General features: G+C 67.8%; 103 protein-coding genes (1 of these 103 running past the window's edge). 32 read left to right on the forward strand and 71 right to left on the reverse strand.

The window, feature by feature from the left end; all coding sequences use genetic code 11:
* From ACSFA2_RS22030 to ACSFA2_RS22105, 16 genes are all read right to left on the reverse strand, one after another.
* Positions 1-352, reverse strand: the 5' portion of a protein-coding gene (locus ACSFA2_RS22030) for a glutathione S-transferase family protein (protein WP_435457460.1). Its footprint begins 593 nt before the window's first position; the window shows 352 of its 945 coding nt (coding positions 1-352); its start codon is at positions 350-352; its stop codon lies beyond the left edge, outside the window.
* Positions 353-381: 29 nt separating this feature from the next.
* Complete coding sequence (locus tag ACSFA2_RS22035) at positions 382-2,022, reverse strand: isovaleryl-CoA dehydrogenase (protein ID WP_435457461.1); 1,641 nt, start codon at positions 2,020-2,022, stop codon at positions 382-384.
* A 23-nt stretch (positions 2,023-2,045) separates the two neighbouring features.
* Positions 2,046-3,062, reverse strand: coding sequence for an NADP-dependent oxidoreductase (locus ACSFA2_RS22040; RefSeq protein ID WP_435457462.1), 1,017 nt, complete (start codon positions 3,060-3,062; stop codon positions 2,046-2,048).
* Between the two features lie 14 nt (positions 3,063-3,076).
* Positions 3,077-3,499, reverse strand: coding sequence for a PaaI family thioesterase (locus ACSFA2_RS22045; RefSeq protein WP_435457463.1), 423 nt, complete (start codon positions 3,497-3,499; stop codon positions 3,077-3,079).
* 53 nt (positions 3,500-3,552) lie between these two features.
* Positions 3,553-4,344 (reverse strand): SDR family oxidoreductase, encoded by a 792-nt coding sequence (locus ACSFA2_RS22050; protein ID WP_286646352.1) that lies wholly within the window; start codon positions 4,342-4,344, stop codon positions 3,553-3,555.
* A 16-nt stretch (positions 4,345-4,360) separates the two neighbouring features.
* Entirely contained in the window at positions 4,361-4,639 is a 279-nt protein-coding gene (locus ACSFA2_RS22055) for a Dabb family protein (protein ID WP_435457464.1), read from the reverse strand.
* Complete coding sequence (locus tag ACSFA2_RS22060) at positions 4,636-4,860, reverse strand: hypothetical protein (RefSeq protein ID WP_435457465.1); 225 nt, start codon at positions 4,858-4,860, stop codon at positions 4,636-4,638. The genes ACSFA2_RS22055 and ACSFA2_RS22060 overlap by 4 nt, the downstream gene beginning before the upstream one ends.
* 19 nt (positions 4,861-4,879) lie before the next feature.
* On the reverse strand, positions 4,880-6,712 hold the full coding sequence (locus ACSFA2_RS22065) for an acyl-CoA dehydrogenase (RefSeq protein WP_435457466.1): 1,833 nt from the start codon (positions 6,710-6,712) through the stop codon (positions 4,880-4,882).
* Positions 6,713-6,722: 10 nt separating this feature from the next.
* On the reverse strand, positions 6,723-7,898 hold the full coding sequence (locus tag ACSFA2_RS22070; protein WP_435457467.1) for an acetyl-CoA C-acyltransferase: 1,176 nt from the start codon (positions 7,896-7,898) through the stop codon (positions 6,723-6,725).
* A 33-nt stretch (positions 7,899-7,931) separates the two neighbouring features.
* Complete coding sequence (locus ACSFA2_RS22075; protein WP_435457468.1) at positions 7,932-10,037, reverse strand: 3-hydroxyacyl-CoA dehydrogenase NAD-binding domain-containing protein; 2,106 nt, start codon at positions 10,035-10,037, stop codon at positions 7,932-7,934.
* 189 nt (positions 10,038-10,226) lie between these two features.
* Positions 10,227-10,928: an ABC transporter ATP-binding protein gene (locus tag ACSFA2_RS22080; RefSeq protein WP_435457469.1), complete on the reverse strand. Its 702-nt coding sequence runs from the start codon at positions 10,926-10,928 to the stop codon at positions 10,227-10,229.
* Between the two features lies 1 nt (position 10,929).
* Complete coding sequence (locus tag ACSFA2_RS22085) at positions 10,930-11,697, reverse strand: ABC transporter ATP-binding protein (protein WP_435457470.1); 768 nt, start codon at positions 11,695-11,697, stop codon at positions 10,930-10,932.
* Positions 11,694-13,016: a branched-chain amino acid ABC transporter permease gene (locus ACSFA2_RS22090; protein WP_435457471.1), complete on the reverse strand. Its 1,323-nt coding sequence runs from the start codon at positions 13,014-13,016 to the stop codon at positions 11,694-11,696. The genes ACSFA2_RS22085 and ACSFA2_RS22090 overlap by 4 nt, the downstream gene beginning before the upstream one ends.
* 1 nt (position 13,017) lies before the next feature.
* Positions 13,018-13,971: a branched-chain amino acid ABC transporter permease gene (locus tag ACSFA2_RS22095; RefSeq protein WP_435457556.1), complete on the reverse strand. Its 954-nt coding sequence runs from the start codon at positions 13,969-13,971 to the stop codon at positions 13,018-13,020.
* 87 nt (positions 13,972-14,058) lie between these two features.
* Positions 14,059-15,288 carry a branched-chain amino acid ABC transporter substrate-binding protein gene (locus tag ACSFA2_RS22100; protein ID WP_435457557.1) on the reverse strand — a complete coding sequence of 410 codons (1,230 nt, stop codon included), beginning with the start codon at positions 15,286-15,288 and terminating at the stop codon, positions 14,059-14,061.
* Positions 15,289-15,447: 159 nt separating this feature from the next.
* Positions 15,448-17,091 carry a 3-(methylthio)propionyl-CoA ligase gene (locus tag ACSFA2_RS22105; protein ID WP_435457472.1) on the reverse strand — a complete coding sequence of 548 codons (1,644 nt, stop codon included), beginning with the start codon at positions 17,089-17,091 and terminating at the stop codon, positions 15,448-15,450.
* Positions 17,092-17,252: 161 nt separating this feature from the next.
* Here ACSFA2_RS22105 and ACSFA2_RS22110 point away from each other — a divergent pair, with 161 nt between their 5' ends.
* The 6 genes from ACSFA2_RS22110 (at position 17,253) to ACSFA2_RS22135 (ending at position 21,468) form a co-directional block, all read left to right on the forward strand.
* Positions 17,253-18,737: a protein adenylyltransferase SelO gene (locus tag ACSFA2_RS22110; RefSeq protein WP_435457473.1), complete on the forward strand. Its 1,485-nt coding sequence runs from the start codon at positions 17,253-17,255 to the stop codon at positions 18,735-18,737.
* Positions 18,734-19,162 (forward strand): peptide-methionine (R)-S-oxide reductase MsrB, encoded by a 429-nt coding sequence (msrB, locus tag ACSFA2_RS22115; protein ID WP_435457474.1) that lies wholly within the window; start codon positions 18,734-18,736, stop codon positions 19,160-19,162. The genes ACSFA2_RS22110 and msrB overlap by 4 nt, the downstream gene beginning before the upstream one ends.
* A gap of 40 nt (positions 19,163-19,202) precedes the next feature.
* A complete protein-coding gene (locus ACSFA2_RS22120; protein ID WP_435457475.1) occupies positions 19,203-19,745 on the forward strand; it encodes a septation protein A in 543 nt (180 codons plus the stop codon).
* On the forward strand, positions 19,742-20,005 hold the full coding sequence (locus ACSFA2_RS22125) for a BolA family protein (protein ID WP_435457476.1): 264 nt from the start codon (positions 19,742-19,744) through the stop codon (positions 20,003-20,005). The genes ACSFA2_RS22120 and ACSFA2_RS22125 overlap by 4 nt, the downstream gene beginning before the upstream one ends.
* Positions 20,006-20,132: 127 nt before the next feature.
* Positions 20,133-20,918 (forward strand): foldase protein PrsA, encoded by a 786-nt coding sequence (locus ACSFA2_RS22130; RefSeq protein WP_435457477.1) that lies wholly within the window; start codon positions 20,133-20,135, stop codon positions 20,916-20,918.
* 79 nt (positions 20,919-20,997) lie between these two features.
* Positions 20,998-21,468: a hypothetical protein gene (locus ACSFA2_RS22135; protein WP_435457478.1), complete on the forward strand. Its 471-nt coding sequence runs from the start codon at positions 20,998-21,000 to the stop codon at positions 21,466-21,468.
* A 21-nt stretch (positions 21,469-21,489) separates the two neighbouring features.
* Here the strand turns inward: ACSFA2_RS22135 and ygiD are convergent, their stop codons facing one another.
* Together ygiD and purL are read right to left on the reverse strand one after the other, a co-directional pair.
* The gene (gene ygiD, locus ACSFA2_RS22140; protein ID WP_475545398.1) at positions 21,490-22,392 is read right to left on the reverse strand and encodes a 4,5-DOPA-extradiol-dioxygenase; all 903 of its coding nucleotides are present in this window, start codon (positions 22,390-22,392) and stop codon (positions 21,490-21,492) included.
* A 104-nt stretch (positions 22,393-22,496) separates the two neighbouring features.
* Positions 22,497-26,522, reverse strand: coding sequence for a phosphoribosylformylglycinamidine synthase (purL, locus tag ACSFA2_RS22145; protein WP_435457479.1), 4,026 nt, complete (start codon positions 26,520-26,522; stop codon positions 22,497-22,499).
* Between the two features lie 202 nt (positions 26,523-26,724).
* On the opposite strand from purL, the gene map reads away from it, so the two are divergent.
* The 3 genes from map (at position 26,725) to ACSFA2_RS22160 (ending at position 30,674) form a co-directional block, all read left to right on the forward strand.
* On the forward strand, positions 26,725-27,549 hold the full coding sequence (gene map / locus ACSFA2_RS22150) for a type I methionyl aminopeptidase (protein ID WP_435457480.1): 825 nt from the start codon (positions 26,725-26,727) through the stop codon (positions 27,547-27,549).
* Between the two features lie 16 nt (positions 27,550-27,565).
* On the forward strand, positions 27,566-30,172 hold the full coding sequence (locus ACSFA2_RS22155; protein ID WP_435457481.1) for a [protein-PII] uridylyltransferase: 2,607 nt from the start codon (positions 27,566-27,568) through the stop codon (positions 30,170-30,172).
* A gap of 97 nt (positions 30,173-30,269) precedes the next feature.
* A complete protein-coding gene (locus ACSFA2_RS22160) occupies positions 30,270-30,674 on the forward strand; it encodes a DoxX family protein (protein ID WP_435457482.1) in 405 nt (134 codons plus the stop codon).
* A 32-nt stretch (positions 30,675-30,706) separates the two neighbouring features.
* Here the strand turns inward: ACSFA2_RS22160 and def are convergent, their stop codons facing one another.
* From def to smc, 5 genes are all read right to left on the reverse strand, one after another.
* Positions 30,707-31,246: a peptide deformylase gene (def, locus tag ACSFA2_RS22165; RefSeq protein WP_435457483.1), complete on the reverse strand. Its 540-nt coding sequence runs from the start codon at positions 31,244-31,246 to the stop codon at positions 30,707-30,709.
* 58 nt (positions 31,247-31,304) lie between these two features.
* Positions 31,305-31,730 (reverse strand): hypothetical protein, encoded by a 426-nt coding sequence (locus ACSFA2_RS22170; RefSeq protein WP_435457484.1) that lies wholly within the window; start codon positions 31,728-31,730, stop codon positions 31,305-31,307.
* A gap of 121 nt (positions 31,731-31,851) precedes the next feature.
* A complete protein-coding gene (gene ligA / locus ACSFA2_RS22175; RefSeq protein ID WP_435457485.1) occupies positions 31,852-33,942 on the reverse strand; it encodes an NAD-dependent DNA ligase LigA in 2,091 nt (696 codons plus the stop codon).
* A gap of 21 nt (positions 33,943-33,963) precedes the next feature.
* Entirely contained in the window at positions 33,964-35,058 is a 1,095-nt protein-coding gene (locus tag ACSFA2_RS22180) for a cell division protein ZipA C-terminal FtsZ-binding domain-containing protein (RefSeq protein ID WP_435457486.1), read from the reverse strand.
* Positions 35,055-38,567: a chromosome segregation protein SMC gene (gene smc, locus ACSFA2_RS22185; RefSeq protein WP_435457487.1), complete on the reverse strand. Its 3,513-nt coding sequence runs from the start codon at positions 38,565-38,567 to the stop codon at positions 35,055-35,057. The genes ACSFA2_RS22180 and smc overlap by 4 nt, the downstream gene beginning before the upstream one ends.
* A gap of 104 nt (positions 38,568-38,671) precedes the next feature.
* Here smc and ACSFA2_RS22190 point away from each other — a divergent pair, with 104 nt between their 5' ends.
* Both ACSFA2_RS22190 and ACSFA2_RS22195 read left to right on the forward strand, forming a co-directional pair.
* Positions 38,672-39,439 carry a hypothetical protein gene (locus tag ACSFA2_RS22190; protein ID WP_435457488.1) on the forward strand — a complete coding sequence of 256 codons (768 nt, stop codon included), beginning with the start codon at positions 38,672-38,674 and terminating at the stop codon, positions 39,437-39,439.
* Positions 39,440-39,527: 88 nt separating this feature from the next.
* Positions 39,528-40,220 (forward strand): P-loop NTPase family protein, encoded by a 693-nt coding sequence (locus ACSFA2_RS22195; RefSeq protein WP_435457489.1) that lies wholly within the window; start codon positions 39,528-39,530, stop codon positions 40,218-40,220.
* Positions 40,221-40,251: 31 nt separating this feature from the next.
* Here the strand turns inward: ACSFA2_RS22195 and ACSFA2_RS22200 are convergent, their stop codons facing one another.
* Positions 40,252-41,112, reverse strand: coding sequence for a LysR family transcriptional regulator (locus tag ACSFA2_RS22200; RefSeq protein WP_435457490.1), 861 nt, complete (start codon positions 41,110-41,112; stop codon positions 40,252-40,254).
* A 124-nt stretch (positions 41,113-41,236) separates the two neighbouring features.
* Here ACSFA2_RS22200 and bla point away from each other — a divergent pair, with 124 nt between their 5' ends.
* A complete protein-coding gene (gene bla / locus ACSFA2_RS22205) occupies positions 41,237-42,121 on the forward strand; it encodes a class A beta-lactamase (protein ID WP_435457491.1) in 885 nt (294 codons plus the stop codon).
* 13 nt (positions 42,122-42,134) lie between these two features.
* Here bla and ACSFA2_RS22210 read toward each other — a convergent pair whose 3' ends face one another.
* From ACSFA2_RS22210 to ACSFA2_RS22245, 8 genes are all read right to left on the reverse strand, one after another.
* The gene (locus tag ACSFA2_RS22210; protein ID WP_435457492.1) at positions 42,135-42,638 is read right to left on the reverse strand and encodes a disulfide bond formation protein B; all 504 of its coding nucleotides are present in this window, start codon (positions 42,636-42,638) and stop codon (positions 42,135-42,137) included.
* Positions 42,635-43,747, reverse strand: a complete 1,113-nt coding sequence (locus ACSFA2_RS22215) for a sulfate/molybdate ABC transporter ATP-binding protein (protein WP_435457493.1) — start codon at positions 43,745-43,747, stop codon at positions 42,635-42,637. The genes ACSFA2_RS22210 and ACSFA2_RS22215 overlap by 4 nt, the downstream gene beginning before the upstream one ends.
* Before the next feature lie 10 nt (positions 43,748-43,757).
* A complete protein-coding gene (cysW, locus tag ACSFA2_RS22220) occupies positions 43,758-44,651 on the reverse strand; it encodes a sulfate ABC transporter permease subunit CysW (RefSeq protein ID WP_435457494.1) in 894 nt (297 codons plus the stop codon).
* Positions 44,652-44,741: 90 nt separating this feature from the next.
* Positions 44,742-45,620: a sulfate ABC transporter permease subunit CysT gene (gene cysT / locus ACSFA2_RS22225; RefSeq protein WP_435457495.1), complete on the reverse strand. Its 879-nt coding sequence runs from the start codon at positions 45,618-45,620 to the stop codon at positions 44,742-44,744.
* A 31-nt stretch (positions 45,621-45,651) separates the two neighbouring features.
* Positions 45,652-46,659 (reverse strand): sulfate ABC transporter substrate-binding protein, encoded by a 1,008-nt coding sequence (locus tag ACSFA2_RS22230; protein WP_435457496.1) that lies wholly within the window; start codon positions 46,657-46,659, stop codon positions 45,652-45,654.
* On the reverse strand, positions 46,656-47,231 hold the full coding sequence (locus tag ACSFA2_RS22235; protein ID WP_435457497.1) for an RBBP9/YdeN family alpha/beta hydrolase: 576 nt from the start codon (positions 47,229-47,231) through the stop codon (positions 46,656-46,658). The genes ACSFA2_RS22230 and ACSFA2_RS22235 overlap by 4 nt, the downstream gene beginning before the upstream one ends.
* Positions 47,228-47,869, reverse strand: coding sequence for a peroxiredoxin (locus ACSFA2_RS22240; protein ID WP_435457498.1), 642 nt, complete (start codon positions 47,867-47,869; stop codon positions 47,228-47,230). Before ACSFA2_RS22240 ends, ACSFA2_RS22235 begins: the two co-directional genes overlap by 4 nt.
* 76 nt (positions 47,870-47,945) lie before the next feature.
* Positions 47,946-48,908 (reverse strand): LysR substrate-binding domain-containing protein, encoded by a 963-nt coding sequence (locus ACSFA2_RS22245; RefSeq protein ID WP_435457499.1) that lies wholly within the window; start codon positions 48,906-48,908, stop codon positions 47,946-47,948.
* 133 nt (positions 48,909-49,041) lie between these two features.
* Between ACSFA2_RS22245 and ACSFA2_RS22250 the strand changes: the two genes are divergently transcribed.
* The gene (locus ACSFA2_RS22250) at positions 49,042-49,686 is read left to right on the forward strand and encodes an FMN-dependent NADH-azoreductase (protein WP_435457500.1); all 645 of its coding nucleotides are present in this window, start codon (positions 49,042-49,044) and stop codon (positions 49,684-49,686) included.
* Here ACSFA2_RS22250 and ACSFA2_RS22255 read toward each other — a convergent pair.
* The 6 genes from ACSFA2_RS22255 to ACSFA2_RS22280 form a co-directional block, all read right to left on the reverse strand.
* A complete protein-coding gene (locus ACSFA2_RS22255) occupies positions 49,659-51,074 on the reverse strand; it encodes an APC family permease (protein WP_435457501.1) in 1,416 nt (471 codons plus the stop codon). The genes ACSFA2_RS22250 and ACSFA2_RS22255 overlap by 28 nt on opposite strands.
* A 109-nt stretch (positions 51,075-51,183) precedes the next feature.
* Positions 51,184-51,738: an NADPH-dependent FMN reductase gene (locus ACSFA2_RS22260; protein ID WP_435457502.1), complete on the reverse strand. Its 555-nt coding sequence runs from the start codon at positions 51,736-51,738 to the stop codon at positions 51,184-51,186.
* Positions 51,739-51,778: 40 nt separating this feature from the next.
* On the reverse strand, positions 51,779-52,321 hold the full coding sequence (locus ACSFA2_RS22265) for a DsbA family protein (RefSeq protein ID WP_435457503.1): 543 nt from the start codon (positions 52,319-52,321) through the stop codon (positions 51,779-51,781).
* A 106-nt stretch (positions 52,322-52,427) separates the two neighbouring features.
* Positions 52,428-53,333 (reverse strand): serine O-acetyltransferase EpsC, encoded by a 906-nt coding sequence (epsC, locus tag ACSFA2_RS22270; RefSeq protein ID WP_435457504.1) that lies wholly within the window; start codon positions 53,331-53,333, stop codon positions 52,428-52,430.
* A 75-nt stretch (positions 53,334-53,408) separates the two neighbouring features.
* Positions 53,409-54,443: an exostosin domain-containing protein gene (locus tag ACSFA2_RS22275; RefSeq protein ID WP_435457505.1), complete on the reverse strand. Its 1,035-nt coding sequence runs from the start codon at positions 54,441-54,443 to the stop codon at positions 53,409-53,411.
* Positions 54,444-54,586: 143 nt separating this feature from the next.
* Positions 54,587-55,210, reverse strand: coding sequence for a DUF4124 domain-containing protein (locus ACSFA2_RS22280; protein WP_435457506.1), 624 nt, complete (start codon positions 55,208-55,210; stop codon positions 54,587-54,589).
* Between the two features lie 156 nt (positions 55,211-55,366).
* Between ACSFA2_RS22280 and ACSFA2_RS22285 the strand changes: the two genes are divergently transcribed.
* The gene (locus ACSFA2_RS22285) at positions 55,367-56,839 is read left to right on the forward strand and encodes an alpha/beta hydrolase family protein (protein ID WP_435457507.1); all 1,473 of its coding nucleotides are present in this window, start codon (positions 55,367-55,369) and stop codon (positions 56,837-56,839) included.
* A 4-nt stretch (positions 56,840-56,843) separates the two neighbouring features.
* On the opposite strand, the gene ACSFA2_RS22290 is transcribed toward ACSFA2_RS22285, so the two are convergent.
* From ACSFA2_RS22290 to ACSFA2_RS22300, 3 genes are all read right to left on the reverse strand, one after another.
* The gene (locus ACSFA2_RS22290) at positions 56,844-58,166 is read right to left on the reverse strand and encodes an ABC transporter ATP-binding protein (RefSeq protein WP_435457508.1); all 1,323 of its coding nucleotides are present in this window, start codon (positions 58,164-58,166) and stop codon (positions 56,844-56,846) included.
* 10 nt (positions 58,167-58,176) lie between these two features.
* Positions 58,177-59,904, reverse strand: coding sequence for an ABC transporter permease (locus tag ACSFA2_RS22295; RefSeq protein WP_435457509.1), 1,728 nt, complete (start codon positions 59,902-59,904; stop codon positions 58,177-58,179).
* A 109-nt stretch (positions 59,905-60,013) separates the two neighbouring features.
* Positions 60,014-60,997 carry a LysR family transcriptional regulator gene (locus ACSFA2_RS22300; RefSeq protein WP_435457510.1) on the reverse strand — a complete coding sequence of 328 codons (984 nt, stop codon included), beginning with the start codon at positions 60,995-60,997 and terminating at the stop codon, positions 60,014-60,016.
* Between the two features lie 160 nt (positions 60,998-61,157).
* On the opposite strand from ACSFA2_RS22300, the gene ACSFA2_RS22305 reads away from it, so the two are divergent.
* The 3 genes from ACSFA2_RS22305 to ACSFA2_RS22315 are packed head-to-tail and all read left to right on the forward strand — an operon-like array spanning position 61,158 to position 63,816.
* Entirely contained in the window at positions 61,158-62,501 is a 1,344-nt protein-coding gene (locus ACSFA2_RS22305) for an MFS transporter (protein WP_435457511.1), read from the forward strand.
* Positions 62,502-62,546: 45 nt separating this feature from the next.
* Entirely contained in the window at positions 62,547-63,248 is a 702-nt protein-coding gene (locus ACSFA2_RS22310) for a VOC family protein (protein ID WP_435457512.1), read from the forward strand.
* 25 nt (positions 63,249-63,273) lie between these two features.
* Positions 63,274-63,816, forward strand: a complete 543-nt coding sequence (locus ACSFA2_RS22315; protein ID WP_435457513.1) for a cysteine hydrolase family protein — start codon at positions 63,274-63,276, stop codon at positions 63,814-63,816.
* A gap of 97 nt (positions 63,817-63,913) precedes the next feature.
* Here the strand turns inward: ACSFA2_RS22315 and ACSFA2_RS22320 are convergent, their stop codons facing one another.
* The 5 genes from ACSFA2_RS22320 to ACSFA2_RS22340 form a co-directional block, all read right to left on the reverse strand.
* Complete coding sequence (locus ACSFA2_RS22320) at positions 63,914-64,288, reverse strand: nuclear transport factor 2 family protein (protein WP_435457514.1); 375 nt, start codon at positions 64,286-64,288, stop codon at positions 63,914-63,916.
* Between the two features lie 142 nt (positions 64,289-64,430).
* Positions 64,431-64,868 carry an SMI1/KNR4 family protein gene (locus ACSFA2_RS22325; RefSeq protein WP_435457515.1) on the reverse strand — a complete coding sequence of 146 codons (438 nt, stop codon included), beginning with the start codon at positions 64,866-64,868 and terminating at the stop codon, positions 64,431-64,433.
* Positions 64,869-64,949: 81 nt separating this feature from the next.
* Complete coding sequence (locus ACSFA2_RS22330) at positions 64,950-65,483, reverse strand: hypothetical protein (RefSeq protein WP_435457516.1); 534 nt, start codon at positions 65,481-65,483, stop codon at positions 64,950-64,952.
* A gap of 53 nt (positions 65,484-65,536) precedes the next feature.
* Positions 65,537-66,016, reverse strand: coding sequence for a hypothetical protein (locus ACSFA2_RS22335; protein WP_435457517.1), 480 nt, complete (start codon positions 66,014-66,016; stop codon positions 65,537-65,539).
* Positions 66,017-66,115: 99 nt separating this feature from the next.
* Positions 66,116-66,574 (reverse strand): DUF5076 domain-containing protein, encoded by a 459-nt coding sequence (locus tag ACSFA2_RS22340; protein ID WP_435457518.1) that lies wholly within the window; start codon positions 66,572-66,574, stop codon positions 66,116-66,118.
* A gap of 119 nt (positions 66,575-66,693) precedes the next feature.
* Here ACSFA2_RS22340 and ACSFA2_RS22345 point away from each other — a divergent pair, with 119 nt between their 5' ends.
* Positions 66,694-67,044, forward strand: a complete 351-nt coding sequence (locus ACSFA2_RS22345) for a phage integrase N-terminal SAM-like domain-containing protein (protein ID WP_435457519.1) — start codon at positions 66,694-66,696, stop codon at positions 67,042-67,044.
* A 3-nt stretch (positions 67,045-67,047) separates the two neighbouring features.
* On the forward strand, positions 67,048-67,737 hold the full coding sequence (locus ACSFA2_RS22350) for an integron integrase (protein ID WP_435457559.1): 690 nt from the start codon (positions 67,048-67,050) through the stop codon (positions 67,735-67,737).
* Between the two features lie 42 nt (positions 67,738-67,779).
* Here the strand turns inward: ACSFA2_RS22350 and ACSFA2_RS22355 are convergent, their stop codons facing one another.
* The 9 genes from ACSFA2_RS22355 to ACSFA2_RS22395 form a co-directional block, all read right to left on the reverse strand.
* Positions 67,780-67,995 carry a TOBE domain-containing protein gene (locus ACSFA2_RS22355; RefSeq protein WP_183026473.1) on the reverse strand — a complete coding sequence of 72 codons (216 nt, stop codon included), beginning with the start codon at positions 67,993-67,995 and terminating at the stop codon, positions 67,780-67,782.
* Between the two features lie 44 nt (positions 67,996-68,039).
* Entirely contained in the window at positions 68,040-69,323 is a 1,284-nt protein-coding gene (locus ACSFA2_RS22360) for an O-acetylhomoserine aminocarboxypropyltransferase/cysteine synthase family protein (protein WP_435457520.1), read from the reverse strand.
* 21 nt (positions 69,324-69,344) lie between these two features.
* Positions 69,345-70,169 (reverse strand): ATP-binding cassette domain-containing protein, encoded by an 825-nt coding sequence (locus ACSFA2_RS22365; protein WP_435457521.1) that lies wholly within the window; start codon positions 70,167-70,169, stop codon positions 69,345-69,347.
* The gene (locus tag ACSFA2_RS22370) at positions 70,166-71,131 is read right to left on the reverse strand and encodes an aliphatic sulfonate ABC transporter substrate-binding protein (protein ID WP_435457522.1); all 966 of its coding nucleotides are present in this window, start codon (positions 71,129-71,131) and stop codon (positions 70,166-70,168) included. The genes ACSFA2_RS22365 and ACSFA2_RS22370 overlap by 4 nt, the downstream gene beginning before the upstream one ends.
* A 20-nt stretch (positions 71,132-71,151) precedes the next feature.
* Positions 71,152-71,985: an aliphatic sulfonate ABC transporter permease SsuC gene (ssuC, locus tag ACSFA2_RS22375; protein WP_435457523.1), complete on the reverse strand. Its 834-nt coding sequence runs from the start codon at positions 71,983-71,985 to the stop codon at positions 71,152-71,154.
* Between the two features lie 7 nt (positions 71,986-71,992).
* Positions 71,993-73,162 carry an FMNH2-dependent alkanesulfonate monooxygenase gene (gene ssuD / locus ACSFA2_RS22380; protein ID WP_435457524.1) on the reverse strand — a complete coding sequence of 390 codons (1,170 nt, stop codon included), beginning with the start codon at positions 73,160-73,162 and terminating at the stop codon, positions 71,993-71,995.
* Positions 73,163-73,174: 12 nt separating this feature from the next.
* Positions 73,175-74,131 (reverse strand): sulfonate ABC transporter substrate-binding protein, encoded by a 957-nt coding sequence (locus tag ACSFA2_RS22385; RefSeq protein ID WP_435457525.1) that lies wholly within the window; start codon positions 74,129-74,131, stop codon positions 73,175-73,177.
* Positions 74,132-74,231: 100 nt separating this feature from the next.
* Complete coding sequence (ssuE, locus tag ACSFA2_RS22390; RefSeq protein ID WP_435457526.1) at positions 74,232-74,816, reverse strand: NADPH-dependent FMN reductase; 585 nt, start codon at positions 74,814-74,816, stop codon at positions 74,232-74,234.
* A gap of 19 nt (positions 74,817-74,835) precedes the next feature.
* On the reverse strand, positions 74,836-75,858 hold the full coding sequence (locus ACSFA2_RS22395; protein WP_435457527.1) for a sulfate ABC transporter substrate-binding protein: 1,023 nt from the start codon (positions 75,856-75,858) through the stop codon (positions 74,836-74,838).
* A gap of 170 nt (positions 75,859-76,028) precedes the next feature.
* Between ACSFA2_RS22395 and ACSFA2_RS22400 the strand changes: the two genes are divergently transcribed.
* Positions 76,029-76,304 (forward strand): oxidative damage protection protein, encoded by a 276-nt coding sequence (locus ACSFA2_RS22400; RefSeq protein ID WP_435457528.1) that lies wholly within the window; start codon positions 76,029-76,031, stop codon positions 76,302-76,304.
* Positions 76,305-76,308: 4 nt separating this feature from the next.
* Positions 76,309-78,111, forward strand: coding sequence for an FAD-dependent 5-carboxymethylaminomethyl-2-thiouridine(34) oxidoreductase MnmC1 (mnmC1, locus tag ACSFA2_RS22405; RefSeq protein ID WP_435457529.1), 1,803 nt, complete (start codon positions 76,309-76,311; stop codon positions 78,109-78,111).
* 29 nt (positions 78,112-78,140) lie between these two features.
* Here mnmC1 and ACSFA2_RS22410 read toward each other — a convergent pair whose 3' ends face one another.
* The 8 genes from ACSFA2_RS22410 to ACSFA2_RS22445 form a co-directional block, all read right to left on the reverse strand.
* A complete protein-coding gene (locus ACSFA2_RS22410; protein WP_435457530.1) occupies positions 78,141-80,246 on the reverse strand; it encodes a putative bifunctional diguanylate cyclase/phosphodiesterase in 2,106 nt (701 codons plus the stop codon).
* Positions 80,247-80,418: 172 nt separating this feature from the next.
* Positions 80,419-82,848: a PepSY domain-containing protein gene (locus ACSFA2_RS22415; RefSeq protein WP_435457531.1), complete on the reverse strand. Its 2,430-nt coding sequence runs from the start codon at positions 82,846-82,848 to the stop codon at positions 80,419-80,421.
* 2 nt (positions 82,849-82,850) lie between these two features.
* Positions 82,851-84,959: a TonB-dependent siderophore receptor gene (locus tag ACSFA2_RS22420; protein WP_435457532.1), complete on the reverse strand. Its 2,109-nt coding sequence runs from the start codon at positions 84,957-84,959 to the stop codon at positions 82,851-82,853.
* 156 nt (positions 84,960-85,115) lie between these two features.
* The gene (locus tag ACSFA2_RS22425; protein WP_435457533.1) at positions 85,116-86,540 is read right to left on the reverse strand and encodes an EAL and HDOD domain-containing protein; all 1,425 of its coding nucleotides are present in this window, start codon (positions 86,538-86,540) and stop codon (positions 85,116-85,118) included.
* Between the two features lie 235 nt (positions 86,541-86,775).
* Positions 86,776-87,459, reverse strand: coding sequence for a Vgb family protein (locus ACSFA2_RS22430; RefSeq protein WP_435457534.1), 684 nt, complete (start codon positions 87,457-87,459; stop codon positions 86,776-86,778).
* A gap of 44 nt (positions 87,460-87,503) precedes the next feature.
* Positions 87,504-88,724 carry a helix-turn-helix domain-containing protein gene (locus tag ACSFA2_RS22435; protein WP_435457535.1) on the reverse strand — a complete coding sequence of 407 codons (1,221 nt, stop codon included), beginning with the start codon at positions 88,722-88,724 and terminating at the stop codon, positions 87,504-87,506.
* A gap of 10 nt (positions 88,725-88,734) precedes the next feature.
* Positions 88,735-89,205 (reverse strand): metallophosphoesterase family protein, encoded by a 471-nt coding sequence (locus ACSFA2_RS22440; RefSeq protein WP_435457536.1) that lies wholly within the window; start codon positions 89,203-89,205, stop codon positions 88,735-88,737.
* 95 nt (positions 89,206-89,300) lie between these two features.
* Entirely contained in the window at positions 89,301-90,995 is a 1,695-nt protein-coding gene (locus ACSFA2_RS22445) for a methyl-accepting chemotaxis protein (protein ID WP_435457537.1), read from the reverse strand.
* A gap of 250 nt (positions 90,996-91,245) precedes the next feature.
* On the opposite strand from ACSFA2_RS22445, the gene ACSFA2_RS22450 reads away from it, so the two are divergent.
* Complete coding sequence (locus tag ACSFA2_RS22450; RefSeq protein ID WP_435457538.1) at positions 91,246-91,656, forward strand: hypothetical protein; 411 nt, start codon at positions 91,246-91,248, stop codon at positions 91,654-91,656.
* Positions 91,657-91,753: 97 nt separating this feature from the next.
* Positions 91,754-92,245 carry a hypothetical protein gene (locus ACSFA2_RS22455; protein WP_435457539.1) on the forward strand — a complete coding sequence of 164 codons (492 nt, stop codon included), beginning with the start codon at positions 91,754-91,756 and terminating at the stop codon, positions 92,243-92,245.
* On the opposite strand, the gene ACSFA2_RS22460 is transcribed toward ACSFA2_RS22455, so the two are convergent.
* The 3 genes from ACSFA2_RS22460 to ACSFA2_RS22470 are packed head-to-tail and all read right to left on the reverse strand — an operon-like array spanning position 92,246 to position 95,672.
* On the reverse strand, positions 92,246-93,517 hold the full coding sequence (locus tag ACSFA2_RS22460; RefSeq protein ID WP_435457540.1) for a class I SAM-dependent methyltransferase: 1,272 nt from the start codon (positions 93,515-93,517) through the stop codon (positions 92,246-92,248). It lies immediately after the preceding gene.
* Positions 93,514-94,308 (reverse strand): DUF1365 domain-containing protein, encoded by a 795-nt coding sequence (locus tag ACSFA2_RS22465; protein WP_435457541.1) that lies wholly within the window; start codon positions 94,306-94,308, stop codon positions 93,514-93,516. Before ACSFA2_RS22465 ends, ACSFA2_RS22460 begins: the two co-directional genes overlap by 4 nt.
* Positions 94,305-95,672 (reverse strand): NAD(P)/FAD-dependent oxidoreductase, encoded by a 1,368-nt coding sequence (locus tag ACSFA2_RS22470; RefSeq protein ID WP_435457560.1) that lies wholly within the window; start codon positions 95,670-95,672, stop codon positions 94,305-94,307. The genes ACSFA2_RS22465 and ACSFA2_RS22470 overlap by 4 nt, the downstream gene beginning before the upstream one ends.
* Positions 95,673-95,909: 237 nt before the next feature.
* On the opposite strand from ACSFA2_RS22470, the gene ACSFA2_RS22475 reads away from it, so the two are divergent.
* Together ACSFA2_RS22475 and ACSFA2_RS22480 are read left to right on the forward strand one after the other, a co-directional pair.
* On the forward strand, positions 95,910-96,467 hold the full coding sequence (locus ACSFA2_RS22475) for a sigma-70 family RNA polymerase sigma factor (protein WP_435457542.1): 558 nt from the start codon (positions 95,910-95,912) through the stop codon (positions 96,465-96,467).
* Positions 96,467-97,120 carry a ChrR family anti-sigma-E factor gene (locus tag ACSFA2_RS22480; RefSeq protein ID WP_435457543.1) on the forward strand — a complete coding sequence of 218 codons (654 nt, stop codon included), beginning with the start codon at positions 96,467-96,469 and terminating at the stop codon, positions 97,118-97,120. Before ACSFA2_RS22475 ends, ACSFA2_RS22480 begins: the two co-directional genes overlap by 1 nt.
* Positions 97,121-97,135: 15 nt before the next feature.
* Here the strand turns inward: ACSFA2_RS22480 and ACSFA2_RS22485 are convergent, their stop codons facing one another.
* The 5 genes from ACSFA2_RS22485 to ACSFA2_RS22505 all read right to left on the reverse strand — a co-directional run bounded on the left by ACSFA2_RS22485 (position 97,136) and on the right by ACSFA2_RS22505 (position 100,747).
* Positions 97,136-97,549: a DUF2177 family protein gene (locus ACSFA2_RS22485; RefSeq protein WP_435457544.1), complete on the reverse strand. Its 414-nt coding sequence runs from the start codon at positions 97,547-97,549 to the stop codon at positions 97,136-97,138.
* A 76-nt stretch (positions 97,550-97,625) separates the two neighbouring features.
* Complete coding sequence (locus tag ACSFA2_RS22490; RefSeq protein WP_435457545.1) at positions 97,626-98,261, reverse strand: DUF6134 family protein; 636 nt, start codon at positions 98,259-98,261, stop codon at positions 97,626-97,628.
* On the reverse strand, positions 98,258-99,052 hold the full coding sequence (locus ACSFA2_RS22495; RefSeq protein WP_435457546.1) for a DUF1295 domain-containing protein: 795 nt from the start codon (positions 99,050-99,052) through the stop codon (positions 98,258-98,260). The genes ACSFA2_RS22490 and ACSFA2_RS22495 overlap by 4 nt, the downstream gene beginning before the upstream one ends.
* Entirely contained in the window at positions 99,045-99,641 is a 597-nt protein-coding gene (locus tag ACSFA2_RS22500) for a DUF2878 domain-containing protein (RefSeq protein WP_435457547.1), read from the reverse strand. The genes ACSFA2_RS22495 and ACSFA2_RS22500 overlap by 8 nt, the downstream gene beginning before the upstream one ends.
* On the reverse strand, positions 99,641-100,747 hold the full coding sequence (locus ACSFA2_RS22505) for an SAM-dependent methyltransferase (RefSeq protein ID WP_435457548.1): 1,107 nt from the start codon (positions 100,745-100,747) through the stop codon (positions 99,641-99,643). The genes ACSFA2_RS22500 and ACSFA2_RS22505 overlap by 1 nt, the downstream gene beginning before the upstream one ends.
* A gap of 67 nt (positions 100,748-100,814) precedes the next feature.
* On the opposite strand from ACSFA2_RS22505, the gene ACSFA2_RS22510 reads away from it, so the two are divergent.
* From ACSFA2_RS22510 to ACSFA2_RS22540, 7 genes are all read left to right on the forward strand, one after another.
* The gene (locus ACSFA2_RS22510) at positions 100,815-101,048 is read left to right on the forward strand and encodes a small membrane protein YohP (RefSeq protein WP_435457549.1); all 234 of its coding nucleotides are present in this window, start codon (positions 100,815-100,817) and stop codon (positions 101,046-101,048) included.
* Positions 101,049-101,112: 64 nt separating this feature from the next.
* The gene (locus tag ACSFA2_RS22515; protein WP_435457550.1) at positions 101,113-102,009 is read left to right on the forward strand and encodes a transglutaminase family protein; all 897 of its coding nucleotides are present in this window, start codon (positions 101,113-101,115) and stop codon (positions 102,007-102,009) included.
* A gap of 117 nt (positions 102,010-102,126) precedes the next feature.
* A complete protein-coding gene (locus ACSFA2_RS22520; protein ID WP_435457551.1) occupies positions 102,127-102,549 on the forward strand; it encodes a hypothetical protein in 423 nt (140 codons plus the stop codon).
* 91 nt (positions 102,550-102,640) lie between these two features.
* The gene (locus ACSFA2_RS22525) at positions 102,641-104,257 is read left to right on the forward strand and encodes a serine/threonine protein kinase (protein ID WP_435457552.1); all 1,617 of its coding nucleotides are present in this window, start codon (positions 102,641-102,643) and stop codon (positions 104,255-104,257) included.
* A 71-nt stretch (positions 104,258-104,328) separates the two neighbouring features.
* Positions 104,329-105,450: an OmpA family protein gene (locus ACSFA2_RS22530; protein WP_435457553.1), complete on the forward strand. Its 1,122-nt coding sequence runs from the start codon at positions 104,329-104,331 to the stop codon at positions 105,448-105,450.
* The gene (locus tag ACSFA2_RS22535) at positions 105,438-106,175 is read left to right on the forward strand and encodes an extensin-like domain-containing protein (RefSeq protein ID WP_435457554.1); all 738 of its coding nucleotides are present in this window, start codon (positions 105,438-105,440) and stop codon (positions 106,173-106,175) included. Before ACSFA2_RS22530 ends, ACSFA2_RS22535 begins: the two co-directional genes overlap by 13 nt.
* Positions 106,176-106,393: 218 nt before the next feature.
* Positions 106,394-107,470 (forward strand): MCP four helix bundle domain-containing protein (locus ACSFA2_RS22540; protein WP_435457555.1); only part of this gene is annotated, 1,077 nt, incomplete at its 3' end.

Consider the following 107,470-nt stretch of genomic DNA (forward strand, 5'->3'; position numbering starts at 1 on the left):
CCGCGACCCCCTTCGGACTGAAGCTGTGCGCCATGCCCGTCCAGAACAGGGTGTCGTCGGCCCATTGCGCCAGCGTGCGCGCCAGGCCCTTGCTTGGCTCCGGATAGAGATAGGGCTCGGGCTGCAGGTGCTCCAGCACATCGCAGATGAGGGCACTGTCGCAGTAGATGTCGGCACCGACCTGCAGGAAGGGCGTCTTGCGGTAGCCGCCGGTGAGCGTCTGCACGTCGGGCTTGGGCATGATCTGCGGCACGATGACCGAGCGCCAGGCCAGCTTCTTGTAGCCCAGCACCAGCCGGATCTTCTCGGAGAAGGGCGAGGTGGCGTAGTGGTGCAGGATCAGGTCGGGCATCGTGGTCTTTCTTTGGGCGTTCTTCAGGTTCAGCGCGGCATCGCGCGGGCGATGATCGAATCGAGGTCGGCACCGGTGCCCAGCGTGCCGAAGGCATGGCCCCAGTCGCCGCCCAGGCGCGAGGCGCAGAAGGCGTCGACCACGGCGGGCGGGGCGGTCTGCGCCAGCAGGGCGGCCTGCACCGCCAGCGCCACGTCCTGCGCGAGGCGGCGCGCCTCGGGCTCGGTGGCCATCGCGTCGATGCGCGACGGCAGTGTGTCGGCCAGCCGGTCGAGCGCGGCATGCGCGCCGCGGGCGGGCGCCAGTTCATGAGCCAGCGCAGCGACCACGTCGCCCTTGCGCGTGGCGCGCAGCAGGTCGAGCGCCATGATGTTGCCGGCACCCTCCCAGATCGAGTTGAGCGGCATCTCGCGGTAGATGCGGGCCATCACGCCTTCGCCGCCCTCCTCCACGTAGCCGTTGCCGCCCAGGCACTCCATCGCCTCCTGGGCAAAATGGCTGCCGCGCTTGCAGATCCAGAACTTGGCGACCGGCGTGAGCAGGCGCGCCATGAGGCGCTCGTGCGCGTCGTCGGCGTGGTCGAAGGCGCGCGCCAGGCGCAGGGCGAGTGCGGTGGCGGCTTCGCTCTCGAGCGCCAAGTCGGCCAGCACGTTCTTCATCAGCGGTTGCGCGATGAGCGGCTTGCCGAAGGCGCTGCGCTGCGCCGTGTGGTTCAGCGCCAGGGCCAGCGCCTGGCGCATCAACCCGCTGGTGCCGAGCGCGCAGTCGAGCCGCGTCATCGTGCCCATCTCGAGGATCTGCGGGATGCCGCGGCCCTCTTCGCCGACCAGCCAGGCGCTGGCGGCATGGAACTCGACCTCGGAACTCGCGTTGGCCTGGTTGCCCAGCTTGTCCTTCAGGCGCTGGATGCGGATCGCGTTGCGTGTCCCATCGGGCAGCACGCGCGGCAGGAAGAAGCAGCTGAGCCCGGCCGGTGCCTGCGCCAGCACCAGGAAGGCATCGCACATCGGCGCCGAGAAGAACCATTTGTGGCCGGTCAGCCCATAGCGCTCGCCCCAGGCGTCGCTGCCGTTGCGCACCGCCTGCGTGGTGTTGGCGCGCACGTCGGAACCGCCCTGCTTCTCGGTCATGCCCATGCCCATCGTCACGCCGGCTTTGTCCTTGAATGACTTCAGCGCGGGGTCGTACGAGAGGCTGGTGAGCTTCGGCCCCCAGTCGACGAAGACCGCCGCATTGCCGCGCAGCGCGGGCGTGGCAGCGTAGGTCATCGAGATCGGGCACAGGGTGGACGGTTCGAGCTCGGTGAAGAGCATGAAGCCGGCAGCGCGCTGGACGTGCGGTGACGCGCCCGCGCCGGCCCAGGGTGTGCCGTGCAGCCCGGCGCCCACCGCCGCCTTCATGAGCACGTGATAGCTCGGATGGAACTCGACCTCATCGATGCGCCGCCCGAAGCGATCGTGGGTGTGCAGAACAGGCGCGTTCGTGTTCGCGAGCCGCGCATGCATTTGCATCTCGGGCGTACCGATGGCGGCGCCCAACGCGTCGAGGGGGCCCGGGTCGAGCTGCGGCGCGTTGAAGGCCAACGCGTCGCGCAGCGCCTGGTTCGTCTTGAAGAGGTTGTAGCCCGCGAGCGGCGCAGGCTGGTTGAAGACCTCGTGCGTCGCATCCATGGCGGGCCTCCGGTCGTCGTCGCTTAGACCAGCTTGACCAGTTGCTTGCCGAAGTTTTTGCCCTTGAGCAGGCCGAGGAAGGCCTCCGGTGCCGATTCGATGCCCTGGGCCATCGACTCGCGCGGGCGCAGCTTGCTGCTGGCGACCAGGCCACCCAGTTCCTTCAGCGCTTCGGGCCACACGTCCATGTGCTCGCTGACGATGAAGCCTTCAACCTTGAGACGGTTGATGAGGATCAGCGCCGGGTTGGCGAGCGGCAGCGGGGCGCCGTCGTAGCCGGCGATCATCCCGCACAGGGCGACCCGCGCGAAGGCGTTGGTGCGCAGCAGCACCGCGTCGAAGATGTAGCCGCCGACGTTTTCGAAGTAGCCGTCGATGCCCTTCGGGCAGGCTTCCTTGAGCGCCTGACTCATGGTCTTGATGTCCGGGTGCGCACGGTAGTCGATGCAGGCGTCGAAGCCCAGTTCTTCCGTCACGTAGCGGCACTTGTCCGGTCCGCCCGCGATGCCGACGACGCGGCAACCGCGCGCCTTGGCCAGGGCGCCAAAGGCGCTGCCGACCGCGCCGCTGGCGGCGGTGACCACCACCGTGTCGCCTTCCCTGGGCGCGATGATCTTCACCAGGCCGTACCAGGCGGTCACGCCCGGCATGCCGACGGCGCCGAGGTAGAGCGACAGCGGCACGTGCGTGGTGTCGACCTTGCGCAACGCGCCGACCTGGTTGCCGTCGACCACGCTGTATTCCTGCCAGCCGCCGAAGCCGACGACCTTATCGCCCACCGCGTACTTCGGATGTTTGCTCTCGACCACCTCGCCGACGGTGCCGCCCTGCATCGTTTCGCCGAGCGGCTGCGGTTGCGCGTAGCTCTTGGCGTCGTTCATGCGGCCGCGCATGTACGGGTCGAGGCTCAGGTAGTGGTGGCGCACCAGAACCTGGTTGTCCTGCAGCGGCGGGGTCTCGGTGGTCACCAGCTTGAAGTTGCTGGCGACCGCTTCGCAGTCGGGGCGGTTGTCGAGGTGTTGCTGTCGGTTGGTCGGCATGGGGTGTCTCCGGTTCAGTCTGTCGAAGGCGGACGTTGGGCGTTGGCGCTGGCCGGGCCGGTCGGCAGGCGGCGCGTCACGTACTTGAAGGTACCGGTCGAATGCGCGCAGGCCTGCTCCTTCTCGTCGTAGATCGTCGCCTCGACGAAGGCCATGGTGGCGGTGCGGTGCATCAGCCGGCCGCGGGCGTGCAGCGGCCCGACGGAAGGCCGCATGAAGCTGGTCTTCATCTCGATGGTGACGACGCCGGACTCGGGCGACACGCTGCGCGCCGCCGCCGCCATCGTGATGTCGAGCAGGGTCATGCAGGCGCCGCCGTGCGTCACGTCGAAGGTGTTCAGGTGCTCGGGCTTGGCGGTGTAGAGGATCTCCGACTCGCCGCCCTCGAACTTCGTCAGATTGAAGCCCAGCAAGCGGGCGAACGGGATCTGGCTCATGTACGAGCGAATGCCGATATCGCCCGCGCTTGCGGCAGTCGTGCTGGCCTCCGTCACGCCAGCACCACGCTCACGCCGCCGTCCACGGCCATCCACTGGCCGGTGATGTGCTTGCCGGCGTCGCTGGCGTAGAGCACGGTCAGGCCCTTCAGGTCTTCGTCGTCGCCCAGGCGGCCGAGCGGCACGGTGGCGGTCATCTTCTCTTCGCCGATGTTCTGGATCAGCTTGGTCGCCATCTTCGTCATGAAGAAGCCCGGGCAGATCGCATTGACGTTGATGTTGTACTTGCCCCATTCCGCGGCCAGCGTCTTGGTGAAGCCAATCACCGCGGTCTTCGACGTGTTGTAGGCCAGCGTCTGGATGTCCGGCGGGTTGCCGTTCAGCCCCGCGATGGAGGCGATGTTGATGATGCGCCCGGTCTTCTTCGGGATCATGTACTGGTTGGCCACCTGCTGCGACAGGATGAAGTAGCCACGCACGTTGAGGTTCATCACCTTGTCCCAGGCCTCGACCGGGTGCGACTCGGCCGGGGCGCCCCAGCTGGCGCCGGCGTTGTTCACCAGGATGTCGATGGCGCCCATGCGTTCGAGCGTCTGGTCGGCCAGGCGGCGGGTGTCTTCTTCCTTCGAGCAGTCGGCGGCGATCCAGCGCGCGTCGATGCCGGCGGCCTGCAGGTCGCCCGTGGCCTGCTCCAGGTCGTCGGCCTTGCGCGAACTCAGCATGATGCGGGCGCCGGCCTCGCCAAGCGCGTGGGCCATCTGCAGGCCCAGGCCGCGTGAGCCGCCGGTGACGAGCGCGGTCTTGCCCTTGAGGTCGAAAAGTTGCTGGACGGTACGTTGGCTCATGAACGCGGTTCCTCGGTCAGACGGCATAGTCGAAAACGCTGCGCGAAGCGCGCGCCGGCAGGGTGGCCACCACCTCCTGGTGACGCGGGTGGACGATGTACGCCTGCAGCGCGGCCGCGTCGTCGAACACCGAGTACAGCGCCACGTCGTGGTTGGCCTCCAGGCCATCGACGCGCACCGCCACTTCGAACTCGCGCATGCCGGGCACGATGCCCTTGCAGGTGTCGAGGATCTCCTTGAAGCGCGGCGCCTCGGCCGCGTCCGCGAGTTTCCACATCACGATGTGCTTGATCATTGCTTGTCGTCCTTGAGGCGCGAGCGCACATAGATCAACACCACGCCAACCGCCACCGCGATGGCGCCGGGCGTGGCGATGCTCCAGCCCAGCACGGCGTCGATGCGCGCCGTGGCGAAGCCCAGGGCAAAGGCGAACAGGCCGCCGTAGATCAGGATCCAGATCCATTTCTCCAGCCGTGCGTGCGGCTTGTTCGGTTCGGTGGAACGAAGTTTGGGCATGTAGCTTCCGCTGTGCATATCAGAATGCCTCCTCGGGCAGTTGGGCGCAAACCGGGTCGCGTGTCTCGACCACGTTGAGCCAGGCGCCGATTTTCGGCAGTTCGTAGTGAAAGAAATAGCTCGCGGCCGCAAGCCGTCCGACGGTGGCCGGCGTCGATGTTGCGGGGTCGCTCTGCAGGGAGCGATGCGCGACGTCGAGCCAGATCCACGCCAGCACGGTGTGGCCGAAAGCTTGCATATAGGGTACCGCGTTCGCGAGGGCCTCTTTCGGATCGCCGGTCGACCATGCCGCCTGCGTGGCCGCGCCCAGCCGCGCGAGCGCCTCGTCCAGCGCCTTCGCGTGCGCGGCGAGCGACGGCACGGCGGTCGCGCGGCGCGCCGTGTCGGTCATGCGCGCGGCCAGCAGCGTGAAGCCACGGCCGTCTTCCATCAGCACCTTGCGGCCCAGCAGGTCGGCCGCCTGGATACCGTGCGTGCCCTCGTGGATCATGTTCAGGCGGTTGTCGCGCCAGTACTGCTCCACCGGGAAATCGCGCGTGTAGCCGTAGCCGCCGTGCACCTGGATCGCCAGCGAGTTCGCCTCCAGGCACCACTCGCTGGGCCAGCTCTTGGCAACGGGCGTGAGCACCTCCAGCAACAGGCGCGCCTCATCGGCGGCTTGGGCGTCGGCCGTCTTCTGCTCGTCGACCAGTCGCGCGCAGTACAGCTGCAGCGCCAGCGAGCCTTCGCAGTACGACTTCTGCGCGAGCAGCATGCGGCGCACGTCGGCGTGTTCGATGATGCGCACCTGCGGCCGGGCGGCATCCTTGCCCGCCGGGCCTGCGGGTCGGCCCTGGGGCCGCTGCTTCGCGTACGCCAACGACGCCTCGTAGCCCGCCATGCCGAGCATCGTCGCCGCCATGCCGATGGCGATGCGCGCCTCGTTCATCATGTGGAACATGCAGTGCAGGCCCTTGCCGGGCTGCCCCACGAGGTAGCCGATGGCACCGGCTCGCCCGCCGACCGGGTACTTGCCTTCGCCGAAGTTGAGCAGCGTGTTGGTGGTTCCGCGCCAGCCCAGCTTGTGGTTGAGGCCCGCCAGCGCCACGTCGTTGCGCTCGCCGGTGAGCCGCCCCTGCACGTCGACCATGCGCTTGGGCACGATGAACAGCGAGATGCCGCGGGTGCCGGGCACCAGCCTGCCCTCGGCATCGGGGATCTTGGCGAGCACGATGTGCACGATGTTCTCGGTCAGCTCGTGGTCGCCTGATGAGATCCACATCTTGTTGCCCGTGAGGCGGTAGCGCGGGCCGAGCGGGTCGTCCTGGAAGTCGGCACCATCAGGAATTGCGCGCGTGGCCACGTCGCTCAGCGACGAGCCGGCCTGCGGCTCCGACAGGCACATGGTGCCGGCCCAGCGTCCCGAAAACTCGTTGAGCGCGAAGACCTCTTTCTGCAGGTCGGTGCCATGCACCATCAGCAAATTCGCGTTGCCGCTGGTGAGCATGTTCGAGCCGATGCTGACCGAGGCCTTGGCGAAGAACGCATTGGCCGCTGCCTGCACCGTGTAGGGCAGCTGCATGCCGCCGATGTCGTAGTCCTGCGCGGCCGCGAGCATGCCCGACTCGACGAAAGCCGCATGCGCGTCGTGCGTGGCCTGCGGCAGCACGACCTTCTCGCCGTCGAAGTGCGGCTCCTGCGTGTCGACCGTGCGGTTGTGCGGCGCGTACTTCTCGCGTGCGATGCGCTCGCAGGTGTCGAGCACCGCGTCGAAGGTTTCGCGCGAGTGGTCGGCGAAGCGCTCGCGCCCGTTCAGCGCGGCCACGTCGAGCCAGTCGTACAAAAGGAAGTCCAGGGTCGGACGCAGGCTCATCGCAGCGCGATCAGAGGACTTCGAAGACGCCCGCAGCCCCCATGCCGCCGCCGATGCACATCGTGACCAACACCTTCTTCGCGCCGCGGCGCTTGCCTTCGATGAGCGCATGGCCAGTGAGGCGCTGACCACTCACGCCGTAGGGGTGGCCCACGGCGATGGCGCCGCCGTCGACGTTCAGCCGGTCGCCGGGAATGCCCAGCTTGTCGCGGCAGTAGATCACCTGCACGGCGAAGGCTTCGTTCAGCTCCCACAGGTCGATGTCGTTGACCGTCAGGCCCAGCTTCTTGAGCACCTTCGGGATCGCGAAGACCGGGCCGATGCCCATCTCGTCGGGCTCGCAGCCTGCCACCGCGAAGCCGAGAAAACGGCCCAGGGGCTTCAGGCCCTTGCGCTCGGCGTAGCGCTCGTCGACCAGCACGCAGGCGCCGCCGCCGTCGGAGAACTGGCTCGCGTTGCCGGCCGAGATCAGCCCGCCGGGCATGGCCGGACGGATGCCGCTGATGCCTTCCTTGGTGGTGCCGGCGCGAATGCCCTCGTCGTTCTCGACGGTGACTTCCTTGGTACGCAGGCCCATCACCGGGTCGGCCACGCCGGCCAGCACGGTGATCGGCGCGATCTCCTCCTTGAAGCGACCGGCTTCGAGCGCGGCCGTGGCCCGCTGCTGGCTGGCAGCGCCGTACTCGTCCATCGCGTCGCGGCCGATGTGGTAGCGCTTGGCCACCTGCTCGGCGGTCTGCAGCATGTTCCAGTAGATCTCGGGCTTGTGCTTGACCAGCCACGGGTCGTGAATCATGTGGCGGTTGGCCTCGTTCTGCACGCACGAGATGCTCTCGACGCCGCCGGCGACATACACGTCGCCCTCGCCCGCGATGATGCGTTGGGCGGCGGTCGCGATGGTCTGCAGGCCCGACGAGCAGAAGCGGTTGATGGTCATCCCCGAGGTGGTGACGGGCAGGCCGGCGCGCAGCGCGATCTGGCGCGCGATGTTCGACCCGGTCGCGCCTTCCGGCGTGGCGCAGCCCATGATCACGTCGTCGACCTCGGCGCCGTCGATGCCGGCACGCTGCACGGCGTGCTGCACCGCGTGGCCGCCGAGGGTGGCGCCGTGGGTCATGTTGAAAGCGCCCTTCCAGCTCTTGGCGAGCGGGGTGCGGGCGGTGGAGACGATGACGGCAGAAGTCATTGGTTTGTCCTTGATGTGTTGTGGGCGTTCAGCTCAGCTGAACTGCTTGCCTTCGGCCACCAGCTTCTGGATCAGCGGCGCGGGCTCCCAGAACTTGCCGTCGTCGCGCGGGTTCTTGGCGAAGCGCTTCATGGCTTCAGCCACGTTGTACAGGCCGACCTGCCCCGCGTAGTGCATCGGGCCGCCGCGCCAGATCGGAAAGCCGTAGCCCGTGAGGTAGACCATGTCGATGTCGCCGGACTTGCTGGCGATGCCGTCTTCCAGGATGCGCGCGCCTTCGTTCACCAGCGCATAGACCAGCCGTTGCACGATCTCCTCGTCGCTGATCTTGCGCGGCACGATGCCTTCGTCCTTGCGGTGCTGCTCGATCAGGTCGAGCACCACCTGGCTCGGGATCGCGTCGCGTTTGCCGGCCTGGTAGTCGTACCAGCCGGCGCCGGTCTTCTGGCCGAAGCGGCCCAGCTCGCAGAGCTTGTCGGCCGTCTTGCTGTACTTCATGTCGACACGCTCGGTCGCGCGGCGTTTGCGGATCGCCCAGCCGATGTCGTTGCCCGCCAGGTCGCCCATGCGGAACGGACCCATCGCGAAGCCGAACTTCTCGACCGCCTTGTCGACCTGCTGTGGCGTCGCGCCTTCGTCCAGCAGGAAGCCGGCCTGGCGGCTGTACTGCTCGATCATGCGGTTGCCGATGAAGCCGTCGCACACGCCCGAGACCACCGCCGTCTTCTTGATCTTCTTGGCCACGCCCATCACGGTGGCGAGCACGTCCTTGCCGGTCTTGGCGCCGCGCACCACTTCCAACAGCTTCATCACGTTGGCCGGGCTGAAGAAGTGCATGCCGACCACGTCCTGCGGGCGCTTCGTGAAGGCGGCGATCTTGTCGACGTCGAGCGTCGAGGTATTCGACGCCAGGATGGCGCCGGGCTTGGCCACTTCGTCGAGCTGCTTGAAGACCTGCTCCTTCACGCCCAGTTCCTCGAACACCGCCTCGATGATCAGGTCGGCATCCTTCAGGTCGGCGTAGCTCAGCGTGGTCGTGAGCAGGGCCATGCGCTGCTCGTAGGTGGCCTGCTTGAGCTTGCCCTTCTTGACCTGCGCTTCGTAGTTCTTCTTGATCGTGGCGATGCCGCGGTCGAGCGCCTCCTGCTTCATCTCCAGAATCTTCACCGGGATGCCGGCATTCAGGAAGTTCATCGAGATGCCGCCGCCCATGGTGCCGGCGCCGATCACGGCCACCGACTGGATGTCGCGCTTGGGCGTGTCGTCGGCCACGTCGGGGATCTTGCTGGCGGCACGCTCGGCCATGAAGAGGTGGCGCAGCGCGATCGACTCGGGCGTGAACATCAGCATGGTGAAAAGCCGTCGCTCTTCGGCCAGTCCGTCGTCGAACTTCAGCTTGGTCGCGGCCTCGACCGCATCCACGCACTTCAAAGGCGCCGGGTAGTTCTTCGACATGCCGCCGACCATGTTGCGCGCGAACTGGAAGTAGGCGTCGCCCTGCGGGTGCTGGCACGGCAGCTTTCGCACCAGCGGCAGCGCGTCGCCCCGCTTGCCGGTGACCGACTTGGCGTAGATCAGGGCTTCATCGAACAGCGATTCGGCCGAGGCCGCCAGGTGATCGAACAGCTTCTGGCCAGGCAGCGCGGCGAGCACCTCGCTTTTCACCGCTTCGCCGCTGACGATCATGTTCAGGGCGGTTTCCACGCCGAGCAACCGTGGCAGGCGCTGCGTGCCACCGGCACCGGGCAAGAGACCCAGCTTGACCTCCGGCAATGCAATGCTGGTGCCGGGCGCGGCCACGCGGTAATGGCACCCCATCGCCAATTCCAGGCCGCCGCCCATGCACACCGAATGGATCGCCGCGACGATCGGCTTGGCCGACGCCTCGAGCGCGAGGATCACGCTGAGCAGATTCGGATCCTGGATCGCCTTGGGCGTGCCGAACTCCTTGATGTCCGCGCCGCCCGAGAAGGCCTTGCCCGCGCCGGTGATGATGATCGCCTGGACCGCGTCGTCGGCGTTCGCCTTGGCCAGGCCGTCGGTGATGCCCACCCGCGTCGCATAGCCGAGGCCATTGACCGGCGGGTTGGCCAGCGTGATCACGGCGACCTCGCCGAGCACCTTGTATTCAGCCGTCATGCTGCGTTCCTTCGAGTAAGAAGTTGGGAAGAGGAAGAGCGGCGGAGCACGACACGCGCGGCACATGCGGTGCCCGTGTCCTGTCTCCGAAAAGAACGAGTGTTCTTTTTTTCTTTGGGAATTTTAGGCATTTCCGGCGACCGGACAACGTCGCCCAGTCGCTGGAGGGACAAAGGAAATCCGGGGTTTTCAGACCTCCAGCCATTCCTTACGCGTGGCCGCGTCGGCGCGCAGGCTGTCGGGCGTGCCGTCGAAGACGATGCTGCCGTGGCCCATGACCAGCGCGCGGTCGGAAATCGCCATTGCGATGGTGAGCTTCTGCTCGATCAGCAGCACGGAAATGCCCCGGTCCTTGAGCCGCTTGAGGTATTGGCCCACCAGTTCGACGATCTTCGGCGCGAGCCCTTCGGTCGGCTCGTCGATGATGATCAGATCGGGGTCGCCCATCAGCGTGCGGCACAGCGTCAGCATCTGCTGCTCGCCGCCCGACAGCACGCCGGCCTCGTTGTGCTGGCGCTCCTTGAGCCGCGGGAACATCGTGTACATGTCGTCGAAGGACCAGCGACTGTTCTTCGTTGCCGCCTTGCCCTTCTGGCCGAGCAGCAGGTTCTGGTGCACCGTGAGCTTCGGGAAGATCTCGCGGTTCTCGGGCACGTAGCCGATGCCCAGATGCGCGATCTCGTAGGCCTTGCGGCGCAGGATGTCCTGCCCCTTCCAGTGCAACGCGCCCTCGGCATGCACCAGCCCCATGATGGCCTTGGCGGTGGTCGAGCGGCCCGAGCCGTTGCGCCCGAGCAGCGCGACGATCTCGCCGGCGCCGACCTCGAAGGACACGCCGTGCAACACATGGCTTTTGCCGTAGTAGGCATGCAGGTCTTGGAGCTTGAGCATCTCAGTGGCCTCCTTGCGCGTCGGCGACCGCGGAACCCAGATACGCTTCCTGCACCCGTGGATTGGCGCGCACCGCTGCCGGCGTGTCGAAGGCGATCACCTCGCCATAGACCACCACCGCGATCCGGTCGGCCAGGCCAAACACCACGCCCATGTCGTGCTCCACCGTCAGCAGCGTGCGACCCACCGTCACCTCCTTGATGAGCGCGATGAAGTGCGCGGTCTCGGTCTTGCTCATGCCGGCGGTCGGCTCGTCGAGCAGGATGACGTTGGCACCGCCGGCGATGGTCACGCCGATCTCCAGCGCACGCTGCTCGGCGTAGGTGAGGTTCACGGCCAGCACGTCGCGCTTGCGTTCCAGCCCGACCTGGCGGATGAGCTGTTCGGTGCGCTCGTTGGCGTCGTCCAGCTTCGACAGGAAGCGCAGGAAGGTGTAGCGGTAGCCCAGGCTCCACAGCACGCCGCAGCGCAGGTTCTCGAACACGCTGAGCTTGGGGAAGATGTTGGTGATCTGGAAGCTGCGCGACAGGCCGAGCCGATTGATCTCGTACGGCCGCAGGCCATTGACCAATTGGCCGTTGAGCCGCACCTCGCCGCTGGTCGGCGCCAGACGCCCGCTGATGAGGTTGAACAACGTCGACTTGCCCGCCCCGTTCGGCCCGATGATGGCGATGCGCTCGCCCGCGTTCACCGCCAGATTGGCGCCACGGATGATCTCGGTCTTGCCGAAGTTCTTGCGCAGGTCTTTCAATTCGAGTGCGAAGGTCATGCGACGACCTCCCGGCGCTTGATCTCGCGCTCGATCTCTTCCTGCGCCTGGCCCCACGCGCGCACGAAGCGGCGGCGCACGATCTCGAGCGAGCCACCGCCCACCACCATCAGCCCGATGGCGATCGCCCAGCTTGTCGGGTTGGACGTGTCGAGCGTCAGCCCGAAGAATTGCAGCGTCGGCCCGAGCGCGGCGTTGAGCTGCATGTGATAGATCATCTCGACGATGGCCGCCGCGCCCGCGACCATGACCGCACCCGTGGCCAGCAGTCCCGCGTACAGCGACCAGAAGGGCTTGAACCTGCCGAACTTGGCAACCCGCAGGTTCATCATCACCAGACTGGCCACGCCGCCCGGCGCGAACATCACCATGAAGAGGAAGACCAGGCCGAGGTACAGCAGCCAGGCCTTGCTCAGTTCGGACAGCAGGATCGACGCAAACACCAGCAGCACCGCGCCGATGATCGGGCCGAAGAAGAAGGTCGCGCCGCCCAGGAAGGTGAAGAGCAGGTAGCCGCCCGAGCGGATGCCGTTGAGGCTGTCGGCCGCATTCACGATCTCGAAGTTGATCGACGCCAACCCCCCGCCGACGCCAGCGAAGAAGCCCGCGATGATGAAGGCGAAGTAGCGCACCCGCTGCGTGTTGTAGCCGATGAATTCCACGCGCTCGGGGTTGTCGCGCACCGCGTTCAGGATGCGGCCGAGCGGCGTGCCGGTGAAGGCATACATCAGCCCGGTGCAGACGAAGCAGTACACGGCGATGAGGTAGTACACCTGGACCTGCGACCCGAAGTTGAGCCCCAGGAAGGGCGTGCCGTACACGCGGTTGGTCGTGATGCCGCCTTCGCCACCGAAGAAGGTCGGGAACATCAGCGCCATCGAGGCCACCAGCTCGCCGATGCCCAGCGTGATCATCGCGAAGGTGGTGCCCGCCTTCTTGGTCGTGACGTAGCCAAAGAGGATGGCGAAGAACATGCCCCCCAGCCCGCCGACCAGCGGGATCAGCACCAGCGGCACCGGCAGGCTGCCCTTGGCAGCGAGGTTCATCGTGTGGATGGCGATGAAGGAGCCCAGGCCGGTGTAGACCGCATGCCCGAAGCTCAGCATGCCGCCCTGCCCCAGCAGCATGTTGTAGCTCAGGCAGATGATGATGAGGTAGCCGATCTGCGAGAGCATGGTCAGCGCCAGGCTGCTGCGAAACAGCATCGGTGCCACGACGAGCGCGATGGCGAACAGCGACCAGATCAGCCAGCGGCCGATGTTCCAGGGCTTGAAGCGGTAGTAGCGCGCAGGCGCCGAAGCGGGTGCAGAAACGTTCATGTCAGTCTTCACGGGTGCCCAGCAGCCCCTTGGGGCGGAAGATCAGGATCAGCACCAGAAACAGGTACGGCAGGATGGGGGCCACCTGCGAGATGGTGAGCTTCATCAGCTCGTAGCCGAAGGTCTGCTCGGTGACGGCCACGCCCAGGCCCTGCAGTGCCGTCGCCAGCGAATAGTCCATGGCCACGGCGAAGGTCTGGATGATGCCGATGAGCAGCGACGCCAGGAAGGCGCCGGCCAGCGAGCCCATGCCGCCCACCACCACGACCACGAAGATGATCGAGCCGACCGATGCCGCCATGGCCGGCTCGGTGATGTAGGTGTTGCCGCCGATCACGCCGGCCAGCCCCGCCAGGGCGGCCCCGCCGCCAAACACCAGCATGAAGACGCGCGGCACGTTGTGGCCCAGCGCCTCGACCATCTCGGGGTGCTTGAGTGCCGCCTGAATGACAAGCCCGATACGCGTGCGTGTGAGCAGCAGCCACACGGCCAGCAGCATCAGCAGCGCGACCGCCATGATGAAGGAGCGCGACTTGGGGAACTGGGTGCCGTAGAGCGTGAAGAGCGGCCCCTGAAGCTGCGTCGGCAGGCCGTAGGGGACGGTGGAGCGGCCCCACAGCAACTGCACGAGCTCCAGGATCAGGTAGGACAGCCCGAAGGTGACCAGCAATTCCGGCACGTGGCCGAACTTGTGCACCCGGCGCAGGCTGTAGCGCTCGAAGGCCGCCCCCAGCACGAAGACCGCCAGCGGCGCCAGCACCAGCGCCGGCCAGAAGCCCACCAGGCCCGAGATGGTGTACGCCAGGTAGGCGCCCAGCATGTAGAAGCTGGTGTGCGCGAAGTTCAGCACGCCCATCATGCTGAAGATCAGCGTGAGGCCCGAGCTGAGCATGAACAGCAGCAGGCCGTAGGCGACACCGTTGAGCAGCGAGATGGCAAAGAATTCCACGTTGATAGACGCTCGGTCGTTCCCTGTGCGGGGTTGAAAACAAAAAGGCCCGCGTCACGACGTCGGGCCTTCGCGCTCGTGCGCCTGCGCGCTTCAGGGCCGCTTCATCTGGCAACTGGTCGGCGTGCTGGCCACGTAGGCTTCGTAGAACTTGACCGGCGCCAGCGTGTAGCCGGTGTTCTCCGGACTGTAGGGGTTCTTCGCGTCGGTTTTCTGCCAGCGTGTGATGTAGAGCCCCTGCTGCAGCTGGTGGTCGGCCTTGCGCATCTCGACGTCGCCGTTGAAGCTCTTGAACTTCATGCCTTCCATCGCCGCGGCCACCTTCACCGGCTCGGTCGACTTGGTCCGAACGAAGGCTTCGCTGAGCATCGCATAGACCGTGTAGATGTCGGTGGTGTACATGTCGTCGTTGAAGCGCTTCTTGTACTCGGCCATCAGCGGCACCATCAGCCCCGGCGCGTTGTAGTGGCTGTAGCCCACCTGGTAGACCTTGCCGTCCGACGCGGCGCCCATGGCCGTCGGCGTGCCGGTGGTCACCGCGTAGTAGGTGTAGAACTTGACGTTCAGGCCCGAGTCGTTCGACGCCTTGATGAGCAGCGCCAGGTCAGAACCCCAGTTGCCGGTGATCACCGTGTCGGCACCCGACTGCTTGATCTTCGCGATATAGGGCGCGAAGTCGCGCACCTGGGCCAGCGGGTGGAGGTCGTCGCCGACGATCTGCACGTCGGGCCGCTTGACCTTGAGGTTTTCCTTGGCGAACTTCGAGACCTGCTGGCCGTGCGAGTAGTTCTGGTTGATCAGGTACACCTTCTTGATGTCGGGCTGCTCCTTCATGAAGGTGGTCAGCGCCTCCATCTTCATCGAGGTGTCGGCGTCGAGCCGGAAGTGCCAGTAGCTGCACTTGCTGTTGGTCAGGTCGGGGTCGACCGCCGCATAGTTGATGTAGAGCACTTCCTTGCCCGGGTTGCGGGCGTTGTGCTTCTCGAGCGCGTCGATGATGGCCAGCGCCGGGCCGGAGCCGTTGCCCTGCACCACGTAGCGAGCACCCTGGTCCATGGCCGAACGCAGCGCGCTGGTGGTTTCCTGCGGGCTGAGCTTGTTGTCGATGCCGATGATCTCGAACTTCACGCCGGCCACGTTCTTCTTGTTGAACTCCTCCGCCAGGAACTGGAAGGTCTTGAGCTGGTTCGTGCCCACCGCGGCCATGAGGCCCGACAACGGATCGAGCCAGGCGATCTTCACGGTTTCTCCGCTCTGAGCCCACGCCGCCGCCGCGTTCGCGGCGATGAGCGAGGCGGCGAGAAACTTCACTCGAAACTTCAATCGATAGGGCATCTTGTGTCTCCTGCGTCGGTGTTCGAACCGCGACCGAGATTACAAGTCTTTGGGGGCACTCCTCTCAGGGATTGCCCGCAACATCGCCGCCCACGACGCCTTGGGTGTCACGCGCGCGGCAGTGCGACCTACCGCGCGGTAGCAAGTTCAGAGGCCCGGCAGCCGATAGTCCTTGAACTGCTCGCGCAGCCTGGTCTTCAGGATCTTGCCGGTGGCGCCGAGCGGGATCGCCTCGACGAACAGCACGTCGTCCGGGATCTGCCACTTGGCCGTCTTGCCCTCGTAGAACTTCAGCAGCTCTTCGCGCGTGAGCTCGGCGCCCGGCCGCTTGACCACCGCCACCACCGGGCGCTCGTCCCACTTCGGGTGCGCCACGCCGATGCAGGCCGCCATCAACACGGCCGGGTGCGCCACCGCGATGTTCTCGATGTCGATCGAGCTGATCCATTCGCCACCGGACTTGATCACGTCCTTGCTGCGGTCGGTGATCTGCAGGAAGCCGTCGGCGTCGATGGTCGCGACGTCGCCGGTCGGGAACCAGCCATGGCCCTCTGCGTCGGGCACCAGCGGGTCGCCGCCCTCGCCCTTGAAGTACTCCTTGACGATCCACGGCCCCTTGACCAGCAGGTCGCCGGAAGCCTTGCCGTCCCACGGCAGCGCGGCGCCGTTGCCGTCGATGATCTTCATGTCGACGCCGAAGATGGCGCGGCCCTGCTTCTGGCGGATCGCGTCCTGCGCATCGGCCGGCATCGTCAGGTGCTTGTTTTTCAAGGTGCACAACGTGCCGAGCGGGCTCATCTCGGTCATGCCCCAGGCGTGGAGCACGTCCACCCCATAGTCCTGCTGGAAGGCATGGATCATGGCCGGCGGGCAGGCCGAGCCGCCGATCACCGTGCGCTTGAGCGTCGAGAAGCGCAGGCCGCCGGGCTTCATGTGGGTCAGGAGCATCTGCCAGACGGTCGGCACGCCGGCGGCGAAGGTCACGCCTTCGGCTTCGATCAGCTCGTACACCGATTTGCCGTCGAGCGCCGGGCCGGGGAAGACGAGCTTGCAGCCGGTCAGCGCCGCCGAGTACGGAATGCCCCAGGCGTTGACGTGGAACATCGGCACGACCGGCAGCACCGAATCGCGCGCCGAGATGCCCATCACGTCGGGCAGCGCGGCCGCGTAGGCGTGCAGCAGCGTCGACCGGTGGCTGTAGAGCGCGGCCTTCGGGTTGCCAGTGGTGCCGCTCGTGTAGCACATGCTCGACGCCGAGTTCTCGTCGAAACTCGGCCAGGGGTAGTCGGCGGACCGGGCGCCCATCCAGGCCTCGTAGCTCAGCAGGCCGGGGATGCCGCTGTCGGCCGGCAGCTTGTCGGCGTCGCACAGCGCGATCCAGCGCTTGATGGTGGGGCAGCGCGCGTGCACCGCCTGCACCAGCGGCAGGAAGTTCAGGTCGAAGCACAGGATCTGGTCTTCGGCATGGTTGGCGATCCACGCGATCTGGTCCGGGTGCAGGCGCGGGTTGATGGTGTGCAGCACGCGGCCCGAGCCCGACACGCCGTAGTACAGCTCGAGGTGGCGGTAGCCGTTCCACGCCAGCGTGGCGACGCGGTCGCTGAAGAGCAGGTCCTCGCCTTCCAGCGCGTTCGCCACCTGGCGCGCGCGGCGCGCCACGTCGGCCCAGGTGTAGCGGTGGATGTCGCCTTCGACCCGCCGTGACACGATCTCGCCATCGCCATGGTGACGCTCGGCGAACTCGATCAGGGACGAGATCATCAGCGGTTGGTCTTGCATCAAACCCAGCATCGGTATGGCTCCTTCATCTCAATGCGCAAAAAGATGGGCGAGTATTGCGCACTGCAGCATGGGCTCGATGGGGGAATGCCCGTAGCGCTGTCGCGCCGGCGGCAGATCACGCCCATGGCCTTCCGGGAACGGGGTTTCGGGGGCTGCGGGACAATCGGGCCATGAACCTGCTCGTGGACGACAGCACCACCGCCGCGGCCTCGGGCCTGCGCTGGATCGAAGGCTTCCGCGGCCTCGGACCGGCCTTCTTCACGGCGCTGCAGCCGACGCCGTTGCCAGCGCCCTACTGGGTCGGCCGCAGCGACGACGTGGCGCGGCAACTCGGGCTCGATGCCGGCTGGCTCGCCTCCGACGAGGCGCTGGACGTCTTCACCGGCAATGCGCTCCTGCCCGACATGGCGCCGCTCGCGAGCGTCTACAGCGGACACCAGTTCGGCGTATGGGCCGGTCAGCTCGGCGACGGCCGGGCCATCCTGCTGGGCGAAACCGACCGCGAGCTTGAAGTGCAGCTCAAAGGCGCCGGACGTACGCCCTACTCCCGCGGGGGCGACGGGCGCGCCGTGCTGCGCTCGAGCATCCGCGAATTCCTCTGCAGCGAGGCGATGCACGGGCTCGGCATCCCGACCACGCGCGCGCTGGCCGTGACCGGCTCCGACCAGCGGGTGCGCCGCGAAGAACTGGAAACCGCCGCTGTCGTGACCCGCGTGGCACCGAGCTTCATCCGCTTCGGCCATTTCGAGCACTTCGCCGCCAACGACCGCCCCGACGAGCTGCGGCAACTGGCCGACTACGTGATCGACCGCTACTACCCGGACTGCCGACGCACCGAGCGTTTCGGTGGCAATGCTTACGCGGCCTTCCTGGAAGCCGTGAGCGAGCGCACGGCGGCGCTGCTCGCGCAGTGGCAGGCCGTGGGCTTTTGCCACGGCGTGATGAACACCGACAACATGAGCATCCTCGGGCTCACCATCGACTACGGCCCCTTCCAGTTTCTCGATGGTTTCGACCCGGCGCACATCTGCAACCACAGCGACACCCAGGGTCGCTATGCCTTCAACCAGCAGCCCAACGTGGCCTACTGGAACCTGCATTGCCTGGCGCAGGCGCTGCTGCCGCTGATCGGCGAGCAGGACGTTGCCATCGCCGCGCTGGCGTCGTACAAGACAGTGTTCCCGCGCGCGTTCGACCAGCGCATGGCCCGCAAGCTCGGCCTGCCGGCCGGCGATGCGCCCGACCGCGGCCTGATCGACGGCGTGTTGCGCCTGCTGGCCGCCGAGCGCACCGACTGGACGATCTTCTGGCGCCGCCTGTCCGACGCCGTGGGCAGCGGCGACTTCGCGCCGGTGCGCGACCTGTTCATCGACCGCGCCGGCATCGACGCCTGGCTGCCGCTGCACGCCGCGCAGCGCGGCGCCACTCCCGCAGCCGAATCCGCCGCCGCGATGCGCGCGGCGAACCCCAAGTACGTGCTGCGGAACCACCTCGGCCAGCAGGCGATCGAAGCCGCCCAGCAGAAGGACTTCTCCGGCGTCGCGACCTTGCTGACGCTGCTCGCATCCCCATCTGACGAACACGCCGGCCTCGAGGCCTACGCCGGCTTCCCGCCCGACTGGGCGTCCACCATCGAAATCAGCTGCTCCTCATGACCTCCTCTTCCACCCCCAAGATCCAGAAGACCGATGCCGAATGGAAGGCCGTGCTGGCCGAGAAAGGCGCCGAACCGGTCGCCTTCCAGGTCACGCGCCATGCCGCCACCGAGCGCCCCTTCACCGGCAAGTACGAAGCCCACTGGGACGACGGCAGCTACCACTGCGTATGCTGCGGCGCCAAGCTGTTCGAGTCGGGTACCAAGTTCGATGCGGGCTGCGGCTGGCCCAGCTTTTCGGAAGAGGCGGTGCCCGGCGCCATCACCAACATCGTCGACCGGTCGCATGGCATGACGCGCACCGAGAACGTCTGCACGAACTGCGGCGCGCACCTGGGCCACGTGTTCCCGGACGGCCCCACGCCGACCGGGTTACGCTATTGCATGAATTCGGCCTCGCTGAGCTTCGAACCCAGCAAGGACTGACCGCTCCCCCTTCGCGCACCCGCCCTGCACCCCGCCCCGCATGAAACTGATCCTCGACTTCTTTCCCATCCTGCTGTTCTTCGGTGCGTACAAGCTCGCCGACATCTACGTGGCGACCGCCGTGCTGATGGGCGCCACCGTGCTGCAGTCGGTGATCATCTATGCCATCGACCGCAAGCTGCCGACCATGCAGAAGGCCACGCTGGTGCTGATCCTGCTGTTCGGCACGCTGACCTTGGTGCTGCACGACGACCGCTTCATCAAGTGGAAGCCGACGGTGCTGTACGGCGCCATGGCGATCGCCCTGACGGTGGCGCTGTGGGGCTTCCGCAAGAACTTTCTGCAGGTCATGCTGGGTGCGCAGCTCCAGTTGCCGCAGCGCATCTGGACGCACCTGAACGTCGCATGGATCCTCTACTGCGTGTTCATGTCCGCCATCAATGCCTACGTGGCGCTGTACTTCAGCACCGAGGCGTGGGTGAACTTCAAGCTGTGGGGCTACGCCTTCCCGATCGTCTTCCTGCTCGCGCAGGGGCTGTACATCTCGCCGCACCTCAAGTCCGAAGACACGCCCGCAGCATGACGCTCTACACCGCCGCCGACCTCGAGGCCACGCTGCGCGAGAAGCTGCAGCCCAGTGCGCTCGAGGTGATCGACGAAAGCGCCGCGCACGCGGGCCATGCGGGTGCCGGTGCCGAGGGCTACGGCACGCACTTTCGGGTGCGCGTCGCCTCGCCGCTGTTCGACGGCCAGTCGCGCGTGGCGAGGCATCGGCTTGTGTATGATGCGCTGCACTTTTTCATCGCCGAAGGCGTCCACGCCATCGCCATCGAAACGCGCTGAGCAGTCCGCCTTTCACCGATTCCTGCAGTTCACGGCCCCCTCCCCCGATCCCACGGCGGCACGCGACTTCGTCTTTCATCCCTGCGCTTTTCGCGCCATCACCCTGCGAGTCCCTAGGACCCACCCCATGAAGCAACACACTCTGAAGACCCTGGCTGCCGCCGTCGTGCTGAGCACTGCCTCCGTCGGCGCCTTCGCGCAGAACATCGCCATCGTCAACGGCAAGGCCGTGCCCAAGGCCCGCATGGACGTGCTGGCCCAGCAGCTGGCCGGCGCAGGCCGCCCGGTCACCCCCGAAATGGAACCGCAACTGCGCGAGGAAGTCATCGCGCGTGAAGTGTTCATGCAGGAAGCGCAGAAGCAAGGGCTGGACGCGAGCGACGACTACAAGAGCCAGATCGAGCTCGCGCGCCAGGCCATCCTGATCCGCACCCTGTTCGAGAACCAACGCAAGACCAACCCGGTGACCGACGCCGACGTGCAGGCCGAGTACGACAAGTTCGTCGCGGCCAACGGCGGCAAAGAATACAAGGCGCGCCACATCCTGGTCGAGACCGAAGACCAGGCCAAGAAGATCCTGGCCGACCTCAAGAAGGGCGGCAAGTTCGAGGACATCGCCAAGAAGCAGAGCAAGGACCCAGGATCGGGCGCCAACGGCGGCGACCTCGACTGGGCCAACCCGGCGAGCTTCGTGCCCGAGTTCTCGCAAGCGATGATCAAGCTCAACAAGGGCGAGACCACGCCGGCACCGGTGAAGTCGCAGTTCGGCTACCACATCATCCGCGTCGACGACATCCGCCAGGCGCAACTGCCGAAGCTGGAAGAAGTGAAGCCGCAGGTCACGCAGCAGCTGCAGCAGCAGCGTCTGCAGAAGTACCAGGAAGAACTGCGCGCCAAGGCCAAGGTCGAGTAAACGACGCGCTCCCCTATGCAAAGGCGGCTCGATGCCGCCTTTTCTTTTTTGCCCACCCTTGGAAATGGAGAATGAGCGCATGACTCCGTTTCACCGCAGCCTGCGCCTCGCCGCACTGACACTCGGTCTGCTGGGCCTCCTCGCCCACGCCCAGCCGCCACCCTCGGCCGCGCGTTGGGAGCCGCTGGAAGGCATCCAGTTCGGACGCGACGTGCGCGGCATCCACGTCGATCGCGGCGGCCTGACCGAGGTGGAGAACCTGAACACCGACGACGACCGGGCCTACCCCGCCGTACTGGTGCTGGTGGATCTGGCGAACGAGCGCAGCGCCGGCATCCTCGGCAGCTACCGCTCCCTCGCGTACCTCGTCGCCATTGACTGCGCCGGGCGCCGCGCCCAGAACGTGCAGACGCGCTTCTACGCCCAGCACGGCGGCGTGGAGCGCTCCGCCATCATGGGCACCCTGTCAATGTGGAAGTGGGATCCGGCGCAATCGACCGATCCGCAGATGGCGCGGCCGCTGCTCGCGCGCTACTGCGGGGCACGCTGATCGGAAACGGCCGGAGGCGCTTCAGCCCCAGACCACCGAGCGCATGGAGATCGATGCCGACTGGAAATCGGTGTTGAAGAAACGCGGCGCTTCCTTGCCGGCATCGACAGCACCGGCGGCGTAGAGCAGCGGCAAGTAGTGCTCATGGGTCGGATGGGCCTGCTGCGCCAGCGCGCCCAGCGACTGGAAGCGCGGCAATGCGGCATGGTCGCCGTTCCCCAACTGGCCGGCCACAACACGGTCGAACTCGTGTGCCCAGTCGTAGGCCTGGTTCGGTGCGGTTCCGCGGCGACTGACGCGCAGGTTGTGCACCAGGTTGCCGCTGCCGACGATCAGCACGCCGCGTTCGCGCAGTGCCTTGAGTTGCTGGCCCAGCATCGTATGCTCGGCCGGCGAACGGCTGTAGTCCATGCCAAGCTGGACCACCGGGATCTGCGCCTTCGGGAACATGGGCTTGAGCACCGACCAGGTGCCGTGGTCGAAGCCCCACTCGTCCTGGTCGATACCGAGCGCGGCTCCGCTCAGGGGCTGGCGCATGGCCTGCGCGATTTCCGCCGCCACGGCCGGTGCACCGGGCGCGGGGAACTGCTGGTCGAACAGTTCCTGCGGGAACCCGCCGAAGTCGTGGATCGTCTTCGGCTTCGCCATGCCGGTGAGGAACCAGCCGCCGCGCGTGAGCCAGTGGGCCGATACGCACAAGATCAATTGCGGTGTCGGGTACTTCGTGCCGAACTCGGCACCCAACGCCTGCCAGCTGCGCCGATAGGCGTTGTCGCCGATCGCGTTCATCGGGCTGCCATGGCCGAGAAAGAGCACCGGCATGCGCGGTGACTTCTTCAGCACCCGGAAAGGCTCGGCCGCCAGCCCATCGGCCAGCGGAAGGACGGCGCCCAGGGTGCCCACGAAGTCACGGCGATTCAGCATGACCCGATCATCGAACACGCCGGAACTCCTCGCGGCGCAGGCGCCCGATCCGGTTGCCAAAAGAGGTGCGCCAACGCACACGAAACGAGAGAAAACTCGGGCTGTCAGCCCACCCACTTGCGCGCGTTGCGCCAGATTTGCATCCAGGGGCTGAAGTCGCTCGGGTCACCCGAAGTCCAGCTCATCTGAATGTTGCGGAACACGCGCTCCGGGTGCGGCATCACGGCGGTGAAGCGGCCGTCGGCCGTGGTCACCGCCGTCAGCCCGCCGGCGCTGCCGTTCGGGTTGAACGGGTACTGCTCGGTCGGCTGGCCGTGGTTGTCGACGTAACGCATCGCGGCGATGGCCTTCGTCGGATCGCCCCGGTGCTTGAAATTGGCAAAGCCCTCGCCATGCGCCACCGCGATCGGCAGGCGGCTGCCGGCCAGGCCGCCGAAGAAGAGGCTCGGGGATTCGAGCACCTCGACCATCGCCAGGCGTGCCTCGAAGCGCTCGCTCTGGTTGGTGGTGAAGCGCGGCCAGGCTTCGGCGCCCGGGATGATGTCGGCGAGTTCGGCGAACATCTGGCAGCCGTTGCAGACGCCCAGGCCGAAGGTGTCACCGCGGCCGAAGAAGGCCTGGAACTGTTCTGAAAGCTTGGGGTTGAAGGTGATGCTGCGCGCCCAGCCGATGCCTGCTCCCAGCGTGTCGCCGTAGCTGAAGCCGCCGCAGGCGACCACGCCCTGGAAGTCGGCCAAGTCGGCGCGGCCGGTCTGCAGGTCGGTCATGTGGACATCGTGCGCTTCGAAGCCGGCTTCGGTGAAGGCGAAGGCCATCTCGACGTGCGAGTTGACGCCCTGCTCGCGCAGGATCGCGACCTTGGGTCGCGCCGCCAGGTTCAGGAAGGGCGCGGTGATCGAAGCATCGACAGCGCCCGCGGCGAGCGACACGTGCGCGCCCGGGTCCTGCGGCACACCGGCTGCGGCATGTTCGGCGTCGGCGCAGGCCGGGTTGTCGCGCTCGCGGGCGATCTTCCAGCTGACCGAGTCCCACACCTGGTGCAAGTCGTGCAGGCTGGCGCTGAACACCGACTTGGCGTCGCGCCAGACTTCCAGCTTGCCCTTGCCGACCTCCATGGTCGAACTGTCAGGCCGCGTCTTGCCGACGAAGTGGCTGTGCGCGCTCAAGCCATGGGTACGCAGCAGTTGCATGACCTCGTTGCGGTCCTCCGTGCGCACCTGCAGCAGCAGCCCCAACTCTTCGCTGAACAGCGCCTTGAGCGTGAGTTCTTCGCGGCGCGCGCTGACCTGCTGCGCCCAATTCTTGGCGTCGCCGGTTTCCATCCGGCTGTCGGAAATGCCGTCGCCTTCGGTGACCAGCATGTCGACGTTGAGCGCCACGCCGACGTGGCCGGCGAAGGCCATCTCGCAGGCGGTCGCGAACAGGCCGCCGTCGCTGCGGTCGTGCATCGCGAGGATCTTGCCGTCGGCGCGCAGCGCGTTCACGGCCTTGACCAGGTTCACCAGGTCCTCCGGATGATCCAGGTCGGGCACACGGTCGCCGCTCTGCCCCAGCGTCTGGGCCAGGATGCTGCCGGCCATGCGGTGCTGGCCGCGGCCCAGGTCGATGAGCACCAGCGTGGTGTCGGCTTCGTCGCGGTCGAGCTGCGGCGTGAGCGTGCCGCGCACGTCGGCCAGCGTGGCGAAGGCGGTGACGATCAGGCTCACCGGCGAGGTCACCTTCTTCTTTTCGGTGCCGTCCGACCATTGCGTGCGCATGGAGAGCGAATCCTTGCCGACCGGGATCGAGATGCCCAGCGCCGGGCACAGCTCCAAGCCGACCGCCTTCACCGTCTCGTACAGCGCGGCGTCTTCGCCAGGTTCGCCGCAGGCCGCCATCCAGTTGGCCGACAGCTTGACGCGCGACAGCTCGATCGGCGCGGCCAGCAGGTTGGTGATGGCCTCGGCCACCGCCATGCGGCCCGAAGCCGGCGCGTCGAGCGCGGCCAGCGGCGTGCGCTCGCCCATGCTCATCGCCTCGCCCGCGAAGCCGCTGTAGTCAGCCAGCGTCACGGCGCAGTCGGCCACCGGCACCTGCCACGGGCCGACCATCTGGTCGCGGTGACTCATGCCGCCGACGGTGCGGTCGCCGATGGTGATGAGGAAGCGTTTCGACGCAACCGTCGGGTGCGACAGCACGTCGATGGCCGCCTTCTGCAGGTCGACGCCGGTGAGGTCGAGCGGCTTGAACTGGCGCGAGACGGTCTTCACGTCGCGCAGCATCTTCGGCGGCTTGCCGAGCAGCACGTCCATCGGCATGTCGACCGGTTGCGCGTCGGCACCCTCGTCGACGACGAGCAACTGGCGCTCTTCGGTCGCCACGCCGACCACCGCGAACGGGCAGCGCTCACGCTCGCAGAAGGCCTTGAACTGATCCAAAGACTCCGGCGCGATGGCCAGCACGTAGCGCTCCTGGCTTTCGTTGCACCAGATTTCCTTGGGCGCCATGCCCGACTCTTCGAGCGGCACGCCGCGCAGGTCGAAGCGCGCGCCGCGGCCGGCGTCGTTGGTCAGTTCGGGGAAGGCGTTCGACAGACCGCCCGCGCCCACGTCGTGGATGGCCAGGATCGGGTTCGCCGCGCCCTGCTGCCAGCAGTGGTTGATGACCTCCTGCGCGCGCCGCTCGATTTCGGGGTTGCCGCGCTGCACCGAGTCGAAGTCCAGTTCGGCCGCGTTGGCGCCGGTCGCCATCGAGCTGGCGGCGCTGCCGCCCATGCCGATGCGCATGCCGGGGCCGCCCAGCTGGATCAGCAGCGAGCCGGCGGGGAACAGGATCTTCTTCGTCTGCGTGGCGTCGATGCTGCCCAGGCCACCCGCGATCATGATGGGCTTGTGGTAGCCCCGCTGCACCGTATCGGTGTCGCTCGCGATCGCCTGTTCGTACTCGCGGAAGTAGCCCAGCAGGTTCGGCCGGCCGAACTCGTTGTTGAAGGCCGCGCCGCCCAGCGGCCCCTCGGTCATGATCTGCAGCGGGCTGGCGATGTGCGCGGGCTTGCCGAAATGCCCTTGTTCAGGCCAAAGCTTCGATACCGTGAAGCCGGTCAGGCCAGCCTTGGGCTTGGAGCCGCGGCCGGTCGCGCCCTCGTCGCGGATCTCGCCGCCGGCACCGGTCGAGGCGCCGGGGAACGGCGAGATCGCGGTCGGGTGGTTATGCGTCTCGACCTTCATCAGCACGTGGCTCAGCGCGCTCTGCTTCCTGTAGCTGCCGCTGCCCGCGCCATCGGCCGCCACGAAGCGCTCGATCTGCGTGCCTTCCATGATCGACGCGTTGTCGGCGTAGGCCACGATGGTGTGCTGCGGGTTCAGCTTCTCGGTGTTGCGGATCATGCCGAACAGGCTGATCGGCCGCTGCTCGCCGTCGATCACGAAGTCGGCGTTGAAGATCTTGTGGCGACAGTGCTCGCTGTTGGCCTGCGCGAACATCATCAGCTCGACGTCGCTGGGGTTGCGGCCGAGCTTGGTGAAGGCGTCGACCAGGTAGTCGATCTCGTCCTCGGCCAAGGCCAGGCCGAAGGTGCTGTTGGCCGACACCAGCGCCGCGCGCCCACCGGCCAGCACATCGACCTGCGCCATCGGCTGGGCCTCGAGTTCGGCGAACAGCGCCGCAGCGCCGTCGATGCCCGGCAGCACCGATTCGGTCATGCGGTCGTGCAGCAAGGCCGCCACGGCCAGCCGCTGGTCGCCGTCGAGCACCGGCGCCTTGCCGATCAGCGGCGCCTTCAGGCTCAGGTGAAATTGCGTGACGCGCTCGACGCGGCGCAGTACCAAGCCGCAGTTGTGGGCGATGTCGGTCGCCTTCGAGGCCCAGGGCGACACGGTGCCCAGACGCGGCGTGACGACCAATTCGGTCGACGCCTTCGGCGCCGCAAAGGGCTCGCCGTAGGTCAGGAGCGCGGCGAAGCGCTCGCGGGCCGCGGTGTCGGGCGCTGCATCGGTCACGACCAGATGCACGAAGCGCGCCGAGATGGCCCCGATCTTCGGCTCGACCGCCTGCAGCTTCGGCAGGAGCTGGCGGGCCCGGAAGTCGCTGAGCGCACTGCCGCCCTCGAACACGGTCACGACGGGTTGGGCGGTGTGGAATGGCTGCGTCACGGTCGAATGGCCGGCGGGGGCCGGCTGGCTGAGGGTGAATGAAGAAACACGCTGGACGGCCGCTGACTGGGGCCGTCCGTGAAAACCCGGAATTTTAGGCGACCCCGGCCGGCCCGGCCGCCCGGGCCGGCGCCCCGTGAAAGCGCAGAGGTCATGCGCCGCAGCGCCGGTCGGCGCGGATGCCGAATGGGATAATCGCGGGATGAGTATTACCCTGAACGACGCAGCCGGCATTGCCGCCATGCGCACGGTCGGCCGCCTGACCTCGGAGGTGCTGGACTACCTGACCCCCTTCGTGAAGCCCGGCGTCACCACGAACGAAATCGACCGCCTCGCCGCCGAGTACATGGCCAAGCAAGGCACCACCTCGGCCACGGTGGGCTACCTCGGCGCGAGCAGCACGCCCTTCCCCAAGTCGCTCTGCACCTCGGTCAACCACGTGGTGTGCCACGGCATCCCGAACGACAAGCCCCTGAAGAAGGGCGACATCATGAACATCGATGTCACCGTCATCAAGGACGGCTGGTTCGGCGACAACAGCCGGATGTTCATCGTCGGCGATGCGTCGATTGCCGCGAAGCGGCTGTGCCAGGTGACCTACGAGGCGATGTGGCACGGCATCCTGCAGGTGCGCCCCGGCGGCCACCTGGGCGACGTGGGCCACGCCATCCAGAAGTTCGCCGAAGGCAACGGCTTTTCGGTGGTGCGCGAGTTCTGCGGCCACGGCGTGGGCCGCAAGTTCCATGAAGAACCGCAGGTGCTGCATTACGGCCGGCCGGGCACCATGGAGCGGCTCGAGCCGGGCATGATCTTCACGATCGAGCCGATGATCAATGCGGGCAAGCGCGACATCAAGGAAGACGCCAAGGGCGGCCAGTACGACGGCTGGACCATCGTCACGCGCGACCATTCGCTGTCGGCGCAGTGGGAACACAGCGTGCTGGTGACCGAGACCGGCTACGAGGTGCTGACCCTCTCGGCCGGCAGCCCGCCGCTGCCGTCCTTCGTCACGTCGACGGTCACCTGAGCGCCGGAGCACTGGCGTGATCGAAGTCGCCACCACGGTCGACGTGCCGTCGTTGCGCGAGGCCTACCGCGCACAGAAGATGGCGCTGTTCGACACGCTGCGGCACGGCAACGCGCCCACGCGCAGCGTGCACCACGTGCTGCGGCAGCTTGCCGCCTTCGCGGACGAGGCGCTGACCGCGCTCTGGAACGACGCCGGCTTCGGCAACGACCTTGCGCTGGTCGCGGTTGGCGGTTTCGGGCGCGGCGAACTCTTTCCCTATTCCGACGTCGACGTGCTGCTGCTGCTGCCGGAGGTGCATGCGTCGAACATCGAGCCGGCGCGGCTCGAGGCCTTCATCGGCCGCTGCTGGGACGTGGGGCTGGAGATCGGCTCGAGCGTGCGAACGCTGGGCGAATGCCTCGACGAAGCGGACAAGGACGTGACCGTGCAGACCTCGCTGCTCGAGTCGCGCCTGATCACCGGCGACAAGAAGCTGTACACGGCCTTCCGCAAGCGCTTCTGCACCGCCATCGACCCCCAGGCCTTCTTTGCCGCCAAGTCGCAGGAGATGCGGCACCGGCATCACAAGTTCGACGACACGCCCTACGCGCTCGAACCCAATTGCAAGGAATCGCCCGGCGGCCTGCGCGACCTGCAGACGGTGCTCTGGATGACCAAGGCCGCCGGCTTCGGCCGGCGCTGGGAAGACCTGGCCAAGAACGGCCTGGCCACCGCCTTCGAAGTGCAGCAGATCAAGCGCAACGAAGCGCTGCTGAGCCTGATCCGCGCCCGCCTGCATGTCACGGCCAACCGGCGCGAAGACCGGTTGGTGTTCGACCTGCAGACGGCCGTGGCCGCCACCTTCGGCTACGAGGCCTTGTCGCAGCGCAAGGCCAGCGAGGCGCTCATGCGCCGCTACTACTGGGCCGCCAAGGCGGTCACGCAGCTCACCCAGATCCTGCTGCTCAACATCGCCGAGCGACTGCAGCCGCAGGCCGAGGCGCCCACCCGCATCAACGACCGCTTCTTCGAGAAGGCCGGGATGATCGAGGTGGCGAGCGACGATCTCTATCTGAAAGACCCGCACGCCGTCCTCGAGACCTTCCTGCTCTACCAGAAGACGATCGGGGTGAAGGGCCTCTCGGCCCGCACGCTGCGGGCGCTGTACAACGCGCGCTCGGTGATGGACAGCAAGTTCCGCAACGACCGGGTGAACCACATCACCTTCATGCGGATGCTGCTGGAGCCGCGCGGCATCACGCACGCCTTCCGGCTGATGAACCAGACCTCGGTGCTCGGGCGCTACCTGCGTCCCTTCCGCAGCATCGTCGGTCAGATGCAGCACGACCTGTTCCACGTCTACACGGTCGACCAGCACATCCTGATGGTGCTGCGCAACGTGCGGCGCTTCTTCATCGCCGAGCACGCGCACGAATACCCCTTCTGCTCGCAGCTCGCGGCCGGCTGGGACAAGCCGTGGGTGCTGTACGTGGCCGCGCTGTTCCACGACATCGCCAAGGGCCGCGGCGGCGACCATTCGACATTGGGTGCACGCGACGTGCACCGCTTCTGCCAGCAGCACGGCGTGGAACGCGAAGACAGCAAGCTCATCGAGTTCCTGGTGACCGAGCATCTGACGATGAGCACCGTGGCGCAGAAGCAGGACCTGAGCGACCCCGATGTGATCGCCGCCTTCGCCAAGCGCGTGGGCAGCGAACGCTACCTGACCGCCCTGTACCTGCTGACCATCGCCGACATCCGCGGCACCTCGCCGCGCGTGTGGAATGCGTGGAAGGGCAAGCTGCTCGAAGACCTGTACCGCTACACCTCGCGGGCGCTCGGCGGCCACATGCCCGACCCGGATGCGGAGATCGAGGCACGCAAGCGCGAGGCACTGGTGCAACTCGCCCTGCACGCCCAGCCCTTCGAGGTGCACAAGGCCCTCTGGGAAACGCTCGACGTCGGTTACTTCATGCGGCACGACGCCTCGGAGATCGCCTGGCATGCCAAGCAGCTGTCGCGGCATGTGCCGCACAAGGGCGTCCCGGTCGACCCGCACGCGCCGCCCATCGTTCGGGCGCGCCTCTCGCCAGTGGGCGAAGGCCTGCAGGTGGTGGTCTACACGCCCGACCAGCAGGAGTTGTTCGCGCGCATCTGCGGCTACTTCGACCAGGCCTCGTTCAGCATCCTGGACGCGAAGGTGCACACCGCCACCAACGGCTATGCGCTGGACACCTTCCAGGTCGTCACCGCGTTCACGCCCGAGCACTACCGCGACCTGATCAGCATGGTCGAGACCGGCCTCACGAAGACGCTGGCCGAGGCCGGGGCCCTGCCTCCCCCCAGCAAGGGCCGCGTGTCGCGCCGGGTTCGCAGCTTCCCGATCCAGCCGCGCATCAACCTCGTGCCCGACGAGAAGGCGCAGCGCTGGCTGCTGAGCATCTCGGCCAGCGACCGCGCCGGCCTGCTGTATTCGGTGGCCCGCGTCCTGGCGCGGCACCGGCTGCATCTGCAGCTCGCCAAGGTCACGACGCTCGGCGAACGGGTGGAGGACACCTTCCTGCTGAGCGGCCCGGAATTGCAGGGGCAGCGCGCGCAGTTGGCGATCGAAACGGAGCTGATCGAAGTCCTGTCGGCTTGAACGGCCGACGTGCATCGGCGCGGCGCGCGACCGTCTGTGTGTGAAATGTCTCGAACATGGACCACAATCCGGTTTTTCGCTTGAAAGGACTTCCCTCATGACCCGTTCCGACGACACCGGCAAACTCGTTCTCCGCTTGGCCCTTGGGGTCCTGATCCTGCTGCATGGCGTGGCCAAGATCAGTTCCGGCGTGAGTGGCGTCGGTGGCATGCTGGCCTCGCACGGTCTGCCCAGTGCGCTGGCGTACCTGGTCTACATCGGCGAGATCGTCGCGCCGGTTTTGCTGATCATCGGCCTGTACACCCGTCCCGCCGCCTGGATCATCGCGATCAATATGGTGGTGGCCCTCTGGCTGGTGCACATGAAGGACCTGTTCGTCATCGGAAAGACCGGCGGCTGGGCACTGGAACTGCAGGGCATGTTCCTCTTCGGCGCGATCGCGGTGGCGCTGCTGGGCGCGGGTCGCTTCAGCGTGGGCGGCAGCAGCGGCAAGTACAACTGATGCGACGAGAGGCGGCTCGCGCCGCCTCTGCATCAGTCGTCCTCGGCAGCGTCGAGACCGGGAAACAACACCTCGGTGAAGCCGAAGCGAGAAAAGTCTCGCACCCGCATCGGATAGAGCTTGCCGAGCAAATGGTCCACTTCATGCTGTACGACCCGGGCGTGAAAGCCGTTCACCGTGCGCTCGATCGGGTCGCCGTAGAGGTCAAAGCCGGTGTACCGGATCGTCGAGAAGCGCGGCACCACGCCGCGCAGGCCGGGCACCGACAGGCAGCCTTCCCAACCCTCTTCCTCTTCAGCGCCAACCGGCGTGACGACAGGATTCAGCAAAACGGTCTGCGGGACGACAGGTGCGTCCGGATATCGCGGGTTCACGGCCCCTGTACCGAAGATCACCAGTTGCAGATCGACGCCAATCTGCGGCGCTGCGAGGCCTGCGCCGTTGACGGCATGCATCGTCTCGAACATGTCGCGCACCACGAGATGCAACGCATCGGTGTCGAAGGCGACGACGGGCTGCGCAATCCGCAGAAGCCGCGGGTCGCCCATCTTCAAGATATCGCGAATGGTCATGCCGCAGTATGGCCGCGAGGTGCCGGCCACACCGGCACATGGTAGGCAGCCACCCTCCTCAATTTCTGATCGCGCCGGGCTGCTCGTTGGAGAGCGGTTCCCCGGGGGGAGTCCGTGAGGGACCGAGGAACTGCTGCTGGTCGCCGCGTGAGGGCCGGGCTGGGCGAACAGATGGCCCCGGACGCACGCCCTGCTGCGGGCCACGCGGTGGCCCTTCGTAGTCACGACGCGGACCTCGGCGGTTGTCGTCACGATAGCGTGGACCGTCGTAGTAGCGGCCGCGGTCAACCCCGTAGTACACGGACGGCGCCACCATGACCGGCGCGGGCGTCGCATAGTACGGATCGCCATAGCCGCCATAGCCGTAATTGCCATAACTGGCGGCCTCTCCGTAGGACGCGCCAGCCGGATAGGCCACGCAGCCACTCAGTAGCACCGCGGCACCCATCAACGCGATGCCCCCCAGCAAACGAATATTCATCATGACGATCTCCTTTACCTTGATGTCCAGCCATTCAACGCCAGATCCGTCCCCCTGTTGACGCCGCCACGCAAAGCGAAGGTAAAGCCGGTGACACGCTATGCACGATTCGCAGCAGCGGGCTTCAAGGCCGTGCGCCGTCTTCACTGACAAGCATCGCGAGCATCGCCTGCTCGTCGATGACCGGTACCTCCAGCAGCCGGGCCTTCTCCAGCTTGCTGCCGGCGTCGGTCCCGGCGACCACGTAGTTCGTCTTCTTGCTGACCGACCCTGCCACCTTGGCCCCGGCCTCTTCCAGTTTGTCCTTGGCCTCGTCCCGGCTGAGCGTAGGCAAAGTGCCGGTGATCACGAAGGTCTTGCCCGCCAGCGGACGGGGCGTCCGTGCGGCGGGTTCGCCCTCTTCCCAGGTCACCCCGCTGGCACGCAACTGCTCGACCACCTCGCGGTTGTGGGGCTGATCGAAGAAGGTCCGCAGGCTCGTCGCCACCACCGGTCCGACATCGCGGACCTCGAGAAGTTCCACCTCAGGCGCGTCCATGATGGCGTCGAGCTTGCCGAAGTGCTTGGCCAGATCCTTGGCCGTGCTCTCGCCGACGTGACGGATGCCGAGCCCGAAAAGGAAGCGTGGCAGCGTCGTCTGCTTGGACGCCTCAAGCGCTGCGACGATGTTCGCCGCCGACTTGTCGGCCATGCGGTCCAGCCCCGCGAGCGTCGTGAAGCCCAGCTTGTAGAGATCGGGCAAGGTGCGGATGAGTTGCGCGTCGACAAGCTGCTCGACCAGCTTGTCGCCCAGGCCCTCGATATCGAGCGCACGGCGGGCCGCGAAATGCAGGATGGCCTCCTTGCGTTGCGCGGGGCAGAACAGGCCGCCGGTGCAGCGGTAGTCGACTTCGTCTTCCTCGCGCAGCGCGTCGGAGCCGCAGACCGGGCATTGGCGCGGCATGGTGAAGAGCGCCCCGCGCTCGGTGTCGGGCTTGGCCAGGCTGTCCGGCGCGACGCCAACGACTTCCGGAATGACGTCGCCCGCGCGCCGCACGATCACCGTGTCACCCACGCGCACATCCTTGCGGCGGGCTTCGTCCTCGTTGTGCAGCGTCGCGTTGGTCACGGTCACGCCGCCGACGAAGACCGGCGCCAGCTTGGCGACCGGCGTGAGCTTGCCGGTGCGACCGACCTGCACCTCGATGGCCAGCACCTCGGTCATCTGCTCCTGCGCCGGGTACTTGTGCGCCACCGCCCAGCGCGGTTCGCGCGAGACGAAGCCGAGCTGACGCTGCAGCACCACGCTGTCGACCTTGTAGACCACGCCGTCGATGTCGTAGGGCAAGGCGTCGCGCTGTCGGCCGATGCTCTCGTGGAACGCGATCAGCTCGATCGCGCCCCGTGCCCGCGCCGTCTGGCTGGCGACCGGGAAGCCCCAGGCATGGAACTGCTGCAGCCAGTCGAACTGGGTCGGGCAGTCGGGGCCACCCTCCTCCGGCGCGCTGACCTCGCCCAGTCCATACGCGAAGAAGCTCAGCGGCCGCGACGCCGCGATGGCCGGGTCGAGTTGCCGGACCGCGCCGGCCGCCGCGTTGCGCGGGTTGACGAACACCTTCTCGTTCTTCTGGCCAGCCGCGATCCGCTCGCGCTGCCGCGCGTTGAGCGCATCGAAGTCGGCACGCTTCATGTAGACCTCGCCACGCACCTCGACCACTGGCGGTGCGGTGCCGTTCAGCCGCAAGGGAATCTCGCGCACGGTGCGGATGTTCTGCGTCACGTCCTCGCCGACCTCGCCGTCGCCCCGCGTGGCCGCCTGCACCAGCACGCCGTCTTCGTAGCGCAGGTTCATGGCCAGGCCGTCGAACTTCAGCTCGCAGACGTAGTCGACCTGCGGGCCGTCCTCGGGCAGGCCGAGCTCCTTGCGCACGCGGGCGTCGAAGGCGCTTGCGCCGCCGGGCGTGATGTCGGTCTCGGTCCGGATCGACAGCATCGGCACCCGGTGGCGTACCTTGACGAAGCCATCGCGCACCTGTCCACCCACACGTTGCGTGGGCGAATCGGCCGTGCGCAGTTCGGGGTATTCGGCCTCGAGCGCCTGCAGGCGCTGGAACAGCTTGTCGTAGTCGGCGTCGGGCAGCTCGGGCGCGTCGAGCACGTAGTAGAGATGGGCGTGGCGGTGCAGTTGCTCGCTCAAGGCGGCGGCCTCGCGCGCCGCGTCTTCACGCGTCGTCATGGCGGTGTCTCCAGAAAAAGGTCAGCTGAACAGGCGCCGCGCCAGGTGCGACCCGGCCGCCAGGTCGCGCGAATCCAGCGTGTCGTAGAGCTGTTCGAGGTCGGCGCCGATGGCGTCCATCGTCTCCTCGCGCAGCAGCTGGCCGTCGCTGTCGGTCACCACACCATCCATCTCGCGGGCCAGTGTGGCGGCGGCATCGCGCATGCGCGCGAAGGGCCGCTCGCCGCGGTCGACCTGCGGCACGTCGAGGCTCAGGGTCAGCTCGCGGATGGCCGACTGCGCCGGGTCGTCCGCCAGCGCCGCCTGGGTGTCGAAGGACAGGCCGGTGATCGGCGGCAGTCCTGCTTCGGCCGCGGGCAGCACCATCCGGCCCGGGATCATCCCGGCGACGAAGCCCAGCCGCGCCGCGTTCTGCTGCACATAGCCGGGGCTCCATGCCGCGTGCCGCGCACGCAGCACGAAGGCGAGCTGCGCGTCGTGCGCGCTCGCGAACTGGTCGAGCTCGCGCGCACGCGCCACCTCGTCGAGCATCTCGGGAAATTCCGGCGCACCGCCCACCGCATCGGCAAAGGCCTGTGCCTTCACCACGAATTCGGAGTACTCGATCTCGTTGAGCGCGCCGGTGCGGTTGGCCAGTTGCACGCCCACCTGGAAGGCGCCGTAGCGCTGGCCGGCCACCGGTGGCTCCCATTCGCCGTTGTGCTCGTTGAGGCCTTCGATGGCGACGGGCTTGCTGCCGGCGCGCCGGGTGGCCGGCATGGCGGCGATGGCGGCATCGCCGGACACCAGCCCGTCGAGCGACACCGGTGCGATCACGTCGATCAGCGGGTCCAGCCCGCCACGGCGGTCGGCCATCGGGATCGGCAGCGCGCTGGGCGCCGGCAGGTCGGGGTCGAACAGCGGCTCGTGCCGCTCGTTGCCGGGCGTGGGGTGCGGATCCGCATGCAGCACCGGCTCTTCGTCCGACCGTGCCGGCGGCAGCTCGTCGAAGCCGGTGGGCGGTGGCGCATCGGGCTGGCGCGGTGCATTCCGGCGCGACATCCAGGTGTCGTAGCCAACCACGGCGGCGAGGAAGAGGCCGCCGAGGACGGCCAGGGCGATGGTGAGGCTGCTCATGCTTCGACCATCGACACGGCAGATTCCATATCCACCGCCACGATGCGCGACACGCCCTGCTCCTGCATGGTCACGCCGATCAGCTGCTCGGCCATCTCCATCGCGATCTTGTTGTGGCTGATGAAGAGGAACTGCGTGCTCTTGCTCATGGCGGTCACCAGCTTGGCGTAGCGTTCGGTGTTGGCGTCGTCCAGCGGCGCATCCACTTCGTCCAGCAGGCAGAAGGGCGCGGGGTTGAGCTGGAAGATCGCAAAGACCAGCGCGATGGCGGTCAGCGCCTTCTCGCCGCCCGAGAGCAGGTGGATGGTCTGGTTCTTCTTGCCCGGAGGCTGCGCCAGCACCTGCACGCCGGCGTCGAGGATTTCGTCGCCCGTCATCACCAGCCGCGCGTTGCCGCCACCGAACAGCTCGGGGAACATGCGGCTGAAGTGCTCGTTGACGATCTTGAAGGTGCCGCCGAGCAGCTCGCGGGTTTCGCCGTCGATCTTGCGGATGGCGTCTTCGAGCGTGGTGATGGCTTCGTTCAGGTCGGCCGACTGCGCGTCGAGGAAGAGCTTGCGCTCGCTGGCGGTCGCCAGTTCTTCGAGCGCCGCGAGATTGACCGCGCCCAGCGCCGCGACCTCGCGGTGGATGCGCTCGATCTCGCTCTGCAGGCCGACCAGCCGGACCTTGTCGGTCTCGATCGATGCAGCCACCGCTTCGAGGTCGGCCTGCGCGTCGGCGAGCAGCGTCGCGTACTGCTCGACACCCAGGCGCGCAGCCTGTTCCTTCAACTGGAATTCGGTGATGCGCTGGCGCAGCGGATCGAGCTCGCGCTCCAGCTGCAGGCGGCGCTCGTCGCTGGCACGCAGCTTCATTGTGAGGTCGTCGTACTGGCTGCGCGCGGCGCCCAACGACGTCTCGCGCTCGAGCTTGAGCGACAGCGCGTCCTGCAGTCCAGCCTGCGCCGCCGCGTCGGACAGGCGCCCGAGTTCGGCCTGCGCACGTTCCTGCTCGTCGGCCAGCGACACGGTCTGCTGCGCCGCGGTCTCGATCGCGCGGCTCAATTCGCCGCGACGGGCTTCGACGCTGCGCCGGGTGAAGGTCGCTTCCTGCGCCTGGCGTTCCAGGCTGCGGTGCTGGTCGCGGCTCGCAGCCAGCGCACGGCCGGCCTCGATCACGCGTTCGTCGAGCTGCGCATGACGCTCCTGCGCATCGGCCAGCTGCATGTCGAGTTCCTCGAAGCGGCCTTCGGCGGCGATGCGGCGTTCCTGCAGTTCCTCGAGCTGCGCGTCGACCTCCCCAAGGTCGGCCGCCAACTGCTCGCTGCGGGCGCGGGTTTGTTCGGCCAGTTGCGTCAGGCGCAGCGTCTCGACCTGCAGCTCGTGCGAGCGCGATTGTGTTTCGGCGGCTTCGCGACGCACGCTGACCAGGCGCTGCGCCGCGTCGGCGTAGGCCGCTTCGGCACGCACCAGCGCCGTCCGCGCCTCGTCGCTGATCAAGGTCTGGGCGCGCAACTGGCGCTCCAGGTTTTCCATTTCCTGCTGGCGTGCGAGCAGGCCGGCCTGCTCCGAATCCTGCGCGTAGAAGCTCACGCTGTGCGTGCTCACCGCGTGGCCACTCTGCACGAAGATCGCTTCGCCGGGCTGCAGCTTGTCGCGCTGGGCCAGCGCCTCTTCGAAGCTGGGCGCGGTGTAGCAGCCGTGCAGCCAGTCGACCAGCAACGCCTGCAGGCCGGCATCGTTCAGGCGCAGCAGATCGGACAGGCGCGGCAGCGTCGCGCTGCCCGGGGGCGCACCAGCCGACGGCGGGTTGTAGAAGGCCAGCTTGGCCGGCGGCGCGTCGTTGCCGAAGGCGCGGACCATGTCCAGGCGCGACACCTCGAGCGCGCCCAGCCGTTCGCGCAGCGCCGATTCGAGCGCGTTCTCCCAGCCCTGCTCGATGTGGATGCGGCTCCACAGCCCCTGCAGGCCATCGAGGCCGTGCTTGGCCAACCAGGGCACGAGCTTGCCGTCGGTCTTGACCTTTTCCTGCAGCGCCTTGAGTGCTTCGAGGCGCGCCGACAGTTCGGTGTGGCGGGCGCCCTCGGTGTTGACGGCCTGCTGCTTCGTGCGGCGGTCGTCGTCGAGCTGCGGCACCGATTCCTGCAGGTCCTGCAGGCGGGCGTCGGCTTCGGCCGCGGCCTCTTGCGCGGCAGAGAACTGGAACTGCAAATCCTGCAGCTTGGCGTCGTCCGGTGCGGCGAGCGCCTGCTTGTCGGCACGTAGACGTTCGCTGCGCATCGTCAGCTGGCGGCTCTGTTCTTCGATGTTGCGCTGGTCGGCGGCCAGCACCTGGATTTGCTGCTGTACCTGCGACACGCTCGCGCGCTGGGCGTTGGCTTCGTCCTGCGCACGCTGCTGCGCCTCTTCCAGTTCGGGCAGGCGTGCGTCGTGCTCTTCCAGCTGCGCGGCCAGCAATTCGGCCTGCTCTTCGGCGTCGACGCCCTGCCCGGCCAGCGTCTCGATCTCGGCCTCGGCGTCGTCCTTGCGGCCGCTCCACTGCCCGATCTGCTCGCGCAGCTGGATCAGGCGCTGCTCGACGCGCTGGCGGCCTTCGACCACGAAGCGGATCTCGCCTTCGAGCCGGCCGACTTCGGCGCTGGCCTCGTAGAGCTTGCCCTGCGCCTGGTTGACCTGGTCGCCGGCCGCGTAGTGCGCCTGGCGGACCGTCTCCAGTTCGGACTCGATGCGGCGCAGATCGGCGGTGCGCGACTCGAGGTCGTTCAGCGCCTTGCCGGCGTCGGCCTGGATCTTGGCCTGGTCGGCCTCGCTCTCGCTGCGTTTGAGGAACCACAACTGGTGCTGCTTGCGCGTGGCGTCGGCCGTGAGCGTGTTGTAGCGCTGCGCCACCTCGGCCTGTTTCTCCAGGCGCTCGAGGTTGGCGTTGAGTTCACGCAGGATGTCTTCGACGCGCGTGAGGTTCTCGCGCGTGTCACCGAGGCGGTTCTCGGTCTCGCGGCGGCGCTCCTTGTACTTGGAGACGCCGGCGGCTTCCTCGAGGAACAGACGCAGCTCCTCGGGCTTGGATTCGATGATGCGGCTGATCGTGCCCTGGCCGATGATGGCGTAGGCGCGCGGGCCGAGGCCGGTGCCCAGAAACACGTCCTGCACGTCACGCCGGCGCACCGGCTGGTTGTTGATGTAGTAGCTGCTGGTGCCGTCGCGCGTGAGCACGCGGCGCACCGCGATTTCGGTGAACTGCGACCACTGGCCGCCGGCGCGGTGGTCGGCGTTATCGAACACCAGCTCGACGCTGGAACGGCTGGCCTGCTTGCGGGTGGTCGTGCCGTTGAAGATCACGTCCTGCATCGACTCGCCGCGCAGCTCCGACGCGCGCGATTCGCCCAGCACCCAGCGCACCGCATCCATGATGTTCGACTTGCCGCAGCCGTTGGGCCCGACCACGCCGACCAGTTGGCCCGGCAGCAGGAAGTTGGTGGGTTCGGCGAACGACTTGAAGCCGGAAAGCTTGATGGAATTGAGACGCACGAGGGGTCGTTCCGTCTTGGCTCTGGGGCCAAGGTATTGATTTGTAAGGAATTTTGCACAGCCCGCCGGCTGCCGCCCGAGCACGCGATGATACCGTGCACACCATGCGCGATTCACCCCTGCCGCCCCATGATCGGCGCTCATTTTTCATCGATCGTCGTGCGCTGCTGGCAGGTGCCGCCGCCGCGGCGCTCGGCCTGGGGGGCTGCGCCGCCCTCCGCTCCACCGACCGCGCCGAAAACTACGACAGCCGCGAATGGATGCAGTCCAGCGCGAACCGCATCGCCAACCTGGCGCTGCGCGACAACCTGCAGTCGATCCGGCGTGTGCAACTGTCGCTGTACCGGCGCAACCCACGCGAGTGGCGCAAGAGCGCCGCCAGCGCGGACGACGCCATCCAGCGCACCTGGGACGCCGTCACGCAGGCCACACCCTTGCCGGCCCTCGGCGGCAAGAGCGGCATCGAGGCCGTGCGCCTGGCCTTCGAGCCCGGCTACGCCGGCGACCGCATCGCCGCGCTGGTCTACGGCTGGGCCACGATGCTCAAGGAAGCCAACGGCAACACCTGGGAGCAGACGATGGTCGACGGCGTGAACGCCGAGAACAGCTATCGGGCGGCACGCAACATCGAGATCTCGCTGTGGCTGATCGGCTCGAAGACCGGTTCCGACGGCCAGCCGCTGCTGCTGGCCACCGAGATCAGCGAACGCGGGCGCAACCTGGTGGTCGACCGCGAGCTTTCCAAGATCGTGGCGCGGCTGGACCTGCTGGCCGCTCAGGCCGACGAGAAGTACCGACGCGCCGCGCTCGATTTCGCGCAGGGCTGGATCATGGGCAGCCTCGGGCCCTTCCTGTCGCTGGCGAAGCCCTGAAGGCCGTCGCCGTGCGGCGCGACGTGGCACCTAAAATGCTTCGCAGCCTTCTGCTTTCCCTTCACTCCCTCCTACCCAGGCACAACACATGAGCTCCATCAATTTCATCGGCGGCGAAAAAGGTGGGGTCGGCAAGTCGGTCACGTCGCGGGTGCTGGCGCAGTACTTCATCGACCACAGCCGGCCCTTCACCGGCTTCGACACCGACCGTTCGCACAGCTCCTTCACGCGCTTCTACGAGGGCTTCGCCTCGCCGGTGGTGGTCGACAGCTTCGAGGGCCTCGACAAGGTGGTCAACGGCTTCGAACACAACCCGCAGCAGAGCGTGATCGTCGACCTGGCGGCGCAGACGCTGGCGCCGCTGTCGCGCTGGATCAAGGAATCGGACCTGTTCGACGTCTTCACCGAACTCGGCGTGGCCGTCAATTTCTGGCATGTGCTGGACGACGGCAAGGATTCCACCGACCTGCTGGGCACGCTGATCGACACCTTCGGCGACCGCCCCAACTACATCGTGGTGCAGAACTACGGCCGCGGCAGCGACTTCGGCATGCTGCTGGGCTCGCAATCGCTGCAGAAGGCGGTCGCCCACGGCGCACGCGTGATCGCGCTGCCGCGCCTGCACGACGCCAGCATGCGCAAGATCGACGCGCAGAACAGCAGCTTCTGGAAAGCCGTCAACGACCGCGAAGGCCCGCACGCCCTCGGCCTGCTCGAGCGTCAGCGCGTGAAGACCTGGCTGGGCACGGCCTACGCGGCCTTCGACACGCTGCCGCTGTAGTCCCCCGCGCCCGCGCGCATCGTTCAGCCTCTCAGGCCGCGACCGCCTGCAGCAGCCACGCGCGAAACACCTGCATCGCCGGTCCCTCGGCTTTCGACTTGAGCCGCGTGAGCCAGTAGCGGCCGTTCTGCGTTTCGACGGCGAAGGGTCGCACCAGGCGGCCCTGCCGCAATTCGCGGCCGAACATCGCGACCGGCAGCAGGGCGACGCCGGCACCCTGCCCCACCGCCTCGGCCATGGTCATGGACGAATCGAAGACCGCGCCTCGCAACACCGGGCACTCCACGCCAGCGGCCGCGAACCAGGCCGGCCATTCGTCGCTGCGATAAGAGCGCAGCAGGGTCGCGCCGTGCAGGTCAGCCGGCCGCTGCAGTCGGTCGGCCCATGCCGGCGCGCAGACCGGCGACAAGGGCGCCGTCATCAAGGGCTCGGCCTCGGTGCCGTGCCAGGCGCCATCGCCGAAACGGATCGCGTAGTCCAGGCCTTCGCCCGCCAGGTCGACCCGGTTGTTGTGGGTGAACAGGCGCAGGTCGACGAAGGGATGCAACTGCTGGAAATCCTGCAGCCGAGGCATCAGCCAGCCGACCGCGAAAGTGCCGACCACGCCGATCGTGAGCGCCTCGCGAGCCCTCCCCTCGCCGAACTGCCCGAGCACGCTCGCGATGCGGCCGAAGGACTGTGCCAGCACGGGCAGCAGGGCCGCGCCTTCGTCGGTGAGCGCCAGGCCGCGCGGCAGGCGCCGGAAGAGCTGTGCGCCGATGCGGTCCTCCAGGTTCTTCACATGCTGGCTCACCGCCGTCTGCGTGACGTGCAGTTCCAGCGCCGCACGGGTGAAGCTGAGGTGGCGCGCCGACACCTCGAAGGCGCGCAAGGCATTGAGCGGGAGTTGCATGGGTCGTGGATCCTTCTTCAAGACCCAGATTTTCTTATGGCTCGGCTGCGTTCTTTGCATTGGATGCAGAACGCGTCCGTCGCTATCGTCCAGACCTTCCCAACACCTCTCGAGAAAGATACGAATGCAGAGACGACTCTTTTCGCTGGCCCTGGGCGGCGGGCTGGCCGCCATGGCCGCTGGCGCCAGCGCCAAGAATTCCAAAGGGCAAGGCGCACACGACGTGGAAGTGAAACTGCGGCAGATCGAAGCCGCGAGCGGCGGCAGGCTCGGCGTCTGCATCCTGAACACCGCGGACGGCCGGCGTTTGGGTCACCGTGCCGACGAGCGCTTTCCGATGTGCAGCACCTTCAAGCTGCTGGCCGCGGCCCTGGTGCTGCAGCGCGTCGACAGCGGCCAGGACACGCTCGACCGCCTCATCGCCATCGAACGCTCGGTGATCGTGCCGCACTCCCCGCTCACCGAACCGAATGTCGGCGGCACGATGACGATGGGCGCACTGTGCGAGGCGACCATCACCCAGAGCGACAACGCTGCCGCCAACCTGATGCTCGCCAGCTTCGGCGGACCCGCCGGACTCACGGCCTACGTGCGCTCGCTGGGCGATCCGCTGACACGCCTCGACCGCAACGAGCCCGGACTGAACGAGGCCATCGCGGGCGATCCACGCGATACGACCACACCGGCCGCCATGCTCGGACTGATGCAGAAACTGGTGCTCGGCAATGCGCTGAAGCCCGCGTCGCGCGCGCAACTGCGGGACTGGCTGATCGCCAACAAAACCGGCGGCCAGAAGATCCGCGCGGGCCTTCCGGCGGGCTGGCAGGTGGGCGACAAGACGGGCGGCGGCGCCTTCGGCACGAACAACGACGTGGCGGTGGTCTGGCCGCCGGGCCGGCCGCCGATTCTCGTGACGACCTACCTCACGCAGACCCAGGCGCCGCTCGCGCAACGGGACGCCGCGCTGGCCGCGGTCGCGGCGCTGATCCCGGACTTCGTCGGCGCTTGAGCGCCACGCACGATCAGATGCGCCGTGGGCGCCTGACCAGCAGCACCAGCAGCAGCACCGCGAACGCCACGAAGCACACGAAGGACCAGTTGGCGATCGACAGGCCCAGGAAGGTCCAGTCGATCTTGGTGCAGTCACCGCTGCCGCGGAAGATCATCGGGATCGCGCGCTGGAGCGGGAAGGTCTCGATCATCCCGTAGATGTCGCGCCCGCAGGAACCGAATTCCGGCGGGTACCACTGCAGCCAGCTCTGACGCGCGGCGGTATAGGCGCCGCCGATGGCGACGATCAGCGCCAGCGCCGCGCCCGTCGCCTGCAGGCCGCGCCCGCGTGCCAGGGCGGTCAGCCCGGTGATCACCGCCACCAGGACGAGCGCATAGCGCTGCACGATGCACATCGGGCACGGCTCGAGGCCGACCACGTGCTGAAGGTACATGCCGAAAGCCAGCATGGCCACGCAGGCCAGGCAGATCAGCGCGAACGCGCGGCGCGGTGCGCCGAAATACCAGTCGATCAAGGAGACACCCAATCTTCTACGAACACCCGGGCCTTGCGCGGCGTGGCGACGACGGTGTCGCCCTCGGCGAGGCCCAGGTCCCGGAACTGTTGCGCAGGGAGTTGCGCTTCGATGATGGTTCCGGATGCAGGATTATCAGGAGTCGTTTCGACGGGTTCGAGTTCCAGCCGCGCGATGGGTCCGACGACGATGGCGCGCGAAATCTTGGCGACCAATCCACGCGATGCGGCGCCCGATACAGCGCCTGCGACGTACGGCTGGATGTCGATGTCGTGCGGCCGCACATAGGCCAGCGCCTTGCTGTCCTGCACGCCGCTGTGCTCCGGCGCCTGCAGGCGGATGCCTTCGAGCTGCACCTCGCCTTCGTGCGCGCGGCCGTGGAACAGGTTCACGTCGCCCAGGAAGCCGTAGACGAAGGGGCTGGCCGGATGGTCCCAGACCTCCTGCGGCGAGCCGACCTGCTCGATCTTGCCCTTGTTGATGACCACCACGCGGTCGGCCACCTCGAGCGCCTCTTCCTGGTCGTGCGTGACGAAGATCGAGGTGACGTGCAGCTCGTCGTGCAGGCGGCGCAGCCAGCGGCGCAGCTCCTTGCGCACCTTCGCATCCAATGCGCCGAACGGTTCGTCGAGCAGCAGCACCTTGGGCTCGACGGCGAGCGCACGGGCCAGCGCGATGCGCTGGCGCTGGCCGCCAGAAAGTTGCGAAGGGTAGCGGTCGGCCAGCCAGTCGAGCTGCACCAGCTTGAGCAGCTCGGTCACCTTCTGCTTGATCTGCGCGTCCGACGGGCGCTCGCGGCGCGGCTTCACGCGCAGGCCGAAGGCGACGTTCTCGAACACGGTCATGTGGCGGAACAGCGCGTAGTGCTGGAACACGAAGCCGACCTGGCGCTCGCGCACGTGCACGTCGGTGGTGTCCTCGCCCGAGAACAGGATGCTGCCAGCGTCGGCCGTCTCCAGCCCCGCGATGATGCGCAGCAGCGTGGTCTTGCCGCAGCCCGAGGGGCCGAGCAGCGCGACCAGTTCGCCCGAGGCGATGTCGAGGTTGACATCGTTCAGCGCGCGGAAGTCGCCGAACTGCTTGCTGATGTTGCGGATTTCGATGCTCATGATTTCTCTTTCAGGCGGCCTGAGGACGCTCGGGCGGCAGTTCCGCGATGGCCTTCATCTCGCGCTCGTGGCGCCACTCGATCACCGACTTGATGACCAGCGTGACCAGCGCCAGGATGGCCAGCAGCGACGCGACGGCGAAGGCCGCGACCGACTGGTACTCGTTGTAGAGCACCTCGACGTGCAGCGGCATCGTGTTGGTCTGGCCGCGGATATGGCCCGACACCACCGACACCGCGCCGAACTCGCCCATGGCGCGCGCATTGCACAGGATCACGCCGTACAGCAGACCCCACTTGATGTTGGGGAGCGTGACGCGCCAGAAGGTCTGCCAGCCGGTTGCACCCAGCACGATGGCCGCCTGCTCCTCGTCGGTGCCCTGCGCCTGCATCAGTGGAATGAGTTCGCGCGCGATGAAGGGAAAGGTCACGAAGACGGTGGCCAGCACGATGCCGGGCACCGCAAAGATGATCTTCACATCGTGCGCGGCGAGCCAGGGACCGAACCACCCCTGCGCGCCGAACACCAGCACGTAGATCAGGCCAGCCACCACCGGCGACACCGCGAACGGCAAGTCGACCAACGTGGTCAGCACGGCCTTGCCGCGGAACTCGAACTTGGCGATGGCCCAGGCCGCGGCCACGCCGAAGACCAGGTTCATCGGCACGGTGATGGCGGCGACGATCAGCGTCAGGCGGATCGCACTCCAGGCATCGGGTTCCTTCAACGCCTCGACGTACGCGCCGAAGCCCTTGCGCAGCGCCTCGGTCGCCACGGCAGCGAGCGGCAGCACGAGAAACAGGAACATGAAGAGCAGCGCGAGCCCGATCAGGGTCCAGCGGACCCAGGGCGCCTCGGTGGTGCCGGCACGTGCTCGGCGGATGACTTTTTGGGGAGCACTCATGTCAGTGCCGCCCGGCCGCCCGAAGGCACTGACGCGCCCCCTCGGGGGGCAGCGATACGCGAAGCGATGAGCGTGGGGGTACTTTTCATGTCAGGTGGCCGATCGCCGGCGCTGCCAGCCTTGGAGGGCGTTGATGACCAGCAGCAGCAGGAAGGAGATGACCAGCATCACCAGCGCCACCGCGGTCGCGCCGGCGTAGTCGTACTGCTCGAGCTTGCCGATGATGATGAGCGGTGTGATCTCCGAGATCATCGGCATGTTGCCGGCGATGAAGATGACCGAGCCGTACTCGCCGACCGCGCGCGCGAAAGCCATCGCGAAGCCCGTGAGCAGCGCCGGCAGGATGGAAGGCAGGATCACGCGGGTGAAGGTCTGCAGCCGGTTCGCGCCGAGCGAGGTGGCGGCTTCCTCCAGCTCCTTCTCGGTGTCTTCGAGCACCGGCTGCACCGTGCGAACCACGAAAGGCAGGCCGATGAAGATCAGCGCGATCACGATGCCCGCCGGCGTGAACGCCAGCTTGATGCCGTGCGGCTCGAGGTACTGGCCGATCCAGCCGTTGCCGGCCAGCAGCGCGGTCAGTGAGATGCCGGCCACGGCGGTGGGCAACGCGAACGGCAGGTCGACCAGCGCATCGACGATCTTCTTGCCCGGGAACTTGTAGCGCACCAGCACCCAGGCCACCAGCAGGCCGAAGACCAGGTTGACCAGCGCGGCGATCAGCGACGCGCCGAAGGTCAGCCGGTACGACGCCATCACCCGCGGCGCGGTGACCGCCACCCAGAACTGGTCCCAGCTCAGCGTGAAGGTCTTGAAGACCAGCGCCGACAGCGGGATCAGCACGATCAGGCAGAGGTAGAACAGGGTGTAGCCGAGCGTCAGGTTGAAGCCCGGCAGCACGCGCCGCATGCCACCCGAACGTGAAACCGGCGCTGCCGCGGACGACAGCGCCGACGAGGGGGCGCCGCTCATCGCGCGGCGCTCCGGAGCCGAACCAGGGCGTTCACTTGGTGCCGGGCGTGTAGAGCTTGTCGAACTGGCCGCCGTCGTTGAAGTGCACCTTCTGCGCTTCGCCCAGGCTGCCGAAGAGCTCGGCCACGGTGAACAGCTGCACCGGCTTGAAGGTGGCGGCGTACTTCTTCAGCACGGCCGGCGAACGCGGGCGCAGCGCATGCTTGGCGGCGATCTCCTGGCCCTCTTCCGAGTACAGGAAGTCGAGGTAGGCCTTGGCCACGTCGGCGGTGCCCTTCTTGGCGACGGTGCGCTCGACGACGGCGACCGGGTTCTCGGCCAGCACACTGATCGACGGGTACACGGCATCGACCTTGCCGGCGCCGAATTCGCGGTCGATCGACAGCACTTCGGATTCGAAGGTGATCAGCACGTCGCCGATGTTGCGTTGCAGGAAGATGGTGGTCGCGTCGCGGCCGCCCTTGCCCAGCACCGGCACGTTCTTGAACAGCTTGCCGACGAACTCGGCGGCCTGGGCATCGGTGCCGCCCTTCTTCTTCACGTAGCCCCAGGCGGCCAGGTAGGCGTAGCGGCCGTTGCCGCCGGTCTTGGGGTTGACGACGATGACCTGCACGCCCGGCTTGGTCAGGTCTTCCCAGTCCTTGATGCCCTTGGGGTTGCCGTTGCGCACCAGGAACAGCATGGTCGAGGTGGTCGGCGACGCGTTGTCGGGGAAGCGCTTCTGCCAGTCCTTGGCGACCACGCCGATGCCGGCGAGGAAATCGACGTCGGTGGTGGTGTTCATCGTCACCACGTCGGCGTCGAGGCCGTCGGCCACCGCGCGCGCCTGGGCGCTGGAGCCACCGTGCGCCTGGTCGATCTTCACGTCCTTGCCGGTGGCCTTCTTGTAGCTCGCGATGAAGGCCGGGTTGATGTCCTTGTAGAACTCGCGGGCCACGTCGTACGACGCGTTGAGCAGCGTCGTGGTCTGCGCGATGGCGCCGGAAGCGGCCGCGGCGAAAACCACGGCGGCGAAGATCGTCTTGATTCTGGAAGTCATAGGGTGGCCAGGTTGTCGGAAGCGTTGTGGCCGGCCAGCAGCTGGCTCGGCGTTTCGGTCAGCGACTGCAGCAGCGCCAGGCCCAGGGGCCAGTCGCCGTGTCCGGAGTCGACGTTGATGTGGCCCGCATTCTGCATGCGGACGAATTCGCTGCCCCAGGCGCGGGCATAGGCGCCCGCCAGGCGCACGGGGCAGAACGGGTCGTTGCTGCTCGCCACCACCACGCTGCGGTAAGGCAGCGCTGAATAGGGCACCGGGGCGAAATCATTGAGGGCGGCACGGCGCTCCGGGTCGGCCGGTGCCACCAGCAGCGCACCGGCGATGCGCGCCACCACGTCGGGCGGCAGGTGCGTCGTCGCAATGCAGCCCAGACTGTGCGCGGCCACGACCACCGGCGCATCCTGCGCCAGGATCAGGTCGCCGATCGCCCTCACCCAGGATGCGCGGCGCGGCGACACCCAGTCGTCCTGTTCCACGCGCACGGCACCGTCCAGGCCCTCGGCCCACAGGCTCTGCCAGTGGCCGGGGCCGGAATCGCGCCAGCCGGGAACGATGACGACGCGGTGGGTCACTTGTTCGGTTGCGGGGTGACGCGCAGGTACGGGCGCACGGCCTTGAAGCCCTTGGGGAAGCGCTCCGCCAGTTCGGCCGGGTCCTGGATGCTCGGGATGATGACGACGTCGTCGCCGTCTTTCCAGTTGGCGGGCGTCGCGACCTTGTGGCTGTCGGTGAGCTGCAGTGAGTCGATGACGCGCAGGATTTCGTCGAAGTTGCGGCCGGTGCTGGCCGGGTAGGTCAGCGTGGTGCGAATGACGTGCTTCGGGTCGATGATGAACACGCTGCGCACGGTGGCCGTGGCCGACGCGTTCGGGTGGATCATGTCGTAGAGGTTCGCGACCTTGCGGTCGGCATCGGCCAGGATCGGGAAGTTGACCGTGGTGTTCTGCGTCTCATTGATGTCGGCGATCCATTCCTTGTGCTTGCCCACCGGGTCGACGCTCACCGCGATCGGCTTCACGCCGCGCTTGGCGAATTCGGTGGCCAACGCCGCGGTCTTGCCCAGTTCGGTGGTGCAGACCGGCGTGAAATCGGCCGGGTGCGAGAACAGCACCACCCACGAATCGCCGGCCCAGGCATGGAAGCTGATGGGGCCGTCGCTGGAATCCTGCTGGAAATCGGGGGCGGTGTCGCCGAGTCGAAGGGTGGCCATGGTCGTTGCTCCGGGGTGTGGAGCACCGATTGTGGAAAGCCTTGCTCGGATAACAAACGAATATCTACTTGTTTGTTTATCGCGATTCGGGAATAAGGGACTGTTCCGAGCAGCGCTGCTCGCAGCGGACCGTTGCATGCGGTTCGTCACCGTCGAGATGCTCGGCCAGGAAGTCGATCAGGTGCCGCACCGCCGGCACCTGGGCGCGGCGCGGCGCGAACATGGCGTGCACGATGCCGGCCGGCGGCGTCCAGCCCGGCAGCAGTTCGACGAGTTCGCCGCTCTTGATCTCGCGGCGGCACATGTAGTCAGGCAGCATGCCGGCGCCGATGCCCTGCACGATGGCCGACTTGAGCGCCAGCAGGTCGTCGGCCACATAGCGCGGATGGTGCGGCACCTGGTGAAGCTTGCCGTCGGGCCCGTGGAGCGGCAGCACGGCGCGGCCCTCGCCGGCAGACATGCCCACCGTGTCGATGCGCACCAGGTCTTCCGGCCCGTTGATCTGGCCCTGGTGCGCCATGCGCTCGGCATTGATCACCAACAGGCCGCGGCTGATGCCGAACTGGCGCGCCGCCAGCGTGGCGCTGTCTTCCACCACGGTACGCACGCGAAGTGCCAGATCGACGCCGTCCTCCACCGGGTCGACGGGCCGGTTCATCACCCGCATCTCGACCCGCACCAGCGGGTAGCGACGCATGAAGATCGGCAGCAGCGGCCCGACGCTGGCCTGGGCGAGCGTGACCGGACAGCTGATGCGCACCGTGCCGCGGGGCTCGGTCTGCACCTGAGAGACGGCCTCCGCAGCCGCCTGTGCCGCATCGCGCATTTCCAGGCAATGCCGCAAGTACACCTCACCGGCCGACGTGAGCGACAGCCGGCGGGTGCTGCGTTGCAGCAGCTGCACGCCGAGCACGGATTCCAGATCGGCGACCCGGCGCGACAGCCGCGACTTGGGAATGCCGAGCGCCTTGCTGGCGGCGGTGAAGCCGCCCCGCTCCGCCACTTCGGCGAAGAACACCATGTCGTTGAGATCTTGCATGGCCCGGATTGTCCCAAATAAGGAACGATCTGACGCAAATATGGCTACTTATCGCCGACTCGCTCCAAAAATAGAATTGTCTATATGCCGGCCTTCCGTGCCGATGCTTCCAACCGAAAGTGAGCGAACGATCATGAAACTGCTGCAAGTGGATTCCAGCGTCCTGGGCACCAACTCCGTCTCCCGCCAACTGACCGCCGAGATCGTGGCCGAATGGCGCCGCGTCCACCCGGACACCACCGTCGAGCACCTCGACCTGGCCGTGGACACGCCCAACCACTTCGACGCCAATGCCCTGGGCATCAAGGTGGCCGTGGCCGAGCCGACCGAAGTGCAGAAGCGCGAGAACGCCGTGTCCGAGAAGCTGGTGAGCCAGTTCCTCGCCGCCGACGTGATCGTGGTCGGCGCCCCGCTCTACAACTTCTCGGTGCCCAGCCAGCTCAAGGCCTGGATCGACCGCCTGGCCCAAGTGGGCCGCACCTTCAAGTACACCGAAAAGGGCCCGGTCGGCCTGGCCGGCGGCAAGACGGTCATCGTCGCGTCGACGCGCGGTGGCCTGTATTCGACCAGCGAAGGCGGCCGGGCCATGGAGCACCAGGAAAGCTACCTGAAGGTGGTGTTCGGCTTCTTCGGCATCACCGACGTGCGCATCGTGCGTGCCGAAGGCCTGGCGATGGGCGAAGCGGCCAAGGCAGCGGCGATCGAATCGGCCCGCGCCGAGATCCGCACCGCCAGCGCCGAAGCCGCGAATCAGGGCGTCGCCACGCTCGCTGCCTGAGCGCCAGTCCGCCGGCTGTGGCGGTTGACCAGCACGGTCAGCCCCCACAGCACGACGCCGATGGCCAGCAGCACGGCCGCGATCTGGTACTGCACCATCGCGCGGCCGGTCCACGGCCCCACCAGAAACGCGCATGACAGCGCGCCGACCACCGGCAGGAGGGTCGGCGTGCGGAAGTGCTTGTGCTCGACCTTCTCCCGCCGCAGCACCAGCACCGCGACATTCACCACCGTGAACACGCACAGCAGCAGCAGTGCCGTCGTGCCGCCCAGCGCAGGCACGCCACCGACGAAGCCGATCAGGCCGAAAGCCAGCAAGGTGGTGAAGCCAATCGCGATGTAGGGCGTTCGCCGCTTCGCATGCACCTTGCCCAGCGCGTCGGGCAGCACCTTCTCGCGGCTCATGCCGTAGACCAGCCGGCTCGCCATCAGCATGTTGATGAGCGCGCTGTTGGCAACGGCGAACATCGTGATGAAGCCGAAGATCCACACCGGAAAGTTCGGCGCACCGGCCTGCACCACCTTCAGCAGCGGCGTCTCGCCCTCGCCCAGGTCCTCCGGCGACACCAGCGTGACGGCCGAGATCGACACCAGCACATAGATCACGCCCGTGATGGCCAGGCCCGCCAGCAGCACCTTCGGGAAGATGCGCGACGGGTCCTTGCATTCCTCGGCCATGTTGACCGAGTCCTCGAAGCCGACCATGGCGAAGAAGGCCAGCGTGGTCGCCGCGATGACCGACCAGAAGGCGCCGCCGCCATCGGGCGTCGCCTTGAACTGCGTGATGCGCGACACGTCGCCCTGCCCCGAGCCGATGGCCCAGGCGCCGATGCAGATGATGATCAGCAGGCCGGTGAGTTCCACGCAGGTCAGCACCACGTTGGCCTTGACGCTCTCGCCCACGCCGCGGAAATTGACGATGGCCACCACGGCCATGAACAGCAGGGCGACGCCGGTGATGCCCCAGCCGCCCGTGCCCAGGTCCAGCCCGAAGGCGCCGGAAAAGTTCGCGGCGAAGGCGCGCGATGCGGTAGAGGCCGAGGTGATGCCCGAGCACATGACCGCGAAGGCCACGATGAAGGTGATGAAATGGATGCCGAAGGCCTTGTGCGTGTACAGCGCCGCGCCGGCGGCACGCGGGTACTTGGTCACCAGTTCCAGGTAGCTGAAAGCCGTGACCAGCGCGACCGCGAACGCCACGAGGAAGGGCAGCCACACGACGCCGCCGACCTGCTTGGCCACCTGTCCGGTGAGGGCATAGATGCCGGTCCCGAGGATGTCGCCGACGATGAAAAGCAGCAGCAGCCACGGCCCCATCACCCGGTGCAGCGCGGGCTCGGCCTCGCGTTCGGTCGTGCTGGACGGCGTGTCGGGGATGGCCTGTGTCATCGGGCAACTCCGATAGAGAGACGACACGCAGTGTCGCGTCGACCGACGGCTCGACATGTCGTGATCGGGCCCTTGCGCGTGTCAGCCGGCTCCCGACGTCAACCGACCGTCAGGCCGCGTTGTGCGTCTTCACCCAGGCCACGTACTTGTCCATCCAGCCCTGCAGGAACTGCCGGCTGGCTTCCGACACGTGGCCCTTGTCGTCGAACAGGCCTTCCTTGTTCTGAATGAAGGCTTCGGGCTGGCCGAGCGTCGGCACGTCCAGGTAGGCCAGCACGTTGCGCAGGTGCTGCTGCGCCAGCGCCGTACCGATGGCGCCGACCGACACGCCGATCACGCCCGCCGGCTTGCCGCCCCACACACTCTGGCCATAGGGCCGCGAGGCGTGGTCGATGGCGTTCTTGAGCACGCCCGGGAACGAGCGGTTGTATTCCGGCGTGATGAAGAGCAGGCCCTGCGCCGCGGCGATCTCCGACTTGAGCCGCTTGACGGCCGGTGCCTGGTTGCCGTCGTCGTCCTGGTTGTAGAGCGGCAGGTCGCCGATCTCGACGTGTTCGAAGGTGAACTCCGACGGCGCCAGGTGGGCCAGCGCGAGCGCGAGCTTGCGGTTGAAGGAATCCTTGCGCAGGCTGCCGATGACGACGGCGATCTTGTAGTGGCTCATGAAATCTCCAGACGAGGGACAGGTGGGAAAGAAAGAAGGCTCAGGCCCGCGCCAGCGCCTGCTCGATGGCCTGCTGCAGGTGCGCCAGGCCGAAGGACACGTCGACGAAGGTGCCATTGAGATAGAAGCTCGGCGTGGCGCGCACGCGCAGCTGGTTGGCCACCTGCATCTGCTCCTGCACGCGCTGCAGGTAGACGTGGTCGCGCATCTCGTTCTCGTAGCGCGCCATGTCCAGGCCGATCTGCTGCGCATGGTCGCGCAGATGCGCTTCGCCCAGCTTGTGCTGGTGCGCGAAAAGCAGGTCGTGGAAAGGCCAGAACTTGCCCTGCGCGCCGGCCGCTTCCGCAGCCTCCGCCGCGAGTTCGGCGTGCGGGTGCACCTCGCGCAGCGGGAAGTGCCGGAAGACAAAGCGCACCTGGCGACCGAAATGGTCCCGCATGATCTTCACCGCCGGCGCCGCCTGGGCGCACGACGGGCATTCGAAGTCCCCGTACTCGATGAGCGTGACGCGCGCATCGGCGGGTCCAAGGATGTGGTCGGTGGCCGGGTCCGGCACGAGCAGGGGGTTCACGGTGGCGTTCATGGCGATGTCCTTCCTAAGGTGCGACGCCCGAAGTATGGTGCGCCTCGATGTCGCTGGCGATACGGGCCGACGCGTGTGTGTGACAGATGAAATCTGCCACCCGCGCTCAGGGACACGGCCTGTTCTGCAGGCTGGCCTGCGTCACGCTGGCACCGGGCGGCACGTCGTCGGTGATCCACACGTTGCCGCCGATGGTGGCACCCGCACCCAGCGTGACGCGGCCCAGGATGGTCGCGCCGGCGTAGATCACCACGTCGTCTTCCACGATCGGATGGCGCGGCAGGCCCTTCTGCAGGTGGCCGTCGGCACCGAGCGGGAAACGCTTGGCGCCCAAGGTCACGGCCTGGTACACCCGCACGCGCTCGCCGATCACCGCGGTTTCGCCGATCACCACGCCGGTGCCGTGGTCCATGAAGAAGCCGGCGCCGATGGTCGCGCCCGGGTGGATGTCGATGCCAGTCTGGCCGTGTGCCAGCTCGGCCACGATGCGCGCCAGCAGCGGCAGGTCGAGCCGGTACAGGCGGTGCGCCAGGCGGTGGTGGATCATCGCGAGCACGCCGGGGTAGCACAGCAGCACCTCGTCGACGCTGCGCGCCGCCGGGTCGCCCTGGTAGGCGGCCAGCACGTCGCTGTCGAGCAGCTGGCGGATCCGCGGCAGCGAGGCGCCGAAGGCCCGCACGGCGTCGGTGGCGCGCGCGTCGATCGCCGCCTCGTCGATGGCCTGCTGGCGGCCGACGTAACGCAGTTCGAGCTTGGCCTGCGTCAGCAGGCCGAGCAGCGCGGCGTCCAGCGTGTGGCCGACGTAGAAGTCTTCGCTCTCATGGCGCAGGTCCGGCGGACCGAGGCGCATCGGGAACAACGCACCCTTGAGTGCCTCGACGATCTCGGCGAGCCCCTCGCGGGACGGAAATTCGCGCCCCACGGGTTCGCGGGAACGCTTCTGCGAATCGCGCCATTCGTTGCGCGCATCGCGCAGGGCGCGGACGATGTCATCGACGTCGAAGGAATGCATGACCGGCGCCGTGCCCGTGGCACGCGATGGAGGAACAGCCTGCGGTTGTAGCGCAAAAAGCGCCGCCGACGGTCGCTAAGGCTTTGCGCCCTGCCCGCCTGCTTCGGGCATGGCGGGCGCGGGCCGCGACGCCAGCAACGACTTCAGCGCCCGCTTCACCCGCTTGGCCCGGGATCGCAGATACAGGTTGCGCATGTCCGAGGACAGCAGGTCCATGTAAGGCCGCGGCGTGCCTTGCAGCGCGCCCTTCTGTTCGAAGATCTGCTGCAAGGTTTCAGCAAGGTGGTGAAAGGCATGCGGCCGGTCGACATGCTGTTCCCAGGCCTCGCGTGCGGCACGCCCGAGCGCGACGTGCGGCGCATCCGCCAGGATGCGCGGGAGATCGCCCACCTGGCTCTCCTTGACCCGGACGCTGAACTTTTCCCAGGGGATGAAGGGCGGCGGAACCCAGTCGTCGGACAGGATCACCGGGCAGCGGCCCATCTCCATCGCCTCAAACAGGCGATAGGTGTTCGGCCCGATGCCGCGCGGTGACAGCATGAACCGGCTCCGCACACAGACGCTCGCGTATTCGCCTTCATACGTCGCCCGCTCTTCCGGGCTCAGGAGCCAGGCATGTCGTTGGGTCGTGTCGGCCACATACGTCTCGGGAACGTCGGCCTTCAGGATCCGGTCGCGCACCTCGCAGTTGTTCGCACCGACAAAGGAATAGAGCAGGTCCTGCGGCAGGTCCAGTTGCCGTGCGCGGCTGACGGCATGGTTTTCTTCGATGCGTGCGAGATACACACCGCCCGCGGACACCCCCGGCTTGTGGTGCACCGCGCGGATCGACGGATAGACGCCCTGCATCAACGGGAAGGCGTAGTCCCAGTCGTGATAGATGAAGGTCTTGTCGGGGTAGCGGCGGCGCAGCGGATGCCACAGCACCTCTTCCATGAACATGTCCGTCCCCTGGTGCCCTTCCATGAAGAGGATGGCGTCGGCCGCCTCGGGGTCGTCGGTGAGCGTGTGCACGCCGTGCACGTCGAGCGCCGCCGCCTTACAGAGCCACTCCGCGGCATGCGTGCCCCAGATCGCGTTCGGATACGCCGTCAGGACTTTGATTTTCATGATCCCACCAAACCGTTGTGATCAAGCCAGTCCGCCGCGAAGGGCCCAGAGCTTCTGGGATGAGGCGGTGCCCGAAAAAGTTAACTATCGTTAACATTTTAGCCAGACTCGCTGGCGATCGGCCCGCTTCCCGGTCTCTTTCGCTACTGGCAGACCACGGTGGTGTTGACCGGACGGCAGGTGCGGCCGTCGGGCTGCACATAGCGGTCGACGTTGCCCTTGGGGTCGTAGTGATTGCCCATGTTGTCGCGGCAGCCCGAGGCGTCGCACTGGCGCAGGCGCGGGCGCATGTCGCGCGGTGGCGGTGCGGGCCGGGGGTAGCCGCCGCCGCCATAGCCGGGTCCGGCGTAACCCTGGCGCGAGGCTTCGTCGGCAGCCAGTTGGGCTTCGCGCTGCTGACGCTCGGCCTGGTCGCGCTCGGCCTGCGCACGCTGCTCGCCACGCGGGTCGATCACCACCAGGCCGCTGCCACCGGTCGGTGCCGACTGGCGCTGCACCGTCTCGACCGATTCGCGCTGCAACTGCCGGGCGCGCGCCACGCTGTCGAGCTGTTCCTGGCGACGATCCCGCTCCGGCCCCGCCGAGGGCTGGGTCGCCTCGGGGCTCAGCACCACCTCCGACTGGCGATCGCCCTTCGCGCAGCCGCTGTCGGTGTAGCGCACCTTGCCGGCCGCATCGACGCAACGGACCACCTGCGCGCCGGCCCCGGCGGCGAACAGCGCAGCCGAAGCAACGAGCAGGGTGGCGAAGGCGCGCAAGCGAGACATGCCGTCACTGTAGCGCCGGCTTGTCGCGCACGCGATACGGGCTTGGGGTAAGCCCTTGGGGCGCCGGGCTCGTACGCGCCTAGTCTGGGCGCGCAAAAGCACGGTCGTGCCGAAACCCGTTCACGCCCCCCAACGCCCTACCGACCCGGAGACACCATGGAACCCCTGCGCACCCGCCCCGTCCTGCTCGCCCTCGTGGCCACCGCTGCCCTCGCCGGCTGCGGCGGCGGCGGGGATGGCGGGTCCAGCCCGCCGCCCGCGCCCGAAGAGACACGCGTGCAGGACAGCCGCAAGTCCTATGTGCCTGCCGAGCCGACCGCCACCACCTTCCCCGCGCTGGCGGCGGCGGCCGGCGACACCGTCCCCCCCTCTTCCACCAGCCGCTGGGCCGGCGTGCTGGGCGGCGCGGCCTATCGCATCGAGGTGCCTCAGAACTGGAACGGCAAGCTGGTGATGTACGCGCACGGCTATGCCGGCACGGGCAACACGCTCATCGTCAACAACCCGCAGATCCGCCGCTACCTGATCGACAACGGCTACGCCTGGGCGGCGTCGAGCTACACCAAGAACTACTACGACGTGCGCGCTGGCGTCGAGGACACCAACGCCCTGGCGCTGGCCTTCGCCCGGATCGCAATCGAGAACGGCCGGCCACTGACGCCGCCCAGCCGCATCTACATCACCGGCGTGTCGATGGGCGGCCACATCACCGCGGCCGCCATCGAGGACGAGGCCTATGCCACCGCGAACAACCGGGTCCGCTACAACGGCGCCGTGCCGATGTGCGGGGTGCTCGGCGACACCGAGCTGTTCGACTACTTCGCCGGCGCCCAGGTCACCGCGCAGTCACTGGCCGGCGTGGCGACCTATCCGTTCACCCAATGGGCCGAGATTCAGGCGCAGGTGACGGCCGCGCTGTTCACCCAGTTCCCCACCGCGCCGGTGACGACCACCGCGCTGGGCAACCGCTACAAGTCGGTGCTCAAGAACCTGACCGGCGGCGAGCGCCCCCTGTTCGACCTGAGTCTGGCGTATGGCGGCTCGTTCTCGGCGGTGTGGGGCGTGTTCGGCGGCGACGGCACGGTCAACGGCATCCTGAACAAGCCGGTGATCGACACCAACCGGTTCACGTACACCATCGACAACGACGCCGCCGCGACCACGACGCTCAGCGCCACCGCGCAGAAGCTCACAGCCGACCCGGACGCCAACCGTCTGCGGCGCGATGGACTGCGCTGGATCCCGGTGACGAGCGGCAACATCCACATCCCGGTCGTCACGCTGCACACGCTGGGCGACCTGTACGTGCCCTTCAGCATGGAGCAGATCTACCAGAAGCGCGTGGCCGCCAAGGGCAACAGCCAGTGGCTGGTGCAGCGGGCGATCCGCGGCGCCACGCACTGCGACTTCACCGTGGCCGAGCAGACCGAGGCCTTCGACGCGATGGTCAAGTGGGAGCGCGACGGCGTGAAGCCGTCCGGTGATGACGTGGTGACACCGACGACGGTCGCGCAGCCGAGCTACGGCTGCACGTTCACCCGCAACACCTTCGGACCGGAAGACACGGCCAGCACACAGCAACTGCGCGGACTGATCGCCAGCAGCGGCGCCACCTGCCCGGCGCAGTGAAGCTTCAGCGCGACGCCGGCGTGGCGTCCGCCGCGTTGCCCGCCGGCAGGTGGATGAGACCGGTGCGAAAGTCGTACTCGAAAGCCTCGCCGTAGCGGCCCCATTCGATGGCGGTGCGCAGCACGCGTTCGGCCACCGGCGCGTCCAGCCGCTCGCGCAACAGCTGCAGAAAAGGCTCCTGCGGCAGCTCGCCCGAGGGCGCCTGCTCCAGGCTGTGGCGGATGTGCGCGGCCAGCGGCACCTGCGCGAGCAGCTGCTGGCCGAAGAGCTGCTGGCGCAGCGTGTGAGCGCCTTCGACATAGCAGCGGCCCAGCTCGGTGAGGTGCAGGTCGGCATCGGCCAGCTTGGCGAAGCCCAGCAGGGCCAGCGCCTGGGCCAGCGGCAGCAACGCGTGGTCGGGGAGCTCGGCCTCTTCCGCGAGCTGGGGCAGGTCGGCACGGCCGTCGCGCCCGTCTTCGACCAGCATCTCGAGCAGCGCTTCCATGCGGTCGACGTCGGCGTCGGGCAAGCGGTCGCTCAGGTGCATGTGCACCGCCTCCTCGCGCACGCGGCCGGTGCTCGGCGCGCCGGCCGTCATCAGCTTGTAGACCTCGTCGATCAAGGCGCGCACCTCCAGGCTGTCGACGTCCCGCGGACGCGGCAGCGTGATCGGCAACTCCGCACGCACGCGGCCCGGGTTGCTGGCGAAGATCAGCACGCGGTCGGCCATCAGCACTGCTTCCTCGATGTTGTGCGAGACCACGAGCATGGCCTGGGTCGGCATCGCGCCGCCGTCCCAGAGCTGCAGGATATCGTCGCGCAGCCGCTCGCCGGTGAGCACGTCGAGGGCCGAGAAGGCCTCGTCCATCAGCAGCACCTCGGGCTCGACCACCAGCGCACGCGCGATGCCCACGCGCTGCCGCATGCCGCCCGAGAGCTCGCGCGGCAAGGCGCCTTCGAAACCGGCGAGGCCAATGAGCTCGATCGCGGCGGCGGCGCGGCGGGCGCGTTCCGCGCGCTCGACGCCGCGGGCTTCCAGCCCGAGCTCGACGTTCTGCTGCACCGTCAGCCACGGGAACAGCGCGAAGGACTGGAACACCATCGCGATGCCGCGCGCAGGGCCGTACAGTGGCTGGCCGCGGTAGCGCACGCTGCCGGCATCGACGCCGATCAGCCCGGCCAGGATGCGCAGCAGGGTCGACTTACCGGAGCCGGACTGGCCCAGCAGCGCGACGATCTCGCCTTGCGCGAGGTGGAAGTCGACCCCGTCGAGCACGGACCGCGCCGCGCCGTCGGCCGAGCGAAAGGATTTGCCCACGCCCTGGAGTTCGATGATGGCTTCGGTCATGGCGGCGCTTTCAGAAATGCATGCGGTCTTCGGCCAGCGCGTAGAGCTTGCGCCAGACGAAATGGTTCATGCCCATGACGAACACGCACATCACGCCGATGCCCAGCGCGATGCGCGGGAAGTCGCCGATGGCGGTCATGTGGGCGATGTAGCTGCCCAGGCCCGCGGCCTGCAACGTGGTGTCGCCCCAGGTGACGTACTCGGCCACGATGCTGGCGTTCCACGAACCGCCACTGGCCGTGATGGCGCCGGTCACGAAGCTCGGGAACACCGCCGGCAGCAAGTAGCGTTTCCACTTCAGCCAGCCACCCAGCCCCAGGTTGCCCGCCGCGTAGCGCAGTTCGGTCGGCACGCTGGACGCGCCGGCGATCACGTTGAACAGCAGGTACCACTGCGTGCCCAGCACCATCAGCGGCGAGAGCCACACGTTGGGGTTGAGGTGCCAGCGCACGATGAAGAGCACCGCCACCGGGAACATCAGGTTCGCCGGGAAGGCAGCCAGGAACTGGGCCACGCCCTGCAGTCGCCCGGCCCAGCGCGGGTTCATGCCAATCCACACGCCCACCGGCACCCACACCAGCGCGGCCAGCGCGATCAGCACCAGCACGCGCACCATCGTGTAGAAGCCCAGCACGAACACATGCGCGACCTCGGACCAACCGACTTCGGTGTGGATGAAGCGCCCGAGCCAGACGATCGCCAGCAGCACGGATGCGGCCAGCGTGGCGTCCCACACGCGCACGGCCATCGTATTGGGCGGCCGGGGCCGCGCCTTGATCGAGGTGCCGTCGTGGTCGCGCCGAAACAGCAACACCGAACCGTCGATGAGGCGCGTGAAGACGAGGCCGACGCGCTGCAGCCGATCTGTGCGGCGCAGCCAGGTCAGCAGCCACGAGCGCGGTGCCTCGTCGCCGCTGCCTTCTTCGAAGCGGAACTTGTCGGCCCAGGCGATCAGCGGGCGGAAGAAGAGCTGGTCGTACAGCACGATGCCTACCAGCATGCCGCCGATGGCCCAGCCGATGGCGTGCAGGTCGCGCGCCTCGATCGCCATCGCGATGTAAGAGCCCACGCCCGGCAGCTTGATGCTCTGGTTCGACACCGAGATCGCCTCCGAGGCGACCACGAAGAACCAGCCGCCGGACATCGACATCATCATGTTCCACAGCAGCCCCGGCATCGCGAACGGCAGCTCCAGCCGCCAGAAACGCTGCCAGCCCGAGAGCTGGAACACCTCCGCCGCCTCCCGCAACTCGGTGGGCACCGTGCGCAGCGACTGGTACAGGCTGAAGGCCATGTTCCAGGCCTGCGAGGTGAAGATGGCGAAGATGGCCGCGCATTCCACGCCGAGCAGGTTGCCCGGGAACAGCGCGATGAAGCCCGTGACCGTGATCGACAGAAAGCCCAGGATCGGGATCGACTGCAGGATGTCGAGCATCGGCACCATCACCCGCTCGGCCGCACGGTACTTGGCCGCGATCGCCGCGAACACGCACGCGAACACGAGCGATGCGGCCAGCGCGAGGAACATGCGCAGCGTCGTGCGCAGCAGGTAGTACGGCAGCACCCACGGGTCGAGGCTGATCGGCATCGACTGGCCCAGCTGATACGGCCGCGCCATCTGCGAGCCGCCATAGGCCATGGCGAACAGCAGCGCCAGCACCAGCGGCAGCAGCGCCCAGTCCCAGCGATTGCCGCCCGATGCGACCACCTGTCGTGGGAAATAGCGTCTGTCGAGCATGGGAGAAAGCGGGTGGGAAAGGCGGCGAGCCGGCGCGCGAAGGGGTCGCATTGTGTCCCTGCACGCTTTGGCGAACCTGACTTCGCGCCGATGCAGGCCTGAGCGCCGCTCAGCGTTGGGTCGTCCGCGCGCGCGCGACCTCTGGGCGCCCGCGCACCGCTCGACCCGGCTTCTTTGCCGCGGCACGGCGAAGCCGTGCCGGGTGCGGCACCTGCGGCAGCGCATCGAGAAAGCGCTGCGCCGCCGGCGACACCGCCTCCGGGCGCCAGACGATGCGGTACTCGGTCTGCATTTCGAGCAGCGGCAGCGGTCGCGCGACGATGTTGGCGCCAGCGAACTGCACCAGGCTTTCCTGGGCTGCACACAGACCGAATTCGCTCGCCACCAATGCCAGCGCCGAGACGATGTCACCCGCCACGCAGGCGACCTTCGGCTCGAAGCCCCGCCGGTGGCAGGCCGCCATGAACTTGGCGCGCAGCGACGGCCCGGCGCGCTCGGGGGTGACCACCCATTCCGCATCCACGAGCTGCCGCAGCGTGATCTCGGGCACGTCCACCAGCGGGTGTCGCCTGGGCATGAGCAGCACATAGCTCTCGGTGCTGTAGAGCCGCGACGCCAGTGCCGGGTCCGGCACCTCCTGGGTCTGCACGGCGAAGTCGAGCCGGCCGCGGCGCAGTGCGTCGAGCTGCTGCGGCTCCTGCGCGCCATCGAACTGGAAGGCGATCGACGGATGTTCGGCCTGCACGCGCCGTGCCGTGCCGGGAATGATGCCGTTGTAGAGCGCGCCGGCCATGTGGCCGATGACCACCGTTCCACCGATGCCATCGGCGCGGCGCTGCAGGTCGCGCATCAGTGTCTCGTTGCTCAACAGGAGCTGGCGCGCGTTCACCAGCAGTTCGCGCCCCGCGTTGTTGAGCCGCAGCGAGCGCCCCACGCGGTCGAACAGCGCGAAGCCGACCCGCGCCTCGAGCTGGAGGATGGTACGGCTCAGCGGCGAGGCCGAGATGTGCAGCGCCTCGGCGGCGCGGGAAATGCTTTCGTGCTCGGCCACGCTGACGAATTGACGGAGCGTCCTCAGGTCGATCAGGTGCATGCGGGTTCCTGGTGGCGGGATACGCGAGTCTAAGAATTCGGACCTCACAGGTCACAGAACTGGAGAAATATTGTCCTTTTCAGTCCATCAAGGCGTCACGATCATCCGCTTCAGTCGTCGAAATCCTGTTCGCCGACACCGCCAACAACCTCTTTCCGCCATGACATCCAGTCCCCTCCAGACCGCGCAGCGCAAGGTGATCCGGCGCCTGATCCCGATCCTGATGCTCATGTACACCATGGCATACCTGGACCGCATCAACATCGGCACCGCGGCGCTGCGCATGAACGCCGAACTCGGCATCACGCAGCAGGTCTTCGGGCTGGCCGCGGGGCTCTTCTTCGTGGGTTACCTGCTGATGGAGATCCCGAGCAACATCATCCTGCACCGCGTGGGCGCGCGCGTCTGGCTCACCCGCATCATGGTCACCTGGGGCCTCATCTCGGCATGCACCGCCTTCGTCCAGAACGGCACGCAGCTCATCCTCATCCGCATGCTGCTGGGCATCGCCGAGGCTGGGTTGTTTCCGGGGCTCATCTATTGCCTGGCGCTGTGGTTCCCGCCGAACCTGCGGGGGCGCATGCTGGTCATCGCCGTGCTGCCCTGGGCCGTGATCGTCGGCACGCCGATGTCGGCGGCCATCGTGCAGTACGCCGATGGGCTCTTCGGCTTCGCGGGCTGGCGGATCATGCTGTTCGTCGAAGGCCTGCTGCCGGTGCTGCTGGGCTTCTATTCCATCCGTTACTTCACCTCGAAGCCCGAAGAGGCCGACTGGCTCTCGCCGACCGAGCAGCAACTGATCATCACGGCGCGCGACGCCGACGACACCGCCGCGCCCGCCGGTGCCGAACCGCCCCTGCGCCGCACGCTGACGCAGCCGCACCTGATCCTGCTGTCGCTCGCCTACGCCACGGCGCAGATGGGCTTCTACGCCAGCCTCATCTTCACGCCGCAGATCGTGCAGGAATTCGGCCGCCTCTTCGGCACCACGCTCTCGACCATCCAGGTCGGCCTGCTCTCAGCCATTCCGAGCATCTTCGGCATGGTCATGTACTGGTTCTGGGTGGCGCACTCGGACAAGACCCAGGAACGCGTGTGGCACGCCATCGCCTCCTTCGTCACCGCCGCGGTGGGCATCGGCATCCTGCTGTCGGTGCACAGCCTGTACGCGTCCATCGCCGGCCTGGCGTTGCTGACGGCCGGCCTGGTGAGCGGCCCGATTTGCATCTGGCAGCTCACCGGCATCGGTGTGCGCGGCAAGACCGCCGCGGTCGTCTTCGCCTACGTCAACTGCTTCGGCATCGTCGGCTCGATGTTCAGCCCTTACCTCATCGGCCTGCTGAAGGACCGCACCGGCTCCTACGACGCCGGCCTGATGTTCCTCGCGGGTGCCGCGCTGTGCGGCGCTGTCTTCGTGTTCCTCGCGAGTCGCCTGATGCAGCAGAAGCAGTTGCTTCGGCGCCCCGATGAAGCGCCGGCCACGCACAACGCCGTCGCGCACTGAGCGACGGCCACCCTCCTCTCTCCCTCCAACACCCAAGCGATTCAAATGATTCACTTCGATCACGTCTGCATGGCCGGACCCAACGTCTACGAGTCCACCTTCCGCCTGAGCCAGGAGACTGGCCTCGGCAACTACGACGGCGGCTTCTTCCCGCACTACGGCCTGGGCCACCGCGTGGTGCCGCTCGCGCCCGACATCTACATCGAGGTCGAAGGCCTGGTCGACCAGCGCCCGGTGCGCCAGGGCCAGCCGCTCGCCGTCTTCATGGAACGCCAGACGCGCGACGGCGACCGCTTCGTCGGCTGGTGCCTGCGTTGCGACACGCTCGAAGAGCTGGAGACCTTCGCCGCACATCACCGCACCACCGTCGACCCGAACACCACCGGCCGCGAACTCGGCCGCCAGATGATGGACGGCTCGCGCGGCTTCGCCCTGCAGGCGCCCAGCGCCACCACGACCTGGCCGACCGGGATGCCGAACATGTACTTCAAGCCGGGCGGCGGCGTGCATGCGGCCAGCCTGCCCGTCGTTCCCGGCTCGGGCAGCGTGACGCCGAAGGGCTTGGCCTGGATCGAGATCGGCGGCAGCCGGTCGGACCTGGCGGCGTGGCTGGGGGATGTCGGCACACCCGCCGACTTCCCCTTCGACGTGCGCTACAACGGCGGCAGCCCCGGCCTCTACGGCATGGGCGTCGACACCGACCGCGGCACGGTCGAGATCCGCCGTCCGCCGGTGCTCATCGACTGACGCGGGCTTTGCGATACTCGGCGGCATGAACACCGCCGTCCTCGTCATCGATGTCCAGCAAGGCCTGTGCGAGGGCGACGGCGCCGCCTTCGAGTCAGCGCAGACCATCGATCGCATCAACCAGGTGACAACCAAGGCCCGCGCCGCGAGCCGCCCTGTGATCTTCATCCAGCACGAATCGGGCAACGGCTATCTCGAACACGGCAGCGCCGCCTGGCAGCTGGCACATGGCCTCGAAGCGCTGCCGACCGACCTGCGCGTGCGCAAGACCGCCGCAGACTCCTTTCACCGCACGACACTGCAAGAGGTGCTGCAGCAGCACGGCATCACCGAGCTGGTGATCTGCGGCATGCACTCGGAGTTCTGCGTCGACACGACGACGCGCCGCGCCCTCGCGCTGGGCTATCCGGTGACACTGGTGGAAGACGCGCACACCTCGGCCGGCAATGCGGCGCTGTCGGCACCGCAAGTCATCGCGCACCACAACATCACGTTGAGCAACATCGAGAGCTTTGGCCCGCGCGTGCGACTGGTGAATGCGGCCGACCTGCGCTTCGACGGGGGCTGACCTGCCGTCCCCACCCCGCGCGCTCAAGGAACGCGGGGGCTGCATGGAGCACCTTACGTTCGAGCCAAGGGGCAGTCGCGGAGTGTGACGATGATGCTCACCACGATTCTGCGGCTGCGGTGCCCTGGTGATAGCGCAGTTGCCAACCCGCGTTTGTCTGAAGCCAGACGGACGAACGGAGCGTGTGGTTCACCAGGGACTTGCCCTGGTCAACGTGCGCCGAACGATAGCTGAGGAGGGCAACCCCGGGACCGAGTTCAGAGACTGAGAACGCTCCCGACGCGACTACAGGCTGCGATTCCTGTGCAGCCAAGAAGTTGACGACGGTTTCGCGGCTGTATGCGCGGCCAGAGCGGCCGACCTCATGGAATTCTGGGTGCAGCAATTGCTCCAGTCGTTCACGACTGCACCGAACGCCAGGGTGGTGGAGTTCGACTTCGAGCGCTTGGAGTTCTTGAAGGAGGTGGTCCATGGACAGTTCGTTTTGTGCGGCCAAACGTTCGACATGAGCGGCGGCTGGAAGCAAGCGAAGCTTGCTGGAAGACGTCCGCTCGATGAAGGGGTTAGGGCCGGCCGATGCTCGGCCCTTTGAGCAAGTTGCAGCGAAGGAATAGCTACCACTCTGCAAAAATTTCTTGAAGCAATTTCTCGAAGGAAGCGGCGAGGACTTCTCGTCCATCACTGTCGTGGTAGAGGACAACAACTTCGCCAGAAAAGTTGAGGATGATTGGGTCGCCAGTGGCTGTCATTGCGAATACATAGCTGCCGTTTAACTCAACAGCCCTCTCATCGCCGGCAAAACCTTCTCGGGCGTCCAGCGTTAATTCGACCACTGTTTCCTTGCCAATGGAACTTCCATTAGAGAAGGCATGGATGGCTATTCCCGCGTATGCACCGCCGAAACGGCTTATGAAGTCTTTGTAGTCATTATGCAACTTGAGACCAAGCCTTCTCTCTGCGTCTCGGATTTCTTCCTCGAGGGCTGGCTTCCCTCTTAGCGTCTCATGCTTCGCTAAAAAGCGCTGCATACGGTGCATCAATGTGTCGTCCATGGGCAGGTGTTTTCCGGACCCTAACGTTGGAAATCAGCCGCCCCGGTACGGGGTCGGCTGCATTGACTTGTTAGCGGCATCTCAACATCCGTACATTCTGAACCCATTTACAATCATAGGAGCGCCATCAATTATGTCGTAAACCTGTGGGTCAAAATCCTTAAGAAATACCACGGATGATTTGTTTAATCCGCAAGTGAAATGCGTAGAGAACCTCCATGGAACTAAAACCCCTCCAGCTTCATTTTTGACATTTACATCGAAATTGATTCCAGGAGTGTTTCCGTATTGCGTTGTCCATCCAAATGAAGATACGAGCCAGGATATGGTCATGTAGCACCTTACCCCCCCATTCTCCAATTTGGCCCTGACAATCGTAAATCGAATTTGCTCCATTCGAAATCGAGGCTTGCCATCCGAACCAAGTAGGTCATATGGGTCTTTAATATAGCCCCATGTCTGTGATTCGGATGCCGTGTTAGGTGGAAGAGACAACAGTGCCCCGCCGATTTCACCAAGTATGGATGAGCATTTGCTTGGGGTGACTTCAGTTTTTATTTCATCAGGGGATAAGCCTTCTGATTGGTCGCCGCTACTGTAAGTGTTTGTTTTCATTATTTGTCCTGTTTCAAAGAGAGGTGCCTAATGCGATTCCACTTTAAGTGCCGCTAACGCTGGAATTGAGCGGCGGCGAAGCCGTCCGCCTCGAATGATTTGTTAGAGGTGCTGCCTTGGATCTCACCAGGTGCAAAGCACGCAATGATGCAACCCGTGTAGGGATCACGACCATCTTGGGTGATTGCCCAATGCCAATCAACAATGGGGGTGTTCGTTGGAAACGTGAGTTGAACTCCGTTGGCGAACCAAAGAATGATGGAGGCGTCTGGAGACACCTGCACGTCGGAAATCGTTGCACCGAGACAAGCAGCCAAGATGGCACTCTTGCCAATAAATTCGGGGACACCCGTTTGCGCCGCCGGAGCGTAGGAGTTGACGAAAGAGTTGTTGATGAGGTCCTCGTCAGCGCACAGCACGTCCTGTGCGGCAAGCTCAAACCCGTCGAAGCTGAAGCCAAAGGCGGTCGCGACACTGAAGCTCGCGTAGAACTTACCAATGAGTAGTGCCCGTAGTTGCTCAGCAGCTTGCATGGTCATAGGCACCGCTAACGTGAAAGTGAGCGGGCGCCGAAGGCGGTCCGCTCGAATGACAGGTTCAACCGCAAAGCTCGCGGCGACGGAAGCGCAGGATTAACCATGACCCACATGGAACTCGCCGACGGCGTCCGAAGTGGGCAAGTCCAGCTCCGATTGCATAGAGGCAATAACCGCCGCTACTGTTTCGTTCGCTGGTGTTCCGCGCTCTTCCGCAACCGCCTTGCCAATGTGCCGCACGAGATCGGCCAGCAGAATTCCCCAAGCCTTGGCCTCAGTGTGCCCCGCAGCTTCGAAGAAGCCAATATTCAGCGTGCAGTGGAGCCCTTGCTCCGCGATCCACGCGCTAAGCATATGTACCGAGTTCTCGTCTCGTTGCGCGGCCGGTGGAATTACGAGTGTCCTCATAGGGCTGCGGTGGCTACCACGGGTCTTCTTGTTGTTGAACTTGGTTATAGGGAGACAGGCTTGCTGCATAACACCGCCCGGCGTCTCCATAACACCGAGCCCCTGGACCCGTCGAAACCCGCATGGAATCTGGCGTTTCGCCATCATGACTGTTTATTCATACAGCACTAATCTGCCGACAAAAGCGGCACCCCCTTGTTGACTTGAATTTGCCTTGCGAACGGTCGCGTGGCAAGTCATGGAGGAGAGGGTCGCAAGGAGGATGTGTGACGAACGTGATGTATTCCCCGCGCCGTGCGGCATGGCGGCCGGAGCAGCCCGCGACGCAGGCGCTGCCGCCGCTGCAATCACCCCGCCTGCTTGATCAGGTGCGCGAGCGCATCCTGCTCCTGCACTACAGCCGCCGCACTGAGGAGGCCTACGTTCACTGGGTGCGTGCCTTCGTCCGCTTTCACGGCATTCGGCACCCGGCGGAAATGGGTGGCGCCGAAGTGGAAGCATTCCTCGGCTGGCTCGCCGCGGAGCGCAAGGTGTCGGTCTCGACGCACCGGCAGGCGCTGTCGGCACTGGTGTTCCTCTATGCCAAGGTGCTGCAGCACCGCCTGCCCTGGCTTTAGCAGATCGGCAAGCCGCGGGTGCAGCGCCGCTTGCCGGTGGTGCTGACAAAGGAAGAGCTGGCGCCGGTCTTTCGGGCGCTCGACGGCGAGCACCGGCTGTTCGCGCAGTTGCTCTATGGCACCGGCATGCGCATCTCGGAGGGCTTGCAGTCGCGCGTCAAGGACATCGACTTCGCGCACCGAGCCGTCATCGTCCGCGAGGGCAAGGGCGGCAAGGACCGCGTGCTGATGCTGCCGCAGAGCCTCGAGCCACCGCTCAAGGAGCAACTGGCCAAGGCGCATGCCATGTGGGCGGCAGACCAGGCGGCGGACAAGGGCGGCGTGGAACTGCCGCATGCGCTGGAGCGCAAGTACCCGCGAGCCGGCAGCGCGTGGCCGTGGTTCTGGGTGTTTCCGCAGGCGGAGCACTCGGTCGACCCGCGCAGCGGCGTGGTGCGCCGGCACCACCTATACGACCAAACCTTCCAGCGTGCCTTCAAGCGCGCGGTAGCGGCTGCTGGCATCGCCAAGCCGGCGACGCCGCATACGTTGCGCCATGCCTTCGCCACGCACCTGCTGCAAGCGGGCTACGACATCCGCACCGTGCAGGATCTGCTGGGCCATGCGGATGTGTCGACCACCATGATCTACACGCATGTGCTCAAGGTCGGCGGCGGTGCGGTGCGCAGCCCGCTGGATGCGATGGCCGGCTAACCTTACGCCACAACACGGGCCCCAGCCGCCCGCGCATGCGACTCAAAGCTTCGCGATCGACACCTCCGTCGACTTCACCAGTGCCACCACATCAGAGCCGGGCTTGAGCTGCAGCTCGTCGACCGAGCGAGTGGTGATGACGGAGGTCACGATGCCCCAGGGCGTCTCGACGTCGACTTCGGAGACGACATCGCCGCGAATGATTTCCTTGACCTTGCCCTTGAACTGGTTGCGGACGTTGATGGCTTGGATGGACATGGTGCTTCTTTCGGTTGGATGAAAAATTTGATTGAAGGAACGGCTCAGGCCGCCAGCGCCTGGTCGAGGTCGGCGAGCAGGTCGTCGATGTGTTCGATGCCGACGGACAGGCGCACCGTGTCTTCGGTGACGCCGGCCCGCGCCAGTTCGGCGGGCGACAGCTGGCGGTGCGTGGTCGATGCGGGATGGGTGGCGAGCGAACGCACGTCGCCGATGTTCACGAGCCGGGTGAAGAGCTGCAGCGCGTCGAGGAATCTCGCCCCGCCCTCGCGGCCGGAGCCGATGCCGAAGGTCAGCACGCCGCTCGACCGGCCGCCGAAATACTTCTGCGCGAGCGCATGGTCGGGGTGGTCCTCGAGCGCCGAGTAGTTGACCCACTTCACGGCCGGGCTCTGCTTGAGATGCTGCGCGACGGCCAGCGCGTTGCTGCTGATGCGGTCCATGCGCAGCGCCAGCGTCTCGATGCCCTGCAGGATCAGGAAGGCGTTGAAGGGCGAGATGGCGGCACCGGTGTTGCGCAATGGCACCACGCGCGCGCGGCCGATGTATGCCGCCGCGCCGAGCGCTTCGGTGTAGACCACGCCGTGGTAGCTCGGGTCGGGCTCATTCAGCCGCTTGAAGCGCTCCTTGTGCTTCGCCCACGGGAACTTGCCCGAATCGACGATGGCGCCGCCGATGCTGGTGCCGTGGCCGCCGAGGTACTTCGTGAGCGAATGCACCACGATGTCGGCACCGTGCTCGATGGGCCGGCTCAGGTACGGCGACGGCACGGTGTTGTCGACGATTAGCGGCACGCCATGGCGGTGCGCGATCTCGGCGATGGCCGCGATGTCGGTCACGTTGCCGGCGGGGTTGCCGAGCGATTCGACGAACACCGCCTTGGTCTTCTCGTCGAACAGTTCGTCGAAGCTCTTCGGGTCGCGATGGTCCGCAAAGCGCGTCGTGATGCCGAACTGCGGCAGCGTGTGCGCGAACAGGTTGTAGGTGCCGCCGTAGAGCGCGGTGCTGCTGATGATGTTGTCACCCGCCTCCGCAATGGTCTGGATGGCATAGGTCACCGCCGCCTGCCCCGACGCCAGCGCCAGCGCGGCAATGCCGCCTTCCAGTGCCGCCACGCGCTGCTCGAGCACGTCCTGCGTCGGGTTGTTGATGCGCGTGTAGATGTTGCCTGGCACCTTCAGGTCGAACAGGTCGGCGCCGTGCTGGGCGCTGTCGAAGGCATAGGCCACCGTCTGGTAGATCGGTGGCGCCACGGCGCGCGTCGTCGGCTCGGGCGAATAGCCGGCGTGCACCGACAGCGTCTCGAATTTCCAGTGTTCCTTGGACATGGTGGCTCCTGGTGAAAGGGGTCAGACCGCCCAGCGCAGCACGTGGGCCGGACCGTCGGCCCAGCGCGTGTCGTTGGCGGGTTGTGCGTCGTCGGCGGCCGGCTTCTGCAGCACGCGGTCGAGGATGCGTTTCTCGATCGCGGCGAAGGCCGGGTCGCCCTGCGAACGCGGCCGAGCGAGGGCGATGTTCTCGTCGAGCGCGATGCGGCCGTCCTCGATCAGGATCACGCGGTCGGCCAGCGCCACGGCTTCCTGCACGTCGTGCGTGACCAGCAGCGCGGTGAAGCGATGCGTCTGCCACAGGCTTTCGATGAGGCGGTGCATCTCGATGCGCGTGAGCGCGTCGAGCGCACCCAGCGGCTCGTCGAGCAGCAGCAGCCGCGGGTGGTGCACGAGAGCTCGGGCCAGCGCCACGCGCTGACGCTGGCCGCCCGACAGGCGCGCCGGCCATTCGTTCTCGCGATCGGCCAGACCGACCTGGGCCAGCACCTCGCGGCCCCGCGCACGCAGGTGCGACGGCAGGCCGAGCGTGACGTTGTCCAGCACGCGGCGCCACGGCAGCAGGCGCGCCTCCTGGAACATGATCCGCGTGTCGTCGTGCAGGCCGTCGATGGCGCGGCCGTCGGTCACCAGCGTGCCGTCGGTGGCGGGCTCCAGGCCGGCGACCAGCCGCAGCAGCGTGCTCTTGCCGCAGCCGCTGCGCCCGACGATGGCAATGAATTGGCCGGGCTCGATCGTGAGCTGCGTGTTGCGCAGCACCTCGCGCGCGCCGTAGCGCTTGTGCACATTGCGGATTTCGAGCTTCACGCCGCCCGCAATGACCGGGCCTTCCAGCACGGCGCTCATGCGCCTGCTCCCGGTTTGAAGAGCGGCGACGCGAGCGCATCGATCTTCCTGGGCAGCAGCTTCTCGGCGAAGAAGGCGTCGGCGATCTTCTGCTGCTCGGCCAGGCCTTGCGGCACCGCTGGCCGCACCGCATAGCTGCGGCGGCTGTTGGCCTGCTCGACCGTGGCGGCGTCGATGCCCCACACGGGCGCAAGCAAGGCCGCTGCATCCTTCGGGTTCGCCTTGACCCACTGCCCGGCTTTGGCGAGCTCGGCGTAGATCACGCCCAGCACGTCGGCGCGCGCCGTCGCGAACTTGGTGCTCGCGAGGTAGTAGCGCTGGTACGACGCGATGCCCGTGCCGTCGGCCAGCACGCGCACCTTGGCCTGGCGCTGCGCGGCGGCGAGGAACGGGTCCCACACCACCCAGGCGTCGATCGCGCCTTTCTCGAAAGCCGCGCGGCCATCGGCCGGCGTGAGGTAGGCCGGCTCGATGTCCTTGAACGACAGCCCGGCCTTGTCGAGCGCGGCGATCAGCAGGTAGTGCGCGCCGGCGGCCTTGGCGAAGCCGATCTTCTTGCCCTTGAGGTCGGCCAGCGTCTTGATGGGCGAGTCTTCGCGCACCAGGATGGCCTGGGCCGCGGGCGACGGCGCCTCCTGCGCGACGAAGGTGAGCTGCGCGCCGGCCGCCTGCGCGAACACCGGCACGGTGTCGGCCACGTCGGCGCTGAAGTCGAGGTTGTCGAGGTTGAGCGCCTCCAGCAGTGGCAGGCCGCTGGTGAATTCGTGCCAGGTCGGCTTGACGCCCAGCGGCGCCAGTTGCTTCTCGAGCGTGCCCTGCGTCTTGAGCACGACGATGAGCGTCGACGACTTCTGGTAGCCGATGCGCACGGTCGACGTGCCCTGCGCGAAGGCGAAGGCCGCACCGAGCGCGGCCAGCGTGCCGAGCGCACCGCGGCGTGTCAATGAAAGCGATGAGGTCATGGGAAGTGTCTTTCGAGGCATCACTTGGATTGGTAGCCGGGGTGCCAGCGCAGCCACCAGCGCTCCAGGCCGCGCGCGAACAGGTCGGCCAGCTTGCCGAGCAGCGCGTACAGCAGGATGCCGACCAGCACGATGTCGGTCTGCAGGAACTCGCGGGCGTTCATCGTGAGGTAGCCGATACCGGCCTGCGCCGAGATGGTTTCGGCCACGATCAGGATCACCCACATCAGGCCCAGCGAGAAGCGCAGGCCGACCAGGATCGACGACAGTGCGCCCGGCAGGATCACCTCGCGGTACAGCTGCCAGCGGCTGAGCCCGTAGGTGCGCCCCATCTCGATGAGCTGCGGGTCGACGTTGCGGATGCCGTGGAAGGTGTTGAGGTAGATCGGAAAGAACACCGACACGCTGATGAGGAAGAGCTTGGCCGTCTCGTCGATGCCGAACCACAGGATCACCAGCGGGATGAGCGCCAGCGCCGGGATGTTGCGCACCATCTGGATGGTGGAGTCGAGCAGCGTCTCGAAGAACTTCACCGAGCCGGTCAGCAGGCCGAGCGCCAAGCCGAGCCCGCCGCCGATCGCGAGGCCCGCCAGCGCCCTGCCCGCGCTCACCTTCACGTGGGTCCAGAGTTCGCCCGAGGCGGTCAGCGTCCACGCGGCCTTGACCACGTCGAGCGGCGCCGGCAGCACGCGCGTCGACAGCCAGCCGAGCGACGACGCGACCTGCCAGACGACGATGAGCGTCACGGGCACGATCCACGGCACCAGCCGCCCGGCGACGTTGGCGCCGAAGCTCTTGAGGCCCGCGAAGGACGGCGCGTTCGTCGCCGGCAAGGGTTGCACTTGTTCGGTCATGAGGTTCTCAACTCTGGGAAAGAAGGCGCGACGGCGCGTCGAGGTTCGCGACGACCTCGCCGAAGGGCCCGGTCAGCGTCTGGCCCGGCAGCCCGGGGCGGTGCTTCCGCGGCAGAAGCGGAAAGACAAGTTCGGCGAAGCGGTACGACTCCTCGAGGTGCGGGTAGCCCGAGAAGATGAAGTTGTCGATGCCGAGCGCGGCGTATTCCTCGATGCGCGCCGCCACCGTCTTCGCATCGCCGACCAACGCGGTGCCCGCGCCGCCGCGCACCAGGCCGACGCCGGCCCACAGGTTCGGGCTGATCTCCAGGTCCTCGCGCTTGCGCTTGGCACCGCCGGCATGCAGCGCAGCCATCCGCCGTTGGCCGACCGAATCCATCTTCGAGAAGGCGGCCTGCGCGCGGATCACGGTCTGGTCGTCGACGCGGCTGATCAATTCCTCGGCCGCCTTCCACGCCGCGTCTTCCGTCTCGCGCACGATGACGTGCAGGCGGATGCCGAACTTCACGGTTCGGCCCTTGCGCGCAGCGCGCGCCTTCACGTCGGCGATCTTCTTGGCCACTTCGGCGGGCGGCTCGCCCCAGGTGAGGTAGGTGTCGACCTGCTCGGCCGCCAGCTCGTGCGCCGCTTCGGACGAGCCGCCGAACCACACAGGCGGATACGGCTTCTGGGTCGGCGGGAACAGCAGCTTCGCGCCCTTCACGCTCAGGTGCTTGCCGTCGTAGTCGAAGCTGCGGCCGTCGTGGCTGCGCGCGATGATCTCGCGCCAGATGCGGATGAACTCGGCCGACTGCTCGTAGCGCGCCGCATGGTCGAGAAAGACGCCATCGCCCTCCAGTTCGGCCTGGTCGCCGCCCGTCACCAGGTTCACCAGCACGCGTCCGCCCGAGAGCCGGTCGAAAGTCGCCGCCATGCGCGCAGCCAGACTCGGCTGGTGCAGGCCCGGGCGCACCGCAACGAGGAACTTGAGCTGGCGGGTCGCGCCGATCAGGCTCGACGCGATGACCCACGGGTCTTCGCACGACCGGCCAGTCGGGATCAGCACGCCTTCGTAGCCGAGCCGGTCGGCCGCGCCGGCGATCTGCTGCAGGTACGGCAGGTCGACCGTGCGCGCGCCTTCGGTCGTGCCGAGGTAGCGGCTGTCGCCGTGCGTGGGGAGGAACCAGAAGACTTGCATGGCGCGTCCTTGTCAGGCAATGCCGGCCGCGGCGGCTTCGAGCACGTTGATCTTTTTGGGGATCAGCTTCAGCGCGAAGAAGGTGTCGGCGATCTGCTGCTGCTCGGCCAGGATGGCCCTGGTGATCGGCGTGGTGCCGTAGCGGTTGCGGCCGACAAAGAGGTCGAGCGCCGGCTTCGGCAGGCCGAGCAGCGTGGCCAGTTCAGTGGCGTAGGCGCTCTGGTTGGCCTCGGCCCATTGATCGATGCGGTTGATTTCCTCGACGACGATCTTCAGCACGTCGGCGTTTTTCGCGACGTAGTCGAGCGACGAGAAGTAGTACGCGCGGTTGCCCACCACGCCCGTCGCGTCGGCCAGCAGACGTGCGTCGAGCGTGGTCTGCGCGGCGGCGAGGAACGGGTCCCAGATGACCCACGCATCGACCGAGCCCTTCTCGAAGGCGGCGCGGGCGTCGGCCGGCGGCAGGTAGACCAGGTTCAGGTCGGCGTAGGCCAGGCCGTGCTTCTCGGCCAGCTTGACGATGAAGTAGTGGACGTTGCTGCCCTTGTTGAGCGCGATCTTCTTGCCCTTGAGGTCGGCCACCGTGCGGATGGCGGAGCCCCTGGGCACGATCACGGCTTCGACCGCCGGGCGCGGCACCGTCGCCGCGACATAGGCCAGCGGCGCACCGGCGGCCTGCGCGAAGATCGGTGGCGCTTCTCCCACGTCGCCGAAGTCGATCGAGCCGACGTTGAGCGCCTCGAGCTGCACCGGGCCGGCGGTGAACTCGGTCCACTTCACCGACACGTTCAGTGGCGCAAGCTGCTTCTCCAGCGTGCCGCGGCCCTTGAGCACGCTGAGGATGCCTTTCTGGTTGCCGATGCGCAGCGTGCGCGCCGGGGCTTGTGCGAAGGCGCCGAGCGACGGCAGTAGCACCGCGGCGGCAGCGCCCTGAATCAGACGACGGCGGGGAATGGCGAGACGGGTCATGGTTTGGCTTCTTTCGGCGTGCGTTGTCCCGCGCCGCGTGCAGCGGCGTTTGCGAAGGAACGGTGAAAAGGGAGAGAAAGACGTGCAGACGGGCGTGCCGTCAGACGCTACATCGCACCTGCGAGAACGGCACTGGGTCGAAGCCGCGCCGCGGCGCCAGCTTCAGGCCTTCGGCCGCCAGCGCCTCGGCCGCATCGTCGAGCCGCCGCGCCAGGTCGGCGTGCACCAGGTAGGCGCCCTCGGGCGTCAACGTGATCTGAGAATCGGTGGCATAGACGCCCGGCAGGATCTGCCGCGCAGCCAAGGCCTGCAGCACCGGCCGCAGCGCATAGTCGAGCGCGAGCATGTGGTGCGGGCTGCCGCCGGTCGCCAGCGGCAGCACCGTCTTGCCCTTGAGCCCGTCCTGCGCGAGCAAGTCGAGCAGCACTTTCAGGATGCCGCTGTAGGCCGCCTTGTAGACCGGCGTGGCGATCACCACCACACGCGCTTCGGCGACCTGCGCAATCACGCGCTCGACCGCCGGATGGCTCCAGTCGGCATGCAGCAGCGGCTGCGCGGGCAGCTCGCGCACGGCGATGCGGTCGATGCGGGCGCCGCGGCCTTCCAGCCGCTGGCCCACGGCTTCGAGCAAGGCCGACGAGCGCGAAGGCGAGGTCGGGCTGCCGGCAATCAGGAGAACAGTCACGCGATGCTTTCGGCTGGAATCACTTGTTGGTGTAGATCTGGTCGAAAGACCCGTTGTCCGCGAAGTGCACCTTGTCGGCCTTCTCCCAACCGCCGAAAGCCTGGTCGATGGTGAAGAGCGTCAGCTTGGGGAACTGCTTGTCGTACTTCGCCTTGGCCTTGTCGGAGGTCGGGCGGTAGTAGTTGCGCCCGGCGATGTCCTGGCCTTCGTCGGAGTAGAGGTACTTCAGGTATTCCTCGGCGACGGCGCGCGTGCCCTTCTTGTCGACCACCTTGTCGACGACCGCCACGGTGGGCTCGGCCAGGATGCTGATCGAGGGCGCGACGATGTCGAACTTCTCGGGACCGAATTCCTTCAACGCCAGATAGGCCTCGTTCTCCCAGGCCAGCAGCACGTCGCCCACGCCGCGCTGCACGAAGGTGATGGTCGAGCCGCGGGCACCGGTGTCGAGCACCGGCACGTTCTTGTAGAGCTTGGCGACGAAGTCCTTGGCCTTCTCGTCGCCACCGTACTTGCGCTTGGCGAATTCCCAGGCGGCCAGGTAGTTCCAGCGGGCGCCGCCCGAGGTCTTCGGGTTGGGCGTGATGACCTGCACGCCCGGCTTGACCAGGTCGTCCCAGTCCTTCAGGCCCTTGGGATTGCCCTTCTTCACCAGGAACACGATGGTCGAGGTGTAGGGCGCCGAGTTGTGCGGCAGGCGCTTCTGCCAGTCGGCCTTGACCAGGCCGCCGTGCTTGACCAGCGCGTCGGTGTCGCCGGCCAGTGCCAGCGTGGCGACGTCGGCGTCGATGCCGTCGATGATGGAGCGCGCCTGCTTTCCCGAGCCGCCATGCGACTGCTTGATCACCACGTCCTGCCCGGTCTTGCCCTTCCAGTAGGCGGCGAAGGCCTTGTTGTAGTCGACGTACAGCTCGCGCGTCGGGTCGTAGGACACGTTGAGCAGGTTCACCGTCTGGGCGAAGGACGGCACGGCCGTGAGGGCCATGCCGCTCGCGAGGGCGGCGCCGAGGGAAAGCTTGATAAAGTCGCGGCGATGGCTCATGGGGGTCTGCTCTCTGTTCGGCGCAAGGGGCATATCGATGAAGTCGCCGATTCTGAATACGGCATAAGGAACAGGGAACGACTGAGTTCTCAGTTCTAAATAGCGAAATCAACTAAGCGGGCGCCGCCCCATCGGCATGCCCGCCAACCCACACACGAAGGCAAAACAAAATGGCACGCATGGTCCAGTGCATCAAGCTCGGCAAAGAGGCCGAAGGTCTCGACTTCCCGCCCTACCCCGGCGATCTCGGCAAACGCCTGTGGGAAAACGTCAGCAAGGAAGCCTGGGCCGCCTGGCTCAAGCAGCAGACGATGCTGGTGAACGAGAACCGCCTGAACCTGGCCGACCAGCGCGCCCGCGAGTACCTCAAGCGCCAGATGGAGAAGCACTTCTTCGGCGAAGGCGCTGACGTGGCGCAAGGCTACGTCCCGCCGCCCGCGGCCTGACGCGGTGGCCGAGCCGGTCGCCTGGCGCGCCGACGGCGTGCCCGGGGCATGGGCCGGTCGGCCGCAGTGGCGCGTTCTTCAGGTCGGCTTCGGGGTCGGCCTGCATTTTCTGGCGGCGTGGCAGGCGTGGCGCGATGACGCGCAGCGGCCACGCATGCTGCATGTCGTGGCCATTGAGGCGCAGCCGGTGTCGCGCGACGAGCTGCTGCGCGCGGTGGCCGTCGAACCCCAATTTTCCGAACTCGGCGCGCTGCTCGCAGCGCAATGGCACGGCCTGCTGCCCGGCTTTCATCGGCTGTCCTTCGACGATGGCCACGTGCTGCTCACGCTGTGCATCGGCGAGATGCAGACGATGCTGCGTGGCCAGCGCTTCGAGGCCGACAGCATCCTTCTGAATGGCCACTGCTCTGAGCAGGACTTGGCTGAGTGGTCGCCCGACACGCTGAAGGCCGTGTCGCGCTTCGCCCGGCTCGGCACGCGCATCGCCAGCTCGCGCAGCGCGCAGGGAGTGCGCGACGCGTTGGCGCAGAACGGTTTCACGGTGCGGGAGTCGGCGGTTGGCGGCGGCCTCGAAGGCGAGTTCGCGCCGGCGTGGACGCTGCGGCGGCGCACGCCCGTGGCCGAGGCCGTGACGCCAGGCCATTGCGCGGTGATCGGTGCCGGCCTGGCGGGTGCGGCCGTCGCCGCCAGCTTGGCGCGCCGCGGCTGGCGCGTGACGGTGCTCGACGCCGCCGAGCGGCCCGCCACTGGTGCGTCGGGCGTGCCGGCCGCCGTGTTCGCGCCGCACGTGTCGGCGGACGACGCACTGCTCTCGCGGCTCACGCGCGCGGGCTTGCGGCTGACCTTGCAGCAGTTGCACGACCGGCTCGAGGAAGGCGTCGACTGGCGCGCCAGCGGCGTCGTCGAGCGTCGTGCGCCGGGCGACGATCGCCTGCCGGCCGGCTGGTCGGCCGAGGGGCCGAACGCATCGTGGCGCGCCGATGCGGCACGGCTGCGATCAGCGGGCCTGCCCGACGAGACCACGGCGCTGTGGCATGCCGGGGGCGGCTGGGCCAAGCCGGCGCGCCTGGTGGCGGCCTGGCTCGCGCAGCCGGGCGTGACCGTGCGCTGCGGCGCGCGCGTCGAACGCATTGAAGGCATCCAGCCTGGCGTGGCGCCCACAGGCTGGCGGCTTTTCGATGGCGAAGACCAGTTGCTCGCGGAAGCCGACGGCGTCGTGATCGCCGCCGGTTTCGACAGCGCCGCACACGCCCCGCGATTTGCGCTTCAACCCGTGCGCGGCCAGGTCGCCTGGGGCCGCATGGTCTGGGCGCCCGATCTGCCCACGACACCGCTCAACGGCGATGGCCATCTCATCGCCCATGTGCCCGACGCCGACGGCGCCTTCTGGCTCGCCGGCGCCACCTTCGACCGCGACCGCCGCGAGACGACGACATGCGAGGCCGACAAGGAAGCCAACCGCGCACGGCTCGCACGGCTGCACCCCGGCGCGGCGGCGATGCTGGACGATGCGTTCTCTCAAGGGCAGGTCCAGGCCTGGGCCGGCGTGCGCTGCGCATCGCACGACCGCCGCCCGCTGGTCGGCCCCTGCGATGCCGAGGCCCCGCAAGGCCCCTGGCTGTGCAGCGCGCTCGGCTCGCGTGGCCTGAGCTTCGCGGTGCTGTGCGCCGAGCTGTTGGCCGCGCGGTGGCATGCGGAGCCGCTGCCGGTGCCGGCGGCGCTGGCGGCTGCGCTGGATACGCAGCGCGCAGCGCCACGTGCCCGTGCGCAAACGCACGCGCACGGCGCGTCGTCGGTGACGGGCTGACGGTCGACCAGCAGCAAGGTGCACTGCCGCTAACGCCGGCCCAGCAGGGCCGGATCGATCTGCCGGCCGTCGCGCAGCATCGCCTCGACCGCTGCCGCCGGCCGTGCGGCGCTGAACCAGTAGCCCTGCATCTGATCGCACTGGTTGGCGGCCAGCAGGGCCGCCTGGCCTTCACTTTCGACGCCCTCGGCGAGCACCTTCATCTGCAGCTGGTGCGCCATCGTGATGATGGCGCGCGTGATCGACACGTCATCCGCCGGTGCGGTGACGTCGGGCACCAGCGAGCGGTCGATCTTGACCACGTCCACCGGCAGCCGGCGCAGGTAGCTCAGGCTCGAGTAGCCGGTGCCGAAGTCGTCGAGTGAAATTTCGACGCCGAGCGCACGCAGCGCTCGCAGGTGTTGCACGGCCTGATCGAAGTTGGCGATCAGCATGCTCTCGGTGACCTCGACGCCGAACAGCTGCGGGTCGAGGCCGGCCGCGGCAAGCAGGCCTTCGATGCGCCGCGCCAGGTCCGGATGCAGCAGCTGACGGGCCGACAGGTTGACCGCCATGCGCAGTGGCGGCAGCCCGGCACGCTGCCAGGCCGCTGCCTGCTCGATGGCGCGGCGCAACACCCAGTCGCCGATGGCGACGATCAGGCCGGTCTCTTCGGCGATCGGGATGAAGCGATCCGGTGCGATGCGGCCCAGCGTCGGGTGCTGCCAGCGCAGCAGGGCCTCGACGCCGACGATGCGGCCATGCGCGAGATCGACCTGCGGCTGGTAGTGCAGTTCGAGCTGCTCGTCGCGCAGCGCATGGCGCAGCGCCGTCTCCAGGGCCAGCCGTTCGGGGTCGTCATCGTGCGGCGCGCCGGCGTAGACGCTGACCTGGTTGCGGCCCAGCCGCTTGGCGTGGTGCAGCGCGGCATTGGCGCGGCGCAGCAGAGTGTCGGCACGGTCGCCGTCGGCAGGTGCCATCGCGATGCCGATGCTGCAGGTGAGGTAGATCTCATGCCCCTGGATCGACATCGGTCCGGCGATGCCGTCGAGCAGTGCCTGCGCCGTGCGCATCGCCGGCGCCGACGGGGCCGGCATCACGATCACGAACTCGTCGCCGCCGCGGCGCGCCACCAGGTCGATGCTGCGCACAGTGGCGGCAATGCGCTGGGCCGCTTCCCGCAGCACCGCGTCGCCGATGTGCGTGCCGAGGCCGTCGTTGATGCGCTTGAAGCGGTCGAGCTCCAGCACGAGTACCGTGGTTTGAACGCCGGTCTGCAACATCGCATCCAGGCGCTCGAAGAGTCGCTGGCGGTTCGGCAACCCTGTCAGTTCGTCGAATTGCAGCAGTTGCTGGATACGGCGTTCGGCGGCGCGGCGTTCGCGCAGGTCGTCGATGCAGACATGGGCGAAGGACGTATCGCCACTCGTCACCAGACTGATGCAGACCTCGGCTGGGATCTCATGGCCTTCACGGTGGCGGACGCTGGTCTCGAAACGCAAGGAGCCGCGTTCACACAGCTCGCGCCAGCGCTGCGGCCACTGCGTCTCGTCGGTCTGCGTGTCGATATCGGGCACCCGCAGCCGCAGCAGTTGGTCGCGCTCCAGGCCCAGCAGCCGGCATGCAGCGGCGTTGGCATCCCCAAAGGCGCCGTCCGGCCCGACCTGCAGTAGCGCGTCGTTGGCCTGCTCGACGGCATGGCGGGTCAGCAGCAGCTGCTGCTGCGCCTGATCCCGTTCGGTCACGTCGCGCGCAGAGGCGATCAGCCAGGCCACCCGACCGTCCGCGCCGTAGAGCGGCAGCAGCGAAAAGTCCATCGCCAGCGAAACACCGATCCTGGTGGCGACACGCACGTCGAAGCGCGAGGCGTCACCGCGCAATGCGCTGGCCAGCGCCTGTTGCAGCCGCCACTGCGACTGCGCGCAGGCCTGCCACCAGGGGGTGGTGTCGAAGCGCCGGCCGACCACGTGCTCCGGCCTGCTGTCGATGGCCCGCAGCGCCGCCTGGTTGGCGTAGCGCAGCACACCGTCGGTGTCCAGCAGACCGGCGAAGATGGAAGGTCCCAGCCGGTCCAGCACCTCATGCAGGGCACGCTCGGGGTCCGGAGGCACGGGGCTGGCTGCCGCCAGCGTCAAGGCGGCATCGCGGCGCGGCATGGGCGGGACGGTTGAGGTTTAGACATGCTCGCAGTCTGCCGGGCAACCTGCGCCGGCGGTGTGAGCAGTTGCGGGCCTGTTCGACCGGATCAGATCGGCGCTCGAGCAGGCGCGCCGGCGCGCCATTCAACCCGACGAAGCAGCCACCGGCCGGCCGCACCAGACACGGCGCTCAATACACGTCGCGCCGATACCGACCCAGCGCGATGAGCTCGTCGAAGGCATCCATGCCCAGGATGTCGGCGAAGGCCGCATCGACCCCCGGCGCCATGCCGGCCAGGCTGCCGCAGACGTAGATCACCGCACCGTCGTGCACCCACGCGGCCAGTTCTTCGGCGGCGGCGCGCAGCTTGTCCTGCACGTAGATGCGCTCGGGCTGGTCGCGCGAGTAGGCAATGTCGGCACGCGCCAACAGGCCGCGTGCGCGCCAGGCGGAGAGTTCGTCGACGAAGAAGGCATCGTGCTGCGACGCGCGCTCGCCGTACACCAGCCAGTTGCGCCCGTGCCCGCGGCGCACGCGTTCGCGCAGGTGCGCACGCAGCCCGGCGAAGCCCGAGCCGTTGCCGATGAAGATGCAAGGCTGCGCGTCGTCCACCAAGGTGAAGGACGGATTGGCGACCAGCCGCAACGGCACCTCGGCGCCAATGGTCGCGCCTTCGGTCAACCAGCCCGAAGCCACACCCAGCCCGTTCGCGTGGCGCGCCTGGCGCACCAGCAACTGCAAGGCGCCATCGGACGGCAGCGAGGCCACCGAGTAGCTGCGCGGCGCCACCGGGGCATCGCCTGCCGCCGGTGGCGCGGGCGGCACCACCTCGACCAGCGCGCCAGGTGCCCAGGTCGCCGCCAACGAGCCCGACAGTTCGATCTCGTACAGCGGATCGCCTTCGCTGCCCGGGTTGAGCATGCGGCGGCTCACGAGCCGCCAGGGTTCGAACGCCGGCGCACGCGAAGCCGTGTCGGCCGTGGCCCACGACGACGCCGCAGCGCCCGACAGACCGAAGCTGCGTGCCAGCGCCGCACGCCAGGTGCCGAGCGCGGCGCCGTCGTTCGCATCGACCTCGACCATGGGGAACAGCGCCTGCGCGCTTTGGGTGCGCAGGTCGTGGTCGAGCTTGCGGCCGAATCCACAGAAGGCCGCGTAGCGCCGGTCGCCGAGCGCCAGCACACCGTACTGCAGATGCCGCAGATCCGGCCCGAGCCGCGCGAAGCCGCGTGCGAAGGCGCGTGCGGTGTCGGGCGGGTCGCCTTCGCCGAAGGTGCTGACGATCCACAGGGCCTTCCTGAAATGCGCCAGCACGTCGGCCGTCAGTTCCGACACCGGCTTGACCACCGCCGCGATGCCGGCCGATTGCAGCGCACCGGCGGTCTGCAGCGCGAGCCCTTCGGCCTGACCCGTCTGGGTGGCGAAGGCGATCAGCACCGCTTCGCCGCCGCTGGCCGATGCGCCCTCGCCCAGCCGCGCGCGCTCGGCGCGCACCGCCTTCTTCGTGCGGCGCCGGCCGAGGTAGAGCATCCAGCCGGTGATCGCGAACAAGGCCATCGCCAGGCTGCTCACTGTCATGACGATGCGGCCCGGCAAGCCCCAGTAGCTGCCCATGTGCATCGGGTAGATGCTGTTCACCAGCCGGCCCGCAAGCGGCTTGTCGGCATAGCGTTCGTGCTGCGACGGCTCGCCGGTGGCGGCGTTCAGGTAGAGGCGGTTGCGGGCCCTTTCGTGCTCGGGCGTCGAACGCAGGTAGGTGGCCTCGACGTTGGACGCATTGCGGGCCGGCAGCTGCAGCGTGACCTGGCTCCAGTCGCCCTGCGTCACGTCACCGAAGGATTGCCAGACGCGCGGCAGATCGAGCTTCACAGGCGCAGGCGGCGACGCGGCCTTGGCATTGCCGCCCTGCGCCCGCTGCGCACGCATGGTGCGACCCTCTCCCGCCGCATCGTCGACCCATGTGCGGACCGTATCGAAGCCCCAGTACACGCCGGTCAGGCTCGACACGAGATAGACGACCAGGGCGACCGTGCCGACTACCGCATGCAGGTTCCAGAGAAAAGCGCGCCCCGTAAGCCCGAAGTCGAGCCGCAGCCAGGCGCGCCATGCGAGCGGCCGTCGCGGCCAGCGCAGGTACAGCCCCGACAGCGACAGCACCAGCAACCCGGCTGCGAGCGTGCCCGTGACGGACTTGCCGGTATCGCGCGGCAGCAGCAGCCAGCGGTGCAGGCGCTCCATGAATTCGAAGAAGTCTTCGCCTTGCGGCTCCGGCAGCAGCGCCGCGGTGTACGGGTCGACCAGGCGCGCCTCGCCGCGCCGTTCTCCCGGCGCCGGCGCGAAGCCGATGCGGGCCGGCCGGCCCGGTTCGGAGAACACGCGGATCGTTGCGACGCGATGCCCGGGCGACTGGGACTGCACACGGTCCATCAGTTCGGCCGGCGTGAGCAGGTGCGCGCCCGGCGGTGGCGGCACGTGGCGCAGGCCGGGATTCATCGCATCGACGATCTCGGCACGGAACGACAGCGCCGCACCGGTCAGGCCGATCACGACCAGCACCGTGCCGGCCGTGATGCCGATGAACCAGTGGATCTGGAACCAGACGCGTCGCAAGGAACCCATGGTCAGAAGTCGACCTTGAGCGCGGCGCGGACGGTGCGCGGCGTGCCCACCGCCAGGCGCGTGCCGGCCGCTGCCCAGTAGCGCTTGTCGGCCAGGTTGTCGACGTTCACCTGCCAGGTGGTGCGCCGGCCCATCAGCTGCGTCACGTAGCGCACGCCGGCGGCGAAGATGGTGTAGCTGGGGATGAAGCCCTGGTTCAGGTCGTCGATCGGGCGGCGGCCGGTGAAGTACGCGCCGCCATTGACCGACAGCCCCGGCAGCGCGGCGATGTCGTAGGCCAGGAACAGGCTGGCCGTCTTGCGCGCGGTGTTCTCGGGCATCTTGCCGTTGTACTGCGCATTGATGTCGGCGAACTCGGCGTCGAGCCACTGCGCCGACATCTGCCAGGCGAGCGCGCGGGTCAGCCGGCCCTGCGCCGACATCTCGATGCCGCGGTAGTTCTGGCGACCATCGGCCACGAAGGTGTTGGCCGCATTCGTGTACGCGCCGGGGCGTTCGATGTCGAACAGCGCGGTCGACAGCAGCGTGCCGCCGCCGGTGAGCCAGCGCAGGCCCAGTTCCTTCTGCTTGCTCACGCCGGGCGCCATGCGGGTGTTCTGGTTCGCGGTGCCGGCCGGGGCGATGTCGCCCTCTTCCACGCCTTGCGCATACGACACGTAGCCCACGAGGTCGGGCGTGAACTTGTAGCTGAGCGCGGCCAGCGGCGTGGTCTTGCTCACGTCGTAGGCGATGCGCGGCAGCGTGGCGCTCGCGTCCTGCGTGCTCTCGTACTGCGTGTGGCGCGCGCCGACCACCAGCTGCCACTGCGGTGTCAGCGTGATGCGGTCGAGCGCGTAGAGGCCGAGCTCTTCGCTGTCGAGCCCGCCGCTGGTCGGCCGCGTGGGCAGCGCCGTCGACGTGAGCGTGCCGATCGACACCGGGTTGTAGAGGTTCTGCACCGTCGTCGCGCCGCCGTAGGTGCGCTGGTAGATCGGGTCCTGCGTCTTGTCGCTGCGCGCCGCGCCGAGGGTCAGTTCGTGCTGCAGGCCACCGGTCGCGAAGGTGCCGAAGAGCTCGGTGCGGAACAGGTCCGAACTTTGTTCCAGATGCTGGTCGTTGCCGGTGATGCGGCCGGCGCCGGTGCGCACGTTGTAGTTGCTGAAGGACGCCAGGCGCCGGTCGCGCTCGCCTTCCGAATGGCCGGCTTCCACCATCAGCGCCCAGGTGTCCGTCAGGGCGTAATCGGCGCGCACCTGGGTGTTGGTCACCTTGGCATCGAAGACCGCGGAGAGCGGGCCCAGGCGCTTCGTCGGATCGGGCAGCGCCGGCAGCGCGATCGCGCCGTTGACCGCCGCGAGCCGCGTGATGCCGGCCTGCTCGACGATCTCCTTGTGGTACTGCTCGACGTCGGCGCGCAGCGTGAGACGGCTGTTGACGCGCCAGTCGAAGGCCGCCGAACCGAACTGGCGGTTGCCGTCGACACCGTCGATCGCCGAACCGATGCGGCCGCCGGCCGCGTTCACGCGCAGGCCGAACTGGTTCTCGTCGCCGAACTGGCGGCCGATGTCCATCGAGCCCTGCGCCGTGCCGTGCTCGTCGAACACCAGGCCCAGCGAGGTCACCGGCGTGGCGCTGGCCCGCTTCGTCACGAAGTTGATGACGCCGGCCGGCGTGGTGAAGCCGTAGTACAGCGCCGAGGCGCCCTTGAGCACCTCGACGCGCTCCTTGTTCTCCATCGGGATCTCGGAGATGTTCGGGATCGCGAGCGAGCCGTTGAGCCGGTAGTTGGTGCGGTTCTCCACCGCGATGCCGCGGATGACCAGTTGGTCGAAGGTGTCGCCGCCGTTCTGCTGGCGCGTGACGCCGGCCGTGTTGCGCAGCACGTCGTACACGCCCGCGGCGCCCTGCAGCTCGATCACCTCGCGCGTCACGGTGTTGACCGTGGCCGGCACATCCATCAGGTTGGTGCCACGGAAGGTGCCGGCCTCGACCGTGCTGGGCACGAAGCCGTTGGTGCGCGATGCGTCGACGTTGATGGTGGCGAGCTCGCCAGTGGTGGTCGACGCGGTCTGGGCGTGAACGTGCGCCAACGGCACGGCGGCCAGCGCCAGGCCGAAATACAGCTTCCTCATGGGGGCTTCCTCGATGTCTGCTGGGTGACCGGCGGATCGCCGATCCGCGCGTGCAGGGTGCAGCGCTAGGGATAACCCCGATTATTATCGATAGTAATTCTCATTAGCAACGGAACGTGACGGCTGCGCGCCACAGTCCCGCGCCTGGCGCGCCACTCAATAGGTCACTTCCGCAGGGCTCACATCCAGCGCCCAGGCCATGGCAGCCAGGTGCGATGCATTCACCTTCTCGGTGCTCAACCCCATCGACGTTGCCAGCGAGGCCGCGTCGGCAGCGTCGATCTCGCAGGACTCGGCCAGCGCGACGAACGGGCCGTAGATGCCGCCGCGGGTGCGCACGGCCTCCTGAACCGCCTCGGGCAGATTCACCTTGGCCAGCACCTCTTCCATCGGCACGCCCAGCACCCGGTCGATCAGCGAGAACATGCCCGAGACGAACAGGTTGTTGGATTCGTCGGCCGGCAGCGCGCCCTGCCCCATCAGCTCGACGAAACGGCCGCGCATGATGGCCTTCTTGGTCATGTAGGCGAGGCTGCTGGCCTTGGTGCTCGTCGCCAGCAGCAGCGACAGCCAGCGGAACAGCGGCCCGAAGCCGAGCAACGCGACGGCGTGGTGCAGCGAATGCACCTCGACGTTGTGGCCGGCGGTGAGCGTGTTGATGTGGTGCAGCAGGCGGGCCGTGAGCGCCTCGTCGTTCACCAGCGCCGCCTCGATGGCGCGCACGTCCTCGTTGCGCTGGATCATCTGCATGACGCGGATGATCAGCACCGATTCCGGCTGCAGCGCCGCGCCCGGCTTGGTCTCGGCCATGATGGCTTCCTTGCCGCGCACGAAGGCGTCGAGGCGGCGGGCCGCGCAGGCGTCGAACTCGGCCCAGCTCCCGATGCGCGTGGCGATCGGGTGGATCGCCGGCTTTCCGGGGCCGCGCATTTGCCGTGCGCGGTCGACCATCTCCCTGCGCCCTTCACGCACATCCAGATGCGTGATGAGGGCCAGCGCACCGAAGGGGTCTGGCGCTTCCGGCTCCTCGATGGGCTCGGCCCCGTCGGCGGCCTCGGGCGCTGCCGGCTTGGCCGGCACCATGACCGGTGCCGGCACAGGCACCGGCGGCGGTTCGGGCAAGGCCTCCACGTCGCACAGCATGATGCCGAAGCCGCGCTCCCGCAGTGCCTCCAACGCGGGCCAGTTCTTCTTGTCCGCCAGCTCGCCCAGCCGCAGGCAGAGCACCACGCTCTTCGCGGGCAGCGCCTGCAACTCCTCGAAGGCCAGGCCTTCGACGGTCGCGTCGAGGTAGACCACCAGCTTGCCGAGCCGCCAGCCGGCCTTGCCGCTGTTCAGGTTCGATGCGACCGTGCGCACCAGCGCGCGGAAGTCCTCGGACGCATCGGCGTCGCCAGACGCTTCATGCCATTCGAACTTGTAGCCCTTGATATGCCGTTGCGCGTCCAGTTGCAGTGCGTAGGTCAGAAAACCGGTGGCCGGTGCAGGCGCGGCCGGTTCAGCGACGGGCGCTGCGATCGCCTCTTGGGCGGGGGCTGGGGCGGCTTCGGGCTCGTGCCGCCGGAAGAATTTGAATGGCATTTCCGTATTCCATCTCGACGCACAGAGCGCCTTTTTTTCAAACGCCTCCCCGGTGCGAGGCGGCATTTAAATCCCATGGATTAAGTAAATCAGCCTACTTCGCCGCACCAAGGAAATCGATGAATATTCCAGGTTTCCGGGAATGATAGTCGACAGAAACAGCGCAAAAATTTCGGAAAACACCACTGTAGAAATCGGCTCTGCGAGCCGATATCCGTCAAATTGCCATTCGAATTCAATTGGCTTTTGCGGACACGCCGGGCCGTCGCACCGCGCGGACCTTGCCGCTGCCGCCCCCGCCGCAATAGAAGAGATCGGCGCCGTCGGATTCGAGCCCGCTGATGCCGGTGCCTGCGGGCATCGCGAGCCGTTCGAGCACCGTGCCACTGGCCACGTCGATGCGGCGCAGCTCGCTCTCGTCGCCCTCCCAGGTGCCGTGCCACAACTCACCGTCGACCCAGGTCACGCCCGTGACGAATCGGTTGGATTCGATGGTGCGCAGCAGCGCCCCGGTCGCAGGGTCGATCCGGTGGATCTTCCGGTCGCGGTACTGCCCCACCCAGAGGCTGCCTTCGGCCCAGGTGAGGCCCGAATCCGCACCGTGGCCCGGTGCCGGGATGCTCGCCAGCACGTCGCCGCTGGCCGGGTCGATCTTGTCGATGCGCGATTCGGCGATCTGCCAGAGGTGGGTGCCGTCGAACGCGGTGCCGGCGTCGCAGGGGCGCTCGAGGGTGCGCATCGTCTCGCCGCTGCCGCCGTCGAAGGCCACGAGCCGGGCGCCGGTGGCGGCCCAGACCAGGTGGCCGTCGTGCGTCACGCCGTGCACGGCCGCGGCGTCGGGAAAGGGACCGAATTCGCGCACGATCTCGGCGATGCGCACGGCGGGTTCGGTCGGTCTGTCGAAGGTCTCGGGGGTCATCATCGGCTCCTTCGGCACGCACACATCGGTGCCGTGGATGCACTTTAGGCAGGCGGCAGCGCAGCGGGGAGTAACAAGATCGTCGCGAATCCGGCGAGCGATGGCGCCAGCCAGCGGCGCGATCGGGCCCGGCCGATGGCGCGCACGCGGGCCTCGGCTTCCAGCGTGGCCAGGGCGCGCTGCACCGTTCGCTGGCTCGCGCCCAACGCCAGGGCCAAGGCCGAGCTCGACCACGCCGCGCCGTCGGACAGCAGCGCCAACAGCGCCGCCGAGTCGCCGTCGATCGGCGGCGCCAGCACCGCGACATCGCGCCCGTCGTTCGGCCGCAGCACGAAGCCGCGCGCCGTGGCGTCGATGTCGGCGAAGGGCTTGGCCAGCGCGCGCAGGCGGCCGATCTCGACGCGCAGGCGTGCCCGGTGCGTCTCGTCGGGGTGTCGGGTGCGAAAGGCGTGGGCGATCAGGGACTCGCGATCGACATCGCCCGGCCACGCCTCGGCCAGCGCGCGGACCAGGACGAACAGCACCGGCCGACGCGCCAGTGCCAGTTCCTCGTCGCCCCTGCGCAGCCCGTGGCGGCACGCATCGACGACCAACGCCCCGCGGCCGAGCCAGGCCGCGACCTCGTCCAGGCGCAGCACCTGCTCGCCCGCCACGCCTTGAAGCCGCGCGGCCGGGCGCTCGAGCACGGCCTGCGCATCCGCCGCCTCGGCCACGAGCGCCGGCACGCCCGAGCGCGCCGCCGCGGCCTGCGCACGGGCCAGCGCTGCACGCGCCGTGTCCACGCGCAGCGCGCGCAGGTCGAGTTCGGCCGCGACGAGCTCGGCCACCGCCGCCAGCGCCGGCGTCAGCCCACGCGCATCGACCTGCGCCAGCGCAGCACGGGCGTCGCCGAGCCGGCCGATGAGCAGCAACCGGCGCGCAGCGATCAGCCGTGCGTGCACGGCGTTCGCGGCGTCGCCGCGGGCCTCGAGCGTGGCAACGGCGGCGGCGAGATGGCGCGGCGATTCGGCGAGGTCGCGCATGGCCAGCGCCACCTCTGCCTCCGCGACGACGCAGCGCGCCTGCGCCAGCGGCTCGTGCGTGCCGAAGGCATGGGCCGCACGCCGCAGCAGCACACGAGCCCGCGCATGCTCGCCGAGCTGCGCCATCGCGATGCCGCGCAGCGCCAGTGCCGGCGGGTCGTCGCGCAGCGCCACGCGCTGGAGCGCACCGAGCGCATCGCCCATGGCAAGGGCGCGCGCGGCGGCGGCGATCAGCGCATCCATGGCGGGGGGCTCAACGCGAATTCGGCACGAGCGTGACCAGCCGCGGCGTTACCCGGCCTCCGGCGATGCGAAGCTCCCCCACCGAAATCGGCAACGTGAAGCGGCGCGGCCCGGCACTGCCCGGGTTGACGTACAGCACACCCGTGCGCTCGGTCAACGACGGCTTGTGCGAATGGCCGCTGACCACCACCTGGACGCCGGCCTCGGCAGGCACGATGTCCAGCTCGGCGATGTCATGCACCGCATGCAGCCGGACGCCGCCCAGCGCGAGCGTCAGCGCGGCGGGAATGGCCGCGGCCCAGGGCGCGTGGTCGTTGTTGCCGCGCACCACCGACAGCGGGGCGATGGCGGCCAGGCGTTCGAGGATGTCCGGCCCGCCGATATCGCCGGCGTGGACGACGTGGTCGCATCCCGCCAGAAAGGCGAGCGCCTCGGGGCGCAGCAGGCCGTGGGTGTCCGAGATGAGGCCGATGCGCAGCATGGGCCGATTCTGCCGCCGGACAGCGAGAGCCGGCCTTCCCCGGTGTTCCGCTGCGCGATCGATGCCCGCTGCGCGTCAGTGCGCGCGTTGGCAGATCAGAACGACGCCCAGTCGTCGGCGCTCGACACGGCCACGTCGCGGGCAGCGCTCGGCTCGCGCCTGCGGGTCGGTGCGGAAGACGGGCGTGCCGGGGCCGCCCTTGAAGCGACGGCCGGCCGGCGTGTCGCCCCACCGCGCGCGTCGCTGTCCAGCGTGAACCGGCTCACCACCTGCGACAGGCTGCCGGCCTGCTCCTGCAGCGAGCCGGCGGCGGCGGCGGCCTCTTCCACCAGCGCCGCGTTCTGCTGCGTGACCTGGTCCATCTGCGTGATGGCCTGGTTGATCTGCTCGATGCCTTGGGTCTGCTCGTGGCTCGCCGCACTGATCTCGCCCATGATGTCGGTCACCCGGCGCACGCTGGCCACGATCTCTTCCATCGTCTGGCCCGCTTCGGCCACCTGGTGGCTGCCCGCCTCGACCTTGCTCACCGAGTCGTCGATCAGGCCCTTGATTTCCTTGGCCGCTGCGGCCGAGCGCTGCGCCAGGCTGCGCACTTCCGAGGCCACCACCGCGAAGCCGCGGCCCTGCTCGCCGGCGCGGGCTGCTTCCACGGCAGCGTTCAGCGCCAGGATGTTGGTCTGGAAGGCAATGCCGTCGATGACCGCGATGATGTCCACGATCTTCTTGGACGATGCGTTGATCGAGCCCATGGTGTTCACCACCTGGCTGACGACGGTGCCGCCGCGCACGGCCACTTCCGACGCAGATGCCGCCAGCTGGTTGGCTTGGCGCGCGTTGTCCGCGTTCTGCTTGACGGTCGAGGTGAGTTCCTCCATCGAGGCGGCCGTCTGTTCCAGCGAGCTGGCCTGCTCTTCGGTGCGCGAGGACAGGTCCTGGTTGCCCGAAGCGATCTGGCTCGAGGCCGTGGCGATGGTGTCGGTGCCCTGGCGCACTTCGCCGACCACCTTGGCGAGGCTGTCGTTCATGGCCTTCAGCGCACTGAGCAACATCCCGGTCTCATCCGTCGTCTTCGGCTCGATGCGGCTGGTGAGGTCGCCCGCCGCGACGGTCTGCGCGATCTGCACGGCTTCGCGCAATGGCCTGGCCACGATGCGAGCCACCCAGAAGGCGAGGGCCAGGCCGATGGCGATGCCGCCGAAGATCACGCCGATGACCCACGCGCGGGACGAGACATAGAGCGCCGTGGCGTCGTCGCTGGCCTTGTCGCCGCCGGCGACGTTGATCTGGATCAGCTTGTCCAACTGCTCGACGATTTTTCGGTAGGCGTTGAACACATCGGCGCGGACGAAGGCGCGCGCTTCTTCATCGCGCCCGGCCGTGGACAGGGCGAGCAGCTTGTCGTGAACAGCCAGGTAAGGCGGCATCGCGGCCAGCATCTGCGCCGTGATCTCCTTCTGTTCGGCCGTCGAGGAGATCTTCTGATAGGTCGCCAGGCTCTTTTGCAACTCGGCCCAGATGCCGGTCATCGATTTCTCGTAGAAGACGCGATCTTCGCTGCTCTCGGACAACAGGTGATTGAGTTCGGTCGACCGGTAGCGCGCCAGGATGATCTTGATCTCGAGCAGGACGCGTGCGCTGGGCATCCAGTTGTCGGCCAGGTCGGTGGCCTTCTGGTTGACCTTGCCCAGTTGAACGACGGAGAACGCGCCCAGGCCGGCCATGAGGGTCAGGACGATGACGAAGGACAGAAGCAGCTTGTTGGCCAACTTCAGGTTGTAGAACGCTTTCATGGTGCTTTCGACGAAGAGGGGTGCCGACGTCCGGCGGCGCTGGAACGGGAGAACGGAAGAACGTCTTCGTCTATCGGCAGCTCGCCCTGAAAATTAAGGGTTATCCCGCATATCGGCTGCAATGGCCCTTCGACACCTTCGGAAACCTCGGTCACGGCGGGCGCCGGATGCCGGCACAGTTTGTTTCGCAGTGCCTGTCGACTTCGGCAGGGGCTCAGGCGTTGAAATGCACACCACTTCACCCCGGTCCATGACATACCCCACCCTGCGCCGCCTCGGCACGACGACTTTCTTCTTCATGGCGCTGCTGGCCGGTGCCGGCGCACAGGCGCGCACCGACATCGGGGTCAGCATCGGCGTCCCCGGCGTGGTGGTGTCGCCCGGCTATGGCTATGCCCCGGCGCCCATCTACGCGCCGCCACCGCCGCCCGTGTACTACGCGCCGCCACCACCGGTCTATCGCCCGCCCGTGTATCTGCAGGCGCCGCCCGTGGAATACGTGCCCGCGCCGGGCTACGCGCCCTACTACGCCGTGCCGCGTCCGCGCTACTACGACGACCGCCGCTACCCGCCGCCCGGCTATCGCCGCGACCGCGACCACGACGGCATCCCCGATCGCTACGACGGCTACGACAACCGGCGCGATTACTACCGCCGTTGATCGGGACGCGGCAGCGCTGTCTGCTCTCCGCAGGATTCGAACGACAGGTGTTCAAGGTAGAGAATCGGCTCTACCCAACGTCTTTCGAGGTGCGGAAATGGATCGGACATTCGACGCGATGATGGCGGCGCTCGAGGCGGGCGACTTGGTCGCCGCGCTCAAGGTGCTCAACGAGCAAGTCGCTCAACGCTACAGCGCGGTGTATCGCTTGACACCGGATCGGCGGCTGGAGAACGTCGCGTTCGTCGACAAGTTGGACCTGCCGTACCCCGAGCACCTGCGTGCCGTGCCGTATGGCATGAGCTTCTGCCAATTCACCTTCGCCCACGGCGAGTTTCAGACATCCGATTCGTCAATGGACCGGCGGCTCGACGGGCATCCGTACAAAGGGCTGGTCAACTCGTACCACGCCGTACCGCTGGTCGGGGACGACGGTGAAGTGACAGGAACGATCTGCCATTTCGACCTGGATGCCGCTCCGCTGGCCGACGAGAATTTCGTGTTGCTCAAGCGGGCGGCCCGCGTCATTCAAGTTCATCTTCCGCATCCGAGATCTGCGAACGGCCCTGGCTCCGCATCGGAGACGTAGTCAGCGTGCCGCAGCTTCGGCGTGGCGCAACTGCAGCAGCCGCACGTCGACCCGCCCTGCGCGGAAGCCGGCCTCGCAGTAACTCAGGTAGTACTCCCACAGACGCTTGAACGCCGCATCGAAGCCCAGCGGTTCGATGGTGGGCCAGGCCGCCAGGAAGCGCTGCCGCCATTCGGCCAGCGTGGCCGCATAGCTCATGCCGAAGGATTCGGCCACCTCGAGCGTCAGCCCGGCACGCGCGGCCTGTGTGCGCAATGCCTCCAGAGGCGGCAGCATGCCGCCGGGAAAGATGAAGCGCTGGATGAAGTCGGGCGTCTCGCGGTACGAGGCGAACTGCGCCTCGTCGATGGTGATGACCTGCACCACCGCCACGCCGTCGTCGGCGAGCCGGTCGCGCAGCGTGTCGAAGTACACCGGCCAGTAGCGCTCGCCGACCGCCTCGAGCATCTCGATGGACACGATGCGGTCGTAGCGGCCGTCGACGTCGCGGTAGTCCTGCAGGCGCAGGTCGATGCGCGCGTCCAGCCCTTTTGCCGTGACCTGCTCACGCGCATGCGCGAGTTGCTCGGTCGACAGTGTGAGGCCGGTGACCTGCGCACCGCCCTCCCCGCCAAGCGCCAGCGCGAGTGCACCCCAACCACAACCGATCTCCAGCACGGTCGAACCGGGCGCGAGTTCGAGCAGCTCGACGATGCGCGCCAGCTTGGTCGCCTGCGCCTGTTCGAGCGTCTCGTCGCCCGGGGCGTAGAGCGCGCTCGAATAGATCAGCTGCGGATCGAGCCACTGCGCATAGAAGGCGTTGCCCAGGTCGTAGTGGAAGGCGATGTTCTGGCGGCTGCCGCGCCGCGTATTCGAGCGCAGGCCATGCGCCAGGCGGCCGAGCCAGCGCGCCGGCAGCGAGGGCTCGTAGGCGCGACCGCAGCCGGCCTCGTTGCGGATGCCGAATTCGAGCAGCGCGCTCAGGTCGGGGCTCGACCAGTCGCCGTCGCGGTAGCTTTCGGCCAGGCCGATGTCGCCGCGCAGCACCATGCGCGCGAGCGGCCGCCAGCGGTGCAGCGTGACGGCGGCATGCGGGCCGGGCTGCGCGCCGCGGCCGAGCACGCGCTCACCATTGGGCAACTCGACCAGCAACGAACCGCAGCGCACACCGCGCAGCAACCGCACCAGCAGGCGGCGCAGCGGGCGCCGCGTCCACGAGGCCATCGTGGTGCCATCGGCCAGGTGCAGGACATCGGCCTCCAGGCCGTTCGGTGCGGAGGTGGAAGTGCTCATGGTTCGGGGCTTGCCACGATGGTGACGGGCTGTGCGGGTGCCGGCGGGCAGCGGCGCAGGGGGGCGCCCTTCAGCCAAAGCCGCAGGGCTTCCCAATGAATGGCCACTACTACCTTCAGGGTGAGCAGCGGGTGCGTGACGAAGGCCAGCGCGAGCGCGCCATCGGTCAAAGGCTGGCGGCGTGCGTCGATGCGCGCGACGAGCACCGGCCCGTCGACATCGGCCACGGTGATGCCCACGGCCAGCCCGGGTCGGTCAGGCGCCGGCGGCTCGATGCGGAAGGCATAGCGCATGTCCAGGTCCATGAAGGGCGACACGTGGAAGCGCTTGGCGCAGTGCTGGTCGATGTGCGTCGCCTGGCGTTGCGCGTCGTCGACCGGGATCAGGTAGCTGTGGCGCTGGCCGAAGGTGTTGTTCACCTCGTAGAGGATGGCCTGCAGCCCGCCCTCGGGCCGCTCGCAGTAGTACACGCTCAGCGGGTTGAAGGCATAGCCGAGGATGCGCGGCATGGTGAGCAACCGGATCGCGCCGCCGCCCGCCAGGCCGGCCGCGTGCAGCTGGCGCTCGACATGCGTGCGCAGGCCGTCGCCCTCCCCGGCGCCGTAGTCGCGCTCGTGCAGGCTGAACAGGTTGAATCGGTTCAGCGAGAACAGCCGCAGCCGCTGTGCCAGCGCGGGCAGCGCGTCGATGTCGACCAGCAGCGAGAACACGCGGTACTGCAGCCGATGCCGCGCCGGCTTCAGCCGCTGGTGCATCACCCGGCCGACGTAGAGCGCGCCGTCCGCCGTCAAGCCAGCGCCCCACTCGTCGACATCGCCGATGTCGCCGATGTCGTGGGAAGGCGGATGCGGCCGGATTCGTTGGCCACCGACCAGGGCCGGCGCACGCCGCCCAGCGCTTCGGCCACGGCCAGCCCGGCCTGCAATCCGTCTTCGTGGAAGCCCGAGCCGAAGTACGCACCGCAGAACCAGGTGCGGCGGCGGCCCTGCAGCGACCACAGCGCATCCTGCGCGCGGATCGCCGCCATGTTGAACAGCGGGTGCTCGTAGATCTCGCTGCGGATCAGGTGCTCCGGCCGCGGCTCGCGGGTCGGGTTGAGCGTGAGGAACAGCGGCGTTTCCTGCGGGATGTCCTGCAGCCGGTTCATCCAGTAGGTGACGCACGGCGGCTGCTGGCGGCGGCGGTCGGCGGCGTAGTTCCAGCTCGACCACACGGCGCGGCGCTGCGGCATCAGCGCCGGGTCGCTGTGCAGCACAGCGCGGTTGCGGCTGTAGCCGAAGGCACCCAGCACGCGCTGCTCGTCGTCGCTGGCGTCGGGCAGCAGGCGCAACGCCTGGTCGGCATGCGTGGCGATCACGACCTGGTCGAAGCGCTCGGCGCTGCGGGCACCTTCGGCCCGCACGTAGGCGCCATCCTCGTCACGCCGCACCTCGACCGCTGCGCTGTCGAGCCGCAGGCGATCACCCAGGCCTTCGATCAGTCGCTCGACATAGCGTGCGCTGCCGCCGGTCACGGTGCGCCAGCGCGGGCGATTGGTCAGCTGCAGCAGGTGGTGGTTCTCGCAGAAGCGCACGAAGGCTTCGGTCGGGTAGTCGCCCACGCGCGCGGCCGGGGTCGACCAGATGGCCGCCGCCATCGGGTAGAGATGGTCGTCGCGGAAAGCCTGGCCGTAGCCGCGTGCGTCGAGGTAGCTGTCGAGCGGAACGAGCCCGAAGCGCTCGGCATCGCCCGGCGCCTGGCGGTAGAAGCGCACCAGGTCGCGCAGCATCGACCAGAAGCGCCCGCTCACCAGGTTGCTGCGCTGCGCGAACAGGCCGCGCAGGTCGGTGCCCGAATACTCGAGCGCGCCCTGGTCGAGGCTCACGGCGAAGGACATTTCGGAGGCCTGCGTCGCCACCCCCAGGTGCGCGAAGAGCGCGCTGAGGTTCGGGTATGCGGCCTCGTTGTAGACGATGAAGCCGGTGTCGACCGCGATGCGGCCATCCGGGCCCGGCACCTCCACCGTGTTGCTGTGGCCGCCGGGCCGGCTGTCGGCCTCGAACAGCGTCACGCGGTGGCGCTGCGACAGCAGCCAGGCGGCCGACAGCCCCGAAATACCGCTGCCGATGACGGCGACATCGAGCACCGCGCCGTCCGAGCCGAGGGTGGGCGGCAAGCCGTCGTCGTGGGCAGTGGCGAAGGTCAAGGGCAGCTCCGGAAGTTCATGCGTCGGCTCTTCTACGCAGCCACGGCCGGTTTGGATTCGTTTCAGTATCGCCGTGATCTAATCGCGCCGATGGTGCGTATGCCGAGCATGAACACCGCCCGACAACCCACGGCGCCAGCCTCTTCGCGGAATCCATCGCGGTCGCCCTGGCTGTCGATCGTGACCCTGCACCCAAGCCGCGACACGATGCCCACAAGCGAAGAACTCAACCGGCTGGCCCAGGCCGTGGCGCAATCCGCCGACCGCCAGGCCTTCGCGGCCCTGTTCAAACATTTCGCGCCCCGCGTGAAGACCTACCTGGTCCGCCTCGGCACGGCCGACGGGCTGGCCGAGGAGCTGACGCAGGAAGCGATGGTGAGCGTGTGGCGCAAGGCCGGCACCTTCGACGCCGAGCGCGCCAGCGTGTCGACCTGGATCTTCACCATCGCGCGCAACCTGCGCGTGGACCACTTCCGCCGCATGGGCAATCGCACCGTCGAGGCCGACGAGCACGATGCCGACGAGATGGCCGACACCCAGCCCCAGCCTGACGAACTGCTGCTCACGCACCAGCGCGAGGCTGGCCTGCGCCAGGCGATGGAGCGGCTGCCGGCCGAGCAATTGCGCGTGCTGCGCCTGTCTTTCTACGAGGAACAGCCTCACGCACAGATCGCCCGCGAACTGGGCATCCCGCTGGGCACGGTCAAGTCGCGCGTGCGGCTCGCCGTGATGCACCTGCGCCGACTTCTCGACGGACTCGAATGATGACGATCCAGCACCATCCCGACGACGACCTGCTCCTCGCCCTGGCGACCGGCAGCCTCGCGCGCGGCCACTCGGTGGTCGTGGCCAGCCACCTGGAACACTGCGCGCAGTGCCGACAGCGTGTCGAGATGCTCGAAGCCGTGGGCGGCGCGATGCTGGACGCGCTCCCGCCCACCCTGCTGGCGCCCGAAGCGCTGGCACGCACGATGGCTGCCATCGACGCACCCGTGGAACGCGCCAACGCCCGCCAGCCGGCACCGCACCCCGAACTGCCGGCCGGCATGCGCTGGCCGCAGTCGCTGGCCGGGTGCAGCGCCACCCGCTGGCGCTGGCTCGGCCCCGGCATGCGCTGGAGCCGCGTGACGCTGCCCGACGATTCGGCCGCCAATGTCTTCCTGCTGCGCATCGGTGCCGGCAAGAACCTGCCGGCGCACACCCACAGCGACTGCGAACTGACCCAGGTGCTGTACGGCGCCTTCCATGACGGCCGAGCCCGCTTTGGCCCCGGCGACTTCGACGAGGCCGACGGCAGCTTCGAGCACCAGCCGGTGGTCGAGGCCGGCGGCGAATGCATCTGCCTGGCCTCGGTCGACGGCCGCGTGCTGTTCAAGGGCGCGATCGCGCGCACGCTGGGTGCGCTGGTGGGTATGTGACAGCGCCCCGGCCGCTCAGCGGCCGGTGATCGCCATCGTGATGCGCGCTGCCGCGGCGGCCGACACCGCCGTCACGAAGGTGCCCCAGCACAGGTCGGCGATCGTGACCGTCCACGACCAGTTCTTGAGCGTCGCCTGGTTGGTCAGGTCGTAGGTCGCATACGCCATCAGCCCCAGCATCGCGCCGTAGCCCAGCGCGGTCATCCAGCGGCCGCTCTGCAACGCCGGCGTGACGGCGAAGACCACCACACCCGCGATGTAGATCAGATAGAAGGCCACGGCGGGCGCCAGCGCAAAACGCTCCAGCATGATCGAACCCATCGCGGGCCGGTAGAGCCGGTCGGCCATCGTGCCGAGCCAGATGGCGTCGAGCGCCAGGAAGACGACGGCCGTCGAGATGTAGGCAATGGCGTAGTGCCGGATGGACATGGGGAGCTGCTCCTGGAATCGATGGCGCGGCACGGATCGTGCCTCGACTCCGTACGCATCGGGGGCCGCGCCCGGATCACCTCAGGCGATAGCTCAGCTTGCGCCCACCGCCGACGGTCGAGTCCAGCCCGACCCACTCGCCTTGCGCCGTGTACCAGACATCCACCGGCTGCGCCGGCCCGTCGATGCGCCAGCGCACCGCCGGCACCGTCTGCCCGCGCGCCTCGACCGTGCCGCTGGCGACGCGGCTGACCTGCACTGCTTCGTGGCGACCGGTCTGCGCATTGAGCAGCCGCGACTGCTGACGGATGGCGGGGTTCCAGTAGGCGAAGCTCATGGCGCAGCCCTCGATCGGCTGCGTATCCTCCCCCGTCACCACCTTCAACACATCGCCCGCGGCCTCCGCCGTGACGCGGCTCGGAGTGCCGTCGTCGTCGGTGCTCGCCACGAGCGAACGCAGGCAGTTACCGCGCCACTGCTCCGCTGCCCGGTGCGTGTAGCGGTAGACGGTCAGGCCCATGAGCTTCACCGCAAAGCGCGCATCGCTCAGCACCGTGCGCGCCTCGGGCGGCCCGCCGACGGTGAAGCGGTGCTCGCCGATCGGCTTGTCGTCGAGCAGCACCTGAAAGTCGTAGGTGGTGTCGGCGGCGCCGGCCACCAGCGGCACGGCGCTCAGCCAGGCCGCGATGCCCAAGCGCCATCGCGCACTCACGCCGGGTCCTTCGGCGGCCCCGGCACGAAGGCGTTGGTGCGCGCGATGTAGTCGCGGTAGGCCGGGCGGCGCTCGGTGATGTCCTTTTCCAGCAGGCTCACGCCCGACACCTTGAGCAACAGGACCGTCATCAGCAGCGGCGACACCACGCTCCATGCCGCGCCCCAGCCCGCGCCGCCCAGGGCGACCAGCCACAGCCCCCACCACACGCAGGCTTCGCCGAAGTAGTTGGGGTGGCGGGTGAAGCGCCAGAGGCCACGATCCATCACCTGGCCCCGATGGCGCGGGTCGGCCTTGAAGCGGGCCATCTGCGCGTCGCCGATCGCCTCGAAGACGATGCCGAACGCGGCGAGCGCCAGCCCGGCGATGTCGAGCACACCCCACGGCCGCATATCGCCGAGCGCGGCCAGGAAAGGCGTGGCCACGACCCAGGCCAGCACCGCCTGCAGCAGGAACACCAGGTACAGGCTCTTCACCCCGAAGTTCGGCTGGTTGCGTTGGCGGATCTGCCGATAGCGGCGGTCTTCGCCATGGCCCCAGTTGCGCCACGTGATGAACAGGCTCAGCCGCAACGCCCAGAGGCTGCCCAGCGCCAGCATCCACAGCGGGCGTGGTCCGGCTTCGGGCGTCTGCAGGAAGAACACCCAGCCGGCCCCGACGATGGCCAGCGACCAGACCCGGTCGACCAGGCTGGCGTCGCGTCGCACCAGGCTCGCCGCCCAGGTGAGCAGCAGCACGCCCACGGTGAACCCCAGGCCAGCGAAGGCGACGGACCAGCGCAGCTCAGACACGGGCCGGCTCCGGCACCGCCACGCCATCGAAACGCGTCGCGAGCGTCACCATCACCGGCATCAGCACCGCCCACACCAGCGCCAGCGTCCCCAGCGCCTCGGTCGGATGCAACAACTGCGCCCCACCCAGCCGCGCGCCCGAGCTGAAGGACAGCGGCCCCAGCGCCGCACCCATCACCGCCGCCAGCACCGTGCGGCCGCGCAGCCAGCGCATCGTCACATTGAGCGCGATGGCGAGCAGCCCCCAGAGCGCCACGATCCAGTAGGGCGCCAGCGTCGGCCACGGCTGGCCGGACGGATAGGCCACGTGGCCCTGCCGAACGATCGCGGACTCGACGACGACGCCGATCAGGCACGCCAGCGCCACCAGCAGCGCCTCTCGCGCGGGCCGGGCCGACACCGCCAGGTGCCAGGCGACGGCGGCCGCCACGCAGGCGGTGCCGAGCAGCGGCCGCTCGTGCGCGGCACCCAGAACCGCGGCGAACCAGGCGCATTGGAAGACGACCGCGTTGGTCCACTGCATCGCACGCGTGGGCCACAGCGTCGGCGACATGGCGCTTGGCAAGGCGGTGTCGACGGAAACGTGCATCACGCCACCAGCGAAGCGACGCTGGGCGCCGATCGCACCGGCGCGGGCCGCACGGTCTCGACACGCACCCGCTTCTCGAACAGGTAGTGGCTGACCCACCAGCGCTGCCCGCCGTCGTAGCCGAAGAGTTCCGACACCGACAGGAAGAACAGTCGCCACCGGACCCACCACACCGAGGCGTCAGCGCCGTAGGTCTGGCGGAACAGCGGCATCAGCGTCGCGGCACGGTCGTCCATGTTGCGCAGCCACGCCTCCGCGGTGCGCTGGTAGTGCGTGCCATTCCAGCGCCACTGCTGCAGCACCCGCAGGTCGTCCTGGCAGTGCAAGGCGAGGTCATCGCTGGGCATCATGCCGCCCGAGAAGAAATGGCGGCTCATCCAGTCGCTCGCATCGCGTTCGACGAACGGGTACGGCGCCCCGCGGTAGGCGAAGACGTGCATGAAGAACCGGCCCTCGTCGCGCAGCCAGCGGGCCACGTTGGCGAAGGCCTGCGGCCAGTTGCGCAGGTGCTCGAACATCTCGACCGACACCACGCGGTCGAAGCGCGCGGCCGTGTCGAACACGTTGATGTCGCAGGTGACGACCCGCACGTTGGTCAACCCCAGGCGCTCGGCCTCGGCCTCGATGTGGGCGCGCTGCGAGTGCGAGTTCGACAACGCGGTGATGCGGCTGCCGGGGTAGCGCGCCGCCATCCACAGCGTGAGCGACCCCCAGCCGCAGCCGAGCTCGAGCACGTCCTGCCCGTCGGCCAGGCCGGCACGTTGGCAGGTGGCGTCGAGCGCAGCCGCCTCGGCGGCCGACAGCGTCTGGACGCCCTCGGGCCACCAGCAGCTGCTGTATTTGCGGTGCGCGCCCAGCACCTCGCCGAAGAAGGCGGCGGGCACTTCGTAATGCTGCTCGTTGGCTTTCTCGGGCAGCGGCGCCAGCGTGGCCCCGCGCATCTCCTGCAGAAAGGCGGACGTCAATTCGGCCGCCGCATCCGTCTCGTCCGCATGCATCTCGCCCAGGCGCGCCTTCAACAGGCGGCGAATGCCGACGCGGATGAGGCGGTCGGGCACCAGCCCCCGCTCGACGGATCGGATCGCGATTTCGGTGGCATGCGGCATGGGCGTTTCCTCGGGCACGGCCCCCGGATGCGGAAAGGCCTGCCAACCTTACGCAGCGAGCGACGCCTTGGATCAGCCGCTGTCCGCCCCGCGTCGCCTCGCCAGCTGCCGTGGTTCGCTCCTACACCACGACTGCGCGCCCACCGAGCGCCTGCGGCCCTTGTCCGCGGCACGCTGTGCGCTGTTCGAACTCACCTCCCCGACTGGAACCCCTTTCATGAAAATCGTGCTGTGGATCATCTTCATCATCTTCCTCATCGGCCTGGCCGTCGTGTTGGGGCTCGGCAAGCTGATCTTCTGAATACATCCGCTTTCGCACCCGCTCCCGCCCATCGGCGGACACCTGGCGCGCGCAGAATGGCGACATGCCCATCCGCTACGACATCGTCCACACCACGGTCTACCGCTACCGCACGCCCGTGACCTTCGGCGAGCATCGCGTGATGTTCCGCCCGCGTGACAGCCATGACCTTCGGGTGCTGGCCACCGACCTGCAGGTGAGCCCGGAGGCGATCGTCCGGATGATCCAGGACCCGCACTCCAACTCGGTGGCGCTGGTGCAACCGATCCGGCCGGCCACCGAGCTGCGCCTGGTGTGCTCGTTCACCATCGAGCGGGCCGACGTGACGCAGGACCTGTCGCTGCTCGCCCCCTCGGCCGAATACCTGCCCTTCGCCTACTCGGTGCAGGACCGGCTCGACCTCGAGCACTACCTGCGGCCCCACCATGACGACCCGGACGGGAAGCTGATCGCCTGGGCGCACCAGTTCTTCCGGCACGACGGCCCGACCGGCACGCGCGACCTGCTCAGCCGGATGAACCAGCACATCAACCAGAACTTCCGCTACGAGACGCGCGATGAGGAAGGCACGCAGACCCCGCTGCAGACGCTGGCCCTGTCCAGCGGCAGTTGCCGCGACTACGCCTTGCTGATGATGGAAGCCGCCCGGCGCCTGGGTGTGGCCACGCGTTTCGTCTCGGGCTACCTGTACGACGCGGCGCTCGACGACAACGCGGTGGGGAACGGCGAGGCGACCACCGGAGCGGGCGCAACCCATGCCTGGCTGCAGGCCTACCTGCCCGGTGCGGGCTGGGTGGCTTACGACCCGACCAACAACCTGCTGGGCGGCAGCCAGCTCATCCGCGTGGCGGTGGCCCGCGACCCGGCCTTCGCCGCCCCGGTGTCCGGCAGCTGGTACGGCGAGCGCGATGCCTACGAGGGCCTGGACGCCACGGTCCAGGTGAAGCGGCGCCCGGGTTGAAAAACAGCCGTGTAGGTGCTGTCCTAAAGCGGCAGTAAATCACAACTGTTAACTTGGCGAATCCCAGCCCGCGGATGGGCTCGCTACAGTCGGCGACTTGGTTACATTCAGTTAACAATGACCCCCACTTTCGACCCCGCTCAAGTTGCAACCGCGGCACCCGGCAAGCACACCGATCCGCAACACATCGCGACGGCGCTTCACGCGTTGGATCAGGTGCTCGGCACCCTGAAGCAGCGCGACAACGTGCCCTTCTACGGCCCCACGCTGCTCGCGTCGATGAACGAACTCGACCAGCGCCTGGCGGTGGAGGCCGAGCAGGCCCGCTACGGTGCAGAGCCGGAGCATTCGGCCCTGCAGTTCTGCGTGACGGCCGCGATCGCCCTGCTGGAGGTGAGCCAGGCGCTCATCCACCAGGCGCAGAACCCGACGCCGCAGGAGCGCGAGCGCCAATGGAAGACGCTGGTGGCCTATACCAAGACCGCAGGTCGGTCGGCCTACCGCGCTGCATCGATCCTGACGGACCAGAAGGACTACTGATGCAACCGTTTCGCGACGCCGCGTGACGGGTCTCGTCTGTCCGAACTGCGGCACGGGCAACCGCGCCAGCGCCAGCTTCTGCATGCGATGCGTGACCGCACTCGCGACGGACGGGCTGCCGAACGACGAGCGCACGGTACGAATCGCCCCGCCCGCCGGCGCCGTGCCGCTGCCGGCCGCGCCAGCACCGGCGGCCCGCCCGGGCGCGTCGGTGCACGCGCTGCCCGACGGCGCCACGCTCGGCAGCTTCCGTATCGAACGATCGATCGGTGAAGGCGGCTTCGGCATCGTCTACCTGGCCTGGGACGCGGCGCTCGAACGGCATGTGGCCATCAAGGAATACATGCCCTATGCGCTGGCCTCGCGCGAGGGGGAAACGCTCGACGTCAGCCTGCGCACCGAGAACGACCGGCCGGTGTTCGACGCCGGCCTGAAAAGCTTCGTGAACGAGGCCCGGTTGCTGGCCCGCTTCGACCACCCGGCGCTGGTGAAGGTGTTCAGCTTCTGGGAAGCGAACCGCACCGCCTACATGGCCATGCCGTACTACGAAGGCCCCACGCTCAAGGCGGCGCTGGCCGCGCTGAAGCGCCCGGCCTCCGAACAGGAACTGCGCGCCTGGATCGCACCGCTGCTCGAAGCGCTGACGGTGCTTCACGGCGAGCAGTGCTACCACCGCGACATTTCCCCCGACAACGTCCTGCTGACGGCCGGCGGACCGTTGCTGCTGGACTTCGGCGCCGCGCGCCGCGTGATCAGCGACCGGACCCAGGCGCTGACCGCCATGCTCAAGCCCGGTTTCGCACCGATCGAGCAGTACGGCGGCACGATGCTGCAGGGGCCGTGGACCGATCTCTACGCGCTGGCCGGCGTGGTCCGCTATGCGATCACCGGCCGGCCGCCGGTGGCGTCGGTCGCTCGCGTCGTCGACGATGCCCAGCGGCCACTGGCGCAGACGCATGCGGGCCGCTACAGCGAAGGCTTCCTGCGGGCGATCGACACCGCGCTCGCGGTGCGCCCCGAGGACCGGCCGCAGGACGTCACCGCCTTTCGTGCGCTGCTGGCCGTCGGGCAGCCGAGCGATGACGAAGGTGATGATGACGGCGACGGTTTCGCACGCACCCAGCGCATCGCGCGGGACGAGGCGGCGCCCACCGCCGTCGGCGCGCCGACGGCGCACGACGACCACCATTTCTATGCGACCACCCTGCGTGCGCCGATGGCCTTGCCGCCTCGGCGGCGCGCGCTGGCACCGATGCTGGGGGTGATCGCCCTGGCCAGCGCAGCGGCGGCGATGTGGTGGGCCTGGCCTGCTGCATCGGTGAAGCCGACGGCGGCGCAGCCCGATGCCGCCCCGACGGCAAGGGCGGCCCCTGCAGCAGACAGTGCGGCGCCGGCGCCCACACAAAACCCGCCCATGCTGGCCCCATCGGCACCGGTGATCGCTCCGCCGGTCGCGGTCGACACCGCCCCTTCACGGCCGGCTGCCGTCGCCAAATCGGCCCCTCTCGGCCCATCCACGGAACGCGCGCTCCCCCACCCGAGTGCAGCCAAGTCCGTGCAGCCCCGAACGACACGCAGCGAACAGGAGGTTACATCCTCCTACACACAGGCTGCGCGGCCGCCTAAGTGCGGCGAGCTGGTCCTGAAGGCATCGTTGGAGGCGCTCGCTCCAGACGAGATGGCTTTCCTCAAAAGCAGATGCCGATAACACGCCCCCCGAACCGTCCTTGCGCGCCCCGCTCCGCATTCATCGCCCTCTGCCTTGGCCTTGCCGGCGGCATGCTCGTCGTGGGTTGCGCCGCACCGGCCAAGCCCCCCACGGCCGCCATCGACAACGAGAAGCGTCCGCTGGCCGATGCGATCCGGGTCGCGACCGCGGGCTTGCTTCAACAGTTGCCACAGAACGCCGGAAGAGAGCGCCGGGTGGCGGTGCTCGACCCGACGCTCGATGCCGGCACCGGCCAGCAGACCAACGCAACGATCTTGGTGGACAAGGCCGTCGCTGAGCAGGCCGCGCAAGGCGGTGCGTTCGAGGTGCTGCCCTTCGAGGCGACCAGCCTCGCCAAGGCGAGCCACCTGCTGACCGGCACGCTGCAACGCACGCAAGGCGGCTACGGCGTGAACCTCGCGCTGGTCGACCTGAAGGCCGGCACCGTGGCGGCCCAGTCGTCCGCGATGGCCCGACCCGACGGCGTCGACATGCGCCCCCTGGCCTACTACCGCGACAGCCCGGTGGTGGTGAAGGACAAGGTGATCGACGGCTACGTGCGCACCGCCATCACGTCGCCCGGCCAGAAGGCCGACGCGAACTACCTGCAGCGCATCGCCGCAGCCACCGTCATCAACGATGCGACCATGCTCTACAACGCGGCGCGCTACCGCGAGGCGCTGGGCGAATACCGCAGTGCGCTCTCGATGCCCGCGGGCGACCAGATCCGCGCGCTCAACGGCCTGTATCTGTCGCACGTCAAGCTCGGACAGATGGCCGAGGCGGAAGAGGCCTTCGGCCGGCTGGTGTCCTATGCCATCGCGGCGAACAGCCTGGGCGTCAAGTTCCTCTTCAACCCAGGCAGCGTCGACTTCTGGGCCGACCCGAAGGTGACCAGTGCCTATGGCATGTGGCTGCGGCAGATCGCCAAGCAGACGAGCGCGGCGAAAGTCTGCATGGACGTCATCGGCCACAGCAGCGCGACCGGCACCGAAGCGGTCAACGACGCGCTGTCGCTGCGCCGCGCGGCCTCGATCAAGCGCCGGCTCGGCGTCGAGATGCCCGAAGTGCTGAACCGCCTGCGCACCCAGGGCATGGGCGCCAAGCAGAACATCGTGGGCACCGGATCCGACGACGTGGTCGACGCGCTCGACCGCCGCGTCGAATTCGCGATCATCGATTGCCCGGTCTAGGCCCTGGCCGTTGGATCGCAGCGCTGCTGGTCGCCGCGGCGGTCGGGACGGCGTACGCCGTCTACACCGGCGCGTTGTACATCCCCGACCGCCACAACCCCTGGGCGCCGCTCGACGCGCAGGCCCCACCCGACCGCTGGGCCCACTTCAAGCTGGCGCGCGCCAAGGCCGACCCGGCGCGCTGCCTCGCCGCACTCGCGCGCACCGACATGCAGTACGAGCCGGTGCCGGATCGCAGCACCGGTGAAGGCTGCGGCTTCAGCAATGCCGTGCGCCTGCAGTCCGCCGCGGTGCGCTTCGGCGGCTCGCTCACGCTCAGTTGTCCGATGGCGCTGTCTTTCCATCAGTGGGAGCGGCATGGCCTGCAACCCGCGGCCGCTGAGCGCGTCGGTCAGCGCCTGGTCGCCATCGAGCACGCAGGCAGCTACGCCTGCCGCAACATCAACCGCGGTGAAGGGGCAGTGCCGGGCGCATCGCGCAGCCGCCATGCGACGGCCGATGCGCTGGACGTGACGGCGTTCGTGCTGGCGGACGGCCAGCGCGTCACCGTGCAGAACCGGTGGAGCCTACCCGCGAACGACAGTGATCGGGCCGGTCACCTGCTGCTGCGCGACGCCTACGCCGCGGCATGCCGCTACTTCGACGGCGTGCTGGGGCCGGACTACAACGCCGCGCACCGCGACCACTTCCATCTGGAAACCGGCGGCTATTCGATGTGCCGCTGAGCGCACACGCAAGCCCCGGCTGCAGTGCGCGGTTCACCTTGTCTGCAGGACGAGGCGACGACGTGCTGTGGCGACGTGACATAAGGCCGCAATCGTGACGGCGAATGCAGGGCTGTCCCTCAGCATTCCTGGCGGCCTGCCGATAGGAAGAAGCGCCCTCTTCGCCTCTTCCCACCCGCACCGCACACCGCCGGCACAACCACTCCACCAAAGCCATCATGAACGCGTTCTACAACCTGAAGCTCGCCAGCAAGCTGCTTCTGTCCTTCATCTTCGTCCTCGCCCTGACCGTCGGCCTGGGTGTGTTCTCGGTCATCCAACTCAGCAAGGTCAACCAGAAGTCGACCGACCTGGCCGAGAACTGGATGCCCAGCGCCCGCATGCTGCTGGAACTCAAGACAGATCTGGCGCGCTACCGCACGAACGAGCTGCAGCACATCATGTCGGAGACCTCGGAAGACCGCGGCAACTACGAGAAGGCCATGGGCATCCTGTGGGAGCAGTTGCAAAAGAACCTGGTCACCTACCAGAAACTGCCGGCCGAAGGTGAAGAGAAGGAGCTCGGCCAGCAGCTCACGGCAGCGATGGCAGCGTACAAGCCGCTGCACGACAAGGTCATCGCCGCCTCGAGCGCTCAGCAAGATGCCGAGGCACGCACACTGATTCGCGGACAGGCGCTGCAGGTCTATCGGACGACCACCGGCACGCTGGACAAGCTGGTGAAGATCAATGTCGACGGCGGCACGCAAGCCAGCGCCGAGGCAAGCACGCTCTATGCGTCGTCCCGCGCCTGGGTCATCGGCGCGATCGTCGGTGCCATCGCGATCGGGCTCGCGCTCGCAGTCTTCATCGCCCGTCTGGTTGCCACCCCGCTGCGCCAAGCCGTCCAGATCGCCCAAACCGTCGCGGCGGGCGACCTCACCAGCCGCATCGAGCCGAAGACGACGGATGAGACCGGGATGTTGCTCAGTGCGCTGAAGGCCATGAACGACAGCCTCGCCAAGGTAGTCGGCGAAGTCCGCCACGGCACCGACACCATGGCCACCGCCTCGAGCCAGATCGCTTCGGGCAACCAGGACCTGTCCTCGCGCACCGAGCAGCAGGCCAGCTCGCTGGAAGAGACCGCTGCGTCGATGGAAGAACTCACCTCGACCGTCAAGCAGAACGCCGACAACGCGCGCCAGGCCAACCAGCTGGCCGTCTCCGCCTCGGAAGTGGCCGTGCGCGGCGGCAGCGTGGTCAGCCAGGTGGTCGACACCATGAGCGCGATCAACACCTCCAGCCGCAAGATCGTG

Source organism: Variovorax cryoconiti, assembly GCF_051216395.1.
Taxonomy (GTDB): domain Bacteria; phylum Pseudomonadota; class Gammaproteobacteria; order Burkholderiales; family Burkholderiaceae_C; genus Variovorax.

Excerpts from the sequence above, each read along its gene's own strand:
- cysT (WP_435457495.1), bottom strand. The coding sequence starts at position 45,620 with ATGAGCGGCGCCCCCTCGTCGGCGCTGTCGTCCGCGGCAGCGCCGGTT.
- ssuD (WP_435457524.1), bottom strand. The coding sequence starts at position 73,162 with ATGCAAGTCTTCTGGTTCCTCCCCACGCACGGCGACAGCCGCTACCTC.
- ACSFA2_RS22440 (WP_435457536.1), bottom strand. The coding sequence starts at position 89,205 with ATGCTGCGCATCGGCCTCATCTCGGACACCCACGGCCTGCTGCGCCCC.
- ACSFA2_RS22505 (WP_435457548.1), bottom strand. The coding sequence starts at position 100,747 with ATGCCGCATGCCACCGAAATCGCGATCCGATCCGTCGAGCGGGGGCTG.
- ACSFA2_RS22255 (WP_435457501.1), bottom strand. The coding sequence starts at position 51,074 with ATGACACAGGCCATCCCCGACACGCCGTCCAGCACGACCGAACGCGAG.
- ACSFA2_RS22455 (WP_435457539.1), top strand. The coding sequence starts at position 91,754 with ATGGATCGGACATTCGACGCGATGATGGCGGCGCTCGAGGCGGGCGAC.
- ACSFA2_RS22335 (WP_435457517.1), bottom strand. The coding sequence starts at position 66,016 with ATGCAAGCTGCTGAGCAACTACGGGCACTACTCATTGGTAAGTTCTAC.
- ACSFA2_RS22515 (WP_435457550.1), top strand. The coding sequence starts at position 101,113 with ATGCCCATCCGCTACGACATCGTCCACACCACGGTCTACCGCTACCGC.
- ACSFA2_RS22360 (WP_435457520.1), bottom strand. The coding sequence starts at position 69,323 with ATGTCCAAGGAACACTGGAAATTCGAGACGCTGTCGGTGCACGCCGGC.
- ACSFA2_RS22135 (WP_435457478.1), top strand. The coding sequence starts at position 20,998 with ATGACTCCGTTTCACCGCAGCCTGCGCCTCGCCGCACTGACACTCGGT.
- ACSFA2_RS22065 (WP_435457466.1), bottom strand. The coding sequence starts at position 6,712 with ATGAGCCTGCGTCCGACCCTGGACTTCCTTTTGTACGACTGGCTCGAC.
- ACSFA2_RS22385 (WP_435457525.1), bottom strand. The coding sequence starts at position 74,131 with ATGACCCGTCTCGCCATTCCCCGCCGTCGTCTGATTCAGGGCGCTGCC.
- ACSFA2_RS22410 (WP_435457530.1), bottom strand. The coding sequence starts at position 80,246 with ATGCCGCGCCGCGATGCCGCCTTGACGCTGGCGGCAGCCAGCCCCGTG.
- ACSFA2_RS22325 (WP_435457515.1), bottom strand. The coding sequence starts at position 64,868 with ATGGACGACACATTGATGCACCGTATGCAGCGCTTTTTAGCGAAGCAT.
- ACSFA2_RS22430 (WP_435457534.1), bottom strand. The coding sequence starts at position 87,459 with ATGACCCCCGAGACCTTCGACAGACCGACCGAACCCGCCGTGCGCATC.
- ACSFA2_RS22265 (WP_435457503.1), bottom strand. The coding sequence starts at position 52,321 with ATGAACGCCACCGTGAACCCCCTGCTCGTGCCGGACCCGGCCACCGAC.
- ACSFA2_RS22070 (WP_435457467.1), bottom strand. The coding sequence starts at position 7,898 with ATGACTTCTGCCGTCATCGTCTCCACCGCCCGCACCCCGCTCGCCAAG.
- bla (WP_435457491.1), top strand. The coding sequence starts at position 41,237 with ATGCAGAGACGACTCTTTTCGCTGGCCCTGGGCGGCGGGCTGGCCGCC.
- ACSFA2_RS22195 (WP_435457489.1), top strand. The coding sequence starts at position 39,528 with ATGAGCTCCATCAATTTCATCGGCGGCGAAAAAGGTGGGGTCGGCAAG.
- ACSFA2_RS22285 (WP_435457507.1), top strand. The coding sequence starts at position 55,367 with ATGGAACCCCTGCGCACCCGCCCCGTCCTGCTCGCCCTCGTGGCCACC.
- ACSFA2_RS22245 (WP_435457499.1), bottom strand. The coding sequence starts at position 48,908 with ATGCAAGATCTCAACGACATGGTGTTCTTCGCCGAAGTGGCGGAGCGG.
- ACSFA2_RS22365 (WP_435457521.1), bottom strand. The coding sequence starts at position 70,169 with ATGAGCGCCGTGCTGGAAGGCCCGGTCATTGCGGGCGGCGTGAAGCTC.
- ACSFA2_RS22450 (WP_435457538.1), top strand. The coding sequence starts at position 91,246 with ATGACATACCCCACCCTGCGCCGCCTCGGCACGACGACTTTCTTCTTC.
- ACSFA2_RS22090 (WP_435457471.1), bottom strand. The coding sequence starts at position 13,016 with ATGAACGTTTCTGCACCCGCTTCGGCGCCTGCGCGCTACTACCGCTTC.
- ACSFA2_RS22110 (WP_435457473.1), top strand. The coding sequence starts at position 17,253 with ATGAACCTGCTCGTGGACGACAGCACCACCGCCGCGGCCTCGGGCCTG.
- ACSFA2_RS22300 (WP_435457510.1), bottom strand. The coding sequence starts at position 60,997 with ATGCACCTGATCGACCTGAGGACGCTCCGTCAATTCGTCAGCGTGGCC.
- ACSFA2_RS22295 (WP_435457509.1), bottom strand. The coding sequence starts at position 59,904 with ATGCTCGACAGACGCTATTTCCCACGACAGGTGGTCGCATCGGGCGGC.
- ACSFA2_RS22085 (WP_435457470.1), bottom strand. The coding sequence starts at position 11,697 with ATGACCTTCGCACTCGAATTGAAAGACCTGCGCAAGAACTTCGGCAAG.
- ACSFA2_RS22475 (WP_435457542.1), top strand. The coding sequence starts at position 95,910 with ATGCCCACAAGCGAAGAACTCAACCGGCTGGCCCAGGCCGTGGCGCAA.
- ACSFA2_RS22120 (WP_435457475.1), top strand. The coding sequence starts at position 19,203 with ATGAAACTGATCCTCGACTTCTTTCCCATCCTGCTGTTCTTCGGTGCG.
- ACSFA2_RS22125 (WP_435457476.1), top strand. The coding sequence starts at position 19,742 with ATGACGCTCTACACCGCCGCCGACCTCGAGGCCACGCTGCGCGAGAAG.
- ACSFA2_RS22445 (WP_435457537.1), bottom strand. The coding sequence starts at position 90,995 with ATGAAAGCGTTCTACAACCTGAAGTTGGCCAACAAGCTGCTTCTGTCC.
- ssuC (WP_435457523.1), bottom strand. The coding sequence starts at position 71,985 with ATGACCGAACAAGTGCAACCCTTGCCGGCGACGAACGCGCCGTCCTTC.
- ACSFA2_RS22500 (WP_435457547.1), bottom strand. The coding sequence starts at position 99,641 with ATGCACGTTTCCGTCGACACCGCCTTGCCAAGCGCCATGTCGCCGACG.
- ACSFA2_RS22200 (WP_435457490.1), bottom strand. The coding sequence starts at position 41,112 with ATGCAACTCCCGCTCAATGCCTTGCGCGCCTTCGAGGTGTCGGCGCGC.
- ligA (WP_435457485.1), bottom strand. The coding sequence starts at position 33,942 with ATGACGACGCGTGAAGACGCGGCGCGCGAGGCCGCCGCCTTGAGCGAG.
- ACSFA2_RS22305 (WP_435457511.1), top strand. The coding sequence starts at position 61,158 with ATGACATCCAGTCCCCTCCAGACCGCGCAGCGCAAGGTGATCCGGCGC.
- ACSFA2_RS22480 (WP_435457543.1), top strand. The coding sequence starts at position 96,467 with ATGACGATCCAGCACCATCCCGACGACGACCTGCTCCTCGCCCTGGCG.
- msrB (WP_435457474.1), top strand. The coding sequence starts at position 18,734 with ATGACCTCCTCTTCCACCCCCAAGATCCAGAAGACCGATGCCGAATGG.
- ACSFA2_RS22230 (WP_435457496.1), bottom strand. The coding sequence starts at position 46,659 with ATGACTTCCAGAATCAAGACGATCTTCGCCGCCGTGGTTTTCGCCGCG.
- ACSFA2_RS22170 (WP_435457484.1), bottom strand. The coding sequence starts at position 31,730 with ATGATGAATATTCGTTTGCTGGGGGGCATCGCGTTGATGGGTGCCGCG.
- ACSFA2_RS22435 (WP_435457535.1), bottom strand. The coding sequence starts at position 88,724 with ATGGATGCGCTGATCGCCGCCGCCGCGCGCGCCCTTGCCATGGGCGAT.
- ACSFA2_RS22055 (WP_435457464.1), bottom strand. The coding sequence starts at position 4,639 with ATGATCAAGCACATCGTGATGTGGAAACTCGCGGACGCGGCCGAGGCG.
- ACSFA2_RS22355 (WP_183026473.1), bottom strand. The coding sequence starts at position 67,995 with ATGTCCATCCAAGCCATCAACGTCCGCAACCAGTTCAAGGGCAAGGTC.
- ACSFA2_RS22260 (WP_435457502.1), bottom strand. The coding sequence starts at position 51,738 with ATGAGCCACTACAAGATCGCCGTCGTCATCGGCAGCCTGCGCAAGGAT.
- ACSFA2_RS22425 (WP_435457533.1), bottom strand. The coding sequence starts at position 86,540 with ATGCCATTCAAATTCTTCCGGCGGCACGAGCCCGAAGCCGCCCCAGCC.
- ACSFA2_RS22520 (WP_435457551.1), top strand. The coding sequence starts at position 102,127 with ATGACCCCCACTTTCGACCCCGCTCAAGTTGCAACCGCGGCACCCGGC.
- def (WP_435457483.1), bottom strand. The coding sequence starts at position 31,246 with ATGACCATTCGCGATATCTTGAAGATGGGCGACCCGCGGCTTCTGCGG.
- ACSFA2_RS22485 (WP_435457544.1), bottom strand. The coding sequence starts at position 97,549 with ATGTCCATCCGGCACTACGCCATTGCCTACATCTCGACGGCCGTCGTC.
- ACSFA2_RS22160 (WP_435457482.1), top strand. The coding sequence starts at position 30,270 with ATGACCCGTTCCGACGACACCGGCAAACTCGTTCTCCGCTTGGCCCTT.
- ACSFA2_RS22370 (WP_435457522.1), bottom strand. The coding sequence starts at position 71,131 with ATGACCTCATCGCTTTCATTGACACGCCGCGGTGCGCTCGGCACGCTG.
- ACSFA2_RS22190 (WP_435457488.1), top strand. The coding sequence starts at position 38,672 with ATGCGCGATTCACCCCTGCCGCCCCATGATCGGCGCTCATTTTTCATC.
- ACSFA2_RS22330 (WP_435457516.1), bottom strand. The coding sequence starts at position 65,483 with ATGAAAACAAACACTTACAGTAGCGGCGACCAATCAGAAGGCTTATCC.
- ACSFA2_RS22400 (WP_435457528.1), top strand. The coding sequence starts at position 76,029 with ATGGCACGCATGGTCCAGTGCATCAAGCTCGGCAAAGAGGCCGAAGGT.
- ACSFA2_RS22045 (WP_435457463.1), bottom strand. The coding sequence starts at position 3,499 with ATGAGCCAGATCCCGTTCGCCCGCTTGCTGGGCTTCAATCTGACGAAG.
- ACSFA2_RS22460 (WP_435457540.1), bottom strand. The coding sequence starts at position 93,517 with ATGAGCACTTCCACCTCCGCACCGAACGGCCTGGAGGCCGATGTCCTG.
- ACSFA2_RS22240 (WP_435457498.1), bottom strand. The coding sequence starts at position 47,869 with ATGGCCACCCTTCGACTCGGCGACACCGCCCCCGATTTCCAGCAGGAT.
- ACSFA2_RS22075 (WP_435457468.1), bottom strand. The coding sequence starts at position 10,037 with ATGACGGCTGAATACAAGGTGCTCGGCGAGGTCGCCGTGATCACGCTG.
- ACSFA2_RS22420 (WP_435457532.1), bottom strand. The coding sequence starts at position 84,959 with ATGAGGAAGCTGTATTTCGGCCTGGCGCTGGCCGCCGTGCCGTTGGCG.
- ACSFA2_RS22275 (WP_435457505.1), bottom strand. The coding sequence starts at position 54,443 with ATGAAAATCAAAGTCCTGACGGCGTATCCGAACGCGATCTGGGGCACG.
- epsC (WP_435457504.1), bottom strand. The coding sequence starts at position 53,333 with ATGCATTCCTTCGACGTCGATGACATCGTCCGCGCCCTGCGCGATGCG.
- ygiD (WP_475545398.1), bottom strand. The coding sequence starts at position 22,392 with ATGCTGAATCGCCGTGACTTCGTGGGCACCCTGGGCGCCGTCCTTCCG.
- ACSFA2_RS22215 (WP_435457493.1), bottom strand. The coding sequence starts at position 43,747 with ATGAGCATCGAAATCCGCAACATCAGCAAGCAGTTCGGCGACTTCCGC.
- ACSFA2_RS22320 (WP_435457514.1), bottom strand. The coding sequence starts at position 64,288 with ATGGACCACCTCCTTCAAGAACTCCAAGCGCTCGAAGTCGAACTCCAC.
- ACSFA2_RS22080 (WP_435457469.1), bottom strand. The coding sequence starts at position 10,928 with ATGCTCAAGCTCCAAGACCTGCATGCCTACTACGGCAAAAGCCATGTG.
- ACSFA2_RS22050 (WP_286646352.1), bottom strand. The coding sequence starts at position 4,344 with ATGAGCCAACGTACCGTCCAGCAACTTTTCGACCTCAAGGGCAAGACC.
- ACSFA2_RS22035 (WP_435457461.1), bottom strand. The coding sequence starts at position 2,022 with ATGGATGCGACGCACGAGGTCTTCAACCAGCCTGCGCCGCTCGCGGGC.
- ACSFA2_RS22290 (WP_435457508.1), bottom strand. The coding sequence starts at position 58,166 with ATGACCGAAGCCATCATCGAACTCCAGGGCGTGGGCAAATCCTTTCGC.
- map (WP_435457480.1), top strand. The coding sequence starts at position 26,725 with ATGAGTATTACCCTGAACGACGCAGCCGGCATTGCCGCCATGCGCACG.
- ACSFA2_RS22250 (WP_435457500.1), top strand. The coding sequence starts at position 49,042 with ATGAAACTGCTGCAAGTGGATTCCAGCGTCCTGGGCACCAACTCCGTC.
- ACSFA2_RS22530 (WP_435457553.1), top strand. The coding sequence starts at position 104,329 with ATGCTCGTCGTGGGTTGCGCCGCACCGGCCAAGCCCCCCACGGCCGCC.
- cysW (WP_435457494.1), bottom strand. The coding sequence starts at position 44,651 with ATGAGTGCTCCCCAAAAAGTCATCCGCCGAGCACGTGCCGGCACCACC.
- ACSFA2_RS22105 (WP_435457472.1), bottom strand. The coding sequence starts at position 17,091 with ATGCTGGGTTTGATGCAAGACCAACCGCTGATGATCTCGTCCCTGATC.
- ACSFA2_RS22040 (WP_435457462.1), bottom strand. The coding sequence starts at position 3,062 with ATGCCGACCAACCGACAGCAACACCTCGACAACCGCCCCGACTGCGAA.
- ACSFA2_RS22415 (WP_435457531.1), bottom strand. The coding sequence starts at position 82,848 with ATGGGTTCCTTGCGACGCGTCTGGTTCCAGATCCACTGGTTCATCGGC.
- ACSFA2_RS22395 (WP_435457527.1), bottom strand. The coding sequence starts at position 75,858 with ATGAGCCATCGCCGCGACTTTATCAAGCTTTCCCTCGGCGCCGCCCTC.
- ACSFA2_RS22315 (WP_435457513.1), top strand. The coding sequence starts at position 63,274 with ATGAACACCGCCGTCCTCGTCATCGATGTCCAGCAAGGCCTGTGCGAG.
- ACSFA2_RS22340 (WP_435457518.1), bottom strand. The coding sequence starts at position 66,574 with ATGATGGCGAAACGCCAGATTCCATGCGGGTTTCGACGGGTCCAGGGG.
- ACSFA2_RS22060 (WP_435457465.1), bottom strand. The coding sequence starts at position 4,860 with ATGCCCAAACTTCGTTCCACCGAACCGAACAAGCCGCACGCACGGCTG.
- ACSFA2_RS22280 (WP_435457506.1), bottom strand. The coding sequence starts at position 55,210 with ATGTCTCGCTTGCGCGCCTTCGCCACCCTGCTCGTTGCTTCGGCTGCG.
- ACSFA2_RS22130 (WP_435457477.1), top strand. The coding sequence starts at position 20,133 with ATGAAGCAACACACTCTGAAGACCCTGGCTGCCGCCGTCGTGCTGAGC.
- ACSFA2_RS22310 (WP_435457512.1), top strand. The coding sequence starts at position 62,547 with ATGATTCACTTCGATCACGTCTGCATGGCCGGACCCAACGTCTACGAG.
- ACSFA2_RS22180 (WP_435457486.1), bottom strand. The coding sequence starts at position 35,058 with ATGAGCAGCCTCACCATCGCCCTGGCCGTCCTCGGCGGCCTCTTCCTC.